Source organism: Marivivens aquimaris (assembly GCF_015220045.1).
Taxonomy (GTDB): Bacteria; Pseudomonadota; Alphaproteobacteria; order Rhodobacterales; family Rhodobacteraceae; genus Marivivens; species Marivivens aquimaris.
Map to the genome: position 1 here is coordinate 1,518,565 of NZ_JADBGB010000001.1, position 112,865 is coordinate 1,631,429.

General features: G+C 61.0%; 115 protein-coding genes and 2 tRNA genes (2 of these 117 only partly in view). 45 read left to right on the forward strand and 72 right to left on the reverse strand.

Annotation, left to right across the window (positions count from 1 at the left end; genetic code table 11):
• A protein-coding gene (gene secD, locus IF204_RS07545) for a protein translocase subunit SecD (protein WP_194095899.1) crosses the window boundary here: on the reverse strand, positions 1–10 show its 5' end (the start). Its footprint begins 1,652 nt before the window's first position; the window shows 10 of its 1,662 coding nt (coding positions 1–10); it begins with the start codon at positions 8–10; its stop codon lies beyond the left edge, outside the window.
• Positions 11–28: 18 nt separating this feature from the next.
• Entirely contained in the window at positions 29–310 is a 282-nt protein-coding gene (gene yajC / locus IF204_RS07550) for a preprotein translocase subunit YajC (RefSeq protein WP_194095901.1), read from the reverse strand.
• 291 nt (positions 311–601) lie between these two features.
• Between yajC and IF204_RS07555 the strand changes: the two genes are divergently transcribed.
• A complete protein-coding gene (locus IF204_RS07555; protein ID WP_194095903.1) occupies positions 602–1,144 on the forward strand; it encodes an RBBP9/YdeN family alpha/beta hydrolase in 543 nt (180 codons plus the stop codon).
• Here IF204_RS07555 and kdsA read toward each other — a convergent pair.
• The 6 genes from kdsA to urtA all read right to left on the reverse strand — a co-directional run bounded on the left by kdsA (position 1,141) and on the right by urtA (position 8,129).
• A complete protein-coding gene (gene kdsA / locus IF204_RS07560; protein ID WP_194095905.1) occupies positions 1,141–1,959 on the reverse strand; it encodes a 3-deoxy-8-phosphooctulonate synthase in 819 nt (272 codons plus the stop codon). The two genes, IF204_RS07555 and kdsA, sit on opposite strands and share 4 nt — an antisense overlap.
• Positions 1,960–2,076: 117 nt before the next feature.
• The gene (urtE, locus tag IF204_RS07565; protein ID WP_167637996.1) at positions 2,077–2,772 is read right to left on the reverse strand and encodes an urea ABC transporter ATP-binding subunit UrtE; all 696 of its coding nucleotides are present in this window, start codon (positions 2,770–2,772) and stop codon (positions 2,077–2,079) included.
• A 2-nt stretch (positions 2,773–2,774) separates the two neighbouring features.
• Positions 2,775–3,515, reverse strand: a complete 741-nt coding sequence (urtD, locus tag IF204_RS07570; protein ID WP_194095906.1) for an urea ABC transporter ATP-binding protein UrtD — start codon at positions 3,513–3,515, stop codon at positions 2,775–2,777.
• Entirely contained in the window at positions 3,512–4,729 is a 1,218-nt protein-coding gene (urtC, locus tag IF204_RS07575) for an urea ABC transporter permease subunit UrtC (RefSeq protein ID WP_194095908.1), read from the reverse strand. Before urtC ends, urtD begins: the two co-directional genes overlap by 4 nt.
• Positions 4,730–4,832: 103 nt before the next feature.
• Positions 4,833–6,767, reverse strand: coding sequence for an urea ABC transporter permease subunit UrtB (gene urtB, locus IF204_RS07580; protein WP_194095909.1), 1,935 nt, complete (start codon positions 6,765–6,767; stop codon positions 4,833–4,835).
• Between the two features lie 72 nt (positions 6,768–6,839).
• Positions 6,840–8,129, reverse strand: coding sequence for an urea ABC transporter substrate-binding protein (gene urtA, locus IF204_RS07585; RefSeq protein ID WP_194095911.1), 1,290 nt, complete (start codon positions 8,127–8,129; stop codon positions 6,840–6,842).
• Positions 8,130–8,768: 639 nt separating this feature from the next.
• Here urtA and IF204_RS07590 point away from each other — a divergent pair.
• The 3 genes from IF204_RS07590 (at position 8,769) to IF204_RS07600 (ending at position 12,002) form a co-directional block, all read left to right on the forward strand.
• A complete protein-coding gene (locus tag IF204_RS07590) occupies positions 8,769–11,381 on the forward strand; it encodes a hybrid sensor histidine kinase/response regulator (protein ID WP_194095913.1) in 2,613 nt (870 codons plus the stop codon).
• A 92-nt stretch (positions 11,382–11,473) separates the two neighbouring features.
• On the forward strand, positions 11,474–11,632 hold the full coding sequence (locus IF204_RS07595; RefSeq protein WP_167637990.1) for a YqaE/Pmp3 family membrane protein: 159 nt from the start codon (positions 11,474–11,476) through the stop codon (positions 11,630–11,632).
• Entirely contained in the window at positions 11,604–12,002 is a 399-nt protein-coding gene (locus tag IF204_RS07600) for a DUF4112 domain-containing protein (protein WP_194095914.1), read from the forward strand. Before IF204_RS07595 ends, IF204_RS07600 begins: the two co-directional genes overlap by 29 nt.
• Before the next feature lie 61 nt (positions 12,003–12,063).
• Here IF204_RS07600 and ndk read toward each other — a convergent pair whose 3' ends face one another.
• Positions 12,064–12,486, reverse strand: a complete 423-nt coding sequence (gene ndk / locus IF204_RS07605) for a nucleoside-diphosphate kinase (protein ID WP_167637988.1) — start codon at positions 12,484–12,486, stop codon at positions 12,064–12,066.
• A gap of 196 nt (positions 12,487–12,682) precedes the next feature.
• Between ndk and IF204_RS07610 the strand changes: the two genes are divergently transcribed.
• Positions 12,683–14,533 (forward strand): ABC-F family ATP-binding cassette domain-containing protein, encoded by a 1,851-nt coding sequence (locus IF204_RS07610; protein WP_194095915.1) that lies wholly within the window; start codon positions 12,683–12,685, stop codon positions 14,531–14,533.
• A gap of 200 nt (positions 14,534–14,733) precedes the next feature.
• Here the strand turns inward: IF204_RS07610 and IF204_RS07615 are convergent.
• Together IF204_RS07615 and IF204_RS07620 are read right to left on the reverse strand one after the other, a co-directional pair.
• Positions 14,734–14,810: transfer RNA gene (locus tag IF204_RS07615), tRNA-Asp, on the reverse strand.
• Positions 14,811–14,839: 29 nt separating this feature from the next.
• A tRNA-Asp gene (locus tag IF204_RS07620) sits at positions 14,840–14,916 on the reverse strand.
• Positions 14,917–15,366: 450 nt separating this feature from the next.
• Here IF204_RS07620 and infC point away from each other — a divergent pair.
• Positions 15,367–15,882, forward strand: a complete 516-nt coding sequence (gene infC / locus IF204_RS07625) for a translation initiation factor IF-3 (RefSeq protein WP_322743269.1) — start codon at positions 15,367–15,369, stop codon at positions 15,880–15,882.
• Between the two features lie 50 nt (positions 15,883–15,932).
• Here infC and IF204_RS07630 read toward each other — a convergent pair whose 3' ends face one another.
• The 5 genes from IF204_RS07630 to IF204_RS07650 form a co-directional block, all read right to left on the reverse strand.
• Positions 15,933–16,925: a molybdopterin-binding protein gene (locus IF204_RS07630; RefSeq protein ID WP_194095916.1), complete on the reverse strand. Its 993-nt coding sequence runs from the start codon at positions 16,923–16,925 to the stop codon at positions 15,933–15,935.
• A complete protein-coding gene (locus IF204_RS07635) occupies positions 16,922–17,893 on the reverse strand; it encodes an XdhC family protein (RefSeq protein ID WP_194095917.1) in 972 nt (323 codons plus the stop codon). The genes IF204_RS07630 and IF204_RS07635 overlap by 4 nt, the downstream gene beginning before the upstream one ends.
• Positions 17,894–18,005: 112 nt before the next feature.
• Positions 18,006–20,120, reverse strand: a complete 2,115-nt coding sequence (locus tag IF204_RS07640; RefSeq protein WP_194095918.1) for an OmpA family protein — start codon at positions 20,118–20,120, stop codon at positions 18,006–18,008.
• A gap of 120 nt (positions 20,121–20,240) precedes the next feature.
• Complete coding sequence (locus tag IF204_RS07645) at positions 20,241–21,512, reverse strand: vWA domain-containing protein (protein WP_194095919.1); 1,272 nt, start codon at positions 21,510–21,512, stop codon at positions 20,241–20,243.
• A 66-nt stretch (positions 21,513–21,578) separates the two neighbouring features.
• A complete protein-coding gene (locus IF204_RS07650) occupies positions 21,579–22,484 on the reverse strand; it encodes an AAA family ATPase (protein ID WP_194095920.1) in 906 nt (301 codons plus the stop codon).
• A gap of 182 nt (positions 22,485–22,666) precedes the next feature.
• On the opposite strand from IF204_RS07650, the gene IF204_RS07655 reads away from it, so the two are divergent.
• On the forward strand, positions 22,667–23,620 hold the full coding sequence (locus IF204_RS07655) for a hypothetical protein (RefSeq protein ID WP_194095921.1): 954 nt from the start codon (positions 22,667–22,669) through the stop codon (positions 23,618–23,620).
• Between the two features lie 71 nt (positions 23,621–23,691).
• Here the strand turns inward: IF204_RS07655 and IF204_RS07660 are convergent, their stop codons facing one another.
• Entirely contained in the window at positions 23,692–23,916 is a 225-nt protein-coding gene (locus tag IF204_RS07660; RefSeq protein WP_194095922.1) for a DUF1127 domain-containing protein, read from the reverse strand.
• 164 nt (positions 23,917–24,080) lie between these two features.
• On the opposite strand from IF204_RS07660, the gene pyrC reads away from it, so the two are divergent.
• The 17 genes from pyrC (at position 24,081) to IF204_RS07745 (ending at position 40,230) form a co-directional block, all read left to right on the forward strand.
• Positions 24,081–25,130: a dihydroorotase gene (gene pyrC / locus IF204_RS07665; protein WP_194095923.1), complete on the forward strand. Its 1,050-nt coding sequence runs from the start codon at positions 24,081–24,083 to the stop codon at positions 25,128–25,130.
• 117 nt (positions 25,131–25,247) lie between these two features.
• Entirely contained in the window at positions 25,248–26,327 is a 1,080-nt protein-coding gene (locus IF204_RS07670; RefSeq protein WP_194095924.1) for a calcium-binding protein, read from the forward strand.
• A 103-nt stretch (positions 26,328–26,430) separates the two neighbouring features.
• Complete coding sequence (locus tag IF204_RS07675; protein ID WP_194095925.1) at positions 26,431–27,105, forward strand: orotate phosphoribosyltransferase; 675 nt, start codon at positions 26,431–26,433, stop codon at positions 27,103–27,105.
• Positions 27,106–27,302: 197 nt separating this feature from the next.
• Positions 27,303–28,793: a replicative DNA helicase gene (locus tag IF204_RS07680; protein WP_194095926.1), complete on the forward strand. Its 1,491-nt coding sequence runs from the start codon at positions 27,303–27,305 to the stop codon at positions 28,791–28,793.
• A gap of 44 nt (positions 28,794–28,837) precedes the next feature.
• Positions 28,838–29,875, forward strand: coding sequence for an alanine racemase (alr, locus tag IF204_RS07685; protein WP_194095927.1), 1,038 nt, complete (start codon positions 28,838–28,840; stop codon positions 29,873–29,875).
• Between the two features lie 38 nt (positions 29,876–29,913).
• Positions 29,914–30,651: an MlaE family ABC transporter permease gene (locus tag IF204_RS07690; protein ID WP_194098172.1), complete on the forward strand. Its 738-nt coding sequence runs from the start codon at positions 29,914–29,916 to the stop codon at positions 30,649–30,651.
• Positions 30,648–31,394, forward strand: coding sequence for an ABC transporter ATP-binding protein (locus IF204_RS07695; protein ID WP_194095928.1), 747 nt, complete (start codon positions 30,648–30,650; stop codon positions 31,392–31,394). The genes IF204_RS07690 and IF204_RS07695 overlap by 4 nt, the downstream gene beginning before the upstream one ends.
• 94 nt (positions 31,395–31,488) lie before the next feature.
• On the forward strand, positions 31,489–32,253 hold the full coding sequence (locus tag IF204_RS07700; protein ID WP_194095929.1) for a DNA repair protein: 765 nt from the start codon (positions 31,489–31,491) through the stop codon (positions 32,251–32,253).
• Between the two features lie 37 nt (positions 32,254–32,290).
• On the forward strand, positions 32,291–32,737 hold the full coding sequence (locus IF204_RS07705) for a paraquat-inducible protein A (protein WP_194095930.1): 447 nt from the start codon (positions 32,291–32,293) through the stop codon (positions 32,735–32,737).
• A gap of 42 nt (positions 32,738–32,779) precedes the next feature.
• On the forward strand, positions 32,780–34,156 hold the full coding sequence (gene radA / locus IF204_RS07710; RefSeq protein WP_194095931.1) for a DNA repair protein RadA: 1,377 nt from the start codon (positions 32,780–32,782) through the stop codon (positions 34,154–34,156).
• A 7-nt stretch (positions 34,157–34,163) separates the two neighbouring features.
• Complete coding sequence (locus tag IF204_RS07715) at positions 34,164–34,721, forward strand: CvpA family protein (RefSeq protein WP_194095932.1); 558 nt, start codon at positions 34,164–34,166, stop codon at positions 34,719–34,721.
• A 111-nt stretch (positions 34,722–34,832) separates the two neighbouring features.
• The gene (purF, locus tag IF204_RS07720; protein WP_194098173.1) at positions 34,833–36,287 is read left to right on the forward strand and encodes an amidophosphoribosyltransferase; all 1,455 of its coding nucleotides are present in this window, start codon (positions 34,833–34,835) and stop codon (positions 36,285–36,287) included.
• 180 nt (positions 36,288–36,467) lie between these two features.
• Positions 36,468–36,722: a pilus assembly protein PilP gene (locus IF204_RS07725; RefSeq protein WP_167637969.1), complete on the forward strand. Its 255-nt coding sequence runs from the start codon at positions 36,468–36,470 to the stop codon at positions 36,720–36,722.
• Between the two features lie 55 nt (positions 36,723–36,777).
• Positions 36,778–37,431 (forward strand): SDR family NAD(P)-dependent oxidoreductase, encoded by a 654-nt coding sequence (locus IF204_RS07730; protein ID WP_194095933.1) that lies wholly within the window; start codon positions 36,778–36,780, stop codon positions 37,429–37,431.
• 126 nt (positions 37,432–37,557) lie between these two features.
• On the forward strand, positions 37,558–38,343 hold the full coding sequence (surE, locus tag IF204_RS07735; RefSeq protein ID WP_194095934.1) for a 5'/3'-nucleotidase SurE: 786 nt from the start codon (positions 37,558–37,560) through the stop codon (positions 38,341–38,343).
• The gene (locus IF204_RS07740; RefSeq protein WP_322743270.1) at positions 38,340–38,978 is read left to right on the forward strand and encodes a protein-L-isoaspartate(D-aspartate) O-methyltransferase; all 639 of its coding nucleotides are present in this window, start codon (positions 38,340–38,342) and stop codon (positions 38,976–38,978) included. Before surE ends, IF204_RS07740 begins: the two co-directional genes overlap by 4 nt.
• A gap of 46 nt (positions 38,979–39,024) precedes the next feature.
• On the forward strand, positions 39,025–40,230 hold the full coding sequence (locus IF204_RS07745; protein ID WP_194095935.1) for a M23 family metallopeptidase: 1,206 nt from the start codon (positions 39,025–39,027) through the stop codon (positions 40,228–40,230).
• Between the two features lie 32 nt (positions 40,231–40,262).
• On the opposite strand, the gene IF204_RS07750 is transcribed toward IF204_RS07745, so the two are convergent.
• The 10 genes from IF204_RS07750 to IF204_RS07795 form a co-directional block, all read right to left on the reverse strand.
• Entirely contained in the window at positions 40,263–41,057 is a 795-nt protein-coding gene (locus IF204_RS07750; protein ID WP_228069372.1) for an ATP-binding protein, read from the reverse strand.
• 41 nt (positions 41,058–41,098) lie between these two features.
• Entirely contained in the window at positions 41,099–41,929 is an 831-nt protein-coding gene (gene tatC / locus IF204_RS07755; protein ID WP_194095937.1) for a twin-arginine translocase subunit TatC, read from the reverse strand.
• Positions 41,926–42,390, reverse strand: coding sequence for a Sec-independent protein translocase protein TatB (gene tatB / locus IF204_RS07760; RefSeq protein WP_194095939.1), 465 nt, complete (start codon positions 42,388–42,390; stop codon positions 41,926–41,928). Before tatB ends, tatC begins: the two co-directional genes overlap by 4 nt.
• A 25-nt stretch (positions 42,391–42,415) precedes the next feature.
• Complete coding sequence (gene tatA, locus IF204_RS07765) at positions 42,416–42,625, reverse strand: twin-arginine translocase TatA/TatE family subunit (protein ID WP_167637963.1); 210 nt, start codon at positions 42,623–42,625, stop codon at positions 42,416–42,418.
• Positions 42,626–42,837: 212 nt separating this feature from the next.
• Complete coding sequence (locus tag IF204_RS07770) at positions 42,838–43,902, reverse strand: ABC transporter ATP-binding protein (protein ID WP_194095941.1); 1,065 nt, start codon at positions 43,900–43,902, stop codon at positions 42,838–42,840.
• Positions 43,899–44,714: a carbohydrate ABC transporter permease gene (locus IF204_RS07775; protein WP_167637961.1), complete on the reverse strand. Its 816-nt coding sequence runs from the start codon at positions 44,712–44,714 to the stop codon at positions 43,899–43,901. The genes IF204_RS07770 and IF204_RS07775 overlap by 4 nt, the downstream gene beginning before the upstream one ends.
• Positions 44,715–44,717: 3 nt before the next feature.
• Positions 44,718–45,620: a carbohydrate ABC transporter permease gene (locus IF204_RS07780; protein ID WP_194095943.1), complete on the reverse strand. Its 903-nt coding sequence runs from the start codon at positions 45,618–45,620 to the stop codon at positions 44,718–44,720.
• A 66-nt stretch (positions 45,621–45,686) separates the two neighbouring features.
• The gene (locus IF204_RS07785) at positions 45,687–46,895 is read right to left on the reverse strand and encodes an ABC transporter substrate-binding protein (RefSeq protein ID WP_194095945.1); all 1,209 of its coding nucleotides are present in this window, start codon (positions 46,893–46,895) and stop codon (positions 45,687–45,689) included.
• Between the two features lie 54 nt (positions 46,896–46,949).
• A complete protein-coding gene (locus IF204_RS07790; protein ID WP_167637958.1) occupies positions 46,950–47,882 on the reverse strand; it encodes a sugar phosphate isomerase/epimerase family protein in 933 nt (310 codons plus the stop codon).
• A gap of 2 nt (positions 47,883–47,884) precedes the next feature.
• The gene (locus IF204_RS07795; RefSeq protein ID WP_194095947.1) at positions 47,885–48,916 is read right to left on the reverse strand and encodes a Gfo/Idh/MocA family protein; all 1,032 of its coding nucleotides are present in this window, start codon (positions 48,914–48,916) and stop codon (positions 47,885–47,887) included.
• Between the two features lie 139 nt (positions 48,917–49,055).
• Between IF204_RS07795 and IF204_RS07800 the strand changes: the two genes are divergently transcribed.
• Together IF204_RS07800 and IF204_RS07805 are read left to right on the forward strand one after the other, a co-directional pair.
• Positions 49,056–50,081, forward strand: a complete 1,026-nt coding sequence (locus IF204_RS07800; RefSeq protein ID WP_194095949.1) for a LacI family DNA-binding transcriptional regulator — start codon at positions 49,056–49,058, stop codon at positions 50,079–50,081.
• Positions 50,082–50,138: 57 nt separating this feature from the next.
• Positions 50,139–50,777 (forward strand): helix-turn-helix transcriptional regulator, encoded by a 639-nt coding sequence (locus tag IF204_RS07805; RefSeq protein ID WP_194095951.1) that lies wholly within the window; start codon positions 50,139–50,141, stop codon positions 50,775–50,777.
• On the opposite strand, the gene IF204_RS07810 is transcribed toward IF204_RS07805, so the two are convergent.
• Positions 50,774–51,859 carry an ABC transporter ATP-binding protein gene (locus IF204_RS07810; RefSeq protein WP_228069118.1) on the reverse strand — a complete coding sequence of 362 codons (1,086 nt, stop codon included), beginning with the start codon at positions 51,857–51,859 and terminating at the stop codon, positions 50,774–50,776. The two genes, IF204_RS07805 and IF204_RS07810, sit on opposite strands and share 4 nt — an antisense overlap.
• Before the next feature lie 161 nt (positions 51,860–52,020).
• Between IF204_RS07810 and IF204_RS07815 the strand changes: the two genes are divergently transcribed.
• From IF204_RS07815 to IF204_RS07825, 3 genes are all read left to right on the forward strand, one after another.
• Positions 52,021–53,019, forward strand: a complete 999-nt coding sequence (locus tag IF204_RS07815) for a Hint domain-containing protein (protein ID WP_194095953.1) — start codon at positions 52,021–52,023, stop codon at positions 53,017–53,019.
• Between the two features lie 77 nt (positions 53,020–53,096).
• Positions 53,097–54,284 (forward strand): globin-coupled sensor protein, encoded by a 1,188-nt coding sequence (locus IF204_RS07820; RefSeq protein WP_194095955.1) that lies wholly within the window; start codon positions 53,097–53,099, stop codon positions 54,282–54,284.
• 55 nt (positions 54,285–54,339) lie between these two features.
• Positions 54,340–55,947 (forward strand): peptide chain release factor 3, encoded by a 1,608-nt coding sequence (locus IF204_RS07825; RefSeq protein ID WP_194095957.1) that lies wholly within the window; start codon positions 54,340–54,342, stop codon positions 55,945–55,947.
• Here IF204_RS07825 and IF204_RS07830 read toward each other — a convergent pair.
• Positions 55,944–56,537, reverse strand: a complete 594-nt coding sequence (locus IF204_RS07830) for a hypothetical protein (protein WP_194095959.1) — start codon at positions 56,535–56,537, stop codon at positions 55,944–55,946. The two genes, IF204_RS07825 and IF204_RS07830, sit on opposite strands and share 4 nt — an antisense overlap.
• Positions 56,538–56,881: 344 nt before the next feature.
• On the opposite strand from IF204_RS07830, the gene IF204_RS07835 reads away from it, so the two are divergent.
• Positions 56,882–58,351 (forward strand): DEAD/DEAH box helicase, encoded by a 1,470-nt coding sequence (locus IF204_RS07835; protein ID WP_194095961.1) that lies wholly within the window; start codon positions 56,882–56,884, stop codon positions 58,349–58,351.
• 2 nt (positions 58,352–58,353) lie between these two features.
• On the forward strand, positions 58,354–58,977 hold the full coding sequence (locus IF204_RS07840) for a hypothetical protein (RefSeq protein ID WP_194095963.1): 624 nt from the start codon (positions 58,354–58,356) through the stop codon (positions 58,975–58,977).
• Here IF204_RS07840 and IF204_RS07845 read toward each other — a convergent pair.
• From IF204_RS07845 to IF204_RS07925, 17 genes are all read right to left on the reverse strand, one after another.
• Positions 58,974–60,641 (reverse strand): ribonuclease J, encoded by a 1,668-nt coding sequence (locus IF204_RS07845; protein WP_194095965.1) that lies wholly within the window; start codon positions 60,639–60,641, stop codon positions 58,974–58,976. The genes IF204_RS07840 and IF204_RS07845 overlap by 4 nt on opposite strands.
• Positions 60,638–61,411, reverse strand: coding sequence for a type III pantothenate kinase (locus IF204_RS07850; protein ID WP_194095967.1), 774 nt, complete (start codon positions 61,409–61,411; stop codon positions 60,638–60,640). Before IF204_RS07850 ends, IF204_RS07845 begins: the two co-directional genes overlap by 4 nt.
• 12 nt (positions 61,412–61,423) lie before the next feature.
• On the reverse strand, positions 61,424–62,185 hold the full coding sequence (locus IF204_RS07855; protein WP_194095969.1) for a biotin--[acetyl-CoA-carboxylase] ligase: 762 nt from the start codon (positions 62,183–62,185) through the stop codon (positions 61,424–61,426).
• The gene (gene nuoN, locus IF204_RS07860; protein WP_194095971.1) at positions 62,175–63,611 is read right to left on the reverse strand and encodes an NADH-quinone oxidoreductase subunit NuoN; all 1,437 of its coding nucleotides are present in this window, start codon (positions 63,609–63,611) and stop codon (positions 62,175–62,177) included. The genes IF204_RS07855 and nuoN overlap by 11 nt, the downstream gene beginning before the upstream one ends.
• A 12-nt stretch (positions 63,612–63,623) precedes the next feature.
• Positions 63,624–65,213, reverse strand: a complete 1,590-nt coding sequence (locus IF204_RS07865; RefSeq protein WP_194095973.1) for an NADH-quinone oxidoreductase subunit M — start codon at positions 65,211–65,213, stop codon at positions 63,624–63,626.
• Positions 65,213–67,342, reverse strand: a complete 2,130-nt coding sequence (gene nuoL / locus IF204_RS07870) for an NADH-quinone oxidoreductase subunit L (protein WP_194095975.1) — start codon at positions 67,340–67,342, stop codon at positions 65,213–65,215. Before nuoL ends, IF204_RS07865 begins: the two co-directional genes overlap by 1 nt.
• Before the next feature lie 6 nt (positions 67,343–67,348).
• Entirely contained in the window at positions 67,349–67,654 is a 306-nt protein-coding gene (nuoK, locus tag IF204_RS07875) for an NADH-quinone oxidoreductase subunit NuoK (protein WP_167637936.1), read from the reverse strand.
• A 40-nt stretch (positions 67,655–67,694) separates the two neighbouring features.
• Positions 67,695–68,300: an NADH-quinone oxidoreductase subunit J gene (locus IF204_RS07880; protein WP_194095977.1), complete on the reverse strand. Its 606-nt coding sequence runs from the start codon at positions 68,298–68,300 to the stop codon at positions 67,695–67,697.
• On the reverse strand, positions 68,297–68,710 hold the full coding sequence (locus IF204_RS07885; protein ID WP_167637934.1) for a carboxymuconolactone decarboxylase family protein: 414 nt from the start codon (positions 68,708–68,710) through the stop codon (positions 68,297–68,299). Before IF204_RS07885 ends, IF204_RS07880 begins: the two co-directional genes overlap by 4 nt.
• Complete coding sequence (gene nuoI / locus IF204_RS07890) at positions 68,707–69,201, reverse strand: NADH-quinone oxidoreductase subunit NuoI (RefSeq protein ID WP_194095978.1); 495 nt, start codon at positions 69,199–69,201, stop codon at positions 68,707–68,709. The genes IF204_RS07885 and nuoI overlap by 4 nt, the downstream gene beginning before the upstream one ends.
• 3 nt (positions 69,202–69,204) lie before the next feature.
• The gene (nuoH, locus tag IF204_RS07895; protein ID WP_167637932.1) at positions 69,205–70,242 is read right to left on the reverse strand and encodes an NADH-quinone oxidoreductase subunit NuoH; all 1,038 of its coding nucleotides are present in this window, start codon (positions 70,240–70,242) and stop codon (positions 69,205–69,207) included.
• A gap of 10 nt (positions 70,243–70,252) precedes the next feature.
• On the reverse strand, positions 70,253–70,642 hold the full coding sequence (locus IF204_RS07900; protein WP_194095980.1) for a hypothetical protein: 390 nt from the start codon (positions 70,640–70,642) through the stop codon (positions 70,253–70,255).
• A 4-nt stretch (positions 70,643–70,646) separates the two neighbouring features.
• Positions 70,647–72,659, reverse strand: coding sequence for an NADH-quinone oxidoreductase subunit NuoG (nuoG, locus tag IF204_RS07905; protein ID WP_194095982.1), 2,013 nt, complete (start codon positions 72,657–72,659; stop codon positions 70,647–70,649).
• Positions 72,660–72,957: 298 nt separating this feature from the next.
• A complete protein-coding gene (locus IF204_RS07910) occupies positions 72,958–73,353 on the reverse strand; it encodes a DUF5333 domain-containing protein (RefSeq protein WP_194095984.1) in 396 nt (131 codons plus the stop codon).
• Between the two features lie 293 nt (positions 73,354–73,646).
• Complete coding sequence (gene nuoF, locus IF204_RS07915) at positions 73,647–74,927, reverse strand: NADH-quinone oxidoreductase subunit NuoF (protein WP_167637928.1); 1,281 nt, start codon at positions 74,925–74,927, stop codon at positions 73,647–73,649.
• 3 nt (positions 74,928–74,930) lie between these two features.
• Positions 74,931–75,155, reverse strand: coding sequence for a DUF5337 domain-containing protein (locus IF204_RS07920; protein WP_194095986.1), 225 nt, complete (start codon positions 75,153–75,155; stop codon positions 74,931–74,933).
• Positions 75,155–75,739 carry a hypothetical protein gene (locus IF204_RS07925; RefSeq protein ID WP_194095988.1) on the reverse strand — a complete coding sequence of 195 codons (585 nt, stop codon included), beginning with the start codon at positions 75,737–75,739 and terminating at the stop codon, positions 75,155–75,157. Before IF204_RS07925 ends, IF204_RS07920 begins: the two co-directional genes overlap by 1 nt.
• On the opposite strand from IF204_RS07925, the gene IF204_RS20220 reads away from it, so the two are divergent.
• On the forward strand, positions 75,729–75,857 hold the full coding sequence (locus IF204_RS20220) for a hypothetical protein (RefSeq protein ID WP_265588443.1): 129 nt from the start codon (positions 75,729–75,731) through the stop codon (positions 75,855–75,857). The two genes, IF204_RS07925 and IF204_RS20220, sit on opposite strands and share 11 nt — an antisense overlap.
• A gap of 45 nt (positions 75,858–75,902) precedes the next feature.
• Here IF204_RS20220 and IF204_RS07930 read toward each other — a convergent pair whose 3' ends face one another.
• The 6 genes from IF204_RS07930 to IF204_RS07955 form a co-directional block, all read right to left on the reverse strand.
• Positions 75,903–76,997 carry an NADH-quinone oxidoreductase subunit E gene (locus IF204_RS07930; protein WP_194095990.1) on the reverse strand — a complete coding sequence of 365 codons (1,095 nt, stop codon included), beginning with the start codon at positions 76,995–76,997 and terminating at the stop codon, positions 75,903–75,905.
• 58 nt (positions 76,998–77,055) lie between these two features.
• Positions 77,056–77,325 (reverse strand): hypothetical protein, encoded by a 270-nt coding sequence (locus IF204_RS07935; protein WP_194095992.1) that lies wholly within the window; start codon positions 77,323–77,325, stop codon positions 77,056–77,058.
• 62 nt (positions 77,326–77,387) lie between these two features.
• On the reverse strand, positions 77,388–78,602 hold the full coding sequence (locus tag IF204_RS07940; RefSeq protein WP_194095994.1) for an NADH-quinone oxidoreductase subunit D: 1,215 nt from the start codon (positions 78,600–78,602) through the stop codon (positions 77,388–77,390).
• Positions 78,602–79,207, reverse strand: a complete 606-nt coding sequence (locus tag IF204_RS07945; RefSeq protein ID WP_167637922.1) for an NADH-quinone oxidoreductase subunit C — start codon at positions 79,205–79,207, stop codon at positions 78,602–78,604. The genes IF204_RS07940 and IF204_RS07945 overlap by 1 nt, the downstream gene beginning before the upstream one ends.
• A gap of 9 nt (positions 79,208–79,216) precedes the next feature.
• Complete coding sequence (locus tag IF204_RS07950; RefSeq protein WP_167638127.1) at positions 79,217–79,741, reverse strand: NuoB/complex I 20 kDa subunit family protein; 525 nt, start codon at positions 79,739–79,741, stop codon at positions 79,217–79,219.
• Positions 79,741–80,106 (reverse strand): NADH-quinone oxidoreductase subunit A, encoded by a 366-nt coding sequence (locus IF204_RS07955; RefSeq protein WP_167637921.1) that lies wholly within the window; start codon positions 80,104–80,106, stop codon positions 79,741–79,743. Before IF204_RS07955 ends, IF204_RS07950 begins: the two co-directional genes overlap by 1 nt.
• 244 nt (positions 80,107–80,350) lie before the next feature.
• On the opposite strand from IF204_RS07955, the gene IF204_RS07960 reads away from it, so the two are divergent.
• On the forward strand, positions 80,351–81,013 hold the full coding sequence (locus tag IF204_RS07960) for a GGDEF domain-containing protein (protein WP_194095995.1): 663 nt from the start codon (positions 80,351–80,353) through the stop codon (positions 81,011–81,013).
• Here IF204_RS07960 and IF204_RS07965 read toward each other — a convergent pair.
• The 4 genes from IF204_RS07965 to IF204_RS07980 form a co-directional block, all read right to left on the reverse strand.
• Entirely contained in the window at positions 81,010–81,495 is a 486-nt protein-coding gene (locus IF204_RS07965) for a hypothetical protein (protein ID WP_194095997.1), read from the reverse strand. The genes IF204_RS07960 and IF204_RS07965 overlap by 4 nt on opposite strands.
• Before the next feature lie 70 nt (positions 81,496–81,565).
• Entirely contained in the window at positions 81,566–82,051 is a 486-nt protein-coding gene (locus tag IF204_RS07970) for a hypothetical protein (protein WP_194095999.1), read from the reverse strand.
• A complete protein-coding gene (locus tag IF204_RS07975; RefSeq protein WP_194096001.1) occupies positions 82,048–83,253 on the reverse strand; it encodes a DegT/DnrJ/EryC1/StrS family aminotransferase in 1,206 nt (401 codons plus the stop codon). The genes IF204_RS07970 and IF204_RS07975 overlap by 4 nt, the downstream gene beginning before the upstream one ends.
• 39 nt (positions 83,254–83,292) lie before the next feature.
• Positions 83,293–83,955 (reverse strand): HAD-IA family hydrolase, encoded by a 663-nt coding sequence (locus IF204_RS07980; protein ID WP_194096003.1) that lies wholly within the window; start codon positions 83,953–83,955, stop codon positions 83,293–83,295.
• Between the two features lie 114 nt (positions 83,956–84,069).
• Here IF204_RS07980 and glmU point away from each other — a divergent pair, with 114 nt between their 5' ends.
• The 5 genes from glmU to IF204_RS08005 are packed head-to-tail and all read left to right on the forward strand — an operon-like array spanning position 84,070 to position 89,071.
• Positions 84,070–85,425, forward strand: coding sequence for a bifunctional UDP-N-acetylglucosamine diphosphorylase/glucosamine-1-phosphate N-acetyltransferase GlmU (gene glmU, locus IF204_RS07985; RefSeq protein ID WP_194096005.1), 1,356 nt, complete (start codon positions 84,070–84,072; stop codon positions 85,423–85,425).
• Between the two features lies 1 nt (position 85,426).
• On the forward strand, positions 85,427–87,244 hold the full coding sequence (gene glmS, locus IF204_RS07990; RefSeq protein WP_194096007.1) for a glutamine--fructose-6-phosphate transaminase (isomerizing): 1,818 nt from the start codon (positions 85,427–85,429) through the stop codon (positions 87,242–87,244).
• Positions 87,245–87,793: a pyridoxamine 5'-phosphate oxidase family protein gene (locus IF204_RS07995; RefSeq protein ID WP_194096009.1), complete on the forward strand. Its 549-nt coding sequence runs from the start codon at positions 87,245–87,247 to the stop codon at positions 87,791–87,793.
• Complete coding sequence (locus tag IF204_RS08000; protein ID WP_228069120.1) at positions 87,793–88,386, forward strand: GNAT family N-acetyltransferase; 594 nt, start codon at positions 87,793–87,795, stop codon at positions 88,384–88,386. Before IF204_RS07995 ends, IF204_RS08000 begins: the two co-directional genes overlap by 1 nt.
• A complete protein-coding gene (locus IF204_RS08005) occupies positions 88,379–89,071 on the forward strand; it encodes a DNA alkylation repair protein (protein ID WP_194098177.1) in 693 nt (230 codons plus the stop codon). Before IF204_RS08000 ends, IF204_RS08005 begins: the two co-directional genes overlap by 8 nt.
• On the opposite strand, the gene IF204_RS08010 is transcribed toward IF204_RS08005, so the two are convergent.
• Positions 89,059–89,565 carry a D-galactarate dehydratase gene (locus IF204_RS08010; RefSeq protein WP_194096011.1) on the reverse strand — a complete coding sequence of 169 codons (507 nt, stop codon included), beginning with the start codon at positions 89,563–89,565 and terminating at the stop codon, positions 89,059–89,061. The two genes, IF204_RS08005 and IF204_RS08010, sit on opposite strands and share 13 nt — an antisense overlap.
• 108 nt (positions 89,566–89,673) lie before the next feature.
• Here IF204_RS08010 and moaA point away from each other — a divergent pair, with 108 nt between their 5' ends.
• The gene (gene moaA / locus IF204_RS08015) at positions 89,674–90,678 is read left to right on the forward strand and encodes a GTP 3',8-cyclase MoaA (RefSeq protein WP_194096013.1); all 1,005 of its coding nucleotides are present in this window, start codon (positions 89,674–89,676) and stop codon (positions 90,676–90,678) included.
• Here the strand turns inward: moaA and IF204_RS08020 are convergent.
• Positions 90,675–91,349, reverse strand: a complete 675-nt coding sequence (locus IF204_RS08020) for a phosphatase domain-containing putative toxin (RefSeq protein WP_194096014.1) — start codon at positions 91,347–91,349, stop codon at positions 90,675–90,677. The genes moaA and IF204_RS08020 overlap by 4 nt on opposite strands.
• A 136-nt stretch (positions 91,350–91,485) precedes the next feature.
• Between IF204_RS08020 and IF204_RS08025 the strand changes: the two genes are divergently transcribed.
• Both IF204_RS08025 and IF204_RS08030 read left to right on the forward strand, forming a co-directional pair.
• A complete protein-coding gene (locus tag IF204_RS08025) occupies positions 91,486–92,514 on the forward strand; it encodes an N-acetylneuraminate synthase family protein (RefSeq protein ID WP_194096016.1) in 1,029 nt (342 codons plus the stop codon).
• Between the two features lie 63 nt (positions 92,515–92,577).
• The gene (locus IF204_RS08030; RefSeq protein WP_194096018.1) at positions 92,578–94,044 is read left to right on the forward strand and encodes a capsular polysaccharide export protein, LipB/KpsS family; all 1,467 of its coding nucleotides are present in this window, start codon (positions 92,578–92,580) and stop codon (positions 94,042–94,044) included.
• Here the strand turns inward: IF204_RS08030 and IF204_RS08035 are convergent, their stop codons facing one another.
• Together IF204_RS08035 and IF204_RS08040 are read right to left on the reverse strand one after the other, a co-directional pair.
• Positions 94,045–94,680: a glycosyltransferase family 29 protein gene (locus IF204_RS08035; protein ID WP_194096020.1), complete on the reverse strand. Its 636-nt coding sequence runs from the start codon at positions 94,678–94,680 to the stop codon at positions 94,045–94,047. It lies immediately after the preceding gene.
• Positions 94,677–95,441, reverse strand: coding sequence for a glycosyltransferase family protein (locus tag IF204_RS08040; RefSeq protein WP_194096022.1), 765 nt, complete (start codon positions 95,439–95,441; stop codon positions 94,677–94,679). Before IF204_RS08040 ends, IF204_RS08035 begins: the two co-directional genes overlap by 4 nt.
• Before the next feature lie 117 nt (positions 95,442–95,558).
• Here IF204_RS08040 and neuC point away from each other — a divergent pair, with 117 nt between their 5' ends.
• From neuC to IF204_RS08055, 3 genes are read left to right on the forward strand one after another with little or no spacing between them, the layout of a single operon-like run.
• Complete coding sequence (gene neuC / locus IF204_RS08045) at positions 95,559–96,680, forward strand: UDP-N-acetylglucosamine 2-epimerase (protein ID WP_194096024.1); 1,122 nt, start codon at positions 95,559–95,561, stop codon at positions 96,678–96,680.
• Positions 96,673–97,917 carry a 3-deoxy-D-manno-octulosonic acid transferase gene (locus IF204_RS08050; protein WP_194096026.1) on the forward strand — a complete coding sequence of 415 codons (1,245 nt, stop codon included), beginning with the start codon at positions 96,673–96,675 and terminating at the stop codon, positions 97,915–97,917. The genes neuC and IF204_RS08050 overlap by 8 nt, the downstream gene beginning before the upstream one ends.
• Entirely contained in the window at positions 97,910–99,205 is a 1,296-nt protein-coding gene (locus IF204_RS08055) for a 3-deoxy-D-manno-octulosonic acid transferase (RefSeq protein WP_194096028.1), read from the forward strand. The genes IF204_RS08050 and IF204_RS08055 overlap by 8 nt, the downstream gene beginning before the upstream one ends.
• On the opposite strand, the gene IF204_RS08060 is transcribed toward IF204_RS08055, so the two are convergent.
• The 7 genes from IF204_RS08060 to IF204_RS08090 form a co-directional block, all read right to left on the reverse strand.
• A complete protein-coding gene (locus IF204_RS08060) occupies positions 99,192–99,983 on the reverse strand; it encodes an SDR family NAD(P)-dependent oxidoreductase (protein ID WP_194096029.1) in 792 nt (263 codons plus the stop codon). The two genes, IF204_RS08055 and IF204_RS08060, sit on opposite strands and share 14 nt — an antisense overlap.
• Complete coding sequence (locus IF204_RS08065; protein WP_194096031.1) at positions 99,976–100,683, reverse strand: acylneuraminate cytidylyltransferase family protein; 708 nt, start codon at positions 100,681–100,683, stop codon at positions 99,976–99,978. The genes IF204_RS08060 and IF204_RS08065 overlap by 8 nt, the downstream gene beginning before the upstream one ends.
• On the reverse strand, positions 100,680–101,603 hold the full coding sequence (locus tag IF204_RS08070; protein WP_194096033.1) for a Gfo/Idh/MocA family protein: 924 nt from the start codon (positions 101,601–101,603) through the stop codon (positions 100,680–100,682). The genes IF204_RS08065 and IF204_RS08070 overlap by 4 nt, the downstream gene beginning before the upstream one ends.
• 10 nt (positions 101,604–101,613) lie before the next feature.
• On the reverse strand, positions 101,614–102,777 hold the full coding sequence (locus tag IF204_RS08075) for a M20 aminoacylase family protein (RefSeq protein WP_194096035.1): 1,164 nt from the start codon (positions 102,775–102,777) through the stop codon (positions 101,614–101,616).
• A gap of 65 nt (positions 102,778–102,842) precedes the next feature.
• A complete protein-coding gene (locus tag IF204_RS08080; RefSeq protein WP_194096037.1) occupies positions 102,843–104,180 on the reverse strand; it encodes an NAD(P)/FAD-dependent oxidoreductase in 1,338 nt (445 codons plus the stop codon).
• Between the two features lie 57 nt (positions 104,181–104,237).
• On the reverse strand, positions 104,238–105,521 hold the full coding sequence (locus IF204_RS08085; RefSeq protein WP_194098178.1) for a DUF3422 family protein: 1,284 nt from the start codon (positions 105,519–105,521) through the stop codon (positions 104,238–104,240).
• Positions 105,522–105,653: 132 nt separating this feature from the next.
• Complete coding sequence (locus IF204_RS08090) at positions 105,654–106,832, reverse strand: type III PLP-dependent enzyme (protein ID WP_194096039.1); 1,179 nt, start codon at positions 106,830–106,832, stop codon at positions 105,654–105,656.
• 294 nt (positions 106,833–107,126) lie between these two features.
• Between IF204_RS08090 and IF204_RS08095 the strand changes: the two genes are divergently transcribed.
• Complete coding sequence (locus IF204_RS08095) at positions 107,127–107,720, forward strand: pseudouridine synthase (RefSeq protein ID WP_194096041.1); 594 nt, start codon at positions 107,127–107,129, stop codon at positions 107,718–107,720.
• Here IF204_RS08095 and IF204_RS08100 read toward each other — a convergent pair whose 3' ends face one another.
• From IF204_RS08100 to IF204_RS08120, 5 genes are all read right to left on the reverse strand, one after another.
• The gene (locus tag IF204_RS08100) at positions 107,721–108,296 is read right to left on the reverse strand and encodes a thioredoxin family protein (protein WP_194096043.1); all 576 of its coding nucleotides are present in this window, start codon (positions 108,294–108,296) and stop codon (positions 107,721–107,723) included.
• A 65-nt stretch (positions 108,297–108,361) separates the two neighbouring features.
• Positions 108,362–109,408, reverse strand: coding sequence for a YeeE/YedE family protein (locus tag IF204_RS08105; RefSeq protein WP_194096045.1), 1,047 nt, complete (start codon positions 109,406–109,408; stop codon positions 108,362–108,364).
• A gap of 240 nt (positions 109,409–109,648) precedes the next feature.
• Positions 109,649–111,124, reverse strand: a complete 1,476-nt coding sequence (locus IF204_RS08110; RefSeq protein WP_194096047.1) for an NAD(P)(+) transhydrogenase (Re/Si-specific) subunit beta — start codon at positions 111,122–111,124, stop codon at positions 109,649–109,651.
• 13 nt (positions 111,125–111,137) lie between these two features.
• Complete coding sequence (locus IF204_RS08115; protein WP_194096049.1) at positions 111,138–112,709, reverse strand: Re/Si-specific NAD(P)(+) transhydrogenase subunit alpha; 1,572 nt, start codon at positions 112,707–112,709, stop codon at positions 111,138–111,140.
• A 117-nt stretch (positions 112,710–112,826) separates the two neighbouring features.
• Positions 112,827–112,865, reverse strand: the 3' portion of a protein-coding gene (locus IF204_RS08120; protein ID WP_194096051.1) for a methyltransferase family protein. The gene runs 411 nt beyond the window's last position; 39 of the gene's 450 nt are visible here — the last part of the coding sequence; the start codon falls outside the window, past its right edge — the gene reads right to left on this strand; it ends in the stop codon at positions 112,827–112,829.

The window sequence follows — 112,865 nt, forward strand, 5'->3', positions numbered from 1 at the left end:
TATGTAGCATATCCGGGGTGTTCGCCGCTTAGCTGTTCGCAGGTTCGGTGCGGTTCACGACCTGCGAAATGGTCGAACGCACGACGCGGACGTTGACGCCTGTCGCGATCTCGATCTCGATCTCGTTGTCGTCCTTGACCTTCGCTACCTTACCGATGATGCCGCCCTGCGTGACGACCTGATCACCGCGGCGCAGCGCCGCCACCATGTTCTGGTGTTCCTTCAGCTTCTTTTGCTGCGGACGGATCAGCAGGAAGTACATGATCGCAAAGATCAGGATAAAGGGGATAATACCTTGAATGGCCTCCATCGGGCGCTCCTCGTCTAAGTCTGGCGGGGGCTCCCCGCAAAGTCGCGGCACGTTATGACGGCGCCACGGGATTGGCAACCGCAGCACGGACGCTCAAGGCAATGTGTGAAGGCGATTTTGCAGATTCAAGCAGGCCGCCCTGCCCGCCGCTATTCATTCTGACAAAAATACCTCGGGGGTGAGGCCGCTAGGCCGAGGGGGCAGCGCCCTCGCTCCGCCCTCAAACTGGGCTGGCAGCAGTGCAAACGCGGCGATATGCTCGCAGTGGATCACTGGCACGCGAGAGGCTCCATGACCCCGACCATCATCGTCCCCGGCATCGGCGGCTCCGGCCCTGACCACTGGCAGAGCCTGTGGGAAACCAAACACCCCCAGATGACCCGCTTCGCGCCGTCAAACTGGGACGAGCCGGACCTTTCCGACTGGCTCGCAGCTTTAGACGCCGCGATAGCCGCCGCGCCAACGCCGCCGATCCTCGTCGCCCATTCGCTCGGCTGCCTTCTCGCCGCCCACTACTGCGCCGCGTATGACCGCCCGATCCAAGGCATCTTCTCCGTCGCCCCGCCCGATCCCCTCGGCCCGAATTTTCCGGCCGTGAACCAGAGCTTCATCGACGTGCCGCGCACACCGCTCCGCGCGCCGACACTGGTCGCGGCAAGCACGGACGATCCCTACGCTTCTATCGCATTTGCGGAAACTATCGCGGCGGACTGGCAGGCAAGGTTCATAAACCTCGGCCCGCTCGGCCACGTAAATGCCTCCAGCGGGCTCGGTGACTGGCCCGCCGGATATGCTTTGTTCGAAACCTTCGCGGCAAATCTGCCCGAAACTTAACCCTTCGCGACGTCGTCCAGCGCGCGCAGCTTTTGCAGCAGCGGCTGAAGCGCTTCGATACGCACCATGTTCGGACCGTCCGACGGCGCGTTATCAGGGTCTTCGTGCGTCTCGATGAACAGCGCTGCACAGCCGACGGCCACAGCCGCACGCGCCAGCGGAGGCACCATGCGGCGATCGCCGCCCGACGAATTACCGTTGCCGCCCGGCTGCTGGACCGAGTGCGTCGCGTCGAACACAACAGGATAGCCAGTCTCCGCCATGGTCGGCAGACCGCGGAAATCGCTCACAAGCGTGTTGTACCCGAACGAGGTTCCGCGCTCACAGAGCATGATGTTGGTGTTGCCCGTGCTCTCGATCTTCGCCGCGACGTTCTTCATGTCCCAAGGCGCAAGGAACTGGCCCTTCTTGACGTTAATCGCCTTGCCCGTTTCGCCCGCTGCCAGCAGCAGGTCGGTCTGACGGCAAAGGAACGCCGGAATTTGCAAAATGTCACAGAACTCCGCTGCCATCGCGCAGTGGTGGGTTTCGTGAACGTCGGTGATGACGGGGCAGCCGAATTCGTCACGGATCTTCGACAGGATTTCCAGACCCTTCTCGGCGCCAAGACCGCGCTTGCCGCCCAGCGACGAACGGTTGGCCTTGTCATACGAGCCCTTGAAAATGAAACCCGTACCGGTCGCAGCGCAAGCTTCGCTAATCCGCTCCGCCAGCATACGCGCATGATCGAGGCTTTCGAGCTGGCACGGCCCCGCAATCAGCGCGAAGGGCAGATCGTTGGCGACTTCGACGTTTCCGATGGTGACGCGGTGCATGGGCGCTCTCCTTGAATTGGCTTGCCCTGCATATAGACACGCGCAAAGGCTGCGTCCATCGCTCCTGCCTTTGTGCTTCAAATATCCCGGGGGTGCGGGGGCAGCGCACCCGCTCCGTTAGATCGACACGCGCTCCAGCAGAACCTCTCGCGCCAACGTGGCCTTGGGCTCGTGCAACACGACCGATCCACGGTTCACCGCATAAAAGTCATCCGCCAGATCAAAGGCAAAGTCGAAATACTGCTCCACCAGCACCACAGCGATCTCGCCTTCTTCGCGAAGCTGGGCAATCACGCGTCCGATCTGCTGGATAATGTTCGGCTGGATGCCCTCGGTCGGCTCGTCGAGCAGCAGAACGCGAGGCCGCGTGATGAGCGCGCGGGCGATGGCGAGCTGTTGTTGCTGGCCGCCCGAAAGGTCTCCGCCGCGACGGTGGAGGAAGTCCTTCAGGATCGGGAACAGCTCGAAAATCCGGTCGGGCACACCGCGTTCGTTGCGGTCGAGACAGGCAAACCCGCTCTCCAGATTTTCCTGCACGGTCATCAGCGGGAACACCTCACGGCCCTGCGGGACATAGGCGATCCCTGCCCGCGCGGCGCCGAAGGCGGTGAGGTGCTTTAGCTCCTTACCGTCGAGCACGATGCGGCCGTCCTCGTAGGGATGGCGTCCTGCGATGGCCTTCAGTAGCGAGGTCTTCCCGACCCCGTTCGTCCCCATGACGGCAGTGACCTGCCCCGCCTCGGCAGTCATGGAGATGCCGTTGAGGATCTGGCTCTGCCCGTATTTCAACGTGAGGTTTTCAATTTCGAGCATGTTCAGCGCCCCAGATAGACTTCGATGACCTGCGGGTTGGCGGTAACGTGGTCGAGGCTGCCCTCGGCCAGCACCGATCCTTCGTGCAGGACAGTGACTTTGCAGTTCAGGCGGCGGACGAACTCCATGTCGTGCTCGACAACCACCACGGCGCGGGTCTTGGCGGCGCGTTTCAGCAGATCGGTGGTCTGTTCACGCTCGGCAGGGGTCATGCCCGCAGCGGGTTCGTCCACGAGAAGCAAACGCGGGTCCTGCGCCAGAAGCATGCCGATTTCGAGCCATTGCTTCTGGCCGTGAGAGAGCTCGCCCGACATCCGGTCCAGTTGATCCGCGAGGCCGATTTCCTCGGCCAGTTCCAGAATGCGCGCGTTGTCGTCACGGTTCTTTTTATAGAACAGCACATCAAACGGACCGCGATCGTTTTTCAGTGCCATGGCGAGGTTTTCCCGCACGGTTTGCGCCTCGAACACGGTCGGCTTCTGGAATTTGCGTCCGATGCCTTCGCGGGCGATCTTGCTTTCGGACATACCGACAAGACTGATCGACTTGTCACCGAAAACAACAGTGCCTTCGTCCGGTTTGGTCTTGCCGGTGATGATGTCCATGAACGTCGTCTTGCCCGCCCCGTTCGGGCCGATCACGGCGCGAAGCTCGGGTTCATCGACGGCGATGGACAAGTTGTTGATGGCGCGGAAACCGTCGAAGGTCTTCGACACGCCGGATACTTCGAGAAGTCTGCTCATTCCGGTTTTCCTTCTTCTGCGCGCCAGCTGCCGTCATCAGGGCCGTAGTCCGCGTTGCGCTTGACCGCGACGAAATCGAAGAGGCCGCCGATGCCCTGCGGGAAGAACAACGTCACCGCGACGAACGAGAAGCCGAGCAGCACGAGCCACCAGTCGGTCCAGACGATTTCATAGAAGCCGAGGTTGATTGCAGGTGCGCCGCCCCCCGTGAACCACGACGACAGGAGCGAGACGAACGTGGCCCCGATCACTGCGCCATAGAGGCGACCACGACCACCGATCGCGACCCAGACCGCGAGGTAGATCGAGGCGATGGGTGCGATCTCGGCAGGGTTGATGATGCCTGCTTGCGGGTAATAGAGAGCGCCCGCTACGCCAGCCACCATCGCGGTGAGGGTGAAGACGAAGAGCTTATAGGTTTCAACGTGATAGCCAAGGAACCTCACGCGGGATTCGTCGTCACGGATCGCGCGGATGACGCTGCCCATCTTGCCTGACGTCACGAAGGCGAACAGGAGGTATGCCAGCGCGAGAGCAACCGCCGAGGCCCAGAAGAACCAGACAGATACCCAGTCCTGACCCGCCGAAACTCCGGGAATGTTCTGGAGGCCCGAGAGGCCGTTGTTGCCGCGCAGACCACTGTCGTTCTGGAAGAGGTAGAGCGACAGCGCGAGGGTCATCGCTTGTGTCAGGATCGACAGATAGACGCCCGTGACGCGGCTGCGGAACGCCAGCCAGCCGAAGACCAGCGCCAGAAGGCCCGGCACGATCAGCACGGCGAGCAGTTGCAGCGGCAACGAGTGCGCGAACATCCAGAGCGCGGGGAGTTCGGAGCTGCCGACCACGCCGAAGATCTGCGTGCCGATAGCGTCCGAGACCTCTTGCGGGGTCGCGGGGAGCGGTTGGTTGGCGAGGGATGCGGCCACGATTTCCTCGGTCCGCGCATACATCAGCCACATGCCGACCGCGTAGCCTCCGATCCCGAAGAACGCGAAGTGGCCGAGGCTGAGGATACCGCAGTAGCCCCATACCACATCCATTGCGATGGCGATGATGCACAGGCACAGCGTCTTGCCGAGCGTTTTGACGAAGCTGGTCGAAATCAACCCGAAGCCCGTCGCCTGCGCCATGAGCGTGACGGCCACGGTGAAGATCGCGAGGACCAGAAGGAAGATCAGGACCGAGCGGTTCGATGCAAGGAGGGTTCTGTTCATTGGGTCTCTCCTGCGGCGTTCGCGCGGACGTTCAAGGACGCACGGGGGGCCAGCCCCCCGTTCCCCCCGAGGTATTTTTGCCAGAGTGAATGACAGGTCATGCTCAGTTCCCCGCCGCGCGGCCCTTGAGGGCGACGATGCCCTTGGGACGGAACTGGATGAAGATGATGATGAAGAGGATCATGTAGGTTTGTGCCGCCAGCGTGTTGGACGGATTGAACCACTCGATGCCCTTTTGAAGGAAGCCGATCAGCGAGGCGCCCGCGAGCGTTCCCCAGACGTTGCCAACGCCGCCAACGACGACGGTCATGAAGCTCTGGACGATGTAGTCGGCGCCCATTTCACTGGTGACTTTGGCATAGAGGCCGATGGCGACGCCCGCGATCCCCGCGATGCCGGAGCCGAGGCCGAAGGTCAGCATGTTGATGCGGTCGGGGTTGATGCCCATCGACGCGGCCATGCCGGGGTTCTGGGTGACGGCGCGGACCTCGAGGCCGAGGCGGGTGCGTTTCAGCACGAAGAGGATCAGCGCGAGGAAGATCAGCGCCAGCACGAAGATCGCGATCCGGATGTAGCTGATGGAGACCACGTCGTTGAACACGAGCGCGCCGTCCAGCCAACCGGGTGAGGTGAGCGGGCGGGCTTGGGTGCCGAAGATGTTCTTGGCGATCTGCTGGAGCGCGATCGATATGCCGAAGGTGGCGAGGAGTGTCTCCAGCGGGCGCTTGTAGAGGTGACGGATCACCAGACGCTCCATCGCGACGCCAGCGGCGAAGGTGACGCAGAACGCCAGCGGCAGGGCCACGATGATCGAGACGGTGTAATCGGGGATCACCTGCTGCACGACGTAGCCGGTATAGGCGCCCATCATGATGAACTCGCCGTGGGCCATGTTGATCACGCCCATCACGCCGAAGGTGATGGCGAGGCCGATGGCGGCGAGGAAGTAGATCGACGCCAGCGAGACCGCATCGAGCGCGATGTCGGCGGTCTGCATGGCGCTGACCTTGAGGTCTACGTCGCGCATAGCGGCATAGGCGGCGTCGGTGATGGCGGCGTCAGGCTCGACATAGGCGTCAAAGAAGGTGTGCGCTTTGATGGCGGCCTCACGGTCGGCGGGCGGCACGAAAGGTGCGGCCTGCCCTGCATCAACGAGCGATTGATAGGCGCGGATGCGGGCGGCGGGATCGTCCATGTCAGCAACGAGAACGCCGGCGACTTCGCCGTTCACGATGTTCGCGGTAAGGGCCGATTTCACATCGGCATCGCTCACGGTCGTCGGAGCGAGGCCAGCGGCGGCCAGTTCGGCGTAGGCGGCATCGACGGTGAAGGTATCGTCCACCTTGCGGATGCGGGCGACGTTGGTGCCTTCGGGCATTTCAGCGGCAACGCTGGAACGGGTCGTGAGGATCTGGTTCAGCGCAGCGCGGCTGTCGAGGCTGACACCTTCGGCCAGCGAGTTGATCGCCTCGACGCGGGCTTCTGTGGTGTCGCCAAAACGGGCGGTGAGCAGCGATAGCAGGCGCTCCTTGCGGGCGGCGATGTCGGGATCGGTTTCGCCTTCGAGCGAGGCGGCGAGCGGTTCGAGATGTTCGGCGGAACCGTCACGGTTGATAGCGTCGAGCGCGGCAATACGACGGGCCGGATCAGGGTCCGATAGCTGGAAACGCACCAGCGCAGAGCCGATCACGCCGCGCACACCTGCGTTCGGCTTGATCTGGGTGAGTTGGCCCTTGTCGGCGGTGCCGATCTCTTCACCCGTATCGATGTCGATCAGCGTGTAGGGATCGCTGCCTGTGACATAGACGAAGCGGCCATCCTCGTGTTGCCAGACATCCTTGGCCTGCCAGCGTTCGAGGAAGGTGGCGACATCGTCCGCGCCGGAAGCCAGAAGGGCCTCGACAGCGTCGGCGGTCGTGCCGCGGGAGGGTTTGTTATAGAGGGAGGGGTCTTCCTGAAGGACCGATTGCAGGTCCTGAGCCGATGCGCAGACAGCCGAAACCGCCATGGCGCAGGCAAGCAGAAGGGCGCGGAACATCTCGCGTCTCCTTGAAAGGGTATTTGGGAGGTGGCAAGGGGCGGCGCGCGCCCCCTGCCCGTGATCACAGGATCAGTAGTTCGAGGTCAGCTGGACGCAGGTCTCGGTTTCGGTGTTGTACATGCCGCACTTCAGATCGACCCAGTCGGATTCGAGGACTGCCGATTCCGGCAGGAAGTCGGTCCATGCGTCACCAGCGACCGGCTCGGTCTGCGAGATGATGTCGAACTGGCCGTCAGCGAGGATTTCACCGATCAGAACCGGCTTGGTCAGGTGGTGGTTCGGCAGCATTTCAGCGGTCGAGCCGGTCAGGTTCGGGAAGGTCTGACCCGGCATTGCATCGATGACAGCGTCAACGTCGGTGGTGCCGATTTCTTCGACAGCCTGAACCCACATGTTGAAGCCGATATAGTGAGCTTCCATCGGGTCGTTGGTCACGCGGGCGTCGTCACCGATGAAGGCGTGCCATTCTTCGATGAAGGATGCGTTCTCTTCGGTGTCTGCCGACATGAAGTAGTTCCATGCAGCGAGGTGGCCGACGAGGTTCGAAGTGTCGAGGCCCGAAAGTTCTTCTTCACCGACCGAGAATGCGACGACCGGAATGTCTTCTGCCGAAACGCCCTGAGCAGCAAGTTCCTTGTAGAAGCCGATGTTCGCGTCGCCGTTGATGGTCGAGATCACGCCGACCGACTTGCCGTCAGCGCCCAGCGCGACAACGTCCGATACGATGGTCGCCCAGTCCGACTGGCCGAACGGGGTGTAGTTGACGAAGATGTCTTCGGCAGCGATGCCGTTGTCCTGAAGGTAGGCTTCGAGGATGTTGTTGGTGGTGCGCGGGTAAACGTAGTCGGTGCCGAGCAGCGCGAACTTCTCTACGCCGAGTTCTTCGAGGAAGTAGTCGACAGCCGGAATAGCCTGCTGGTTCGGAGCGGCGCCGGTGTAGAACACGTTGCGCGAGGACTCTTCGCCTTCGTACTGGACCGGGTAGAACAGAAGGCCGTTCAGTTCTTCGATCACCGGCAGAACCGATTTACGCGAAACCGAAGTCCAGTTACCGAAGATGACATCGACTTCGTGAACGGTCAGAAGCTCGCGGGCCTTTTCAGCGAAGAGCGGCCAGTCGGACGCGGGGTCGACGACGACAGCTTCGAGCTCGCAACCCAGCAGACCGCCCTTGGCGTTCTGGGCTTCGACCAGCATCAGCATGGTGTCTTTGAGGGTGGTTTCGGAGATGGCCATGGTGCCGGAGAGCGAGTGCAGGACGCCGACTTTGATCGGTTCTTCACATTCGGCGAAAGCGGCGCCCGCGCCGGCGATCAGCGCAGCGGAGGAAAGAGCGGGCAGCATGAATTTCTTGAACATTGGTAGTCCCCTGTTGGCGCAGCCGTCTTCCATCCGGGCCTCTGTGCAAACAGAAGCCGGTCGGTTACAGTCGGACTGCAGCCTTGTTGCTGAAGTCGCGTCGAAGGGGGTGGTCTGCCAGGATTGACCCTTCGCGCGGCGGTTTTGGCGGGCGGTGATACCCGCACGGCAGAAGGTGCCTGACGGTACGTCCGCAGCGCAAATTCCGCCGCATCATGAGAACTTGATTCAGGAATGCATGTTCAAAAATTAACCAACATGCGCAAAACTGCCTAATAAACAGACGCTGCGATAACGGTTCCGTGAGGTCGCGATGTTTGAAAACGGCCAAATGTCAGCCAATTTCGTCCTTTTGTGCCTGACATTAGAGACACATGTCCGAATCCGCACATGAGACGATGTTATTGTAACCTTAAATCAAAGGTTGATTAGGAAGCACCTAATTACCCATAAATAGATTAAGCGGCTTGTATGTTCTTGAAATTTCAATGCCGCCCGCCGGAAAGCCAGACTTCCGCCAATCTATACCAAGGAGTATTTAAGTTATGCTCCTAGCCCGTTGAGGGTGTGTTTAGGTCGGCAGATATGGCGACTAGGGTAGTGCCAGTAACCACCGAAGAGTGACCAGGATCTGAACTGATGTTGTTCGGCCAGTACCAGAGTAGAAGGAAAAACCGGAAGCGCACCGATGCAACCGACTTCTATCTGTTTCAGGACACCGAGCGCTCGCACATCTACCGCATCCGCGAACAGATCGAAGACAAGCCGGTCCGGCTGAGCCTGATCTACGGTATCTTCATGCTGGTCTGGGTCGTCATGCTGACGCTTGGCCACACCATCGAACATAGTGGCGATGCGCTGACGGACCTTTATCCACACGTAGCGGGCGTCGCCGTGGTGCTGGGCGTCTTTATCTATCCGCGACGTTATATCTGGATACCGATCGTCACCTTCGCCCTCGTCTATGCCGTGACGCCGTTTGTCGCGATGCGCGGTTATGCCATAGCGGGCGAGACATCGGAGTTCATTGCCCTCCTGTGGATCGGGCTTGGCGCGAACCTGCTGGTGTCGATCCTTCTGGGCATGTGTGCCCGCGCGTTGCACGTCATGCTGCACCGCGCGTTCGAGCCGTTCATGCTGGACCTTGTGCTGTCGATTACCTCGGGGCCTGTGTTCGCGCTCTTCCTGTGTCTGATGGTGCCTGTGTTCATCAACACAGCGCTCATCCACTCCCCCAACGCGGCGCAGAGTATCGGGCTGGATGCGGGCTACACCTTCGAAGCGTTCGTCAAATCGGCCTACGGCGGTATCACCATCATGGGCCTGCTGATCGGCATCCTGCGTATTCCGCGCGAAGAACACGTCGTGCGCGCCCTGCCCTATGCCGCGCTATTCCCGCTACTGGCGATCCTCGGGAACAATGGTTTCCGGCTGGACGAAACATGGGACGCGCTGGCGCTTTGCGGTCTGCTGGCAATCCTTTTGCCGTTCGCGCTGGTGATCCCCACGCTCACGGTCGGCCTGATGTTCTACATCGGCATGACCGGAGCCGTCATCGAAATCGAGCCGCCCGAAAGTCACGCCGAACTGGTGCTGGAGATCTACTCGCTCGGCGCGTTCTTCATCATCATGCTGCTGCTCGCCATCCGCAGCCACGACCATTACCGGCGTGAAAAGCAGATGGGCTCGATCCGTCGCCTGAATACCGTCCGCAATAATGCGGGGGTCGGCGTGTTTTCGATCGACTTGCAGAACCGTCTGGTCAGCATCGACCCCGTGACCCAGCGGATGCTGAACCTCGGGTCCGAAATCGACCTGACTTCCATGATGAGGCAGTTTCCGCCCGAACAGCAGGAAGAGTTGCGGGACATGATGTTCGGCAATGGCGCCGATAGCAAAACACTGCTCGCCCGCCTCAAGGACTCGCCGACCAGCAGCCTGTCGCGCACCCTCCGCCTGTTTCTCTGGAACGAGCGCGGCCAGCGGAATGAACGCAGCATCCTCGGCCTCGTGGTCGATGTGACGGGCGAACACCTTCAGGAAAAAGCCCTGCGCGAGACGATGGCCGAGCTGTCGAGCAACAACGACAAGCAAAAGCAGCTGTTCTCGATCATCAGCCACGAGCTGCGGACGCCCGCGTCGATCATCTCCATGCTGATCGACGATATGGACGAGCCGCAGGTGGACTATGACCGCCTCCACGCCCGCCTGCGCGAGTCGACCGACCAGCTTCTCGGCGTGCTGACCGATATGCGTCAGGCTGTGAATCCCGAAAAGAACCTGCCTGTGAACCTCGTGCCGTTTGTGCCGTTCGAATTGGCCGAGTCGATCAAGAACACCTTCGAGATGCAGGCCGAGGCGGCAGAGGTGCTGATCCGCCTGCGCCTTGGCGACGGGGCGAACGAGCTGTGCATGGGCGACAACGTCCGTATCAAGCAGATCCTCGGCAACCTCATACGCAATGCGATTATCCACTCGCAATGTACGACCATCACCATCAGCTACCGTTCGGCCTACAACGTCGAGGACAGCAGCCGCATCGGTGTCTGGTCGATCAGCGATGACGGTGTCGGCATTCCACCCGATCAGGTCGAGCGTCTGTTCCAGCCGTTCCAGCGCGGCACGGGTGATGATCCGCGCAACCGTCCCGACGGCAGCGGCCTTGGGCTCTATATCGTCAAAAGCTCTGCTCACGTGCTGGGCGGCCATGTGGAATACTTCCCCGCCCCCGAAGGCGGCGCAGGCTATCACATCCGCCTGCCCGAGCCGCTGGCCGACGGCACGCTCCTGCCCGATGCGGATGATCCCGACGCGGACGATCTGGATTTCGCGAGCCTGCGTGTCCTTCTGGCGGAGGATAACGCGCTGGTGGCCGAGGTCACTTCGGCCCGTCTGCGCAAATACATGGGCAGCGTTGTCCACGCCCCTACGGGTCGCCGCGCGCTGGAGCTGATCCATCAGGACCCGCCGGATGTTCTGATTACCGACCTCTACATGCCCGAGATGAACGGCGCGGAGCTGATCCGCACACTCCGTGAGGAGGGCAACGATCTGCCCATCATCGGCCTCACCGCTGCCGTCGTGGGCGATGACATGCGCCAGTTCGAAATGGTCGGCGCATCGCACATCATGACCAAGCCGCTCGAAGATGCGCAGCTCATGCGTTTCCTGCGCAGCGAATTCGCCCGCCGCAAACGCGCTGCCGCCGAGGCCGAGGCCGCGGCAATGGCCCAAGCCGAAGCGGACGAATAAGTCAGCACAAATCTATCTCACGAAAACGGGAACCAATGCGTGTGTCGCCCCGTTGGTACTGCAACAAAGCAATTCCAACGGAAGAACTTATTATGGATCTCGTACGCGTACTTATCGCAATCTTCATTCCGCCCCTCGGCGTATTCCTTCAGGTCGGCCTTGGCCTCCAGTTCTGGATCAACCTGCTGCTGACCCTTCTTGGCTACATTCCGGGGATCATCCATGCCCTCTACATCATCCTTCGCGACTGAGCCGATCGTCACGCCGCGGCTTGACGAGCTGGATCGCCTTACAAAGATCGCCCGTATGATGGATAGCCAGTACAAGATCGCTGGCATCCGTTTCGGGTGGGATACGATCCTCGGCCTCGTCCCCGGTGTTGGCGATACGCTCACCATGGCCCCGTCGCTCTACATTCTGGCAAAGGCGCGAAAGATGGGCGCATCCAACCGCCTGTTGGCGCAGATGCTCGGGAATATCGGCATCGACTGGATTATCGGTTGGATTCCCCTCCTCGGCGACTTGCTGGACGTGGGCTTCAAGGCCAACCGCCGTAATGTGGAACTCCTCCACGGGATGCACGGGCTACCCTCTCCCTTCCGCGAAACGGCGGACCAATAACGGAAAAAGCCCGCGAGTGATGCTCGCGGGCTTTTCTTTTGTCTTCGGATCGAAGCGGCGATTAGCCGACCAGTTCGAGACCCGAGAAGAAGAAAGCGATTTCTTCTTTAGCGGTTTCCGGAGCGTCCGAACCGTGTACCGAGTTCTCGCCAACCGACTTTGCGAATTCAGCGCGGATGGTGCCTTCAGCAGCGTCTGCCGGGTTGGTTGCGCCCATGACTTCGCGGTTCTTCGAGATGGCGCCTTCGCCTTCCAGAACCTGAACTACGACCGGAGCCGACGCCATGAATTCGCACAGTTCGCCGTAGAACGGACGCTCAGCGTGAACAGCGTAGAACTGGCCAGCCTGAGCCGGGGTCAGGTGGATACGCTTCGAAGCGACGACGCGCAGGCCAGCGTCTTCGAACTTGGCAACGATTTTGCCGGTCAGGTTACGCTCGGTGGCATCGGGTTTGATGATCGAGAGGGTGCGTTCGACAGCCATGTTAGCCTCTATATGCAGCGGCCCCACGTGCGGGGGCGGGTTGGAAATTGGCGCTGCCCTAACATGTGTCAGCGCTCAAGAAAAGCGTTCAAACGCGGCTGGTTCGGCAACTTCACGCAAATGACGCATTTCCACTGTGCGTCTCGGGGGTGCGGGGCCTCTTTCCCAGCAAATGCGAACCTGCTAGCAGCAAGCCATGCTACGCCTCGACGATATCTCCTACTCCATCGAAGGCCGTGTTCTGATCGAGCACGCCTCTGCTGTCATTCCTACCGGCCACAAGGTCGGTCTCGTCGGGCGTAACGGCACCGGCAAGACGACACTGTTCAAGCTGATCCGCGGAGAGCTACACCTCGACACAGGCGACATCGACCTGCCGCGCGGGTGGCGGATCGGCGGCGTCAGTCAGGAAGTTCCCGGCAACGAAGTGTCGCTGATCGACACCGTGCTGGCAGCAGACACCGAACGCGCCGCGCTGATGGCGGAATCCGAGACCGCGACCGACGGCACCCGCATCGCCGAAATCCAGACCCGCCTTGCCGACATCGACGCATGGAGCGCCGAAGCCCGTGCGTCCTCGATCCTGAAGGGCCTCGGGTTCACCGACGAAGAGCAGAAGATGCCCTGCTCCGCTTTCTCGGGCGGCTGGCGGATGCGCGTCGCGCTGGCGGCAGTGCTGTTCTCGGAGCCTGACCTGCTGCTCCTTGACGAACCGACCAACTACCTCGACCTCGAAGGCGCGCTCTGGCTGGAGAACTACCTGACGCGCTACCCGCATACGGTCGTTATCGTCAGCCACGACCGCGAACTGCTAAACCGCTCGGTGACGGGCATCCTGCACCTCAATGACAAGAAACTCACCTACTGGACAGGCACCTACGACAGCTTCGTCCGCCAGCGCGCCGAACAGCGTGCCGTTTTGGAACAGGCAGCAAAGAAGCAGGACGCCAAGCGCGCCCACCTGCAATCCTTCGTCGACCGCTTCAAAGCCAAGGCGACCAAGGCCAAACAAGCCCAGTCCCGTGTGAAAATGCTGGAGAAGATGGAGACCATCCGCGTGCCCGAAGACGCCGCGCGGACCGTGTTCACCTTCCCCTCGCCCGAACCGCTATCCCCGCCGATCATCCGCGTCGAAGGCGGCAAGATCGGTTACGACGGCAAAGCTGTCCTGTCCCGCCTCAACCTGCGCATCGATCAGGACGATCGCATTGCGCTTCTGGGCCGCAACGGTGAAGGCAAATCGACCCTGTCAAAGCTGCTGTCCGACCGTCTGGAACTGATGGAGGGCGAGAAGGTCTCGTCCAGCAAACTCCGCATCGGGTTCTTCGCCCAGCACCAAGTAGACGAGCTACGGATTGAAGAAACCCCGCTCCAGCACCTCCAACGCGAACTGCCCGACCAGACGCCGTCCAAACTCCGCGCCCGCCTCGCCGGATTCGGCCTGATGGCCGCGCAGGTGGAAACCGAAGTCGGCCGCCTCTCCGGCGGTCAAAAGGCCCGCCTGTCGCTGCTCCTCGCCACGCTGGACGCGCCTCACCTGCTGATCCTCGACGAACCCACCAACCACCTCGACATCGAGAGCCGCGAGGCTCTGGTCGAAGCGCTGACCGCTTACAACGGTGCCGTCATCCTCGTTAGCCACGACATGCACCTTCTCAGCCTCGTGGCCGACCGCCTGTGGCTGGTGAAAGACGGCCAGGTCGCGCCCTACGACGACGACCTCGATGCCTACCGCAAGATGCTGCTGTCCTCGGACAAACCGGCCGAGAAAACCGCCGCTCCAAAGCCCAAACCGCAAAAAGCCGACCGCAACACGATCCTCGCCCTCCGCGCCGAGGTCCGCAAATGCGAAGAACGCATCGAGAAGATCAACGAGATTCGCGACCGCGTGGCGAGTGAGCTGGCCGACCCTGCGCTCTATGAAGACAGCAACAGTGCCAAGCTGGAAAAGCTGAACCGCAAATGGGCCGAAGCGGTGGATGCCACCGAGCGCGCAGAAGCGCTATGGATGGAAGCGCTCGAAAAACTCGAGGAAGCTGAAAGCTGATAGCGTGAAGGGGGCTCTGCCCCCGCGCTTCGCGCTCCCCCGGGATATTTGCGGCACAAAGGCAGAGCCTGCCTCTTCATTCTGACAAAAATACCTCGGGGTGAGGCCGCAGGCCGAGGGGCAGAGCCCCTTTTGCGTTCTGACCGTCAAAAACAAAAAAGCGCCTTACGGCGAACCGTAGGCGCTTTTTGAAGAAGAAGTGGCGCGGTTGACGGGGCTCGAACCCGCGACCCCCGGCGTGACAGGCCGGTACTCTAACCAACTGAGCTACAACCGCACTCTTCTTCGTGACACTTTGTTCAGCAGTGGCGCGGTTGACGGGGCTCGAACCCGCGACCCCCGGCGTGACAGGCCGGTACTCTAACCAACTGAGCTACAACCGCTCGCCTATGTGCTGTCCGGTGTGTCACCGGATGTGGGGCCTTCTAAGCGGAGTGCGGGGTGGCGTCAAGCGCCCTCTGACAAAAAAGTGCAACAAATCGAACCGGATGATGAATTCATTTGGAAACGGCCAAAAATCTCTTTGTTTCAGGGCTTTATGGCAATGGTGATTTTCTGGAAATTCAGCGGATTTCAGATCCGGTCGGGAAAACTGCAAGAAAACAAGGCAGGTTGAAACCGGCCCTGTCTGCCCCTATATCGTCCCCTAACAGCGGCGCCGGCGTGCGCCGTAGCGCGACGCGCAGAAATCTAGGCAAATCGGTGCTCTTATACTGGCGAATCCGCTTTTGCGGCTTGCCTAAGCGGTGCACCGGCACTAGTTTGCACGCCAAAATTCGTTGACTATAAAAAGGACAAAGGCCATAGCCCGTAGACCTCATAACGCACCGCCGGTGCGTGACACTGGACCCCGCATCAATGATCGCATCCGTTGCCCCGAAGTTCGCCTGATCGGCGCTGAGGGTGAAAACGTAGGTGTTGTGACGCCCGAGAAAGCTCTCGATATGGCCGAACAAGCCGGTCTCGACCTGGTAGAAATTTCGCCCAACGCGAAGCCGCCGGTCTGCAAGATCATGGATTACGGCAAGTACAAGTACGAGACCCAGAAGAAAGAGGCCGAGGCGCGCAAGAAGCAGAAGGTCATCGAAGTCAAAGAGGTCAAGTTCCGTCCGGGAACCGACGTCCACGACTACGAAGTCAAAATGCGCAATGTGCTCAAGTTCCTCGACAACGGCGACAAGGTGAAAGTCACTCTGCGTTTCCGTGGTCGCGAGATGGCTCACCAGGATCTTGGTCGCGAGCTGCTTCAGCGTATCTCTGAAGACGTGAAAGAGAACGGCAAGGTCGAGAACATGCCGAAGATGGAAGGCCGCCAGATGGTCATGATGATCGGACCGCTGGCCAAGTAATCTTGGTTCTCTTGCAGTAACGACAGGCCGCCTTTGGGGCGGCCTTTTGTTTATGTGCTGCGCGGTTTTGGTCGGGTGGGCATTTCCTTGAGGAGGCCGCCTACCCCCATTGCGGCGATGTCCGCGTCCGTGACCTCGATCCCGCAGAGCGTCCGCTCCAGCACCCAGTCGGCGCCGTTGAGCGCGGGCGAGCGCGCGCACCCCGGAAGGCCGATGACGGGGCGGCCTTTGTAGCTACCGATGAATAGCAGGTTTCCCGGATCGACGGGCATCCCAAAGCGTTCGACGGCGCCTCCAGCCAATCTAACAGCGCTGGGGGCCACGTCCGCGATGTCGGAGGTGGCCGAGGCGGTCAGAATCAGGATGACCTCTCCTTCGGCCTGTTTGATGGCCTCTGCGATGGCTTCGGTTTTGTGGGGGACTTTGATGCGGGGCGTCAGGGCGACGTCCAGCCGCGAGAGACGCGTGTTCGTGGCGCGGCGGCCTTTGTCGCTGTGGCTGGTGCCGTCGATCACCGTTTCGATCAGCGTGGCGCTTTGGTAGCGAGGTGAGTGGACGTTCATCGCGGTGCCCAGCGCTTCGGCGGCTTTGGTGACGTTCGCGGCGGCAACGCCGTAAGCGATGATTTTGACCGTGGCGATCATGGCGCCCGCTTCGACGCGCTTGTAGTGCGGAAGCGTGGCGATGGTGATCATCGGGTCGATGGCGTTGGCGGCGTGGATGCGGGCGGGATCGAAGCCGACGACCCCGGCGCGGGTAGCGTGAAGGTTCACGCGGCCCGTGGCGGCTTTGGTGATGCGGATGTTCTGTTTGTCGGGATCGCACACGAGCGCAGCGGCGATTTGTTCAGCGGCGGTGTTCTCGTCCAAGTCCTCAGGGCCGAGCCGCGCGACGATGACCTCCGCGATACCAGACTCTTGTAGGTCGGAAATGTCGGCGGTCGTGAGCTCCTTGCCCTTTTGCAGCTTGCGGGACGGCAAGCGGATGGAGTGGGCAGCGATGGCGCCCTCTGCCTCTGCAACGGGCGATGGGCCGAACTTCATGCTTTTCTCAGAACTTCAGTCACTTGCGCCATGATGCTCACAGCGATTTCGGCGGGGGACTTCGCGCCGATGTTCAGACCGACGGGGCCATGGATGCGGGCGATCTGTTCCGCTGAAAAACCGTCCTGCTCAAGCCGTTCAACCCGCTTGGCGTGGGTCCGCGTGGAGCCGAGGCAGCCGAGGTAGAACACGTCCGATGACAGCGCGGCACGGATGGCGGGGTCGTCGAGTTTGGGGTCGTGGGTCAGCGTGACGACGGCAGTACGCGGGTCGAGGCCCAGCGCCTCCATCGCCTCGTCGGGCCAGTCGTCGGAGATCACCTCACCGGGGAATCGCTCTTCGGAGCCGAAGACGGGGCGCGGGTCGATGAGTATGGGATCATAGCCGCAGGCGCGGGCCATCTGGACGAGCGGCTGGGCGATGTGGACCGCGCCGACGATCAGCATCCGCAGCGGCGGGTTGTGGATCGCGACGAAGGTTCTGCCGTCTTCCTCGACGCCCGATTTGTCGCTGCGGAATCGCTCGGCGTAGTCCGACGCATCCGCCAGCTTGCGGTCGTCGTTTTCCAGATCAGCCACATAGGCGATCCGCTGACGGGCGGCGCGGGCGTCGACCAATTCTTTCAGCAGATCAGCGGACAGCGCGTCCCCTCCAACGGGCTCGACCAGCACGCGGATCTGGCCGCCACAGGCGAGGCCGACAGCAAACGCCTGATCGTCCGAAACGCCGAATGCCAGGAGGCGGGTCTTGCCATCATCGACGGCTTCCATGGCTTCGGTGATGACCGCGCCCTCGACGCAGCCGCCGGAGACAGAGCCCTCCATCGCGCCGTCGCGATCGATGACCAGCTGGCTACCGATGGGACGGGGTGCGGAGCCCCATGTCTCGACCACCGTGGCGATCACGGCACCGCGTCCGCTGTTGTGCCACTCCAGCGCAAGCGCGGGGATGTCGGTTCTGTCTGTCATGATGGCCTCCCTACCCCATTCAAGATGAGAGAAGCCGCAACGCGGTTCAACTCCTACCGTAGTCTTACGCGCAAAAAAGAACGGGCCCCGAAGGGCCCGCCTTTGTCAGTTCTTACTGTGCGCTTGCAACCTGATCGAGCAGCGGGGTGATCCGGCGGATCGTGGCGCGGCGGTTCGCCTGCTCTGCCGACTCGGTGTTCACCTTCAGGTAACGTTCGCCATAACCCTGTACGACGAGGTTTTCCGGCGGGATGTCGAAGTACTCGGTCATAGCCAGCGCAACGCTTTCCGCGCGGCGGTCCGACAGGCCGAGGTTATTGACGTCCGAGCCGACAGCGTCGGTGTGACCTTCAACGAGGAAGATCTCGTTCGGGTTCTTCTGGACCATGTCTTCAATCAACAGACCCATGCGAACGAGGCTGGTGATTTCAGCCTGCGAAATCGCAGCCGAACCGGTGGCGAAGTTGATGGTGTCCAGATCAATGGCCGGAACCAATTCGCGGACCGAACGGATCTCGCGGATCTGACGCAGCGAGTAGCTACGATCAACGTTCTGCGGCTTCTGGGCCTGCAGAGCGGCGATCAGACGAGCAACGTCAGCGTCGTTGACCGAGTAGCTCGGTGCCGGACGGGTGGTTTCGCGGAGCGAAGCTACGTCAACCGGCTCAGCGGCGCGCTCGGCGTCGGTGATGAGGTTGATGCGAGTGCCGTCGGTCAGGATACGTGCACGGGTCACAACGCGGCCGAGGTCGTCACGGATGGTCAGAACCTGCGTGCCGTCCGGACGGGTCACGGTGGTACGGGTCGAGCCGTCAGCGAAGGTTTCGGTCTTCACGTCGTTACCTGCCTGGTTCAGCAGAGCATCGTCGTTCTTGTAGATTTGCAGACCGTTCGGGCCTTGAACGATAACGCGGTCGCCGGTGTTGCCGACAACTTCTTCACCGTTGTCGAGCAGCGAGCCAACAGCCACAGCACCGAGACCGACCAGAAGGGCCTTCTCGAAGTTGCTCAGGCCACCGTTGTCTTCGCTGGCTTCGGCGTTGTTGGCCGAGGTGGTTTCAAAGTCTTCGTCCGAGGTGCGAACCTGTTCTTCGGTCAGCGTCTCTTCGGTGACTTCAGCGTCGGCAGCGTTCTCGTCCGAAGCGGCGAGCGGAGCAGCGTCCTCTTCCTCTGCGGTCGGGTCTACAGCCGGCTCGTCGTTGGCAGCGACTTCTTCTGCGCCTTCGTCAGCGGCAGCAGCTTCTTCGTCGGTGGTAGCTTCAGCGTCGGTCGCAGCGGACATTTCTGCCTGCATCTCTGCGATCTGGTCAGCCATCTCCTGCTGAGCCTGCTCAAGAGCGGCCTGCTCTTCGGCAATCTGCTGGGCTACTTCGTCCGAAACTTCCTTGGCTGGAGCGGGTTCTTCCGAAGCAGCTTCGCCTTCGGCGTCAGCTTCCATCTCGGCTTCTGCGTCGGCGTTCATTTCACCTTCTTCAGCCGGTGCTGCTTCAGCTTCGGTAGTTTCCGGAGCCATCTCTTCCTGAGCGGCTTCAGCTTCAGCGCTGGCTTCAGCTTCGACCGAGCCGTCTTCGGTGGCTTCGGCTTCAACTTCTACTGCGTCTTCCGAAGTCGCTTCATCAGCAGCCGGAGCGGCTTCTTCTGCGGGCGCAGCTTCGCTCTGGGCTTCGATCTCAGCTTCGACTTCGGCGTCCATCTCGCCTTCAGCGGCTTGATCGTCTGCCGGAGCAGCTTCGACTTCTTCCATTTCCGGTGCCATTTCCTCGGCAGCACCATCAGCGGAGCCTTCAGCTTCTACAGCGCCACTTTCGTCAGCGGTTGCCTCTTCGGCAACCGGCTCGGCAGGATCCGCAGCCTGTTCCATAGCAGCGTCCGACTGCGCATTCGCATCAGCCGGTTCGTCGCCGGTTGCCGGTTCGGCAGCATTTTCGTTTGCCGGATCAGCCGGGGCGACATCACCCATTTGCTCTTGGCTCTGCTTGGTCAGCTCGACAATCTTGTCCTGACCCAGTGCGTCGACCAGCATCGGGTCTGCAAGCGGGATCGCCATCGGCTCGCCGGTTTCGCACGGCGGGATGATACCACCTTCGCAGAGCAGAACAGCAGGTTCGCCGTCCGGCGTGGTGGTCAGTTCTTGGGCGTGAGCGGTACCAAGGAAAGAGGCGTTGGGTACAATAAGGGAAAGCGTGGCCACCAGAGCGGTCGTGGCACGGGATGAATTACGGGGCATATGAACTCCTCTGAATGGACGTCATCTGGCAGGACCAGACGCGCCGAATTGCCTAAGCAACGCACGCCGCCCCGTTTTTGATCCATCAGGAGATGTGAAATTCTTCGAGAGGTTCGCCTGTTAAGCGTCTTTGTGCCGATCGACCATCGCCATCAGCCGCGCTTTGTCCCCGCCGTCCTTTGCATCCGAGATCGCCTCGGCAAGACCTTGCAATGATGCGATATTGTGGCCCGCGCGGAAGCTGGTCACGTGCGGCAGCATTTCGACGATCCCGCGGGCTTTGGGCGCGAAACCGTCCCATCTGAGCAGCGGATTGAGCCAGATCAGTTGACGTGACGACAACCCGAGCCGCTCCATCGCCTTACCCAGCCCGCCCTCGGGGTCACGGTCGAGCCCGTCGGTGATGAGAAGAACCACAGCGCCCTGCCCCAGCACCCGCCGCGACCAGTCGCGGTTGAAGCGGTCGATGCACTCACCGATACGCGTGCCGCCCTGCCAGTCCTGCGCTTCGGCACCGACCGCGGCGAGCGCGGCATCGACGTCTTTGTGCTTGAGATGGCGAGTGATGTTGGTGAGCCGCGTCCCAAAAGTGAAAGCATGGATTTTGGCCCAGCCCTGCCCTTTGGCATTGGCGACCGCGTGAACAAAATGCAGCACGGCGCGGGAGTACTGGCTCATGGAGCCCGAGATATCGCAGAGCACGACGAGGTTCGGGTAGCGTTCGCGTTTGTGGCGGGTCGCGAAACTCTGGATTTCGCCACCCTTGCGCATCGACTGACGCAGGGTGCCGCGCCAATCGGGGATCTGCCCGTGACCTGCGATGGTCCGGCGGCTCTGCACGGGACGGATCGGCAGGGTCATCTTGGCGAGGATGCGTTTGGCCTGCGCCATCTCCTCGATCGACATCTGTTCGAAATCGAGGGTTTTCAGCCGCTCTTCGGTCGAGATCGTGCGGGAGGCGTCGATGTCGATGAGCGCTTCTTCGTCTTTCTGGTCCTCTTCGGGCTGCGGCATGGGGATGTTGTGGTCATCCAGCAGCGCCTCCGCCGCGCGTTTTTCGGCGGCTTTGGCTTTGCGCTCTTCCTGCACGCCGCGCACGGAGGGCAGCATCATCGCCATCATATGTTCGAGGTAACGCGGGTCGCGCCAGTAAAGGCGGAACACCTGCCCGTAGATGGTCCGGTGTTCGGGGCGGGTGCAGAAACACGCCTCCAGCGTCCAGTAGAAATCGTTCTTGCGGGTAAAACCTGCCGCCTCCACCGCACGGATGGCGTCGATCACACGGCCCGGACCGACGGGGATGCCGGCCTTGCGCAAAGCACGGGCGAAGTGCGCGATGTTATGCGCGAGCTTGCCGTCCTCCGGAATATCGAGCGGGATGTACTCAGCCATTGGCGTCGCGGCGGGGGGCTGTCTGCCCCCCGCACCCCCCGAAGGTATTTTTGTCAGAATGAAGCATCAGACCGGCGCAAGATCCGCGCGGGCTTCTTTAAGGAGGCGCTGCGCTTCGGAGCCTTCGATACGGGCGATGTCGTCCTGATACTTGAGGATCGCGCCGAGGGTGTCAGCGATGACCTCGGGACTGAGGTCGATCACATCGAGCGCGAGCAGGCATTTCGCCCAGTCGATGGTTTCCGCAACGCCAGGTTTCTTGAAGAGATCCTCCGTACGGAGTTTCTGCACGAAGGCGACGACTTCCTTGCTGAGCGTTTCCTGCGCTTCGGGGGCGCGGGCGTGGAGGATGTCCAACTCGCGGTCGAAGGTGGGGTAATCGACCCAGTGATAGAGGCAACGGCGCTTCAGGGCGTCATGGACCTCGCGCGTGCGGTTGGAGGTCAGGATGACGATGGGCGGTTCCTGCGCCTTGATCGTTCCGAGCTCGGGCACGGTGACTTGGAAATCTGAGAGCGCTTCGAGGAGGAACGCCTCGAACGGCTCGTCGGTGCGGTCGATTTCGTCGATGAGCAGCACGGGCGCGCCGCCCTCATGGGGGCGCATCGCTTCGAGCAGCGGGCGTTCGATCAGGAAATCCTCGTTGAACAGCTCGGATTGCAGCGCCTTGCGATCGGCGCCCCCTGCGGCTTCGGCCGTGCGGATCGCGATCATCTGCGCGGCGAAATTCCATTCATAGACCGCTGAGGCCGCGTCGAGCCCTTCGTAGCATTGCAGGCGGATCAGTTTGCGGCCCAGCGCGCAGGCGATGGCCTTGGCGATTTCGGTTTTTCCGGTGCCTGCTTCCCCCTCCAGAAACAGCGGGCGACCGAGTTTGAGCGATAGAAAGGTCACGGTCGCAAGGGCGCGGCCACAGATGTAGCCTTCGCCCGCGAGCATGGACTGCACGTCGTCGATACTGTCGATAGTCATGAACTCCTCCGATTCAACCTCCATGCTGCCTTGTGGCAAAATTCGTTCAAGCCCTGCATAAGTCGCATGAATTTGCCGTTCATAGAGCGCAGAGCGGTCGCGCCTTGAGCGCAATTCCGCCCTAATCTAGGCTTAGCCTGCAGAATGGTTAGGTAGTACGCCCTTGAGGCAAAGGATGTGACGTGAGTATTGAACTTACAACCGATTTTGCCGGTCTTTCGAATGAGGACTGGTTCGACGCACTGGACGATGTGGCCGAAGAACACGGGCATTTCGAACGGGTCGGCGCGAATCATGCAGCCGCTTTCATCGATCAGGGCAAGAAGCTGCTCGTGACATTCGAGACCTTTCCCGAGATTTGCGAACAGTCCGAAGTCATGGAGCCGCGTGGTTTTCAGGCCGCCCGCGACTTCGGCTGGTCACACCTTGCGATCGTGGCGCGCGGCGAAAGCTGGTTCCGTGATCTGCGGCTCTATCAGTATTTCGACCGCTTGACGGATGATGGCTTCTTCGAAGATTTCGACGAGGTTCTGTTCTTTGGCACGCACCGCGGCGGCTATGCTGCGGGTGCCTATGCGGTTGCCGCTCCCGGCTCGCGGGTTCTGTCGATCCGTCCTGTGGCGACGCTTGATCCGCAGATTGCCAACTGGGACCGCCGTTATCTGGAAGCGCGGCGCACCGACTTTTCGACGCGCTACGGCTTTGCGCCGGATATGATCGACGCCACGCAGCACACATTCGTGGTTTTCGACCCGCAAGAAGACCTCGACGCGATGCACGCGGCGCTCTTCACCCGTTCGAACGTGACCAAGCTGCGGATGCCGCGCATGGGCACGAAGCTGGATCATAACCTCGACGAGATGGGGATCCTGCTGCCGCTCATGGAATACGCGATGAACGGCGATCTGACGGAGGCGTCCTTTGCGGAGCTTTACCGCTCGCGCCGCGATTTCGTGCCTTATCTGCGCCAGTTCGTTGGTTGGCTGGAGCGCAAACGCGACTACAGCCGCGCCGCCGCGATCTGCCGCTATGTGCTGTCGGAGGGGAAGCGTCCCTACTTTGCCCAGCGCCTGCGCCAGATCGAGGAGAAGGCCGCGCGCGAGGAAAAGATGAACGCGACGCGGGCTGCCCAGTAAAACGGGCCACATTCGGAAAAACAAAAAGGGAGCCGATGGCTCCCTTTTTCGTAGGTCTGTTCCGGTGAGGATCAGACGTACATCATGTCGCGGAATACATGGCGGGCGATACCCTCGCGCGAGATACCGCGCTGTGCCAGTTCGGCGTCCGACATGTTGTTCAGCTTGATGATTTCCTGACGACGACGCGGAAGGTCGTGCTGGTTTTCCATTGCTTGAACGAATGCACGACCCAGCTTGGTGAAAAAGCCTTCGCGCGGTGCAGAGAGGTCAGCGTGGGTTGCAGTGTAGGCCATTTTAGCGGCTCCTGAATATGTCATATGCGTTGACCTATAAATAGCTTGTGCGGAGCTACGCGGAAACAGACAATAGGGAAATGCCGCATTGCAGCAGGCGCATGGCCCTTCTCTGCGTTCTGTTTGTGTGGCGCAGTCTTTCGGGACGGTGTATTGCGTGGATCATGACCGAGACAGCACCTACCCGCCTGACAATCCGCCGCCCCGATGATTGGCACCTTCACCTGCGTGACGGTGCGATGCTCGAAGGCGTTCTGCCACACACCGCCGCCCACTTTGGCCGCGCTATCGTGATGCCGAACCTCGTGCCGCCCGTTGTGACGGGTGCGCAGGCCGCGGCTTATCGCGACCGGATCATGGCGGCCCTGCCCGAAGGCATGTCGTTCAAACCGCTGATGGTGTTGTACCTTACCGAAGAGACGGACCCCGAAGACGTCGCCGCCGCCCACGCTGCGGGCATCGCGACGTCGGTAAAGCTCTACCCTGCCGGTGCGACCACAAACTCCGCTTCGGGCGTGCGCGACTTCGACAAGGTGCGCCCCGTTCTGGAGAAAATGGCAGAGATCGGAATGCCGCTCTGCGTTCATGGCGAAGTCACCAACCATGACATCGACATCTTCGACCGCGAGGCTGTGTTTATCGACCGCGTCCTGCACCCGATCCGCAAGAAGGTGCCCGATCTGCGCGTGGTCATGGAGCACGTCACCACCCAAGACGCCGTCGATTACGTGCGCGATCACACCAAGAACCTCGCCGCCACGATCACGACGCACCACCTGATTATCAACCGCAACCACATCCTCGCGGGCGGTATCAAGCCGCACTACTACTGTCTGCCGGTCGCCAAGCGCGAAAACCACCGCGTCGCACTGGTCGAGGCTGCAACCTCGGGCGATCAGCGTTTCTTCCTCGGCACCGACTCCGCGCCGCATACCGACCCGAACAAGCTGCAAGCCTGTGGCTGCGCGGGCTGCTTTACTGCGCCGAACACCATGTCGTGCCTCGCCGAAGTGTTCGAGGCCGCAGGTCGCCTGAAAAAGCTCGAAGCCTTCGCCTCGCTGAACGGTCCGCGCTTCTACCGCATGGAGCCGAACGAGGAGACTATCACCCTCACCAAAGGCGAACCCGTGGAATATCCTGCACAAATCATGACCGGCGCAGGACCGGTAACGGTGTTCGATCCAGGCTTCCCACTACATTGGCGGGTGTCCTGAGTAAGGTTCTCATGACTAGGCAGCCCAATACATGCCAAAGTTGTTGAGCGAATCTCCACACAACTCGAAAAAGTACGCGGTCCGATTGGGGGCCGCGTTTTTTTTGAGGATCACGATATGACAACCTACTCCTTCCAGGGCGTGGCGATTTCATTCGACTGGGACAGCAACGCGAACGACAGCTATCCGGTCGAATTTCTGGGTGATGCAGAGCTGGCAATCACTGCACCGGACAATTCCACCATTTCGTACGAGACACTCGGCGACGGCATGATCCAGCTGAACCTCAACGACGGTAAGAACTTCTCTGGCGCGACCTTCACTGCCGGAACCTACGACGACGCAGACCTCACCAAGTTGGACGTCGAAGAAGAACTGGTTGTCATCGACTGGACGATGAACGGACAGTCCTATTCCACGACCGTGTTCCACCTCGAAATCTACGACAACGCCTCCGACTACGACTCGACGGGTTTCTTCTTTGTTGTCGACGGTGATCCGATTCCGCTGACGTCGATCGAAGCGTATGAGAGCATCGATGCCTATATCACCGGCGTCGACTACCCGAGCGGCGACCTCGCGCCCGGTGCCACTTTCGGCTGGGATGACCTCAACCCGACGTCGTTCACTGAAAACGACGAGTTCCTCAACACGCGTGGCAAGGACAGGTTCGACGGCGGCGCTGGCATCGACACTGTGATCTACGACGACGGCAAGAAGGGCATCAACGTCAACCTGACCAAGAACTATGCTGTCGACAGCTACGGCAAGAAAGACAAGCTGATCAGCATCGAAAACGTTCAGGGCACGTCGGACAAGGACAAGTTCAAGGGCGACAACGCCGACAACGAGTTCTGGGGCAACGGCGGTAAGGACAAGTTCGACGGCGGCAAAGGCAACGACGTTCTGCACGCAGGCAGCGGCAAGAACATCCTGAAGGGCGGCGCTGGCGCTGACGAGTTCGACTTCTCGGACGCCAACGGTTCGAACATCGTCAAGGACTTCAAGGCCGATCAGGGCGATACCATCTCGTTCGCTGATTACGCTGGCGGCATCGACAGCTACGAAGACATGATTACGAACCACGTCGCCGAGACCAAGAAGTTCCTCTACATCTCGGACGAGGACACTGGCCTCAAGATCAAGTTCAACAAGGTCGCGCTCGACGACCTGACCGAAGACGCGTTCGTCTTCTGATATCGGAAAGGCAGCGCCTATACGGGCGCTGCCTTTTGCAGTCTTTCAAACTGGGGCGAATGCGTCTAATGACCCTGCGAAACCTTATCGAAAGGACGCTGCCATGATCCCCTCCTCCTTCCCGTCGAAGTCCGAGATCGCCCGCCTGTCGGCAGGTATGCTGCTTGAGATCGGCGCTGTGTCCTTCAACGCCAAAGAGCCGTTCACCCATGCGTCGGGCAAAAAAGCCCCGACCTACGTGGACTGCCGCAAGCTGATCTCCTTCCCGCGTATCCGCTCGACCCTGATGGATTTCCTGTCGGTGTCGATCATGCGCGAAGCGGGTTTCGAGGCATTCGACAACATCGCAGGCGGTGAGACCGCTGGCATCCCGTTCGCGGCCATGGTCGCCGAACGCCTTGCCCTGCCGATGACATACGTCCGCAAAAAGCCCAAGGGCTACGGCCGCAACGCCCGTATCGAGGGCGCAATGACCGAAGGCCAGCGCGTCCTGCTCGTGGAAGACCTGACCACGGATGGCGGCTCCAAGCTGTCGTTCGTCGATGCGATCCGCGATACCGGCGCGACCTGCTCGGCCACTGCGGTGATCTTCTACTACGGCATTTTTGAGGGCGTTGAGAAAACCCTCGGCGATCACGGCGTGCAGCTGATCAGCCTTTGCACTTGGTGGGATGTTCTCGAAGTCGCCAAGGAGCGCGAGGCGTTTGACGCCGAAACCCTTGCCGAGGTCGAGTCGTATCTGCGCGATCCGGCAGCATGGTCGGCAGCCCACGCCTGAGCCCTATAAATTATCTGTCAGGATAATCGCGGCATTTCCGCAAGATATAGCAGCAAGCATACCAAGCGCCCCCTCATTTGGGGGCGTTTGTGTTGTGCACAGGTTATCCACAGAGTTATACTGTTTGAAGTCGGACGTACCCTCGGGGTAGACCCTCTGCTCACTGGGGCAGCATAAAAAACCGTGGCAGGACTGTGATGAGCGAGATCGCCGTATTCAACGCAAGCGGATCGGAAAGCAACGCCGAAGATCCGGTGCCGCACTCCATCGAGGCTGAACAGCAGCTTCTGGGTGCGATCCTGACGAATAACGATATCTTCGACCGTGTGGCTTCGATCATCACGGCGGACCACTTCTTTGACCCTGTCCACCGCGAGATTTTCCAGACCGCTGCGGCCCGTATTTCGGTGAACGCGCTGGCCTCCCCCGTCACGCTCAAAGCCTACATGAAAGACCACCCCGGTCTGAACGAACTGGGCGGCGCGACCTACCTGCTGAAGCTTGCTGGCTCTGCGATTTCGGCTTTTGCGGCCAAGGACTATGCCCAGCTGATCTACGACCTCGCGATCCGCCGCGAACTGATCGGCGTGGGTAAGGACATCGTCGCCGAAGCAAGCCGCGTTCAGGTGGACTCGGACGCTGCCGAACAGATCGGCAAGGCAGAACAGCGCCTCTATTCGCTGGCCGAAAAGGGTAAGTCAGAAACCGGCTTTACCAGCTTCGTCAAAGCGGTCACCCAAGCGGTCAACAGCGCCAACGCTGCCTACCAGCGTGAGGGTCAGCTGTCGGGTATCTCGACCGGCCTGATCGACATGGACAAAAAGCTCGGCGGCCTGCACCCCTCGGACCTTCTGATCCTCGCGGGTCGTCCGTCGATGGGTAAGACCTCGCTCGCGACCAATGTGGCGTTCAACATTGCCAAGGCGTTCCGCAAGGGCCGCAAGCCCGACGGTACCGAGGGCGCCATCGAAGGCGGAGTTGTGGGCTTCTTCAGCCTCGAAATGAGCGCTGAACAGCTGGCCGCGCGTATTCTGTCTGAAGCGTCCGAAGTGCCCTCCGAACAGATCCGCCGCGGTGACATGACCGAGCAGGAATTCCGCCGCTTCGTCGAAGCCGCGAAAGAGCTCGAAAGCTGTCCGCTGTTCATTGACGACACGCCTGCGCTGCCGATCAACCAGGTTGCCGCGCGTGCCCGCCGTCTGAAGCGGACGCATGGCCTCGATGTGCTGATCGTCGACTACCTCCAGCTGCTGCGCGGCTCGGGTCGCGGTGACAACCGCGTTCAGGAAATCGGCGAGATTTCGATGGGCCTGAAGGCGATTGCCAAGGAACTCAACATCCCCGTCGTCGCGCTGTCCCAGCTGTCGCGTACGGTCGAAAGCCGCGACGATAAGCGTCCGCAGCTGTCGGACCTTCGTGAATCGGGCTCGATCGAGCAGGACGCCGACGTTGTTATGTTCGTGTTCCGCGAGGAATATTACGTGGAACGTGAAAAGCCGTCCGAGGACAGCCCGACCTTCCCCGAATGGCAGGACCGTATGAACCGCCTGCACGGACGGGCCGAAGTGATCATCGGCAAACAGCGTCACGGTCCGATCGGCACCGTGGACCTGTCGTTCGAAGGCAAATTCACCCGCTTCGGCAACTTGGTCAAACCTTGGCAGCAGGACGCGGTCGAGGGGTACTGATTTTCCCTCTTGCTCCTGCAGCGAAGCCATAAGACAAGGGCGATATGGCTACTGGACGTCTGACAATCGATCTTTCCGCGCTGCTTTCGAACTGGCGTTCGCTTGATGCGATGACCGCCTGCGAAACCGGCGCTGTGGTAAAAGCTAACGCCTACGGGCTGGGGTCGGGCCGTGTGGCTGCGGCCCTTGCCGGCATGGGCGTCGCGAAGTTCTTTGTGGCAACGGTCGAAGAAGGCCGGCGCGTGCGCGAATCCGTGGGTCCGGAAAAGGACATCCACGTGTTTTCGGGCCACATGCAGGGCGATACCGAAGCCATCCTTCAACTCAACCTGATCCCGATGCTCAATTCGGTCGATCAGTTGACCCGCCATTTCGAAGCTCTGCCCGGCCATCCCTTCGGCATCCAGCTTGATACGGGCATGAACCGCCTCGGGATGGAGTGGGCCGAATGGGCCGCCGTTGCGGCGATTGCGATGCAGCAGCGCCCGCGTCTGATTATGTCCCACCTTGCCTGTGCGGACGAACCGGATCACCCGATGAACGAGTACCAACTCGGCATCTTCCGCAAGATGACCGACGGTGTGGGCGTTCCGCGCTCGCTGTCCGCGACGGGTGGCATTCTGCTGGGCAAGGAATATCACTTCGATCTGACCCGCCCTGGTATCGGGATGTATGGCGGTCTGCCGTTCGAGCAGGCCAAGCCGGTCGTTCACCTCGACCTGCCGGTCATTCAGGTGCGTGATCTGTCCGAAGGCGAAGTCGTCGGCTACGGCAATTCGTGGCAGGCCAAGCGCGCCAGCCGCATCGCCACCGTTTCGGGTGGTTACGCGGACGGCATCCTCCGTTCGATCTCCAACCGCGCGAAGTTCTGGCACGGCTCGACGCCCGTGCCGCTCGTTGGCCGCGTGTCGATGGACCTGATCACCGTGGACATCACCGACCTCGAAGAGACGCCGGATTACCTCAGCCTGCTCTGCCCGACGCAGACGGTCGACGATCTGGCGGAAATCGGCGGCACCATCGGGTACGAAATCCTGACTTCACTCGGTGGGCGCTATCAGCGGCGCTTTATCGCGTCGTGATCGTGAACGTCCTCCGCGCGGTTGGCCGCGTTGTCATCATGGCTCTGGCGATCGTCGGACGCGTGACGATTTTTGCGGCCGATACGATCAGCCATCTGGTCCGTCCGCCGTTCTACTGGCGCGAATTCGGCGTGGCGATCATGCAGATCGGGTTCTACTCGCTGCCCGTCGTCGGCCTGACCGCGCTGTTCACTGGCGGTGCGCTGGCGCTCCAGATCTACTCCGGTGGTGCGCGTTTCAGCGCCGAAGCCGTTGTCCCGCAGATTGTTGCCATCGGCATGGTGCGCGAGCTTGGCCCTGTTCTGGTCGGTCTGATGATCGCGGCGCGTGTGACCTCCTCGCTCGCCGCTGAAATCGCGACCATGCATGTCACCGAACAGATCGACGCGCTGACCACGCTGTCTACCAATCCGGCAAAGTACCTCACCCTGCCCCGCGTTCTTGCGGCGACGCTGGTGATGCCGATCCTTGTGGGCATCGGTGACGTCATCGGTATCCTCGGCGGTTTCGTTGTCGGCACCGAGCGTCTGGGCTTCAATGCCGCGAACTACATCACCAACACGGTGAACTTCCTCGAATTCCACGATGTCGCTTCCTCGCTGATCAAAGGCGCGGCCTTCGGTTTCATCGCGGCGCTGATGGGCTGCTATTACGGTATGAACTCGGGCCGCGGCGCGCAGGGCGTGGGCCAAGCGACCAAACAGTCTGTCGTCGCCGCCGCTGTTCTGATCCTCGCGGCCAACTTCATTCTGACGGAGGCGTTCTTCTCCGCATGATACGTTTGAGCGAAGTCCAGAAGTCTTTCGGCAGCAACGCTGTGCTGCGCGGCGTAAACCTTGAGGTGGCCAAGGGTACCTCGACCGTCGTTATCGGCGGGTCGGGCACCGGCAAGTCGGTTCTGCTCAAATGCATCCTCGGCCTCGTCACGCCCGACAGCGGCAAGATCGAGGTCGCGGGCAAGGACATCACGACCCAGCCGCGCGACGAATTCCTCGCCCGTTTCGGGATGCTTTTCCAGGGCGGCGCGCTGTTTGACTCGCTTCCCGTCTGGCAAAACGTGGCTTTTCGCCTCCTTCGTGGAGAGCTGAAAAGGCCCAAAGCCGAAGCCCGCGAGATCGCCATCGAAAAGCTTCGCCGCGTGGGTCTGACGCCCGACGTTGCAGACCGTTTGCCCGCCGAATTGTCGGGCGGGATGCAGAAGCGCGTGAGCCTTGCCCGCGCGATTGCCGCGAACCCCGAAATCATTTTCTTTGACGAGCCGACCACGGGCCTCGACCCGATTATGTCCGGCGTTATCAACGACTTGATCCGCGAGATTGTTTCCGAGATGGGCGCGACCGCGATCACGATCACCCACGATATGTCGAGCGTCCGCGCCATCGCCGACCGCGTGGCGATGCTCCACAAGGGCAAGATCCGCTGGGAAGGCCCGATCTCCGAAATGGATGCTTCAAACGACCCGTACGTCGACCAGTTTATCCATGGCCGCGCCCACGGTCCGATCGAGACAGTTCGTTAAGAAGATAACTTTTCTTCAAATATTTTTGGAAACAGGCGAGTAGCCACCCTACCATTCAATTATTAGCGTTGTTTAATTGTTTGAGAGGCTGGCCATGGCGCAGCAATCGACTACCCGGTTTATCGTTCGCTGCTTGCACAGCTTTTCCTTCGGCATGTTGATCGTCATGAACGCCGTGACCATCGGATACGCCCTTCTCTGCGCGGCCCAGATCACCCCGTGGCTCACCCTGCCGCTCGCGTTCGGCGATGTGATCGTCACTAACGCGGGGATGCTGGTTCAACTTGCGTTTACGATGATCATGGCCTCGCTCCTGTTCTTCATCCCGACCAGCAAGCGGGTGATGGACCTCGAGAAATCCCACCGCAAATTCGAGGTGAATATGGACGACGTGGCGCGGGCATACCACGTCTGCCACACCGCTGATCGCGCTGGTGTTTTCACGCTAAGCAGCGAATTCGACGCGGTGCGCGAACGCCTCCATTATCTGCGCGATCACCCCGATCTGCGCACGATGGAAATGGACGTTCTGACCATGGCCGCGCAGATGGGCGAAAAGGCCCGCGAGTTGGCCGATGTCTACGGCGACGAGAAGGTCAAACGCGCCAAAGAGTTCCTGCGGCAGCGTCAGGAGGAAGCCGAGCGCCAGCAAGAGCAGATCGTCGATGCGATGCACATCTGCCGCGAGCTGCGCCAGTGGGCCGATCAGGTCGAGGCCGAAGAAACGGCAGTCGCCAGCCAGCTTGAAAAGCTCGACGGTGAATTGCAGAGCGTTCTACCGCACCTCGGTTACGGTTTCGAGCCGCCGGAGCCCGACCACAAGATCGTTCATATGCCGATGAAACCGGCCGCCGAATAATCTTGCCCCTGCGGTGCCGCCCTGCTCTTGATGCAGCATGGCACGCCGCAACCCTTCGATCCTGACCTACCTCAACCTCGCGCTTTTGGTCCTGTTTCCGGTCGCATGGTTCGCGCCGCTCCTTCGGGCGGCGCTTTTGCCGTTGTTTTCGATGAAGGAAATCTCGGTGATCTCGGGATTGCAGAGCCTTTGGGAAAGCGACGTCTACCTCGCGCTGCTGGTCACATTCCTCGCCGTCTTTGCCCCGTTCATGAAGGCGCTCGGCATGGTGTTGATCGGGTTCGGCCTGCTCGACAAAGCCGTAAAGCCCGTCCTGTTCTGGCTCGCGAAACTGGCGATGGCGGACGTGTTCCTGCTGGCGCTTTATGTCGTTGTCGCCAAAGGCATCGGCGTCGGGCGGATCGAGGTCGCGTGGGGGCTCTACCTCTTTACCGGCTGTGTGCTGGTTTCGGTCGTCACATCGATGGGAACGAAACGGCGCTGATTTTCCGTTGCCGCCGCCCTGCCGATAGGCCACAACCTCCTCATGGCGAAAGAAAAAGCGTTTATCTGCTCTGAGTGTGATGCGTCCTATTCCAAGTGGTCGGGTCGCTGCGAAACCTGCGGGGCATGGAACTCCATCCACGAACAAAAACCGCTGGCGACGGGCCACGGCTCCAAGAGCCTGTCGGGCAAACGCGGCCAGCAGATCAACCTGACGGACCTTGCCAGCCAAGACCCCGAACCGCCCCGCACCGAAGCGGGCGTCGGCGAATTGGACCGCGTTCTCGGTGGCGGTCTGGTCAAGGCATCGGCCATTCTGGTCGGCGGCGATCCCGGCATCGGCAAATCGACCCTTCTGCTTCAGGCGGCGGCGCGGTTTGCGCGGAACGGGATGAAGGTCATCTATATCACGGGCGAAGAAAGCACCCAGCAGGTGCAGATGCGCGCGCGGAGGCTGGGGCTGGAACAATCGCCCGTCATGCTCGCCGCCGAATCCAATCTGCGGGACATCGTCACGACGCTGGAAAAAGAGCATCCGGACCTCGTCATTATCGACTCGATCCAGACCATGTGGGCCGACACGGTCGATAGCGCACCGGGGTCGGTCAGTCAGGTTCGCGCCTCGGCGCACGAACTGACAACATTCGCCAAGAAGCAGGGCATCGCCACCATCATGGTCGGCCACGTCACCAAAGAAGGCTCGCTTGCCGGTCCGCGCGTGGTCGAGCACATGGTCGACACGGTTCTCTATTTCGAAGGCGAGCGCGGCCACCAGTTCCGCGTGCTGCGGGCGGTGAAGAACCGCTTCGGCCCGTCGGACGAAATCGGCGTGTTCGAAATGACGGGCAAAGGGTTGGCAGAGGTGAAAAACCCCTCGGCCCTGTTCCTGTCCGAACGCGGCCAACCGACACCGGGATCGGTGGTGTTTGCGGGCATCGAAGGCACGCGCCCGGTGCTGTGCGAAATTCAGGCGCTTGTCTCGCCCTCCCCGACCCCGCAAGCGCGCCGGTCGGTCGTGGGCTGGGATGGCGGGCGCCTCGCTATGATCCTCGCCGTGCTGGAATCGCGCTGCGGCGTCGCGTTCGCGGGGCTGGACGTCTATCTGAACGTGGCCGGCGGCCTGCGGATTACCGAGCCGGCTGCCGATCTGGCGGTCGCAGCAGCGCTGATTTCCGCTAGGGAAGACGCGGCTTTGCCAGCGGACTGCTGTCTTTTCGGCGAAATCGCCCTATCTGGGCAACTTCGTCAGGTCGTACAAACCGAAAATCGGTTGAAAGAAGCGCAAAAACTTGGTTTCACGACGGCGATATTACCCCGCTTGCCTAAACGGGCGGCGGCACCGGACATGAATCTGCGACAAGTGCAGGACGTGCTCGGATTTGTGACAGACGTTTTCGGCCCGCGAGAGGCAGGGGGATAAATAGAATATGGATAGCTTTACCGTCGTAGATGGGATCGTCGCCACGGTTGTCGTGGTCTCTGCCCTTCTGGCGTACAGCCGTGGCATCGTCCGCGAAACGATGGCCATCGTGGGATGGGTCGCAGCCGCAGTGGTCGCATTCACCTTTGCCGCCCCTGCCGGTGACGTCGTCGGCAACCTTCCGGTCGTCGGTGACCAGATCGATGGAAGCTGCGAGCTGAAGATCATCGCGGGCTTCGCGGTCGCTTTCGCCATCGCGCTGGCTGTCGTGTCGTTCTTCACGCCGCTGCTGTCGACCGTGGTGCGTAAAACCGCGCTCGACTCGATCGACCAGATCCTCGGCTTCCTCTTTGGTGTGGCCCGCGGCATCGTGCTCGTGGCTGTAGCGTTCTTCCTCTACAATACCATCCTGTCGAGCCAAGGCATCGCCGCTGTCGACAACAGCCGTGCGGCCGCTGTCTTCAACGACACCACCGACGACATTCAGGATCAGGATCCGAGCGCTGCTCTGGAGTGGCTGACCGCCCGTTACAACGAGCTTCTGCTCACCTGTGTGGCCGAGTAAGCCACGTTCATCGAAAAGTGTGTGATAGTTTCGTGACACCAGCCCCCTGACCGACTATCAGGGGGCCGCAACCCATTCACGGATTCGGAGCCCTCCCTCGTGTCCAAGACGATGCCCCCTGCCCACCCTTTCGATGATGATAAACTGAAAGAGGAGTGCGGCATTTTCGGCGTAGTCGGTGTGTCCGACGCTGCTAACTTCATTGCCCTCGGCCTACACGCGCTTCAACACCGCGGACAGGAAGCGGGCGGGATCGTAACCTACGATCACGAACAAGGTTTCAACTCGGCCCGCCGCATGGGCTATGTTCGGGACAACTTCACCAATTCCGAAATTCTCAAGACCCTGCCTGGCACTGTCGGTATCGGCCACGTCCGTTATTCGACCGCAGGTAACAAGGGTCAGACCGCCATCCGCGACGTTCAGCCGTTCTTCGGCGAATTCTCGATGGGCGGCGCCGCGATTGCGCACAACGGCAACCTCACCAATGCCGAAGCCCTGCGCCGCGACCTGATCTCGCAAGGTGCGATCTTCCAGTCGAACTCTGACTCGGAATGCATCATTCACCTGATGGCCCGTTCGATGGGCAAAAACATTCCCGACCGTTTCGAAGAAGCGCTCCGCAAGGCCGAGGGCGCTTTTTCCGTTCTGGGCATGACTCGCACCAAACTGATGGGCGTGCGTGACCCGCTGGGCGTTCGTCCGCTGGTCCTCGGTAAAGTCGGCGACGGTTGGGCGCTGGCGTCCGAAACCTGTGCGCTGGACATCATCGGTGCCGAATTCGTTCGCGAAATCGAACCGGGCGAGATGGTCGTCATCTCCTCCAAGGACGGCGTGCAGAGCTTCTTCCCGTTCCGTCCGAAGAAGTCGCGCTTCTGTATCTTCGAGCACGTCTACTTCTCGCGTCCCGACTCGATCCTCGGTGGCCGCTCGGTCTACGAGACCCGCAGCCAGATCGGGGTCGAACTGGCCCGCGAAGCCCCTGTCGAAGCCGACCTCGTTTGCCCCGTGCCGGATTCGGGCACGCCTGCTGCGATCGGTTACAGTCAGGAAAGCGGCATCCCCTACGGTATGGGGATCATCCGCAACCAGTACATGGGCCGTACTTTCATCGAGCCGACCGACGCGATCCGCAACATGGGCGTCCGTTTGAAGCTGAACGTGAACCGCGCGCTCATCGCCGGCAAGCGCATCATCCTCGTCGACGACTCGGTTGTTCGCGGCACCACCTCGCGCAAGATCAAGGACATGCTCCTCGACGCTGGCGCGGCAGAGGTGCACTTCCGTATCGCATCGCCGCCGACCGCGTGGCCGTGCTTCTACGGTGTCGACACCCCGCAGCGTGAAAAACTGCTGGCGGCAAACATGTCCGAAGCCGAGATGTGCAAGTACCTCGAAGTGGACAGCCTGCGTTTCATTTCGCTCGACGGTCTTTATCGCGCTGTTGGCGTGGCCGAGGGCCGCGATCCTGCGAATCCCGCGTATTGCGACGCATGCTTCTCGGGCGATTATCCGGTCCCGCCGACCGATATGCTCGACAAAGGCTTCAAGACCGCAGCCGAATAACTATCCTTACGAGGGGGTCCGCACGCGGGCCCCTTCTTCTTTGGAATAGGGGCGATCGGCGGCTTTATGCAGCGATGGGCAGAAGTCTGCCCACATCGCTCTCCTCACATTTGTGTTGGTTTCATCCCTTCCGCAGCCGTGGCATCTGCTGCCTCGGACACTCAAGACGGGACAAATTCCATGACGACAGGCACGAACAGTGTCGTCGCGCAAGCGGCGACGCAGGCGGACGTTTTTTCCTACGACAATATCGCGCTGATCGGGACGTTCAGCGGGCCGAGCGGCAATGTGGCCGTGGTGCGGATGACGGATGGACACATCCAGCAACTCGCAGTCGGCGACCAGACGATCTACGGGCAGGTGACGCAGATCACCGAGCAGCAGGTTCTGTTCACGGCCAACGGCCAGCTGAGCGGAATTCAGATGCCGAACTAACGGCATTGGACACGGGCGCTATTGCGCCCGTGTCTTCTTGGTGCCAAATGGGCTTATGACGCAAGATAATCGCCCCACCGCACTGATCACCGGCGCTTCGCGCGGACTTGGTTCTGCACTGGCCGAAGCACTGGCACCGACCCACCACATCATCGCTGTTGGCAAGACCACCGGCGCGCTTGAAGAACTGGACGACCGGATCAAAGCCGCGGGCGGACAGGCCACTCTTGCGCCGATGGACATCAACGTCGACGCCGCCATGCAGCAGCTTTGCCGTTCGATCTTTGATCGCTGGGGCAAACTGGACGTGTGGATGCACACAGCTGTCTTCGCAGCGCCGCTGTCCCCTGCCGGTCACATGCCTGCAAAGGACTTCGACAAGTCGGTCGAAACCAACATCAAATCGACCGCCCGCCTCATCAGCTACATCGCGCCGCTGCTCGGTGCCGATGGCCGCGCTGCATTCTTTGACGATCCGCGCGCAGGCGAAGCGTTCTTTGGCGCTTACGGCTCGACCAAGGCCGCCCAGATCGCGATGGCGCGTAGCTGGCAGGCCGAAAGTGTCAAAACCGGCCCGCACGTGCGCATTGTAACGCCCGAGCCGATGCCGACCGCTGTGCGCGGCCGTTTCTTCCCTGGTGAGAACCGCGAAAAGCTGGCGGACATTCGCGCGGAAGCTGCACGCCTCCTGCCGCAAATTCTGGGCTGATCCGGCCCTGATTTTCTCCCATGTGGTCAGCACTTACGCATTGCGGCCACATCGGGGACAAATTGCAGTCCGTAATGCTTGCCGCATGGCCTTCTCGTCCTTAGGAAAGGAGCAAAAGGGGGCCTTATGCGCATTCTCATTACGAACGACGACGGCATCAACGCACCGGGGCTCGAAGTCCTGCAAGCCATCGCCGAAACCGTTGCCGGCCCGGATGGCGAGGTCTGGACCGTCGCACCCGCGTTCGAACAGTCGGGCGTCGGTCACTGCATCAGCTACACCCACCCCACCATGATCGCGAAACTTGGCGAGCGCCGCTTTGCCGCCGAAGGATCGCCCGCCGACTGTGTGCTGGCGGGGCTCTATGATGTTCTCAAAGACAACAAGCCCGATCTGGTGCTGTCCGGCGTGAACCGCGGCAACAACGCGGGCGAGAACGTCATGTACTCCGGCACCATCGGTGCCATCGTCGAAGCCGCGCTGCAAGGCGTCAAAGGCATCGCGATGTCCCAGTTCTTTGGCGTTGAGAACAAAGACCTCGACCAGCCGTTCGAAGCCGCTGCCGCGCATGGTGCTGCCGTCGTGCAAAAGCTGCTCGACCACGGCAAATGGGACGACGAGGATTATCGCCTGTTCTATAACGTGAACTTCCCGCCGATCCCCGCCGCTGCCGTCAAAGGCACCAGGGTCGTCAAGCAGGGCTTCCGCCGTGGGACGTCCTTCTCTGCCGAGCCTGCCGTCGCGCCTTCGGGCCGTCGGTTCATGTGGGTTCGGGGCGGCAATCAGCAGGTCCGCACCCTGCCCGGCACCGATGTCGAAGCGAATCTGGACGGCTACATCTCGGTGACGCCGATGCGCGCCGAACTGACCGCCCATGACGCGCTGGCGGAACTGGAAAAGGCACTCGCGTGACATTCGACGCCGAAACCAAAATGCAGTTCGTCTATGCCCTCCGCTCCAAGGGGGTCACTGACGGACGCGTTTTGACGGCGATGGAAAAAGTCGACCGCGCCAAGTTCGTGCGCGGTATCTTTGCGGAACGCGCCTACGACGACATGCCGCTGCCGATCAGTTCGGGCCAGACGATCAGCCAACCGAGCGTCGTTGGCCTCATGACGCAGGCGCTTCAGGTGTCGAACCGTGATAAGGTGCTCGAGATCGGCACCGGCTCCGGCTATCAGGCCGCGATCCTCAGCCACCTCGCCCGCCGCGTTTACACGATCGACCGGTATCGCAGGATCGTGAGCGAAGCGCGCGGTGTGTTCGAAGAGCTCGATCTCGGCAATATCATCCCCTTTGCGGGCGACGGCAGCTACGGTTTGCCCGAACACGCGCCCTTTGACCGCATACTTGTGACCGCCGCTGCCGAAGATCCGCCGCCGCTGCTCTTGGCCCAGCTGCGTGTTGGGGGTATCATGGTGGTGCCGGTCGGTCAGTCCGATGCGGTGCAGAACCTGATCCGCGTGACGCGGACAGACACAGGCTACGAATACGACGAACTCCGTCAGGTTCGCTTTGTCCCGCTTGTCGAGGGCATGGGCGACTAAACCGAAAAGCCCCGGAAAACGGGGTTGAGAACGAGGATCGAGTGAAATGCGAGTGACTTCTTTTGGTCCCCTGCTCCTCTCCGGCTGCGCCATTCTGGCGTTGACCGCATGTAATGAACCGCTGGACTTTGACATGCGCGATCTGGGCGGCAAAAGCTCGGCGTTCGACACATCGTCCGCCGCCCGCAACATCGGCGCACGTCCAGAGCCGGACGCAAACGGCCTCATCAGCTATCCGACCTATCAGGTGGCCGTCGCGCAGCGCGGTGATACCGTGCAGCAGGTCGCTGACCGCCTTGGGATCGATGCCGTTGCGCTCGCGACCTACAACGGTGTTACGCCCGCGACCGTCATGCGCCGCGACGAACTGCTCGCCATCCCGAGCAGCCAGACCGTCCGTGCAGGCGCAAGCGCAGGTGCGAGCACCGCGATTGCAGGCGATAGCGTTGATGTGACCACCCTCGCCGCCTCTGCCATTGACCGCGCAGGCCCGCAGACCGTGACCCCGACCACGCAGCCGAGCGGTATGCCCGCCGCCGCGCCGGACGTTGTCGCGCCGAGCGACGAGCCGATCCGTCACCAAGTCCAACGCGGCGAAACCGCCTATTCGATCGCCCGCCTCTACAACGTGCCGGTCCGTGCGATTGCCGAGTGGAATTCGCTGGATTCGAACCTTTCGGTCCGCGAAGGGCAGTTCCTGCTTGTCCCTCAAGGCGACGACATCCCCGCAACGCCCGCCGCTGTTGAGGAACCCGGCGCAGGCAGCGCGACGCCCGTTCCGCCGTCGGCTTCCGCGCCGCTGCCCGAGGAAAGCCCGATTGCGACCGCTCCGGCGGCCAGCGCACCTGCACCGGTCGAGAGCCCCGATCTGGGCAACACTTCGACACAGGCCAATTCGGACGCGCCTCTGCTGATGCCGGTGCGCGGTACCATCGTGCGCACGTTCAGCGCGGGCACGAACGAAGGCATCGACATCCAGTCGACCGCTGGCGCCGAAGTCGTTGCGGCTGCTGCCGGTACGATTGCCGCGATTTCGAAGGACACTTCGGGCAACGCGGTTGTGGTCGTGCGCCACGCTACTGATCTGCTGACGGTGTACACCAACCTCGACAACCTCGCGATTACCGAAAAGCAGGACGTGTCGAAGGGTCAGAAGCTCGGCGAGGTCCGCTCGAACGACACGCCGGTTGTCCACTTCGAGGTGCGCCTGTCGGGTATGAAGGCCGCGAACCCCGAGGACTACCTACCGTAAAAGACAAAGGGCGGGGAATTCCCCGCCCTTCTTTATTTCAGCGTGACGCCTTTGCGGCCCGCGAGGTCAGTAAAATACTGCCACGCCACACGGCCCGATCTGCTGCCGCGCGTCGCTTGCCATTCGATGGCCTCGGCGCGGAGCGTGTCGTCGTCGATCTCCACCCCGTAGTGATCGCAGTAGCCGCGGATCATCGACAGGTATTCGTCCTGATCGCAAGGATGGAATCCGAGCCACAGACCGAAACGATCCGACAGCGACACTTTTTCCTCGACCGCTTCGGCGGGATTGATGGCGGAGGAGCGTTCGTTCTCGATCATATCGCGCGGCATCAGATGGCGACGGTTGGAGGTCGCGTAGAGCACGACGTTGTCGGGACGCCCTTCGATACCGCCGTCCAGAACGGCCTTGAGTGACTTGTAATGCGCGTCATCGTGGCTGAACGACAGGTCGTCACAGAACAGGATGAACCGCTCGGGACGGCCCCGCAGCAGGTTGAGGCAACGGCCGATGCTCGGCAGGTCCTCGCGCTGGATCTCGACGATCTTGAGGCCAGTATGCTCCGCCGCAACTTTCCCGTGGATCGCTTTGACAAGGCTGGATTTTCCCATTCCGCGTGCACCCCAGAGGAGCGCGTTGTTGGCGGGCAGACCCTTGGCGAATTGCACGGTGTTGGCCAGCAGCGTATCGCGGGAACGGTTCACACCGACCAGCAGCGAAACATCCACGCGGCTGACCTTTTTAACGGGTGTCAGGCGGTCCGGTGCGGTCTGCCAGACGAATGCTTCGGCATCGAACGCCGGAGCGGCGAGAGGCGCCGGAGCCATACGCTCCAACGCCTCTGCAATACGGTTCAGTTCTTCGGTATTCACTCTTCTTCCTCGTCCTCGACCCAGAGCCCTTCGGCCTTGAGTTTCGCGATGCGTTTCTTCTCGACGCGGGCGACAAGCTGGATCGAGATTTCATAGAGGCCATACACCACCGTGAAGAGCACGACTTGGCTGATGACATCCGGCGGGGTCGCCAGAGCGGCCAGTACCAGAATGCCGACCACCGCGTATTTGCGCACACCGCGCAGACCGTCAGCCGATACCAGACCCGCCTTGCCCATCAGGGTGAGCAGAACCGGAAGCTGGAAACAAAGGCCGAACGCCACGATGAACTTGATCGTTAGCGACAGGTACGACTGCGCAGAGCCGAGGAAGTCGATGCCCGCCGTGTCAGCGCCCGCGATCTCTCCGCTCGATTGCTGGAAGCCGAGGAAGAACGTGAAGGCCATCGGCGTAATCACGTAATAGGCAAACGCGGCGCCCAGCAGGAACATGACCGGCGAGGCGATCAGGAACGGCAGAAACGCGTTCTTTTCGGACTTGTAGAGGCCCGGCGCCACGAACCGCCACATCTGATAGCTGATGATCGGGAACGCGAGGAACAGACCGCCCAGCAGCGAGATGGACACTGCAACGAAGAAGCCTTCTTGCAGGGCAATCATCACGAGGCCACAGCTTGCCTGCCCGTCGACTTCGAGCGCGCTACACAGCGGTGCGGTCAGGAAGTCGAAAATCGGTTTCCAGACGGTAAAACAGATCAGCATCGCCACGACGAACGCGCCGAGCGAGCGGATCAGACGCGTGCGCAATTCGGCGAGGTGTTCGATCAGCGGTGCAGAGGAGTCTTCGATTTCGTCAACGTTGCTCATTCACCTGCCTCGGTCTTTTTCTGCGGCGCGGCTTCAGGCACGTCGAAATCTTCGAGGTCTGCCAGATCCTCGTCCGCTTCGCTGGCGGCGGCCTCACGGGCCTGACGGTCCTCGGCTGCCTTTGCCATTGCCGCGTTCATCTTTTCCTTTGTCTCCTGCCGCTCGGGGCTCAGAGGTTCAGGTGCGGTGAACGTCTTCTTCGCTTGATCAAACCCGAACTTGCCGGGGTTCGTTGCAGCCTTCAAAGTCTGGTTGGTCGACTTCAAAGTGTTGCTGATGTCTTTGAGTTGGGTTTGGTCGGCAGCCTGATCCATCGCGCGGGAAAATTCCCGCGCCATGCCTTTGGCTTTGCCGACGTACTGGCCAACTGTGCGGAACAGATTCGGCAGTTCTTCCGGTCCCACAACAATGAGAGCGACGATCCCGACAAGGATCATCTCGCTCCAGCCCATGCCAAACATATCGGCTGTCCTTAACTAGCGAAAATCAGACTTTTTCGTTCTCGGGGGTCACGTCCTTGGCTTCGGCAGCCTTCTGCGACTCGACCTCGTCCTGGCCTTCGCTGATACCCTTCTTGAACGAAGTGATACCCTTACCGACTTCGCCCATGACCGACGAAATCTTGCCGCGACCGAAGAGCACGAGCACGACGACTGCGATGAGGATGATGCCCATGGGGCCGATGTTATTGAGCATTGTTCTGTCTCCCGTTCCCGGAGCCGCCCACCGGCGCTCCTGATGTAATCTCTGGGATCAAGCTATGCGCAGCGCTGCGGGAGCGAAAGCGGGACTTAGGCGAATTTCGTCGCCTCACAGGTTTGTTTGGGGAGTTTAGTGACAAAAAGTTGTCAGTTGCATTGAGCGGTGTGGATTGCCCCCTCCCGAGGGACAATCCGGTGAGTGGTGGCTCAACGCAGGGCGATGCCTGTCTCGGCATCGAAAAGGTGAATGTTTGCGGGTGCAATCGACACAGTGATCTGGCCGACGTCGTCACCCACACGGCCCGCCGTACAGGCAAGTATCTTGCTCGGCGTGTCGGTGAGCACGTAGCTCGACGCACCGGTGCGTTCGACGAGCGCCACCGGCAGCGTCAGGCTGTTACCTTGTGCGCCGACCTCGAGGTGTTCGGGGCGCAGGCCAACGGATACGCTCTGACCCGGCGTGGCAGGACGTGCAAGCGCCAGCGGCGGCTTTCCGGCGAGGTCGAGTTCAACGCTACTTCCATCCTCCGAAATCCGGCCATCGACGAAGTTCATCGCGGGCGAGCCGATGAAGCCCGCCACGAATTTGTTCGCGGGACGGTCATAGAGGTCGAGCGGTGCGCCGACCTGTTCGATCACCCCTGCCCGCATCACCACGACGGTATCGGCCATCGTCATCGCTTCGATCTGGTCGTGGGTCACGTAGACCGAGGTCGCGCCGATGCGGTTGTGCAGCTGGCGGATTTCGGATCGCATATGGACCCGCAGCGCGGCGTCGAGGTTCGACAGCGGCTCGTCAAAGAGGAACGCGCGGGGCTGGCGAATGATGGCGCGGCCCATCGCGACGCGCTGGCGCTGCCCACCCGACAGCTCTCGTGGATAACGGTCGAGCAGTTCACTCAGGCCGGTGATCTTGGCGATGCGGTCGACAGCCTCCGCTATCTCGGCTTTGGGGCGGCGTTTCAAACGCATCGCATAGGACAGGTTCCGGCGGACGGTCATATGGGGATAGAGCGCGTAGCTCTGGAACACCATCGCGAGGTCGCGTTCGCGCGGCGCCAGCTTGGTCACGTCCTGACCGCCGATGACCATTTCGCCGCTGGAAATGCCCTCGAGCCCCGCGATAGTGCGCAGCAGCGTGGACTTACCGCAACCCGACGGGCCGACCAGCGCCACAAACGCTCCTTCGGGGATGTCGAGGCTGATGTCGCGTAGGGCGTGGTATGCGCCGTAGTGCTTTTCGATGTTTCTAAGTTGGATCTGAGAGGTCATTTCAAGGCTCCCGAGGTCAAGCCACTGACGATCTGGCGTTGCAGCAGGACGAAAACGATAAGGATGGGCGTCACGTAGATGGCCGAATAGGTCATCACGCCAGACCAGTCGGAGGTGTTCGGCCCCATGAAGGACTGCAAACCGACCGTCGCGGGCTGGAGCGCGCGTTGGGTGATGAGCGAGCGGGAATAGACGTATTCACCGAAGCTTTGCAGGAAGATCAGGACCGAGGTGACGAGGATGCCGTTGCGGGCCAGCGGCACGATGATCGACAGGAACGCACCGACGCGAGAGTTCCCGTCGACCAGCGCGGCCTCCTCCAACTCGCGCGGGACCTGAACGAACGTAGCGCGGCACAGCACGATATAGAGCGGCAGCACCTTCGCCGCTTGGGCGAGGATCACGGAGGTTCGCGGGAATTCGTTCAGGCCGACCTGATTGAACGCCACGAAGATCGGCGTGACCATCAGCGAGGACGGCAGCACCTGCATCATCAGGACGACGAACAGAACTGCATCCATCCAGCGATTGCGGATGCGCGACAGGACATAGGCGCAGCCTGTCCCCGTCAGGATCACGATGGCCGTGGTGCCGAGCGCGATCAGCAGCGAGTTCTTGAGGTACACGTCCATCTTCAGACGCGACCAGACCTCGGCCACCATCCATTGCGGATCTTCTGGCCAGAACGTCGGCGGAAAGGCAAAGATCTCGGTGCCCGTTTTCAGGGCGGTGACGTACATCCAGTAGAGTGGGAACAGGTAGATGCTGACGAAAACCAGCGCGAGGGCGAGGAGTGAATAGCGTTTCAACATGGCTCACATCACCTGTTCATGACGGGTGGAACGGACGTAGATCGCTGCAACGAAGACCACGAAGAGGATCATCAGCACCGAAATGACCGAGCCGACGCCGATCTCGTAATACTGGAATGACAGCTGCCAGCTCCAATACTGGAAGACATTGGACGAATTGGCCGGACCGCCTTGGGTCAGCGCAGCGAAGAGGTCAAATTGCTGGAGCGTGAAGATCACACCGAGCGAGATCACCGCGCCAAGCTGGGCGCGCATCATCGGCAGCGTGATCGTAAAGAACCGTTGGATGCGGCTGGCACCATCAAGCTGTGCGGCCTCGTAGACGTCCTCGGGAATGCCCGCCAGTCCGACCGACAGGAGGATCATGTTGAACGGCACGCCGAGCCAGATATTTGCGATGATGACGGAATAAAGCGCGACATCGGGATTGGAGAGCCAGAAGATCTTGGCATCCGTAATGCCCAGTGCTTGCAGCATGTAGTTCAGCACGCCGAAGTCGCCTGCGAAAATCCAGCTCCAGACAGCGCCGACGACCAGCGCGGGCATGATCCAACCGGCGAGGAACAGACCGCGAAGCCATGTGTTCAGCGGGAAATCGAGCTGGAAGAACATCGCGAGGCCGAAGCCGACGACGAGCTGCGCGACGACCGAGATGCCAACGAATTTCACGGTGTTGAAGAAAATGCTCGACGCTTCGGGGCGGGTCAGCACGTCCTCGTAGTTATCCAGCCCGACGAACGGGCGGTCGAAGGACGCCAGCGAGAACAGGTCGACCTCCTGGAACGACATCACGAGGTTATAGACCAGCGGAAATGCGGAGAAGAGTACGAGGTAGCCGAGCGCCAGCGTCACAAGGATGGCGTCAAAGCCGACCCCGTCGCGGAAAGTGTTCTTGAAAACAAGCACATCCAGATCCTTTCTTAAGTGAGGCGGACCCGATTGCTCGGGCCCGCCCCATCCTTGGGAGGATGGTTAGTTCAGGACGCGGTCGATCCGGCTCTGGGCATCGGCAAGCGCGTCTTCTGCGCTGGCCTGACCTGTCAGAGTGGATTGGATCGCGCCTTGAATGGCTTGGCTGATGCGCGGCCACTCGGGGTGCGGACCACGGTTGCGCGCATACTTCATGGATTCCTCGAAGACCGCGTAAATTTCGGGGTACTTCGGATCGGTGACTTCAACGTCGGAGGCCGGCAGATAACCGAACTCGTTCCAGACGCGGTCCATATTCGCCATCAGGAATTCGAGGAACATGAACGCCTCGTCCGGATTGTCCGAAGACGCGAGGATCACGTTGTCACCTTCGCCCAAGGCCGACGCACGCTCCGCATCTGCGCTCGGTGCGGGTAGCACGGTTGCGCGGAAGTCGAAGTCGGCTTCGCTGCTCATACGCGGCAGTTCCCACGGGCCGGAGATCGACATTGCCGCCTGACCTGCGTTGAATGTGCCGGTGCTGTCCCACTGACCGCGGATCAACGTGTCGGGGGAGGCGATGCCTTCGTCGATGAACGCCTTCCACATGTTCAGCGCCTCGACAGCGCCTTCGGTGTTGACGTTGTTGTAGTCGCCGCCGGTCATCTGGAGCCAAGGCAGGAACTGGAACGTGCCCTCTTCGGTCGCCACGGCAGAGAACGCGAGGCCATAGACGTTTTCCTCGGGTTTGGTCAGCGCCTTGGCCGCGTCGTAGAGCTCTGCCCAAGTCGACGGCGGATTGTCGGGATCGAGGCCCGCATCACGGTACATGTCGGCGTTGTAGTAGAGCGCGATGGTGTTCGCGCCGCGCGGCAGACCGTAGATGCCGCCCTCGTATGTGACCGACGACAGCGGACCGGGGAAGATGTCTTCGGCGTTCACCACGTCCGACGCTTCGATGTAGTCCGACAGGTCTAGCAACAGGCCCCGCGAGGCGAACAGAGCAACCTCGGGGTTGTCAATGTAGGTGATGTCCGGCGCATCGCCCGACGCCACGCCGCGCGCGAGGTCGTTGACCATGTCCTCGAACTGGACAGTGCGCACGTTGATCTTGATGTCGGGGTGCGCCTCCATGAACTCGTCGGCCATGACGTAGTGGTATTCACCCGGATCATCGATGGTCCAGAGATCCAGTTCGACCTGCTGGGCGGCGGATGCCGTGGCCAGCGAGACCAGTCCAGTGGTCAGCAGAGCGTAATATTTCATGTCCATAATAAGGTCTCCTCCCTTTAAGTTGGACGGTGGAAGTGTCGGACGGGGTTGCCCTCAAAGAAGTGAGGGGTCGCCGCCTTCGTATTTGCCGGAACCGGGGATGAAGGCCCCGCCTCGGCAATTTTTGAGGTACTTGAGCGCGTGGACCTGACCGGTCATCTCCAGCTCGTCGCGGTAGACGGGGTCGTGCCAGCCTTCGATGTCGATCGAGCCCTGATAGCCCGCCAGACGCAGTTCGCTGATGATGTCGGTCCAGTTGCTGTCCCCGAAACCGGGGGTGCGCATGAACACGAACGGATGCTTGCCGAAGATGCCATGCTCGCGGATCACGTCGTGGCGGACGGTGGCGTCCTTGCCGTGAACGTGGAAAATTTTGTCCGCCCATTTGCGGATCTGCGGCAGCGGGTCGATGAGGTAGACAAGCTGGTGGCACGGCTCCCATTCGAGGCCGAGGTTATCGTCCGGCGTCTCGTTGAACATCAGCTCCCAAGCATCTGGATTATGGGCAATATTCCAGTCGCCGGTCTGCCAGTTGCCATCCATGGCGCAGTTCTCGAAAGCGATCTTCACGCCCTTATCGGCGGCACGCTTCGCAAGCTCGGACCAGACCTTTTTGTACTGCGGCAGGCTCTCTTCAAGCGGCTTGCCACGCACACGGCCGGTGAAGCCGGCGATGCAGGTCGCACCGAAGTGGTGGGCGTTGTCGATGCAGTCTTTCCACCCCTGAAGCGTGTCCTGATCGAGCGGATCGTTTTCAAGCGGGTTGCCGAACATGCCGAGGGTCGAGATCGTGATATCGCGGTCGCCGATGGCATCGACGCAGCGCTTGCCAAGCTCGGCGAGGTCCTGCCCGTTCGTGGTCTGCCAGAAAAACGGCTCGAAGCTTTCGAAACCCATGTCGGCGATTTCACCGATGCGCGTTGCGGCCTCACCGCCGCTTGCTGCGACCATGGTTCCGACCCTGATGGCTTTCGCTGGATCGCTCATAATTATTCCTCCTCAATGTCGATAAAGCTGCCGCGCACCGCGCTTTCGATGGCGGCGAAAGTCATGGCGAGTGAGCGGTAATTGTCGCGGCTGTCGGTGAGCGGCGCTGCGCCGCTGTCCCGTGCCGCCAGAAAATCGGCGATGATGCCCGCGTGGCCCGTGTTTTCCAGCGGCGGAAGGTCGGGCACTTCGATTTCTTCCATCTCGGCCAGCAGGCCGTCGCGGCTGGCAGGGCGTTCGGCGCGGAAGCCGTTGTTACCGTCCCAGATCAGGGTGCCTTTGCTGCCGACGATGCGCCAAGTGGCCTCCCAGTCGGTCGGCGCGCCTTCGGCACACCACGACCCGCGATAGGTCAGCAGCTTGTTGTTTTCACATTCGAAAATCGCGTTGGCGCTGGCGCCGTGGCTATACCACGAATGGTCGGGGTTGCTCTCGACGCAGACCACGCGGCGGGGTTCGATGCCCGAGACGAAGCGCGCGGCGTCGAACGTGTGGATCGCCATATCGAGCAACAGCACGTGCTGCATTTCCTCGCGGAACCCGCCGAAATGCGGCGCGATGAAGAAGTCGCAATGAACCTCCGCCACCTCCCCGATCGCGCCGCTTTCAAGGAAGCTCTTGGCGCGGCGGATGCCGTCCAGATAGCGCCGGTTCTGAATGATGGCGTGCAGGCGGTTCGATGCCTTGCGAGCGGTCAGGAGCGCCTTCGCCTCTTCCAGCGTATTCGCCATCGGTTTTTCCGACAGCACGTCGCAGCCGTGCTCGAACGCGGTGGTCACGACGGTCGAGCGAGCGACCGGCACAACGATGTCGAACACGACGTCGGGCTTGGTCTCTTTCAGCATCGCGGCAAGGTCCGATCCGGACTTCGCGTCGGCCCAGCCCCACGCCTCCGCCCGCTGGGCGGCGAGGTCCGCATCAAGATCGACGAAGCCGACCAGACGGACTTTTTCGCCCTTCGAATTGACGTGCGCGATGGCTCGGAGCCAGCCTTCCGACATAGCTCCGCAACCTACCAAAACGGCAGTTTGCATGAATTCCTCCCTTTGGAACCGTGCGCCAATCAACCTCCGGACGCAGATTCCGTAAACGTTTACGAAACTAGTGTTGCGCGCCGATTTATGTCAATAAGATTTTCGGAAACGTTTACGAAATCACCCAAGGACAGACCGGATGAACATCAAGGAACTTGCGCAACACCTTGATTTATCTATCGGAACTGTTTCCCGCGCTCTCAACAACAAACGCGACGTCAATGAGAAAACCCGCAAGCGCGTGCTCGATGCAGCCGTCAGTCTGGGCTATTCACCCAACGCTTCGGGGCGGTCTTTACGCAGAGGCTCGACGCAGACCATCGCCTTCATGATGGAAACCGGCCATTCCACCGACCGTCCTGGCGACAACTTTTTCATGCGGGTTATCGACCAGATGCAAGCCGCGCTGAGCGAGGCGAACTATGACCTCGTGATCCTGCCCTGCCATTCGTCGATGGACCCGACCGACTTCCTCAAGCGCGTCATTGCCCGCGGCATGGCCGATGCGCTGGTCCTCACCGCGACGCGCCACGACGATGCCCGCATCAAGATGTTGCTGGAATCGAATATCCCCTTCCTCGCCCTTGGTCGGTCGAAGTACGCAGACCAACACCCGTGGATCGACCTCGATTTCGAGGGGTTTATCGACGAAGCGGTCGGAATGCTGCACCGCCTCGGCCACAAACGCATCGCCGCGACCGTGCCGCCTGCGGACTCCAACATCGCCTATGTGCTGCGTGAGGCTTACGAGAAAACCCATCGCAAGCTGGGCATTCCGTTCGACCCCGAACTGTTGATGACCTGCGAGCTTGGCGAAGCTGGCGGTGCTGCGGTGACCAAACAGATCCTCTCCATGGATGATCGTCCCAGCGCGGTGCTTCTGAACCACGAGATGATGGCGCTCGGCGTTTACGCGGTGCTAGCCGAGCAGAACCTCAAAGCCGGTGCCGACCTATCGGTCGCCACGTTCCGCCGTTCGCACCACCTGCGTTTCCTTGATCCCGCAGTGACGGCGTTCGACATCGATCTGGAGGCCCTTGGCCGCGCCCTCTCCACCGAGACCCTGCGGCTACTGAAGAATGAAACCCCGCAGGCCAAGATGATCTGGCCCGCGAAACTGCACCTGACCAGCAGCATCGCCGCGCCCTATTGGACGAAGAGCTAGGCCCGTCTGGTCGTTCACTTGATCCCTAGTGTAAATTGACGCGACCAGAGGGGAATCATGCGCCGCAACGACCGTCTCATGCAGCTCGTCACTATGCTCAGGGACGGGAAGCTTCATAAGGGTGAAGACCTTGCGGCGGCGCTGGATGTCAGCCTGCGGACGATCTATCGCGACATGGACAAACTCGCGGCCTCCGGCGTGCCGGTGGAGGGCGAGCGCGGCGTGGGCTACCACATCACCTCGCAAATCACCCTGCCCCCGATCAACATGACGATGGACGAGCTGGAGGCGCTGCATCTAGGGCTAGCGGCGCTTGGGCAGTCGGGTGATCCCGATCTGGAGCGGGCTGCGCAGTCACTGGCAGGAAAGATCGACGAGGTGCTGCCAGAGGACGCGACGACGGGTGATCTGACGATATATCCCTTCGCGGATGCGGCGCTCGGGTTTCGATGGTTGCCGTTTATCCGCCAAGCCATCCGCGCACGGCAGAAGCTGTCGGTGACGACGGAAACGAGTACGCGGACGGTGCGTCCGCTAAGGCTGGATTACTGGGGACGGCTCTGGACAGTGCTGGTCTGGTGCGAAGCGAAACGTGATTTCGACGAGGTTCGGCTGGACCAGATCACGGCGCTGAAAACACTCCCGCAACTCTTTATCGAAGAGGACGGCAAGCGCCTTTCTGACTACAAGCGTTAGACCTTCGGGAACACGAAGCAGCGGTCGCGCTTGATCATCAGCCAAAGCGCAGTGCCCGGCTTGGGCATGAACACGTTAGGCACCTGTGCTTTCAGGATCGAGCCGTCGAAGTCCATCTTGAACTCAACAAGGCTCTCCGCCCCCATGAAGCGCGAGCGCACCACGACCCCGCGAGCGGGCACGCCGTCGGTCGTCGTCGGGTTAGGACCGCGTCCGTTGCGGTCGAAGTCGATGCGCAGGTGCTGTGGGCGGATGACGATTTCGACCTCTGTGCCATCGGGCACACCAGGGGTCAGGAACTGGCCGAAGGGCGTTTCGGTCAGTGCGCCTTGGACTTTGCCCGTGATGACGTTGACGTCGCTGAAAAACGCAGCGGCAGCACGGTCTTTGGGCGCGTTGTAAATGTTGTAGGGCGCACCCTGCTGAACGATACGGCCGTTACGCATCAGCGCGATCTCGTCCGCCATGCGCATCGCTTCGGCAGGCTCGTGCGTGACAAGCAGAACGGCGGTACCTTCGTCTTTGAGCACTTCGAGCGTCTGGTCACGGATGCCGTCACGCAAGCGATTGTCGAGGCCGCTGAACGGCTCGTCCATGAGCATGATCCGCGGACGCGGCGCAAGTGCGCGGGCCAGCGCGACACGCTGCTGTTCGCCGCCTGAAAGCTCGTGCGGGTAGCTGTCGATGTGGCGCAGGAGGTCGACCTTGCTCAGCAATTCCTCGATCCGCGCACGGTTCGGACGGATACCGCCCTTGAGGCCGAACGCGATGTTCCCCGCAACCGACAGGTGCGGGAACAGCGCAAAGTCCTGAAACATCAGACCAATCGAGCGACCCTCAGGCGGGACGCGGTAAACCGTATCGCAGACCAGATTGCCGTCGACGTAAATCTCTCCGCTGTCCTGCATATCCACGCCCGCAATGATGCGCAGCGTGGTGGACTTACCGCAGCCCGACGGACCCAAAAGGCAGGTCACCTGTCCCGGCATCACCTTGAGCGACACGTTATCCACGACCGTTTCGCCGTCGAACTGTCGTTTGATGTTCCGAATTTCGAGACGCGGGTGCTGTTGCTCGGGCAAAGGCCTATCCTATTCCGACAGAAGAGATCGGGTTTAGACCTCGTAGCAATCCCCCTATCCAAGAGCAAGGCGCACTGCTCCCTTTTCCATTGGGAACCTTTGATCTATCACTGGGAGAACGACGTAATAATTGTCGATACAATAGCAGTAGCGCCTCTCTTATGCCCAACACGCCCGAGCCGAACACATCGCAGACACTTCCGGTTTTCCGTGCCGAAGAGTTTGTCGTGGTGAACGGCGTGGCCGAGGGTGACGGCCTGTCCTTTGCCGACGAGCTACTGATGGACGACATCTACCAGCTGGCCCATTCGGCGCAGCGGTCGATGCTGACGGTGGTTTACAGCGCTGACGGCAAGATCCTGACCATCGACGGGCAAAGCGAAACGGGCGGTGCGGGCAACCGTATTTTCCTCGATTGTATGCTCACGCTCATGGGCTCGGACAGTCACACGCACGAAGCAGTGGTGTTGGTCGAGGTCGAGGATGACGAGGTGGAGGCGATCTATCTCCTCCCATTGTCAAGGATGGTGCCCGACACCGAATACCGCCTTGTCGGCATCGACCGGAACGCCGCCCTGCCTCGCTTTGCCGAAATGGCTTGCGTGTCCTTTGCGCGCGGTACCCGCATTACGATGGCGTCCGGCGAACAGCGGCCCATTGAAGACCTTAAGGTTGGTGATCGCCTTTTGACCCGCGACGATGGCGCACAGCAAATCCGCTGGGTCGGTCAAACGACGCTCCGCGCGACGGGCCAGTTCGCGCCGGTGCTGATCCGCAAAGGCGCGCTGAACAACGCCAACGACCTGTTGCTCAGCCCAGAACACCGCTTGTTCGTCTACCAGCGTCAGGATCACGTCGGCGCAGGCCGCGCAGAGGTGCTGGTGAAGGTCCGTCACCTCATCAACGGGGACAGCGTGGTGCAGCAGGACGGCGGCTACGTGGATTATTTCCAGATCCTGTTCGACGATCACCAGATTATCTACGCCGAAGGCATCGCAGCAGAGTCTCTGATGATCGATCCGCGGACCCGCGCCGCGCTGCCAGACGAGATCCGCAGCCTTGGTCACAAGCACCGTCATCACCTCGATTACGAGATCGAAGAAGACCTGATGAGGGACGCCAAAGCGGTGGAGCGGCTGCGCAAAGCGTCCTCTACCTAGGGTCACTTACCCATAAGTATACTGAAATTTCGTTAGAAACTGCCGTTTTCAGGGCTGACGAAGCCTTAGACAACGGAATGAGTATGCTTGATAGCGGACATTTTACCCAGATCGATATGCGTCGCCGCCTGCGACTTCACGGTCTGGACGACGCGACTTGCGCGGTTCTTCGTAAGAATTCGGCCAAACTGACCAAGGCTATCGATCCGGTTTTGAACGACCTGCTCGCGTATATCGCTGAGCATACCGACTTCATGCCGCGCATCACCGTGACCGAGAACAAGACGAACCACGTCGTAAACCGCTTCAAGGAACACTGGACGTTCGTCATGAATGGCGACTTCGGCGAGGGCTATCAGGAGTCGGTGAAGAAGATCGCACACCTGCACACCAAGATCAAACTCGACCCGTCGATCCAGAACGCATCCTACAACCTCCTGCGCACCAAATTCATCCAGTACGGCGCCTATGGCCGTTTCCGCATTGTCAGCCCCAAGATCGCGGCGGCCGTGTCCTGTGCTATTTCGCTGGATATGGACATGATGACCGCCGAATATTTCGCGCAGGTCGACAACGTCGCCAATGAGATGCGCCAGAAGTTGGGCGACGATTTTAGCTCCACGCTGGGCAACATCGTCGACACGCTTGCGGGCACTGCGCAGCAGACATCCGATGTCGTCGGCGAAGCGGCCGAGGCGGCGAACAACCTGACCACGTCGATGCAGGATATCCGTGCCCGTATGCGGGATGCGAATATGAAGTCCGACAGTGCTGCTTCGCTGGCGCAGAACGCCAACGAACAGATGACCCGTCTGGCGAAGAAGGTCGATACGATCTCTGACGCGGTTCGCATGATCTCGGACATTGCCAACCAGACCAACCTGCTTGCGCTGAACGCTTCGATCGAAGCGGCACGCGCTGGTGCTGTCGGTCGCGGCTTTAACGTGGTTGCGGGCGAGGTGAAGAACCTTGCCGCTCAGACGACCACAGTGACCGAAAACATCAACAACCAGATCGGCGAGATCCGCAGCGAGACTGAGAAGGCTGTCGAGAACGTCACCAACATTCTCACCCGCGTGCAGGAGGTGAACTCCACCTCATCCGAAATCAGCAGCGCGCTTGAAGATCAGAGCTCGACCCTCGGCACCATCGTGCGTTCCGGCGTCGACCAGTCGCGCGTCGGCAGCCAGAACGTCGCCGAACAGGCCCGCAATCTGCGCAGCACCGCCGAGCGTTTCCTGCGCAGCATCAGCACGGCAAACTAAGGCAAATACACTCTGTAGCTTGCCAGAACATGCCCGCGAGAATATATGCGCGGGCATGTTGGACACCGCCCCGAACCGCCCCGCCCTTCCGCCCGAGATCGCCCGCCGCCGGACGTTCGCGATTATTTCGCACCCCGACGCCGGTAAGACGACTCTGACCGAAAAGTTCCTGCTTTTCGGTGGTGCGATCCAGATGGCGGGTCAGGTCCGTGCAAAAGGTGAAGCGCGCCGCACGCGTTCGGACTTCATGCAGATGGAAAAAGACCGCGGTATCTCGGTCTCCGCATCGGCAATGTCGTTCGATTTCGGCAACTACCGTTTCAACCTCGTCGACACGCCCGGTCACTCGGACTTCTCCGAAGACACCTACCGCACGCTGACGGCGGTGGACGCTGCGGTCATGGTGATCGACGGTGCGAAGGGTGTGGAAAGCCAGACGCAGAAGCTGTTCGAGGTCTGTCGCCTGCGCGACCTGCCGATCCTGACCTTCTGTAACAAGATGGACCGCGAAAGCCGCGATACTTTCGAGATTATCGACGAAATTCAGGAAAACCTCGCAATCGACGTGACGCCCGCGTCGTGGCCCATCGGTGTCGGCCGCGATTTCCTCGGTTGTTACGATATGCTGAACAACCGTCTCGAACTGATGGACCGCGCGGACCGTAACCGCGTCGCGGATTCGATCAGCATCGAAGGTCTGGACGATCCCAAACTCGAACAGCACGTCCCTGCCCACTTGGTCGAGCAGCTTCGCGAAGAGGTCGAAATGGCCCGCGAACTGCTGCCCAAGCTGGACCCTCAGGCGGTGCTCGAAGGGACGATGACCCCGATCTGGTTCGGCTCGGCCATCAATTCGTTCGGCGTCAAGGAACTCATGACCGGCATCGGTAATTACGGCCCCGAGCCGCAGCCCCAGTCCGCCGATCCCCGCCAGATCGCGCCCGAAGAAACCAAGGTCACCGGCTTTGTTTTCAAGGTGCAGGCCAACATGGACCCCAAGCACCGCGACCGCGTGGCTTTCGTGCGTCTGGCGTCGGGCCACTTCGAGCGCGGCATGAAAATGACCCATGTCCGCACGAAGAAGCCGATGGCGATTTCGAACCCCGTGCTGTTCCTCGCCTCCGACCGAGAGCTTGCCGAAGAGGCTTGGGCCGGCGACATCATCGGCATTCCGAACCACGGCCAGCTGCGCATCGGTGACACGCTGACGGAAGGCGAAAGCCTCAAGGTCACCGGCATCCCGTCGTTCGCCCCGGAACTGCTGCAGAACTGCCGTGCGGGCGACCCGATGAAGGCCAAGCACCTCGAAAAGGCGCTGATGCAGTTCGCCGAAGAAGGCGCGGCCAAGGTGTTCAAGCCCGCATTCGGCTCCGGCTTCATTGTCGGTGTCGTCGGCGCGCTTCAGTTCGAGGTTCTGGCGAGCCGTATCGAGCTGGAATACGGCCTGCCCGTCCGCTTCGAGCCATCGCAGTTCAACTCGGCCCGCTGGGTAAAGGGTGACAAAATGGCGGTGGAGAAATTCATCAGCGCCAACAAGCAGCACATCAGCCACGACAACGACGGCGATGTGGTCTTCCTGACGCGCCTTCAGTGGGACATCGACCGCGTCGAGCGGGACTATCCCGACATCAAGCTGACAGCGACCAAGGAAATGATGGTCTAACGCCACTCAAAGCCGTCGGGAACCTCGACGGCTTTTTCTTTGGCCTTGTTCTTGTCCTCGCGGCGGCGGCGCTTGGCCTGAACGGCGATAGCGCTGAACAGCAGCACGAAACAGACCAGCCCGCACAGCGACAGACCCGTCGTGAACTCCTCGCCAGTCGCAGGCATCACAATGTACCGCCCGACCGCGTATCCCGTCAGCGCCACGCACGACAGGATAGACATGACGTAGGCGTAGAACAGGCGGTGCACGAAGGGCAGCGCGAACATCAGCAGCGACAGCGCAAGGAACAGGAACGCGATGGCCGAGGTGACGGACATCAGCACGAACGGGCTGTTGTCAAAGCTATAGGCCGCATTCCACGGCATCTCGGGATAGGCGAATTGCAGGATGATCCGCAACTTCGCCATCACCACAAGCCAGATCGAAGACGTGTAATAGATCACGTTGTCCAGCATCGACACGCGCGAAATCGTCAGCGTCGCAAGGGACGCCAGCAGCAAACCGAACGCGGTAATCGACAGGAACGGTGGCCAGTCAGCGCGGAGTTGCAGAGCCGAAGCATGGTGCGGGAAGAAAATGTTGAGCACGAGTCCAACCAGTGCGATGAATGCCGCAGCAATCGCAAACCCAGCTGGTTTCGTTATACCCAATCCCATCTATTCCGGCCTCGCTTCTCTCCTTTGACTGAAAATTCGACAACTGAAACGGGAAGTTTTCTGCTGCCACTATTAGACCAACCATTCTAAAAGTGGTGCGTAGCAAGCCGATTGCTACCCCTAACCTCGGGTAAAACTCAGTTTTATTGACGTTGCATCGCAAAAACGATAAGTGAGCACGATCCCAAAGGGGATTTTACGCCGCGGGGCGCGTTGGCAAGTTGCGTCCCATTAACCCGCCGGTCTGGACCGCCCGACCGCAGCAATGGACACGCATGACCAAATTTACCGATCTGAACCTTGATCCTAAGGTTCTCAAGGCTGTCGCAGACGCCGGATACGAAAGCCCGACCCCGATTCAGGCAGGGGCGATTCCGCCCGCCCTTCAAGGCCGAGATGTTCTCGGCATCGCCCAGACGGGCACCGGCAAAACCGCCAGCTTTACGCTGCCGATGATTACCCTTCTTGGCCGTGGCCGCGCGCGTGCGCGTATGCCCCGCAGCCTCGTTCTTTGTCCGACCCGCGAACTCGCGGCTCAGGTAGCCGAGAACTTCGACGTTTATGCCAAGAACACCAAACTGACCAAAGCGCTGCTGATCGGCGGTGTGAGCTTCAAGGAACAGGACGCTGCGATTGACCGCGGTGTCGACGTCCTGATCGCCACCCCCGGCCGCCTGCTCGACCATTTCGAGCGCGGCAAGCTGCTGCTGACCGGCGTCCAGATCATGGTCGTCGACGAAGCGGACCGTATGCTCGACATGGGCTTCATTCCCGACATCGAACGCATCTTCCAGCTGACGCCGTTCACCCGTCAGACGCTGTTTTTCTCGGCCACCATGGCGCCGGAGATCGAACGCATCACCAACACCTTCCTTCAGGCACCCGAGCGGATCGAGGTTGCCCGTCAGGCGACGACGTCCGAGAACATCAAGCAGTCCGTCTGCATGTTCAAAGCCAGCCGCCGCGACCGTGAGGGTAGCGAAAAGCGCCGCGTCCTGCGCGCGCTGATTGATGCCGAAGGCGACGCCTGCACCAACGCGATCGTGTTCTGCAACCGCAAGACCGATGTGGACATCACGGCCAAGTCGCTGCGCAAGTACGGCTACAACGCCGCTGCGATCCATGGAGATCTGGACCAGAAGCAGCGTATGGATACGCTCGATAAGTTCCGCGCCGGCGATCTGCGCATCCTGTGTGCCTCCGACGTTGCTGCACGCGGCCTCGACATCCCTGCCGTGAGCCACGTCTTCAACTTCGACGTTCCGTCGCACGCCGAAGACTACGTGCACCGCATCGGCCGCACCGGCCGCGCCGGTCGCAAGGGCACCGCGATGATGATCTGCTCGCCGCGTGACGAGAAGTATTTCGAAGCTGTCGAAAAGCTCGTCCAGATGGAGATCCCGCGCATCGAAAATCCGGCCAAGTCGGAATCCTCCGGCAAGGTCGAAGAGAACGCGGATCAGGAACAGCGCGAAAAGCCCAAGCGCAGCCGTTCGCGCCGCGCCAAGAAGGACGACGCTCCGCAGCAGCAGGTCGAAGAGGCCAAGCCGCAGCAGGCAGCCGAGCAGCCGAAGACTGAAAAGAAGGCCGACGCTCCGAAGCAGCACGAGCACAAGAACGACCGTCCGAAGCACAACAACAATAATCGTCGCGGCAAACGCGAAGACATGATCATCGGTATGGGCGACGACGCTCCAACCTTTATCCGTCTGAGCTTTGCCGAGCGTCGGGCTCTCGCGAGCTAATGATGCGCTGGCTGGCAATTTTGCTGGCAGTTCTGATTGGATCGGCGGTGCAGGCCGAAACCTGCACTGTCCGCGTCCATGGCATGGATATCTCCATCGACAGCGACCAGTTTGTCGATGATGACCTCGAAGTCAGTTCGGGCGAGGCGTGGTATCGCGCGCCCGGCAACCTCTTCCGCTCCCTCACCGACCGTGAACCAACATGCACGTCCGACGTCACCCTGACGTTTATGGCGAGCCTGACCGAGACCTATACGCCGAACGGCTACTGCCTCGACTTGGAGGACAGCGACGTCGGTTACCTGCTAGTGCCAGGAGAACGCAATTTTCGGGGAATGTGCGTCAAGACCGTCTGCGAGCGCATCGAAGGCACCGCGGACGAACTTAACGACATCTCTGGCCGCCTGACCCACCTCTTCGGAGAGCCGCCGTCCATAGGCGAAATCGCCCGCGCGGAAACGCTCGGCGCGACGATGGTCATGGGGTCGGAAGCTTTTGCGCAGAGCCAAGCGAACGCGATTGCGTCCAAGGTGATGCTCGCTGCGCTAAATGCGCCTGAATTGGCGACAGCCGGCACCGTTGCGCTGATCGCTGTCAACGGTGCCGCCTTTGCTTGCGGGATTTAAGCCAGACGGCTGATGATCACCGTGACTTCGGGCTTCTTGCCGATCTCGTTATTGCAGACGTTGCGGACGATGCGCGACAGCTCTTTCTCGAGCGCGTCATCATTGAGCAGCGTCTTATCGTCGGCGCGGTTGAGGTACTGCGACAGATCTTCTTCCAGCACATCGACGAGCGGCGCGGACGAACGGCCCAGCTCGGCCAGACCATTCAGTTCGCACCACGGATCACCGAGCGGTTCGTCGTTTTCGTCGATCAGCAGGGTGACAGTCACCTGCCCGTTCAGCGCCATGCGGATACGGTCGCGCACGATGCCGTCCATCGCGCCGATCTGCACCGTACCGTCGAGATAGGTACGGCCCGTTTCGACAAAACCGCAAACGCTCGGCTTATGGCCAGTCAGGTCAATCATCGTGCCGTTGACAGCAACAGTCGACGCATAGCCGTTGGCTTCAGCGATCTTCGCATGTTCACGCAGGTGGCGGTGTTCGCCGTGCATCGGGATGATGATCTCCGGATGGATGATCTCGTGCATCTTTTGCAGGTCAGGACGGTTCGCGTGGCCCGAGACGTGGTAGAGACCGCCGCGATCATCGACAACCTCGACGCCCTTTTCGGACAGGTTGTTCATGATGCGGATGACGCCGCGCTCGTTGCCCGGAATGACCTTCGACGAGAAGAGGAACGTGTCGCCTTCTTTCAGCGACAGGCCGAGGTACTTGCCCTGCGACAGCTGAGCCGATGCCGCACGGCGTTCACCTTGCGAACCGGTGACGATCAGCATGAGGTTTTCCCGCGGGACGTGATGCGCGTCCTCAGGGCTGATGACCGACGGGAAGTCCTCAAGGATGCCCGTTTCAATACCCGCTTCGACCATACGGCGCATGGCGCGGCCCAGCAGACAGATCGAACGACCTGCTTTCTTCGCGGCAATCGCCAGCGTCTTCAGACGTGCGATGTTCGACGCAAAGGTGGTCGCGACCACCATGCCCGGCTGGTCTTTGATGAAGTCGGTCAGCGGACCGGCCAGCTCGGATTCGCTGCGGCCCGGATTGGGCGAAAAGACGTTGGTCGAGTCGCAGACGAGCGCCTTGACGCCATCCTTGGCAATCTCCGCCCACATCTCTTCGTCGAAGGGCTCACCGACGACTGGGGTGTGGTCGATCTTGAAGTCGCCCGAGTGCACGACGCGGCCCGCAGGGGTATCGATGACCAGACCGCCGCTTTCGGGAATCGAGTGGCTGATCGGCGCGATGGAGACCTTGAACGGGCCAAGCTCGGTCACCGCCGGATAGGCACCAACGACGTGGACGATGCCGTCGGGCAGCATCTTTTCGTCCAGTTTGCGGCGCGCGATGTTCGACGTGAAGGTCCGTGCATAGATCGGCGCGCCCAGACGCTCCCACAGCAGGCCGACAGCGCCGACGTGATCTTCGTGCGCGTGGGTGATGAAGATACCCTCGATCCGGTCTTTGCGCTCTTCGAGCCAGGTCATATCGGGGAAAATCAGATCAACACCGGGGGTGCTGTCCATATCGGGGAAGGTCACGCCGAGGTCTACAACGATCAGGCGTTCCTGATCGGGCTTGCCGTAGCCGTAGACGTAGGCGTTCATCCCGATCTCTCCTGCCCCGCCGAGGGGGAGGTAAATCAAGCGTTCACTGCTCATGTGTTATCCTTATTAAACTCATGGATGACCGTCAGACCGTGCATGGTCAGATCATCTTCGATTTCATCAAAAAGCAGATCGGCCTGCTCGAAGAGCCGTGCCAATCCACCCGTTCCGATGATTTTCATCGGCGCATCCCGTTCGGCGCGGATGCGAGCGCAAATCTCTTTGACGAGGCCAACGTAGCCCCAGAAAATACCCGACTGCATACAGCTCACGGTGTTGGTGCCGACCACGCCTTGCGGGCGGCTGATATCGACGTGAGGTAGCGCAGCAGCAGCGCGGTGCAACGCCTCTAGACTAAGGTTCACACCAGGCGCAATGACCCCGCCTACATAAGCGCCGTCATCGGCTACTACATCGAATGTAGTGGCGGTTCCGAAATCTACAACGATCAGGTTGCCACCAAATCGATCATAGGCACCGGCAGAGTTCACGAGGCGGTCCGGACCGACCGTGGTGCCGTCGTCGACGCGGGGCATCACGGGCAGCAGACAGTCGGGTTTGCCCACAACGAGCGGGCGGCAGTTGAAGTAGCGGTCGGCAAGGACACGCAAGTTGAACACGACGCGCGGCACGGTGGACGAGATAATCACCGCGTCGATATTCACGTCGATCTTCTTGTGGCCCATCAACGTCGAGAGCCAGACGAAATACTGGTCCGCAGTCCGCTGGTGCTCGGTCGAGGTGCGCCACGTGGCAATGAACTCCGACCCGTTCCAGATCGAGAAAACAGTGTTGGTGTTGCCGCAATCAATCGTCAGAAGCACGGCGATCCTCCGTTAGAAATAGACGTCCGCAGCCGCGATGACCTTGGGGCCTTTCGCGGTGACAAGGATTAGGTTGCCGTCGTCGTCGATCCCGTCGAACGTGCCGGTAAATTCGTCGTTGGTGGTGCGGGCGGTAATCTGTTCGCCTAGGCGGGCGGCTTGCGCCAGCCAGTCACGGCGAATGCGTTCGAAGCCAAAGTAGAGCAGTTTCTGTTCCTGCGTGGCGTAGGCATTGGCGAGCGTGGCGAGGAACTCTTCGGGCTCGATGGTTTTCTCGATGGCCTCAAACAGGCTGACAGGCGCGAAAGTGGCGCCCTCTGCCGCACGGGGCGTGTGGGCGAGGTTCACACCGATCCCGATCGACAGCCAGCTGATACGGTTCCCTGCCCCGCTGCTTTCCAGCAGGATGCCAGCGACCTTGCCGCCATCCAGCAGCACATCGTTCGGCCACTTGGTCGCAAGCCGCGTGCGGTCGACGTAGAGCGCCAGCGCCTCGAACAGCGCGTTGGCGGCGAGGAACGACCGCAGGGCGGCGTCCATTGGCGTCAGGTCGGGTTTGGAAATCAGCGTTGCGGCAAGGTTACCCGCGGGGTTGTCCCACGCCCTTCCCCTGCGACCGCGGCCAGCGGTCTGACGGAGCGCCATGATCCATGTCGGAACACGGATCGAGGCCGCCCTACGGGCAGCCTCGGCCATTGTGCTGTCGACCTCGTCCAGAACAACGAGGTCGTAGCCTTCGGGCCAGTGCGGCCCAGCATCAAGTTCAGTTGACAAGCGACTGCGCCGCAGCGGCTGCAATGCCTTCGATACCGAAGAGGTTGAACAGACCCAGCAGCATGATCGCTGCCGATGCCATCAGAGCAGCCCAAGCAACCGGCGACATGGTGCCGTCCAGACCGTCCTTTTCTTCACCGAAGTACATGTAGAACACGATGCGCAGGTAGTAGAACGCACCGATGACCGACGCGATGCCGCCCAGAACGGCGAGCCAGACGAGGCCCGACGAAAGCGCAGCGGTGAACACGCCGAACTTGGCGAAGAAGCCGAGGAACGGCGGCACACCGGCAAGGCTGAACATCAGGAACAGCAGAGCCATGGCGCGGAGCGGTTGCTGGCGCGAGTACATCTTCAACATATTGATGTCGGCGACAGGGGTGCCGTCCTTCTCCATCGACAGGATGAACGCGAAGGTACCGATGTTCATGGTGACGTAGATCGCCATGTAGATCAGCATCGACTGGACGCCAACGGCCGTACCGGCAGCGAGGCCCATGAGCGCGAAGCCCATGTGAGCGATCGACGAGTAAGCCATCAGACGCTTGATGTTGCGCTGACCGATCGCTGCAATACCGCCGATGAACATCGACAGGATCGCGACGAGCGACACGATCTGCTGCCAGTCGCCAACGATGCCGCCGAATGCGTCGAAAGCAACACGGGCGAAGAGGCCCATGGCAGCGACCTTCGGTGCGGTTGCGAAGAACGCGGTGACCGGGGTCGGCGAGCCTTCGTAAACGTCCGGGGTCCACATGTGGAACGGAGCGGCCGAAACCTTGAAGGCGAAGGCCGAGAACATGAACACGAGGCCGAACAGCAGGCCGATCGACACTTCGTCGCCGGTTGCAGCAATGATGCCCGAGAACAGCGTGGTGCCGGTGAAGCCGTAGGTCAGCGATGCACCGTACAGCAGCAGACCGGACGACAGGGCGCCAAGCACGAAGTACTTCATACCCGCTTCGGTCGACTTCACGCTGTCACGACGCAGCGAAGCCACGACGTAGAGCGCGAGCGACTGCAGTTCGAGGCCCATATAGAGCGCCATCAGGTCTCCGGCCGAAACCATGACCATCATACCCACGGTCGCGAGAGCGACGAGCACCGGATATTCGAAGCGCAGCAGGCCGCGGCGCGACATGTAATCGCGGCTAATTGCCAGAACCGCAGCAGCCGAGACAAGGATCGTTACCTTGGCGAAGCGTGCGAAGGCATCGTCGTTGAACATGCCGTCGAAAGCGGTCTGATCGCCCGAACCGGAGACGCCGATCCAGAAGGCCAGCACGAGGAAGACAGCAACCGTAGCCCAGTTGACGACCGAGGCGACTTTGTCCTTGCCGGTGTAGACGGCAATGAGCAGCGCGGCCATCGCGTAGAGCGCCAGAAGAATCTCCGGCAGAACGATCTGAAGGTCTTGAGAGATCATTTTCCCTGCTCCTTAGTGCGCGGCTGCCGGCGCGGCGTGGTCGGCTTCGGCGGTTTCATGCATCAGGCCTGCATCGGCCTTTGCGGTTTCAACTTGCTCGACCAGAGCAGCGACGCTCGGGCTGATAATGTTGGTGACGGACGCCGGATAGATACCCAGCAGAAGGGTCATGAAGACCAGCGGTGCGAAGATCAGTTTTTCGCGGCGGGTCATGTCCTTGATCGACTTCAGGCTTTCCTTGATCAGCTCGCCCATGACGACGCGGCGGTAGAGCCACAGCGCATAAGCTGCCGAGAAGATCACGCCGAGCGCAGCAACCGCAGCAACCCAGGTGTTGACCTTGAAGGTACCCATGAGGGTCAGGAATTCACCGACGAAGCCCGAGGTGCCCGGAAGGCCGACGTTTGCCATGGTGAAGAACATGAAGACAAGCGCGTAAGCCGGCATCTTGTTCACGAGACCACCGTAGGCATCGATGTCGCGGGTGTGCATACGGTCGTAGATCACGCCAACGCAGAGGAACAGAGCGCCCGAGATGAAGCCGTGCGACAGCATCTGGAAGATCGCGCCGTCAAGGCCCTGCTGGTTCATCGCGAAGATACCCATGGTCACGTAACCCATGTGGGCAACGGACGAGTAAGCGATCAGCTTCTTCATGTCTTCCTGCACCAGCGCGACCAGCGAGGTGTAGACAATCGCGATTGCCGAGATCCAGAGGACGAAATCCTGCAGCACGTCAGCGCCAACGGGGAACATCGGGAGCGAGAAGCGCAGGAAGCCGTAGCCGCCCATCTTCAGCAGGATCGCAGCAAGGATAACCGAGCCAGCGGTCGGGGCCTGAACGTGGGCGTCCGGCAGCCAGGTGTGGACCGGCCACATCGGCATCTTCACAGCGAAGGATGCGAAGAACGCAAGGAACAGCATGGTCTGGAGACCGCCGGTGACCGAGATGCCCAGAACCGAGATGGTGGTCGATGCGAACTCGAAGTCGAGCAGCGCGGTCGTGCCTTCACCGCAAGCACCGATACATGTGGTGCCGGCCTGAGCGTACATGACGATCATGGCGACCAGCATCAGGATCGAGCCGAGGAAGGTGTAGAGGAAGAACTTGAACGAAGCGTAGATGCGGTTCGCACCACCCCAGATGCCGATGATGAGGAACATCGGGATAAGGCCGGCTTCGAAGAAGACGTAGAAGAGAACGAGGTCCAGTGCCATGAACACGCCGAGCATCAGCGCTTCGAGCACGAGGAACGCGATCATGTATTCCTTGACGCGGTGGGTCACATCCCAAGCCGACCAGATGACCAGCGGCATGAGGAACGTGGTGAGCATCACGAACAGGACCGAGATCCCGTCAACACCCATGCGGTAGTGCAGACCCATCAGCCATTCGTGGTCTTCGACGAACTGGAAGCCAGTGTTCGAGCTGTCGAAGCCGCCAAGGATGAACAGCGACACGAAGAAGGTTGCGAGAGTGGCGATCATCGCCACCCACTTTGCATTCCGGCGGGCGCCTTCGTCGTCACCGCGCAGGAACAGGGCCAGAATGCCTGCTGCCAGCAGCGGAATGAAGGTTACGATCGAGAGAAGGTTTTCCATTAGTGCGATCCCCCGGTGAGCGTCACCCAGGTCAGAATTACTGCGATGCCCAGAACCATCGCGAAGGCGTAAGTGAACACATAGCCGGACTGGGCGCGGCCTGCGAGGCGGGTCAGCCACGGGACAATGCCCAGAGCTACACCGTTAATCCCGCCGTCGATGGTGGCCTCGTCGCCCTTCTTCCAGAGGAAGGCACCGATGCGCTTCGACGGACGAACGAACACAGCGTCATAGAGTTCGTCGAAGTACCATTTGTTAAGCAGGAAGTTGTAAAGCATCGGCTGGTTCGCAGCGAGCTTGCGCGGCAGCGACGTGTCGCGGATGTAGAACAGCCAAGCGACGAACAGACCGATCAGCATGGCGAAGAACGGGCTCGTCTTCACCCAAACCGGCGAGTGGTGCGCTTCGTCGAGAACTTCGTTCGAAGCTTCCGACATGTAGATCGCGCCGAATGCAGCCTCGTGACCGGCATCGCCGTGCGCAGCCTCTTCGCCGTGATCGGCAGCAGCAACCTCTTCGGTGCCGTGCTCTTCGGTGGCGACAGCGCCGTGATCGTCGGCCGCAGCTTCTTCGCCATGACCTTCGGCAGCTGCCACTTCGTGGTGCGGCATGCCGAAGAACTTGGTCATCTTGTCATGATCGCCGAAGAACGGGTTCAGCCAGATCATACCAGCGAAGATCGCACCCAGAGCCAGAACGCCGAGCGGGATGGTCATGACCAGCGGGCTCTCGTGAGCGTGGTCGTGAGCGTGGTGATCGCCGCGCGGCTTCCCGAAGAACGTCATGAAGATCAGACGCCAGGAGTAGAACGAGGTGAACAGAGCCGCGATGACCAGCATCCAGAAGGCGTAGCCGTTACCCGAAGCGTGGGCGCTTTCGATGATCGCGTCCTTCGAGAGGAAACCAGCGAAACCGATGGTGGTGAGCGGGATGCCGACGCCGGTGATGGCGAGGGTACCGATAACCATGGCCCAGAAGGTCAGCGGGATCTTCTTACGCAGACCGCCGTAGTTCCGCATATCCTGTTCGTGGTGCATCGCATGGATGACCGAACCGGCGCCGAGGAACAGCATCGCCTTGAAGAAAGCGTGCGTGAAGAGGTGGAACATCGCCGCGCCGTAAACGCCAGCACCGGCAGCCACGAACATGTAGCCGAGCTGCGAACAGGTCGAGTAAGCGATGACGCGCTTGATGTCGTTCTGAACGAGGCCGACGGTCGCTGCGAAGAACGCGGTGGTCGCACCGAGGTACATGATGAATGATTTGGTTTCCGGTGCGTATTCGAACAGCGGCGACATGCGGCAGACGAGGAAGACGCCCGCGGTCACCATGGTCGCAGCGTGGATCAGGGCCGAAACAGGGGTCGGGCCTTCCATCGCGTCCGGCAGCCAGGTGTGCAGGATGAGCTGCGCCGACTTACCCATGGCACCTACGAAGAGCAGGAAGGCCAGAAGGTTGGCCGCGTTCCAGTCGCGCCAGAGGAAGGTGATCTCGGTGTCGGCGATGGTGCCAACGTTCGCGAAGATGGTGTCGAAGTCGATCGAGCCGGTCAGCATGAACAGACCGAAGATGCCCAGAGCGAAGCCGAAGTCACCGACGCGGTTGACGACGAATGCTTTCATCGCCGCAGCGTTCGCGCTCGGCTTCTTATAGTAGAAGCCGATCAGCAGGTACGATGCGACACCCACGCCTTCCCAACCGAAGAACATCTGGACGAGGTTGTCCGAGGTGACCAGCATGAGCATGGCAAAGGTAAAGAACGACAGGTACGCGAAAAAGCGTGCCTTGTAGTGCTCGTGATGACCCCAGTTCTCGTCGTGGGCCATGTAGCCCATCGAGTAGAGGTGAACGAGCGACGACACGGTGTTGACGACGATCAGCATGATCAGCGTCAGACGGTCGATGCGGATCGCCCACGAAGTCTGGAGGTCGCCGGATTCGATCCAGCGCAGCAGGTTGATATGGTAGGCGTTTCCGTCGAAGCCGAGGAAGAGGATCCAGCTCAGCAGCGCACAGAGAAACAGAATACCGGTCGTAATGATCTGAGCGGTCTTTTCACCGGTCAGTCGCCAGCCGAAGCCGGCGATAAGGGCTCCGACAAGAGGAGCAAGAAGGACAATCTTTTCCATGTCGGATCAGCCTTTCATCACGTTGACGTCTTCAACGTCGATGGTCCCGCGGTTGCGGAAGAAACAAACCAGAATGGCCAGACCGATGGCGGCTTCGGCAGCAGCGACGGTCAGGACGAACAGCGTGAACACCTGGCCGACCAGGTCGTTCAGGTAGGACGAGAACGCGACGAAGTTGATGTTGCAAGCCAGCAGGATCAGTTCGATCGACATCAGCAGGATGATGATATTCTTGCGGTTCAGGAACAGGCCGAAGATCCCGATCACGAACAGGGCCGCAGCCACCGTCAGATAGTGTTCAATTCCGATCATTTGTTCCGTCCCTCGCTTTGCTTGTTCGCGAAATTTGGCATTACAGGCCCTGCCCCGGTTTGATGTCTTTCAGCTCCATGGCCTTTGCGGGGTCACGGTAGAGCTGGGCGAGCACGTCCTGACGCTTCACGTCCTTGCGGTGGCGCAGGGTCAGAACGATGGCGCCGATCATGGCGACCAGCAGGACCAGACCGGCCAGTTGGAAGAGCATCAGGTATTTATCGTAGACCAGCAGGCCCAGTGCGGCGGTGTTGTGGACGTCACCGGCGGGCGCGGCGAGGCGCGTCTCGAACCCGGCGGAGTAATCCCAAGCGCCGTAAGCCATGGCGAGCTGGATGATGATGACCACACCGATCAGCAGAGCGAGCGGCATGTAGCGGGCCATCTCTGCCTTCAGTGCGGCAAAGTCGATGTCGAGCATCATGACCACGAAGAGGAAGAGAACCGCGACGGCGCCGACGTAGACGATCATCAGCAGCATGGCGATGAATTCCGCGCCCAGCAGGACGAAAAGCCCCGCCGACGAGAGGAAGGCGAGGATCAGCCAGAGCACCGAGTGGACGGGGTTACGGCTCAGCACCGTGAACAGCCCGCCCGCGACAGTCGTCAGCGCAAAGGCGTAAAATGCGATATCAGCTACACTCATTCGTCGCGGTCCTTTTTCGTGTCCTCGGCCATCGCTTCATTCGCGAGTGTCATGGCCTTGGTCATTGCGGGGACGCCTCCGAACATCGCGGCTTGTGCGATGGTCTCGGCGATCTCCTGTTTGGTTGCCCCCGCCTCGCGCGCATGGCGGACGGTCAGGCGAATTTGCGATTCTGCTTGAGCGCCCAGAATGGTCAGGCCCATCAGGGTCAGCAGAAGGCGTGTCTTGGCATCCAGACCTTCAGGGTTGAAGGTCTTGCCCATCATCGCTTCCATCATTTCGGAAGGCATGGTGGGCCAGAGCGTCTCGAACCCCTTGGGCATAAACGATTCCAGCGCCGGATTGAGCGACTTGGCCCAGTCCTGCCCCGCCTTCATCATGGCTTCAAAGGGGTTCTTTGAGTCGGTCATCGGTACGGCGCATCCATTTCGAGGTTGCGGGCGATTTCGGCTTCCCAACGTTCGCCGTTCGAAAGCAGCTTCTCTTTGTCGTAGAAGAGCTCTTCGCGGGTCTCTGTCGAGAATTCGAAGTTCGGACCTTCGACAATCGCATCAACAGGGCAGGCTTCCTGACAGAAGCCGCAGTAGATGCACTTGGTCATGTCGATGTCGTAGCGCGTGGTGCGGCGCGAGCCGTCTTCGCGGGGTTCCGCGTCGATGGTGATCGCCTGCGCCGGACAGATCGCTTCGCACAGCTTACACGCAATGCAGCGTTCTTCGCCGTTCGGGTAGCGACGCAGCGCGTGCTCGCCGCGGAAACGCGGGGACAGCGGGCCTTTTTCGTGCGGGTAGTTGATCGTCGCCTTGGGAGCGAAGAAGTACTTCAGACCCAGCTTGAAGCCTTTTGCGAAGTCCGCCAGCAGGAAGTATTTGGCGGCGCGGCCGTAATCGATCTGCGTCATGGATCAGCCTCCGATCGTCCAACGGGCCCAGAAAGCGCCGAGGACTTCGTATTTTGCGAGGAAGGAAACGAGCACCACCCAAGCCAGCGACATCGGCAGGAAGACTTTCCAACCCAGACGCATCAGCTGGTCGTAGCGGTAGCGCGGAGTGATCGCCTTCACCATCGCGAAGATGAAGAAGCAGAACACCATCTTGATAATCATCCACAGGATGCCGTCCGGCAGGAACTCGATCGGGGACAGCCATCCGCCGAGGAACAGCAGCGACACGAGTGCGCACATCAGCACGACTGCGGTCAGTTCGCCAATCATGAACAGCAGGAACGGGGTCGACGAGTATTCCACCTGATAACCGGCAACCAGTTCCGATTCCGCTTCGGGAAGGTCGAACGGCGGACGGTTGGTTTCAGCCAGAGCCGAGATGAAGAAGAGGAACAGCATCGGGAAGTGCGGCAGCCAGTACCACGACAGGATGCCGTAGCCGTCCTGCGCACGAACGATGTCGCCGAAGTTCATCGAACCGGTCGAGATGATCACGCCAACGATGATCAGACCAATCGAGACTTCGTAGGAAATCATCTGTGCTGCCGAACGCAGCGAGCCGAGGAACGGATACTTCGAGTTCGAAGCCCAGCCGCCCATGATGACGCCGTAAACTTCGAGCGACGAGATCGCGAAGACGTAGAGGATGGCGACGTTGATGTCGGCCAGCACCCAACCGTCGTTGAACGGGATAACCGCCCAAGCGATCACGGCCATAACGAACGAAATCAGCGGCGCGAGGAAGAAGACGAACTTGTCTGCGCCGGCCGGTACGACGACCTCTTTAACGATGTACTTCAAAAAGTCCGCAAAGGACTGCAGCAGACCGAACGCGCCAACGATGTTCGGGCCCTTGCGCATCTGGACCGCAGCCCAGACCTTGCGGTCCGCGTACATCAGGAAGGCCAGTGCCACCAGAAGCGGCACGAGGACCAGAAGGCACTGACCGAGAGTCAGCAGCAGGATCCCAAGGTTGGTCGTGGTGAAGAATTCAACCATATTCGTCCCCTTACACCGTCGGTATTTCCGATACGCCACAATCGGCTACCGTAACTTCGGCGTCTATTGTCCTGAGCCCGCGCGGAAGCGCCGGCGAGATAGTGTAGACAGCATCCGCAACCCAGATCCCAAAGTCTTCTTCGACCGTGGTGCGTATGTGCCGCGCAAACCCGTAACCACGGATCAGCGCATATTGTGCAGCGGCGCATTCGGCGTACTTCGTGACGTCCGAAGGCCCGCGAGCGCCCGACATTCTGACCCGGAAATTGACCAGGTCGCCGTCGAGGAGCCGTGTTTCGACCCCTTGGTAGTCCGGGCGAAAGTCGCCTGCCCCACCGATAGCGCTTTGGGATGCTGTGCACCCCGCGAGTAACAGCGATGCGATGACCGCTGCCCGCATTGTCTTATTCAGCCGCAACCTTGGGCTCGGCAGCGCGGGCTTTGGCCTGCGCGGAAAGTTCGGCCATCAGCTGCGATGCGCGTGCAATCGGGTTGGTCAGGTAGAAGTCCTTGACCACGTTGCGGAAGGTCGCATCGCCCAGTTTGCCGGTTTCCAGCGGTGCCCACTCGTTTTCGACGACTTCGTCGATCTGAGCGAGGTGCGGAACGTCGGCAACCAGCTTCTGGCGGAGTTGTGCGAGGCTGTCCCACGGCAGGGTCGCGCCAAGTTCGGCGGACAGTGCACGAAGGATCGCCCAGTTTTCTTTGGCTTCACCCGGAGCGAAGCAAGCGCGGAGCGCGAGCTGCGGACGGCCTTCGGTGTTTACGAACAGGCCGTTTTCTTCGGTGTAGGCGGCAGCCGGCAGGATGATGTCGGCGCGGTGTGCACCGCGGTCGCCATGCGAGCCCTGATAGATGACGGTCGCGCCTTCGCCGACTTCAACTTCGTCAGCGCCGAGGTTGAACACGACTTCCGCACCGTTCAGCGCTGCGTCGAGGCCGCCTTCGGTGACAGCGCCTACGTCCAGCGCGCCAACTGCCGAAGCAGCGGTGTGCAGAACCAGCAGCTTGGAGCCACCGTTCGCAGCCAGCTGCATCGCAGCAGCCAGAACAGCTTCGCCGTCGGCTTCGTTCAGAGCGCCCTGGCCGACGATGATGACACCGTTGCCTGCGTTCTTGCCCGAATCCAGCAGCGACTGGAGCGCCGCACGGTCGTTGCCGAGGTTGTCGTAATCGTAGGTGAAATCACCGCCCTCGCCCACAACAGCCACGTTCGCGCCGCGCAGCCATGCTTTGCGGATACGTGCGTTCAGGACCGGAGCTTCGACGCGCGGGTTGGCGCCGATGATGACGATGTTCTCTGCGGTATCGAGGTCTTCGACAGCAGCGTTACCGACGTAAGCCGAACGGTTGCCAGCAGGCACGCGCGAACGGTTGGTACGGGATTCGACGTTGCCGCCGAGGCCTTCGACCAGAGTCTTGAGGCTGTAGGCTGCTTCGACGTTGACCAGATCACCGATCAGACCGGCGACCTTCTTGCCCTTCATCGCGGCAGCGGTAGCTGCGAGAGCCTCGCCCCACGATGCTTTGCGGAGCTTGCCGTTCTCACGGATATACGGCGTGTCGAGGCGTTGGCGACGCAGACCGTCCCAAACGAAGCGCGACTTGTCCGAAATCCATTCTTCGTTCACGCCGTCGTGGTTGCGCGGCAGGATACGCATGACCTGACGGCCTTTGGTATCGACGCGGATGTTGGAACCCAGAGCGTCCATCACGTCGATGGTTTCGGTCTTGGTCAGTTCCCACGGACGGGCGGTGAAAGCGTAAGGCTTGGAAACCAGCGCACCGACCGGGCAGAGGTCGATGATGTTACCCTGCATATTCGAATCGAGGGTCTGGTTCAGGTAGCTGGTGATCTCTGCATCTTCACCGCGGCCGGTCTGGCCCATCTGCATGATGCCGGCGACTTCGGAGGTGAAGCGGACGCAGCGGGTGCAGCTGATGCAGCGGGTCATGTGGGTTTCGACCAGCGGGCCAAGATCGAGGTCGTCCACAGCGCGCTTCGGTTCGCGGAAACGCGAGAAGTCGACACCGTAGGCCATCGCCTGGTCCTGAAGGTCACATTCACCACCCTGGTCGCAGATCGGGCAATCCAGCGGGTGGTTGATGAGAAGGAATTCCATCACGCCTTCGCGCGCTTTCTTCACCATCGGAGAGTTCGTCTTGACGACCGGCGGCTGGCCTTCCGGTCCAGGACGGAGGTCTTTGACCTGCATGGCGCACGAAGCAGCAGGCTTCGGCGGACCACCTACGACTTCGACGAGACACATGCGGCAGTTGCCCGCGATGGACAGACGCTCGTGGTAGCAGAAGCGCGGGACTTCGATTCCGGCTTCTTCACAAGCCTGAATCAGCGTCATGGCACCCGGTACTTCCAGCTCAATCCCGTCGATGATGATTTTTTTCAAATCGGACATGGCCAGCCTTTTGGTTCTTGTCGCTCCGACGCAATGCCGATCGCGCAATGCACGATTAGGCACTCGGTCGCGGGCGTTCTAACGCGGCTTGCCGCGCTACGCCAGTCGTTACGACACCAAAAGGCGTGGAAAATTCACGGCATATCCGAAAAGAGCGCACCAAATACCCGAGAATATGGCTTGCAACGGCCTTTCGAGCAGATTGCCGCAAATATATGCGACTTTCAGGATGTTACCGATAGACTCGGAAATGATACAAAAAGGCCCGCCGAATGGGCGGGCCTCATATCCGAGTGATTCAGTGGATTAACGAACCCACAGTCGTGTTCGCGGCCATCTCGGCCTCCCCTACCGCGCAGTAGGTCGCATCATTGCCGGACACCGCGCCCTTATCGGCAAGGCGCTGGCGAGCGATGTCTTCGAGGCGGGCTTTCTCGACCTTGTCGTCCACATAGGCGTCGATCTCGTCACCGCTGTAGCCCAGTTCGCGGGCACGGCTCTTGAGGCCGTTGAGGTAGGAATATCCACGGATCAGGCGAACGCTGATGTTGTCGCAATTGTCGGCGATCTCGATTGCCATACCGGCAGCAATCAGGCCCTCGCTGATTTCGGTCACGTCCTTGAGCGGCGTCTGCGCGCCCGACGCCGTTGCGATAGTCGCTGCAAGCAGGGTCGGAAGAATGAGTCTGCGCATGGTCGTCCTTTCGTTGAATGCGGGGCATGAAATGGAGCGAACCCCACCGCTATTCAATATCACCCCGCCAAAACGTGATTGCATTCGCAGAAACGAGCCGCGGCCTGCCTCTGTTTTCCAGAGTGCAGGCCGCTTGGTCCGTGAGTGGACTAGCGCCCGTCGCAAGACGAACCAGACGTCACTACACATCAAGGCATGTGAATACGATAGTGGTTTTCCCCACCTGCGAAAATGCACAGAAACGCAAAAGGCAGCCCGAAGGCTGCCTTACGCTAAGTCACTGTTCTGCTTAATTATTCAGCGGCGATGCTCTTGCCGTTGACGCGGTCTTCGATCACGTCGCGGAAGTTGCGGATCAGACCCTGGATCGGCCATGCAGCGGCGTCGCCGAGCGCACAGATCGTGTGGCCTTCGACCTGCTTGGTCACGTTGAACAGCATGTCGATTTCTTCGACCGACGCGTTGCCCTGAACGAGACGCTCCATCACGCGCATCATCCAGCCGGTACCTTCGCGGCACGGGGTACACTGGCCGCAGCTCTCGTGCTTGTAGAACTTCGACAGGCGCCAGATCGCTTTGATGATGTCGGTCGACTTGTCCATGACGATGACCGCTGCGGTGCCGAGGCCCGAACCGAGCTCGCCCCGCAGGTAGTCGAAGTCCATGATGGCGTCTTTCATCTTCTCGCCGCGCACACACGGAACCGACGAGCCACCCGGAATAACGGCAAGCAGGTTGTCCCAGCCGCCACGGATGCCGCCGCAGTGCTTTTCGATCAGCTCTTCGAAGGAGATCGACATCTCTTCTTCAACGACGCACGGGTTGTTTACGTGGCCCGAGATCGCGAACAGCTTGGTGCCCGCGTTGTTCTGGCGGCCGAAGCCCGAGAACCACGACGCGCCGCGGCGCAGGATGGTCGGAACAACAGCAATCGATTCGACGTTGTTCACGGTGGTCGGGCAGCCGTAGAGGCCCGCGCCAGCCGGGAACGGCGGCTTCATGCGGGGCATGCCCTTTTTGCCTTCGAGGCTTTCGATCAGCGCGGTTTCTTCACCGCAGATGTAAGCGCCAGCACCGTGGTGCAAATAGAGATCGAAGTCGTAGCCCGAACCGGCAGCGTTCTTGCCCAGAAGGCCAGCGTCATAAGCTTCGTCGATTGCAGCCTGAAGTGCCTCGCGCTCGCGGATGTATTCGCCGCGCAGGTAGATGTAGCAGGCGTGAGCATTCATCGCGAACGACGCAATCAGGCAGCCTTCGATCAGAGTGTGCGGATCATGCCGCATGATCTCGCGGTCCTTACAGGTGCCCGGCTCCGATTCGTCGGCGTTCACGACGAGGTACGACGGACGACCGTCCGATTCCTTGGGCATGAAGGACCACTTCAGACCGGTGGGGAAGCCCGCACCGCCACGACCGCGAAGACCCGAAGCCTTCATCTCGTCGATGATCCAGTCACGGCCCTTCTGGATGATACCTGCCGTACCGTCCCAATGACCACGAGACATCGCACCCTTCAGAGTGCGTTCATGCATACCATAGATATTGGTGAAAATCCGGTCCTGATCCTTGAGCATGGCTCATCCTTCATCATTCTGGCGTGACCGCCAGATGCCATAAGTCATCCATAAAGCCCAGACAAAACCTGCAAGGGCTATGAGATCGAAAAGGGCGCGCGTCCTTTGGGACAGCCCCAGTTGCCCGCCAACAAAGGTCGCGACGATCCAGAAAATGCCGACGCCAGCGAGGAACAGCGCCGCGCGCCGTCCGTCTGCACCATTAGCATTTTTCGGGTCGTTCGACATTACTGACCTTCGACGTCGTTAGTTTTGGCACGAGCGCGGAAACCGGCAACGCCGAGTTTCAGCACCAATTTAGCTTGTTCGACCCAGTTATCGCGGGTCACGCGGCCTTTGAAGCGCGGAAGGTTGTTGTCCATCCACACGACTTCTTCGTCGGTCCACGCGGCGATCTGATCGTAATGATAGATACCGTTCATGTTGAGCGTCGCTTCGAGCTTCGGACCGATACCTTCGATGATCTTCAGGTCGTCGGCGTCACCTTCACGCGGCTCGTCCAGAGCGGGCGGTCGAACGCCCTCGCCTGTCGCTTCATCGGCGGTCGTGCCCTCGTCCTCGCCATCGTCGGAACCCTGCATCGGTTCAGCGGTGACTTCGACTTCGGTCGGGTCAGTCTCGGCAGCTTCGGAAACCTCGGGCGCGGTGCCGGTCTCGACGCTGTCAGTGGGATCGGGCTCGGGTTCGGCGACTACTTCGGGTTCGACGACTACATGTGCCTCTTGGGGCTCCGGCCCTTCGCCGTCACAGAAGAAGTAGTTCAGCAGGAAGCCCGCAATCGCGGCAACAATGATGCCAGCGATGACCGCCATCACCAGACCCAAACCCGAGAAGACAGCAGCAGCCAGCCCGATCACCGCAGCGGCGATCCAGCAGTTGCGCTGGCAGGCATTGGTCGATGCGGAACGGGTTATGATCCTACTCCTGTGAAAAGCGGCCCGATGGAACGGGGCAGAGTTTCCCCTGCCCTACCAATCAGTTACCAGCCAGATCCTTGGCTTGGCCGATCCAGTTTTCACGCTCGACGCGGCCTTTGTAGTTCAGGCGGGTGTTGATCCAGGTCGCCTCGTCAGCGCTCCAGGACGCGATCTGGGCGTAGTGGTAAACACCGATGCCGTTCAGCTGTTCTTCGGCCTTCGGTCCGATGCCGCCGATCTTCTTCAGATCGTCAGCGCCGCCCTCACGCGGAGCGTCGAGCAGTTCGGGCTGGGTGCCTTCGACCTGAACGTCAGCTTCCGGATGGCCGCTGCCGTCAACGGTGGCTTCCTGAACGGTCACACCGGTTTCGTCGACAGGCTTGCCTTCGGCAGGCTTCGGTTCGTTTTCTTCGATCTGCTTCTGGGTCGCCTTCGCGGTACCCTGCTTGCCGAGCCACGGGGTCAGCAGCGGAACTTCGGTGCCGTCGATACGCTTGACGGTGTCGCCGATGTCGACAGCCAGCTGGGCCGAAGCGTTGTACTGTTGCTTGCCGCTTTCGTGGTCGGTCAGCGAGGTCAGGCCAGACAGCGGCTCTGCTGCATAGCGGCCGTTCTGCGGACCCGGAACCGGAACGTTACCGGCGGCCAGCTCGTCGAGCAGCCAGCGCAGTTTGTCGGCGGTGAGGTCTTCGTAGTAGTCCTTGCCGATCTGGGCCATCGGTGCGTTCGTGCAGGAACCGAGGCATTCGACCTCTTCCCAAGTGAACTTGCCGTCAGCCGACAGAGTGAACGGGTGGGCGTTGATCTTCTCTTTGCAGACGGCGATCAGGTCTTCCGCACCGCAGATCATGCACGACAGAGTGCCGCAGATCTGGATGTGAGCGATCGAGCCGGTCGGCTGGAGCTGGAACATGAAGTAGAAGGTCGCGACTTCGAGCGCACGGATGTACGCCATGCCGAGCATGTCCGCGACGGCTTCGATAGCCGGACGGGTCAGCCAGCCTTCTTGTTCTTGGGCACGCCACAGAAGAGGAATGATCGCCGAAGCCTGACGGCCTTCGGGATATTTCGTCATCTGGGCTTCGGCCCAGGCTTGGTTTTCAGCCGTAAAGGCAAAAGAAGCGGGCTGTTCGTGGTGCAAACGGCGAAGCATCAGGCTCTGGCTCCGGTCTTGGCGGCGGCGCGCTGCGCACAGCCTTGGTTTCTAAGTGTCAGGACGCGCTACACGTCCCTGTCTGGAGCGACATGCTCCCGTTTGGTTCGAGAACCGCGAGACCTTCGGCATAAAGCGTCTGTTCCGCGTCGAAAGCCTCTTCCTCGGTCAACCGCGATGCCGCCAGAATGGAGGCGCGGTTTTCGTTGGTCATGACACAGCCGGCGTTTTCTATCGCAACGACCAGCGCGTCAACGTTTTCCTGACTTCCGGCCAGCGCCGCAGTCGCCACGAGGGCAAGCGCGATACCGGCGATGTTCTTTCTCATTTCACTGCCCTTTCCGTAGGACAGAAGACCGCCGACCCCGAAAGGCCGGCGGCGCAAACTGTTTAGCGGTCGATCTCGCCGAACACGACGTCCATCGTACCGATGATCGCCGCAACGTCGGCCAGCTGGTGACCGGTCGCGATGTGGTCCATCGCCTGCAGGTGCAGGTAACCCGGTGCGCGCAGCTTGGCGCGGTAAGGCTTGTTGGTGCCGTCAGCCTTGAGGTAGACGCCGAATTCCCCCTTCGGCGCTTCAACGCAGGCATAAACCTCGCCCTCGGGGACGTGGAAGCCTTCGGTGTAGAGCTTGAAGTGATGGATCAGCGATTCCATCGAGGTCTTCATATCGCTACGCTTCGGCGGCGTGATCTTACCGCGGGCCAGAACGTCACCGCGCTCGACGCGCAGCTTGGCAGTGGCCTGCTTGATGATCGAGGTCGACTGGCGCATCTCTTCCATACGGACGAGGTAGCGGTCATAGCAGTCGCCGTTCTTGCCGACAGGGATCTGGAAATCGAACTCGTCGTAGCACTCGTAAGGCTGCGCACGGCGAAGGTCCCAAGCGAGGCCCGAACCACGGACCATCACGCCCGAGAAGCCCCAATCCTGGATTTCCTGCTCGTTCACGATGCCGATGTTGACGTTGCGCTGCTTGAAAATACGGTTTTCAGTCAGCAGACCGTCGATGTCGTCCAGAACGTTCGGGAAGTGATCGGCCCAAGCGTCAATATCGTCGAGAAGCGCGTCAGGCAGATCCTGGTGAACGCCGCCCGGACGGAAGTACGCCGCGTGAAGGCGGGCACCGCAGGCGCGTTCGTAGAAGATCATCAGCTTTTCGCGTTCTTCAAAGCCCCAGAGCGGTGGCGTCAGCGCGCCGACGTCCATCGCCTGCGTCGTCACGTTCAGAAGGTGGTTCAGAACGCGGCCGATTTCCGAGTAAAGAACGCGGATCAGCGAGGCACGGCGCGGAACTTCGACGCCGGTCAGCTTTTCGATCGCGAGGCACCATGCGTGCTCTTGGTTCATCGGCGCCACGTAGTCGAGGCGGTCGAAGTACGGCAGGTTTTGCAGGTAGGTGCGGCTTTCCATCAGCTTTTCGGTGCCACGGTGCAGCAGGCCGATGTGCGGGTCGCAACGCTCGACGATCTCGCCGTCAAGTTCGAGCACCAGACGCAGAACGCCGTGTGCCGCAGGGTGCTGCGGACCGAAGTTGATGTTGAAATTGCGGATTTTCTGTTCGCCGGTCAGGGCGTCTTCGAAACCTTTGGCGCCGTCCATCACTTGGCCCCTTCCTTTTCGTCGCCCGGAAGGATGTATTCAGCACCTTCCCACGGGGACATGAAATCGAACTGACGGTATTCCTGAACCAGCTTTACCGGCTCGTAGACAACGCGCTTCTGCGCTTCGTCATAGCGAACTTCGGTGTAACCGGTCGTCGGGAAGTCCTTGCGCAGCGGATAACCACGGAAACCGTAGTCGGTCAGGATGCGGCGCAGGTCGGGATGACCCGAGAAGAGAATGCCGAACATGTCGAACACTTCACGCTCGAACCAGTTGGCCGAGGGGTGAACGTCGACGATCGACGGAACCATCTGGTCCTCGCGCACCGAAACGCGCAGGCGGATGCGGTGGTTCTGGTACATCGACAGGAAGTGGTAAACGACGTCGAAACGCTTGGCACGGCCCGGATAGTCGACAGCGGTGATATCGACCAGCGACGAGAACTGGCATGACGCGTCGGTCTTCAGAAACTCGACGAAGGCCACCAGTTGCGACGGTGCGACATCGACGTTCAGCTCGCCGTGGGTGACATCCCACGACACGACGGCGTCGGTCTTTTTCAGTTCGAGCAGTGCGCCCAGCTCTTTGAGTGCTTCGGACATATCGGCTCCTTAACGCACGATTGTGCCGGTGCGGCGGATTTTGCGCTGAAGCTGGAGAATACCATACATCAGAGCTTCGGCGGTCGGAGGGCAGCCCGGAACGTAAACGTCGACCGGAACGATGCGGTCACAGCCGCGAACCACCGAGTAGGAATAGTGGTAGTAACCACCGCCGTTGGCGCACGAGCCCATCGAGATCACGTAGCGCGGTTCCGGCATCTGGTCGTAAACCTTACGGAGCGCCGGAGCCATCTTGTTGGTCAGCGTGCCTGCAACGATCATCAGGTCCGACTGGCGCGGGGATGCGCGCGGCGCGGTGCCGTAGCGTTCGATGTCGTAGCGCGGCATCGAGGTGTGCATCATCTCAACAGCGCAGCAGGCCAGACCGAAGGTCATCCAGTGCAGCGAACCGGTACGCGCCCAGTTGATAACGTCAGCCGTCGAGGTAACGAGGAAACCCTTGTCCTGCAGCTCGCGGTTCAGGCCCTGCGTGACGACTTCCTTGTCCACGCCAGCCGTGTTGGCGCCGGTCATCACTCCCATTCCAGAGCTCCCTTCTTCCATTCATATGCAAAGCCGGCGGTGAGCACGGCGAGGAACACCATCATCGACCAGAAACCGACCATGCTCAGATCCTTGAATGCGACCGCCCAAGGGAACAGGAACGCGACTTCGAGGTCGAAGATGATGAAAAGAATCGAGACGAGGTAGAAGCGCACGTCGAATTTCATCCGCGCGTCGTCGAATGCGTTAAAGCCGCATTCGTAGGCCGACACTTTTTCCGGATCGGGGTTACGCACAGCGACAATCACCGCTGCAAGCACCAGAATCAGGCCGAGCACGATTGCCAGGCCGATAAAAACGACGATGGGGAGATATTCGCGAAGCATGTCTTCCACGATTTGTCCTTTCTCAAGGCACGCCCCGCACCGCTGCGGGTCCGTATGTTTGTCATGGCTTTACCGCTAGGGCGGCAGGGGGTCAACCAAGGCGCGGCTCCGGAGGGCCGGTTTTTGATCCCTAAACACAGATTCCTTGCCGGTAATCAGACATTAAGGAACAATTGCTATGCTTTCGGCTCTAGTTTCGACGGAGCCCACCGAATTGCGAGTCTTTTATACCCTCCTCTCACCGCGCACACCAATGGCCACGATCGCCGCAGGGCTCTGCCTGCTGGCTTTGTTCATTTCTACGGTCGGCGGGGGCCATGCGATCACTCATATCTTCGGCGGAGGAGAGGTCGGTTGGCTGGTATTATGCGCCTTGACCGCCCTGCCCCTCGTCGCACTGGTGGTCTGGCAGCGCGCGACACACCTGCAACTGATCGACCGGATGGAGTTGCTGTCCCGGACCGACCTGCTGACCCGTTTTCCCAACCGCCCCACGTTCGTGAAGCGCGCAGCAAAGGCGCTGACGCGGTCGACGGGCACGATGTTACTGCTGAACGCCGACAATTTCAGACGGATCAATGATGAATACGGGCATACGGTGGGGGACATGTGCCTCGAAACGCTGGCCGAACATATCCGCGGCTTTACCCGTCACACCGACGAGATCGGACGGCTCGGCGGCGAAGAATTCGCGATCTTCATGCCGGGGTTATCGGTGGCGGATGCTGAGAAAGTGGCCAAGCGGCTGAGCGAAGGGACCGCGATCAACTGCGGATCGAGCCGCGTGCCCCTCACCTTTTCAGTCGGAATGACTCGCGCCGGCCCGCACACGACGCTGGACGAGGCACTCAACGCGGCCGACTCGGCGCTGACCCGCGCCAAATCCGAAGGGCGCGCGTGCTACAGGGCCGCTTAGTCCTGCTTCCCGCGATAGGACCGGAAACGATGGCGATAGATCAGGTTCGGACGTTCGCCCTCGATCAGGTAGAACAGCGAAAGGCCGGAAAAGATGAGGATCACGAGCGTCAGAATACCGTATTCGGGGCTCATGTTGCTCAGGTCCTTCAGCGTGCCGCCCAGAAGCTGGAGCAGGATGTTGAGGAAGATTTGAGCGGCAGCCAGCATAACCGCAATCGGTGCACGTATGGCCAATGTGATCGCAGTGAAAAGCGCGAGAAGCCCTTGGATCAGGCTCGTGACACCGCCCGCGACGAAAAAGCCATAGATGAAAGTGAAACCGATCAGCGCAAAGACCATGACGATCAGCCACAGCGCGAGGTTCAGGCGTCCTTGCGGATGGGCACGCGCCATTTCGGGCGTGACATGAACCCACTGCGCACCGGTTTGCTTGTCCATCTTGCCGTATTCGAAACGGCCCTCTTCGGGCATCTTGGCCATAGCGTCCTCTCGGTCTGTTGCCGCTATATCCGCGAATTACCCAGCACGATCAATGCGGCAATTCGAATCGTCATTCGACGCCGTAAGCGGACAGATCGAGCTTGCGGGTGTTCGTCCGCTCTTCTTGTGTGAGGGGGAATTTGCGCAGCATCATCTCGTAATTGAGCGCAACACGGGTGCCCCAGCCTTCGTGAACGGCAGACATCAGGCGGACGTGACCCTCCATCCATGTCTGGCGCGAGTAGTTATCGGCGCCGCATCCGAACCCGCCGCGCTTCGTGCGCATACGCGCCAGCAGTCCGGCTTTCTTGGCCGCGCGGGTCAGCTCTTCGGCGTCGCGCACCAGCTTCACCGTCAGCTGCTCGACGAACAGAAACACCAGTTCGGCCCCATCCACAGTGCGCTGCGTATCGCGGAAGACGTAAGTAAACTCCGGCCCCTGCCCCAGCACATGGGGATCGGCGGGCGCGCAATCGGGAAGGCTGAAGTCGCTCTGGGCACAGTTCAGCTTCGCCAGATCGGCGCGGATTTCCTCCTCTACCTCCTCACGGGTCACTGGTCGGCGGCCTCCTGTTGCCAGACAGCGCTTACTTCGGCGCGAATGATACGGGCGATCATTGCACAATCATCGAGGGAAAAGGTCAACGGCAACCTGAGGTCCAGAATGCCGCTCAGCACGCGATCGGTGGCGGGCATCCGTTCGTAGGGCGCGTACTGCCAACTGTCGTAGCGAGAGGTAAAGCCCGTCGGCTCCGCCCCGCCGAACCATTTGATTTCGACCCCACGCTTGGCGCAGCGATCAACGACCTCTTTGATCTGGCGGGCATCCCAGTCGAGCAGCAGGAACTGGAAAGAAGACGCGACAAAGCCCTCTTCCTCTGGCCGTTCGATCAGCGACAGACCGGGGGTCGCCTTCAAGCCCGCTTCGACAACGCGATAACGAGCGTTCCACTTGCCGCACTGCTCAGAGAGCCGACGCAACTGGGGCCGCAAGATCGCGGCGCGTAGGTTGTCCATCCGGCCGGAGATATTGGGCGTCTCGTACTTGATCCGCTTGAACGTCTCGGGCGGCGGCGCGGCGCGGTGGCGGTCGAACAGCATGTAGCTCCCCGACAGCATGATCGCGCGGGCCATCGCCTCGGCATCGTCAGAGACCAGAAGACCGCCCTCGCCCGAGTTCATGTGCTTGTAGGTCTGCGTCGAATAGCAGCCGAAATGTCCGAAGCGGCCCGAAGGCGTGCCGTTCCAGTTGGCCCCCATCGTGTGCGCGCAATCCTCGATCACGGTGACGCCAGCCGCGCCGCAGATGCGCATCAACTCGTCCATGTCGCAGATATGCCCGCGCATGTGGGAGAGCAGTAGGTACTTGGACCGGCTGACTTTGGCCCGTAGATCGTCGAGGTCGATGACCAGCCCTTCGGTCACGCCGACATAGATCGGGGTCGCACCGATCGAGGCAATCGCGCCCGGCACCGGGGCCAGAGTAAAGGCATTCGTCAGGACCGTATCGCCCGGTTTCACGCCCGAGGCGCGCATCGCCGTGGTCAGCGCGTAGCCGCCCGATGCGACGGCAAGGCAGTAGCGGGATCCGACCTGCGCGGCGAACTCCTCTTCCAACTGGGCCGCCTGAGCGATCTCGCCGTCGATCGTGTTATAGCGGTGCAAGCGACCGCTTTGCATGACCTCGATAGCGGCTGCGATGCCCTCATCGGGGATCGGCTCCTGCTGGGTGAATTTACCTTTGAAAATCTCGTCCATGGGCGGACGGTGGATCATCCGCCCGAGACGGTCAAGGGCTCAGCCGATCAGCCGCGCCGCAATTGCCGGAAGGTCGGAAAAATCGTCCAGCAGAGCATCAGGCCCCAGCGCGGCGACCGACCGGCCAGCGGGCGAGAAGGTCACGAGCACCGACGGGACACCCGCCGCACGGGCGGTTTTGAAGTCCGTATCGGAATCGCCCACGAGCAGGCAACGCGCGGGATCTCCGCCCGCACGGCGGACCGCTTCGCGCAGCGGCTCGGGGTCGGGTTTGCGCACCGGCAGCGTGTCCGCGCCGATCAGCGAATGGAACTCGCTCAGCACGCCAAGCTGGGTCAGCACATCAATCGCCAGACCCTGCGGTTTGTTCGTGCAAATCGACACCTTGAAACCCGCGTTCTTCAGTTCAGATACCGCCTGCATCGCATTCGGATAGAGCACCGTGTGGGTACAGACATCATTTCCGTAGGCCTCGAGCAGGATCGGATACTGGCGGTCGATTTCCTCGGGCGGATGGCTTTGCGTGCGGGAAAACCCGAGCGTCAGCATCGCACGGCCGCCGCGCAGCGCCGTTCCTGCATCAGACACAGGATCGAGAACGTCGCCAAGGCCCAGACCGCGGAAGCAGTGGTTCGCCGCATTCACCAGATCGCGGCTCGTATCGGCCAGCGTTCCATCGAGGTCGAAAACTACTGTTGGCATGATGATCCTGTATTTTTTCCTAGGTGTAACGAACGGAAAGGTGATGTGAACCCCAAAACCTTGCGGTATGGGATGGCTGACGCCATACACAGGCAAAATTATTTAGAGGCCGATATGAGCATTTCACTTATTGTTTTGGCTGCCGGCATGGGCACGCGCATGAACTCGGACACGCCGAAGGTTCTGCACGAAGTCGCCAGCGCCCCGCTCGTCGTACACGCCATGAAGGCCGGAGAGGCTCTGGACCCCGAACGCATCGTCGTTGTGACCGGAAACGGCGCGGAGCGCGTGGAGAAAGCCGTCAAGGATTGGAACCCCGATACTTCTGTCGCGCTTCAGGCCGAACAGCTCGGCACCGGCCACGCCGTGCTGCAAGCCCGCGAGGCACTGGACGGTTTCGAAGGCGATGTCTTTGTTCTTTACGGTGACACCCCGTTCATCACGACCGAAACGTTGGAAAAGATGCTCTGGGCGCGCCGCACCCATGATGTCGTCGTTCTGGGCTTCGACGTGTTCGATCCGACCGTGCGCTATGGCCGTCTGGAAACCGAAGGCGACGATCTGAAAGCCATCGTGGAATTCAAGGACGCAACGGACGAACAACGCGCGATAACGCTTTGTAACTCCGGCGTTCTTTGCGCTGACGCCGTGACGCTGTTCGGCCTGCTGGACAAGGTTGGCAACGACAATGCCTCGGGCGAATACTACCTGACGGACGTCGTCGGCCTCGCCCGTGAGGATGGCCTCAACGCGACCGTTGTGCGCTGCCCCGAAGAGGAAACGCTTGGCGTGAACACCCGCGCGGAACTCGCCCGCGCAGAGCTCATGTTCCAGACTGCGATGCGCACTGAGGCGATGGACAACGGCGTCACCATGCACGCGCCCGAGACCGTGATTTTCGCCCATGACACCGTCATCGGTCGCGACGCGATCATCGAGCCGAACGTGGTCTTCGGCCCCCGCGTCACCGTTGAATCCGGCGCCCGCATCCGCGCGTTCTCGCACCTCGAAGGGTGTCACGTCAGCCGCGGCGCGATGGTCGGTCCGTTCGCCCGCCTCCGCCCCGGTGCGGAGCTGAACGAGGACACGCACATTGGCAACTTCGTGGAGATCAAGAACGCCGTCATCGACGAAGGCGCGAAGGTGAACCATCTGTCTTATATCGGTGACGCCTCCATCGGTCGCCGCACCAACGTCGGCGCGGGCACGATCACCTGCAACTACGATGGCGTCTTCAAGCACAAGACCGTCATTGGCGCAGACGCCTTCATCGGCTCGGACACTATGTTGGTCGCCCCTGTGACCGTCGGCAACCGCGCCATGACCGCGACCGGCACCGTCGTGACCAAGGACATTCCCGACGACGCGATGGCCATCGGCCGCACCCGTCAGGAAAACAAAGCCGGTTTCGCAAGCAAACTTTTCGATATGCTGCTGGCAAAGAAAGCCAAGCAGACCAAAGGAGCCTGATATGTGTGGGATCGTAGGAGTTCTGGGTAACCACGAAGCTGCACCTCTGCTAGTCGAGGCCCTGAAGCGGCTCGAATATCGCGGCTATGACAGCGCGGGCATCGCGACCGTCTGTGAAGGTCAGCTGGACCGCCGCCGCGCTGTCGGCAAGCTGGCGAACCTGTCGGACCTCTTGGTTCACGAACCGCTCGCGGGTAAGTCGGGCATCGGCCACACCCGTTGGGCCACGCACGGCGCAGCGACGATCGAAAACGCGCACCCGCACCGCTCGGGTCCGGTGGCTGTCGTCCACAATGGCATTATCGAGAACTTCCGCGAACTGCGCGAATTCCTCGCCAAGGCCGGTATGGGCCACGCGACCGACACGGACACGGAAACCGTGGCGATGCTGGCGCAATATTACCTCGATCAGGGCCTCGCCCCGCGCGAAGCTGCCAAGGAAACCATCGGCCGCCTCGAAGGCGCCTATGCGATCTGTCTGCTGTTCGAGGGCGAGAACGATCTGATGATCGCCGCCCGTCAGGGGTCCCCGCTGGCCATCGGTCACGGTGACGGCGAGATGTTCGTCGGCTCGGACGCTATTGCGCTGTCCCCACTGACCGACCGCATCACCTACCTCGAAGAAGGTGACTGGGCGATCCTGACCCGCGAGACGCTTGAAATCCGTGATCTGAACGGCGAGCAGGTTTCTCGCGAGGTGAAGAAGGTCAGCATTGCAAATACCAACATCGATAAGGGCGGCTACAAGCACTTCATGGCGAAGGAAATCGCCGAACAGCCGACCGTTTCGACCGAGGTTCTGAACCATTACATCCGCCGCAACGAAATCATCCTGCCTGACGCGGGCCTCGATTTCACCGCGATCAACCGCCTGACTATGGTCGCTTGCGGCACCGCGTTCTACGCCTGCTACGTCGCCAAATACTGGTTCGAGCAGGTCGCGGGCATTCCGGTCGAAATCGACGTGGCCTCCGAATTCCGCTACCGCGAGCCGCCGATCACCGACGGCACCGTGGCACTGTTTGTGAGCCAGTCGGGCGAAACCGCCGATACCCTCGCCGCGCTGCGCTACTGTGCGGGCAAAGCGGACAAGATCGTTGCCGCCGTGAACTCGACCGAAAGCTCCATCGCCCGCGAAAGCGATCTGGTGCTGCCGATCCTCGCAGGCGTCGAGGTCGGCGTTGCCTCGACCAAAGCGTTCACCAACCAGCTGATGACCCTCGCGGTTCTGGCGCTCGAAGCGGCCCGCCAACGTGGCCGTCTGAACGAAGAGCAACTGGCAGAGCGCATCGCCGCGCTCCGTTCGCTGCCGGGTCTGATGAACTCCGCCCTGACCATCGAAAGCCGCTGCGAGGCGCTCGCGCTGAAGCTGGCTGAGGCGAAGGACATCCTCTTCCTCGGTCGCGGCATCATGTATCCGCTGGCTCTCGAAGGCGCGCTAAAGCTCAAGGAAATCAGCTACATCCACGCCGAAGCCTATGCGTCGGGCGAACTGAAGCACGGCCCCATCGCCCTCGTGGACAAGCACGTTCCGGTCATCGTCATGGCGCCGCGTGATGGCCTCTTCGACAAGACCATTTCCAACATGCAGGAAGTCATGGCGCGCGGTGGCCGCGTGCTGCTGATCTCTGACGCGAAGGGCATCGAAGAAGCCGGTGACGGCGTGTGGGAAAGCCTCGTCATGCCCGAGGTCGACCCGTTCCTATCGCCGATCCTCTATGCGCTGCCCGCGCAGATGCTTGCTTACTATACGGCTGTCGCCAAAGGCACCGACGTGGACCAGCCGCGTAACCTCGCAAAGTCGGTCACGGTGGAGTAAATGGCAAAACAGTTCGACAGCTTCGAAGACCACACCCGCAAGTACGCGGAAAAGCAGCACATGTTCTTTGTCGGCAGCGCCGATGTGGATGGACGTGTGAATGTCTCGCCCAAGGGCAGCGACGCGATGCGTATCCTTGGCCCGAACCGCCTGATCTGGCGGAACCTCACCGGCTCGGGCAACGAGACGGCAGCGCACCTGCGCGGCGTCAACCGCATGACCGTGATGTGGTGCGGGTTCGAAACCCAGCCACTGATCCTGCGCGCCTACGGCTCGGCCAAGACGATCCACCGCGACGATGCGGAGTGGACGGAGCTCGACGCGTACTTCACACCGCACGTCGGGGCGCGCCAGATCTATGACATGACCGTGGAGATGGTGCAGACCTCCTGCGGCTATGCCGTCCCCTACTTCGACTTCAAGGGTCAGCGCGACACGCTGGACAAATGGAGCGAAACCAAGGGCCCAGAAGGCATTCACGATTACTGGGAGGAAAAGAACCTCCTGACGATCGACAACAAAGACACCGGAATGAAAGAACACCTCTGATGTGGCCACAACCTGTCACGCTTCGCGGCACGCACGTCGTGCTGGCACCCCTGTCGCGCGACCATGCTGACGATATCCGCGAAGCCGTGGCAGACGGTGAGCTTTGGAACCTGTGGTACACCGCTATTCCGACCGTCGAAGGCGTCGACGCAGAGATCGAACGTCGCCTGTCGCTCAAAGACGCGGGCGCAATGCTGCCGTTCACCATCTGCACGCCCGATGGCAAGGCCGTCGGCATGACGACCTACATGAACATCGACGCGGGCAACCGCCGTCTGGAAATCGGTCACACATTCTATCGCAAGGCCGTCCAGCGCGGCCCGATGAACACCGAAGCCAAGCGTCTGCTTCTGGGTCACGCGTTCGAGGAACTGGACTGCATCGCGGTCGAATTCCGCACCCACTTCATGAACCACCAGAGCCGCGCGGCCATCGAACGCCTCGGCGCAAAGCTCGATGGCATCCTGCGGTCGCACCAGATCGGCAAGGACGGCATGATCCGCGATACGGTGGTCTATTCGATCCTGAACCACGAATGGCCGACGATCCGTCAGCACCTCACCTACAAACTGGAAAAGCCGCGTGATGCATAAGACCCTGATCATCCGCCTGCGCGCCCTTGGCGAGCCTGCCGACGTGCCCGAGCTGAAAGCCTATCACAAAACGAACCGCGATGTTCTGGCTGTGAAGGTGCCGCTGCTGTCGGACATCGCGAAGGAAATCCGCGAACAGGTCACGCTCGAAGAGCGTCTGGAAATCTGTCAGGGCCTTTGGGAATCGAACATTCACGAGGCCCGCATTCTGGCGGCCAAGATGCTGGAACAGGCGCGCATCCGTCCCGAGGACGACGGCGCGTGGGAACTGATCAAATCGTGGGTGCCTGACTTCGACGGCTGGGCGATTGCCGATCACGTCAGCAAAGCGGGCGAAAAGCGCCTCGTCGCCGATCCGTCTCGCATCGACGATCTGGAAGCGTGGACGACCTCGGATCACATTTGGACCAAGCGGGCCGCGCTCGTGATGACGCTGCCTTGGACCAAGATCAAGTTCCCGAAGGACGAAGACATCGCCATCCGCGAGCGCGTTCTGGGCTGGGCGGCGGGCTATGTCGAGGATCGCGACTGGTTCATCCAGAAGGCTATCGGCTGGTGGCTTCGCGATCTGTCGAAGCGCGACCCTGAGCGGGTGCGCGCATTTATCGACGAGCACGGGCAAGACATGAAAGCCTTTGCCCGCAAGGAGGCTCTGCGCCTGATCAAAAAAGATCAGCCCGCGTAAACCTGTACTTCTACGATATCAGTGAGCGGTGCGCCCAATTCGCGCATCGCCGACAGGCTGATCTGGCTGCCGCCGCTACCGGTGAGCGGGCGAAGTTCGACGTTCACGGTCTTGCCGTTGTAGGCAACGCTGCCCGACTGGGTGGCGCCTACAAGGTCGGTTTTCACCCAGTAGCCCGTTTCAGTGGGCGAGCCGAGCGTGGCGAGAGTGGTGCCCAGTGCGGCGTTGCCAGTCGGTTCTGACGTCGCAGCGGCGCGCTCTTCGTTCGATGCAGTGTCGAAGCTGCCGACCGGCGTTGCGCTGGTGCCCGGCAATGCGGACGGCGCGCGGGACGGGAAACCGCTTTCGGTCATGACGGGCGGCTCGGGCATCGGCTCCTGAACGGGGGCCGGCTCTGCTGCGGGAGCGGGGGCGGTCTCTTCGACCGCCATGTTGGTACAGCCGGCAACGGTGAGTGCAAATGCAGTTGCGGCAAAAACAGGTTTGAAATTCATAATATGTAACCTCCGGTAGCCAAGATGTGAGGCGCGCCCGACCTAAGTCCAGCCCATCGTGCAATCTTCTTCCTTGCACGCCACATAGGGCGGCCCTACCTTCGTTCCATGACGCAGCCACTCATTGATCCCTTCGACCGTGCCATCCGCTATCTCCGTGTTTCCGTGACGGACCGGTGCGACTTTCGTTGCGTCTATTGCATGTCCGAAAACATGCAGTTTCTACCCAAGAAAGACCTGCTCACACTCGAAGAGCTTGACCGTCTGTGCAGCACCTTCATCGGCCTCGGCGTCGAGAAGCTGCGCATCACGGGCGGTGAACCTCTGGTGCGCCGCGATATTATGACGTTCTTCCGTTCGATGACCCGCCATTTGGATTCGGGCGCGCTGAAAGAACTGACCGTCACCACCAACGGCAGCCAGCTTGCGAAATATGCGCAGGATCTGGCGGACGCAGGGGTGAAGCGGATCAACGTGTCGCTCGATACCTTGGACGAAAAGAAGTTCGCTGACATCACCCGCTGGGGCCGCCTGCCCCAAGTGCTCAAAGGCATCGACGCCGCACAAGCTGCTGGTCTGCGGGTGAAACTGAACTGCGTCGCGCTCAAGGGTTTTAACGAGGACGAGTTGTTCGACATCCAGTCGTGGTGCGCGTCGCGTGACATCGACCTGACCTTTATCGAGGTCATGCCGATGGGCGATATCGGCAACGAGGACCGCCTTGGCCAGTATTGGTCCCTGCGCGATCTGCGCGGCGAACTCGAGAAGAACTTCACCGTCACCGACCTGACCGAGCGCTCGGGCGGCCCTGCCCGATACGTACGGCTTGAGGAAACGGGCCAGAAGATCGGCTTCATCACGCCGCTGTCCCATAATTTCTGCGAAAGCTGTAACCGCGTGCGGATCACCTGCACCGGCGAGATTTACACCTGTCTTGGTCAGGAAGGGCATTCTGACCTGCGCGCCCCGCTGCGCGGCTCTGACGATGACGCGCACCTCGAAGCCGCCATCCGCCGCGCCATCGGGCTGAAACCCAAGGGCCACGATTTCGACTACTCACGCCAGAGCGTTGATGGCCGCGTGTCCCGCCACATGAGCCACACGGGCGGTTAATCCTTCCGGAACGCCCTGTCGGTCGCTTCGCGGTCGTATTCGGTCAGCAGCCAGTCCCGCATCGAAATGCCGGTTTCCTCGTGCCGCTTGAAGTAGGTCTCGAGGAACAGGTCCAGCACGCCCGTCTTCGACCATTTGAAGTGCCAGTAACGCGCGCTCAGTTGCTTCATGGCGACGTCTTTGGGCAGCTTCTCGAATTCATAAAGGTAGATCACCGAGGCCAGCCCCGTTCGGTCCGCGCCCGATTTGCAGTGCATCACGAACGGTTTTTCGATGGTCTCGAAAACGTCGAGCAGTTCCAGCACCGTCTCCGCTCGCGGCGCGGCGCGTGCCGACATGCCGACAGTGATCGGTGTGATACCGCACTTCGTCGCGGCCTCGGCCGACAGCAGCGAGGTCGGGATCAGTTTGCCGCCGCGCAGGTTCAGAAGGGTCTTGATACCGAGCGCCTTGAACCCCTCGACCCGTTCGGGGTGCGGGTGGTTGGAGCGGTACACTCCGGGGGCAATCTGCACGAAGTTCGTCCAGCGCGTGCGCAGGAAACCGTGGTCGATCCACTTGGCGAAATACTGCGCGCGAACGCGGTCCTCGTCGGTTTCGATAGGCCGCTGGTAGGATTTGTGCTTGGCTTTCTCCCAAGCCTTGATCCTCTGAACGAGCTGTTTGACCATTGAGGCCCCTCTTTGCAGTTGCCGGTATCTCATGAGATACATGGCATTCAATTGCAACTGCTGTGCAACGAAATCGCAATTGAAGAGCGCAGAGTTAGCACATACTCCTGAACGCAACATTGAATGGAGGCATTTCATGGAAATCGCAGGCCGCAAGATCGGACCCGATCATCCCCCGCTCGTTATCGCCGAAATCGGCATCAACCACGGCGGCGACCTGTCCGTGGCCAAGGAAATGGTGCGCCTCGCTGCCGGAGCCGGTTGCGAGATGATCAAGCACCAGACCCACATCATCGAAGACGAAATGACCGAAGAGGCCAAGTCGATCTTCCCGCCGAACGCCGACGTCTCGATCTGGCACGTCATGGAAGCCTGCGCCCTGTCGCAGGAAGACGAGGCCGAACTGAAGCGCTACACCGAAGAGCTCGGCATGATCTGGATTTCGACCCCGTTCAGCCGCGCGGCGTGTGACTTCCTCGAAACGCTGGACGTGCCCGCCTACAAGATCGGTTCGGGCGAAGCGGACAACCTGCCGCTCATCCGTCACATCGCCCGCAAGGGAAAGCCGGTCATCATGTCGACCGGTATGCAGACCATCGAGACCATCCGCGCGTCGGTCCAGATCCTCGAAGACGAGGGCGTCGAATACGCGCTGCTCGAATGCACCAACCTCTACCCCTCGCCCGCAGAGATCGTGTCGCTGCGCGGTGTGACCGACCTGAAGAACGCGTTCCCGAATGCGGTCGTCGGTTTCTCGGATCACTCGATCGGACCGGAAATGGCGCTGGCCTCGGTCGCGCTGGGTGCCTGTATCCTCGAACGTCACTACACCGACACGCGCTACCGCAAAGGCCCCGATATCATCAACTCGATGGACCCGTCGGAACTGCGCCACATCGTTGACCGCTCCAAGGAAATCTGGGTCGCGGCCAACAATCCCAAGCAACGTACCGAGGCCGAAGAGCCCGTCTACGCCTTCGCCCGCGCATCAGTCGTCGCCGACAAGGACCTTCCCGAAGGGCACGTCATCGGCGAAGAAGACATCTGGGCCCGCCGTCCGGGTTCGGGCGAAATCCCTGGCTACAAGTTCGACGAAGTCGTCGGCAGAAAGCTGAACCGCGCCGTGACGCGCAACCAGCAACTTCGTTGGGAATTTCTCGATTAAGTGGTCCATTCGTCAATGGACCTGTGCTATCCACACTGCCGAGTACAATCGGCAGTGTGACATATGACCATCCGACTTCTTTGCGACGCCCGCGGCAAACACCGTAAAGCCTTCATGGACCGGCTGGTCGAGATGTCGAACGGAGAGGTGGAAATCGCCCTCCACTTTGGCGACCGCGATGCCGATTTCCACGCGCCGTGTCTGCAACGGATGGAAGTCCGCGACGGCAAGATGGGCCATCTGATGAAGGATCACGTCGTCAAAGGCGCGAACTTCGAACTGCTCGGCTCCGACGAATTCCGCCGCATGATGGAAACCGCCGTCGACCAGTTCCACCGCACCGGCCCCGCCTACCAGTACCGCTCACACGACCTGAATAACCTTCAGGATTATCTGGATTACTACCACATCCTGACCGAAGCCGTGGCCCAGCAGATCGCGGACAGCGGCGCGACACACGCACTATTCTACAACGTCCCGCACCTCGGTTATGACACCGTGCTTTATCAAGTTGCGAAGGCGATGGGGCTGAAGACCATCGTCCTCTGCCAGACGATTTTCCCGTCGCTATACTTCTCGGTCGACAAGATCGAGGACCTCGGCGATTTCGAGGCCGCAGGCTCGGACGCAGCCCCGATGGAGATCGAAAAGGGCTCCAAGCCGCATCTGTTTTACATGGACGACCGCTGGCAGAAGGAATCCACGCGCGGCAAGCTGAACCGCAAGGCCGTCGGAAACTTCATCACCTACATGCTGCGTAAAGACCCCGCGAAGCTGCTGAACCCTGCCTACATTGTGCGAACGCTCAAGCGGATGAAGGCCATCTACGGCGCTCTGCCCGACTGGCGCGATCCCTTTGCGAAGTTCTTCCACGAAAGCGAACTGGCCTATTTCGAGCACCTCGCGCAGTACGAGAATCAGGACATCGACCTGTCGGGCAAGTTCATCTACGTCCCGCTCCATAACCAGCCGGAGATGTCGACCTCGGCGCTCGGCGGTCCGTGGCGCGATCAGGTGCTGATGATCGAAGCGCTTGCCCGCCACCTGCCCGATGGCTGGGAAATCCTCGTCAAAGAGAACCCGCGTCAGGGTGCCTATGCCCGCGGTCCGCTGTTCTGGCATCGCCTGAACCGGATCAAGGGTGTGAAGTTCGTTCCCTCCGACCTGTCGACGCATGAACTGTCGGACCGTGCCCAGTTCGTCGCCACCGTGACCGGCACCGCCGCTTGGGAGGCCATCCGCAAGGGCCGCCCCGCCGTGGTCTTCGGCAACGCGTGGTACAAGCGCTTGCCCGGCATTAACCGTTTCGAGGAAGGCATGGATTTCGAAGCCGTCGCCGCATCGACGTTCGATCACGACCAGCTTTGCAAGGAAGCCGGCGCGCTACTTGCCCGCTGCCACCACGGCGTCATCGAACAGGTATATCTGGAGAATACCGAAAGCTACGACGCTCAGGAAAATCTGGAGGAAGTCGCACGCACCACGCTCGGCCTGCTCAAGGGCGACGTGCCGCTGACGTTCCACAAGTAATCAGGCGGAGCGGACGATCCTGATCCGCCCTTCCTTCTCCCAGCCCAGAACGATTTCGCGCTCGCGATCGTAGTTGTGCGGGGTCTTGTAGCCTTCGGGATTGTAGTAGGTCGGCGTCGCGCCGAAGTCGAAACCGTAGAGCGTGATCGACTTCGCCGTGCCCAGACGCACCATCCAGCTGATCGCCATGAAGCCAGAGGACGGACGGCGGCCGATATGATTGCGGTCGTCCAGCCAATCGCGGAAGCGGTAGAACAGCGTGTTCCGCACGTTGTCGCGACCGTAGAAACGGTAGTGCCGCATTTTGGGGATCAGCATCAGGAAATAGCGCGGCTGGAATTTCTCGGCCGTCTCCGCCTCGGTCAGTTCGGGCGTCAGGCCGACCATATCAGTGCGCGTGCCCTGTGCGGCGGGCGTGGTGACGAAGCCTTTGTTTAGGCGAATGATGACGTCATGTGCGTCAATCTCTGCGCCGTAATCGGTGGTCAGCAGAGACTTCGCGTTCCCGACGATGCAAACGGATTTGCCGCGCACCACTTCGCGCATCCGCGCGTCGGAATTGCGGGTCAGTTTCAGAACCCAGCCGCGCGGCGCTTGCCAGAGATAGCGGCGAGGCCATGCGCTCAGCTTGCTCATTGAGGCTTTCCGCCGTGGCCGGTCCAGTAGTCATAGGCCCACTTCACGCGGCCATAGCCAAGGTGCGGCGCGATCCCCCACAGACCGCCGTTGACCAGTTCGATCGGGCGCGGATCGCCATGGAACGCGATGATCTTGTTCTTTGGGGTCGGCGCTTTGGGCGGCACGACGAGGCCGACCAGCGCGGGCTGGCGCTGATGGTATTTGAAGCTGCGCACCCAGTCGGCGGGCCAGTATGCGATGCCCTTGATACGGTCCTGAACGTAAATCTGCTCGATCCGGTATTTGCTCACGACCGCCTGCGGGTCGGCCACGAATTCGTCCACGATCTCGGGGTATTGGCCGAGGTTGAAGACAAAGATACCCGTGCCCAGCAGCGGCTTTCCGTCCGAGGTCGGCTTGCCCCACGTCGGGCCGGTGTCGATGCCGACGAAGTCCGCAGGGTAGTCGAACATCTCGTCCAGCGATCCGCAGATCACCGTGTCGAGGTCAACGAACAGGCAGCGCCCCGTCAGACCATAAAGGTCGCGCTGGAACACTGAAATCTTCGGCCAGCCGCCCTTTTTCCAATCGAAATCGGTGAGGCCCAAATCGGGGATCGGAAAGGCTTCGATTTCGGGCAGGAAGCCGTCGGTGTTGTCGGTCAGACAGACAAAGCGGAACGGGCCGGTGATATTGGCCTTGGCCGCGCGGTACAGCACGTTCACGTAGTCGGGGCCGTAAAGCGTACCCCATTTCATGCACATCACTACGCGTTCCATAACGCCTCCGTCCGGTTTGCGGCGAACTTAGGCACGAGGGGGCGGATTGTCTACCGCAAGTGATTGCTGTTGCTGCCCGATTTTCCTATGTTCCAAGCAACTGATGACCGAGGCGCCATGACCCGTAAGATCCTGTTTGTAACCGGCACCCGCGCCGATTTCGGTAAACTCGAACCGCTCGCAATCGCTGCCCGCGATGCCGGTTTCGACGTGTCGTTCTTTGTCACCGGTATGCACATGCTGCGCCAGTACGGTCTGACCAAGATTGAGGTCCACCGCGTTCCGGGCGTCGCTGTCCACGAATTCCTGAACCAGCGCGAGGGCGATCCGCAGGACATGATCCTTGCCAAGACGGTCATCGGGTTCTCGGATTACTGCCTCGAATTCCAACCCGATCTGGTAGTCATCCACGGGGACCGCGTCGAGGCGCTGGCCTGCGCCCTCGTCTGCGCCACGAACTACTACCGCTCCGCTCATATCGAGGGCGGCGAAGTGTCGGGCACCATCGACGAGATTTTCCGCCACTGTAACTCCAAGCTCTCCACCTATCACTTCGTGTCGTCCGAAGACGCAGGCCGCCGCGTCATGGCGCTAGGTGAGCCGGAGCAGGCGATCCACGTCATCGGCTCGCCCGAGCTGGATTTCCATTCGAAGCCGTCGGGCGTGTCGATGGACGACGTCAAAACCCGCTACGGCATCCCGTTCGATGACTTCGGCATCGTGGTTTTCCATCCCGTCACGTCGGAGGCCGACACGATGGGCGCGCAGGCAAAGTCGCTCTACGACGCGCTGACCGCCTCGGGCCGGAACTTCGTGCTGATCGCGCCGAACAACGATCCCGGCTCGGACGACATCCGCGCGGTGATCGACACCCTGCCCCGCGACCGTTTCCACGTGCTGCCGTCCATGCGGTTCGCGCATTTCTCGGAACTGATGAAGAACGCATCCGCGATGATCGGCAACTCCAGCGCGGGCGTCCGCGAGGCGCCGTTCCTCGGCACCCCGTCGCTCGATGTGGGCACGCGCCAGACCAACCGCTCGGTCGCGGACAGCATCACGCATGTGTCCGCCTACGACACCGAAACGATCGGCGGCTTCTTGTCGGATGTCTGGGGCAAGCGTTTCCCGCGTCACGATGCGTTCGGCGAAGGCCGCGCGGCGGACCGATTTGTCGAGATCCTGAACGATCCCGATTTCTGGGCGCTCGACATGCAAAAGGCATTTGCGGACCGTGGCTGACCCCCACCGCACCATGCCGCGTGCGATGCGTTTCTACCGCACCTCCACGCGCCTGATCGAGCCCTTCGCGCCGCGCATCCTGCGGTCGCGTCTGGCGAAGGGCAAAGAGGACCCTGACCGCTGGCGCGAAAAGCTCGGCCAGCCGTCTACGGGCCGCCCTAACGGGCCGCTGGTCTGGATGCACGGCGTCGGCGTGGGTGAGGTTCTGGCCCTGCGCGGTCTGGTGTCACTGATGCGCGCGTCGCGGCCCGATCTGAACGTGCTCATCACGTCCTCGGCGGCGTCCTCCGCGACTGCTTTCGCGAACAACCCGATTGAAGGCACGATCCACCAGTTCCTGCCGCTCGACACGCCCAAAGCCTCCGCCGCGTTTCTGGATTACTGGCAGCCGAACCTCGGCATCTGGGCAGAGCAGGACCTCTGGCCCGGTATCGTCTGGGACGCCGCCGCGCGCGGCATTCCGCAAGCGATGGTCAACGCCCGCCTGAACGGAGCGGCGCTGGCAAAGCGGCAGCGGGCGCACAAGCTCTACAAAGCCGCGCTGGACTGCATGTCGTTGATCGACGCGCAGGAAGAGGACACCGCCGAGAACCTGCGCCAGCTTGGCGCGACCGAGGTGACCGTCTCCGGATCGCTCAAGCCCGTCGCCCCGCCGCTCGCCGATTGGCCAGAGGAGCGAGAACGGCTCGCCCACCGCGGCCCCTACTGGGTCAATGCACCGTCTCATCCTGCTGACGAGGCACTGGCGATCGCCGCACAGAAACAGTTGAAGGGCCAGCACACTTTGGTCATCGCCCCGCGCCTTCTAAACCGCGCCGATGATATCCTTCAGACCTGCCGCGCCGAGGGTCTGACCGCCGCGCGTTGGTCGGGCGGTTTGCCCGAAGACCCCGTCGACGTTGTCGTCGCAGACAACTTCGGGCAGCTTGGCCTGTGGTATCGCCTCGCCGACGCCGCGCTGATCGGCGGCACATTCTCGGACATCGAAGGCCACAACCCGTGGGAGGCTATCGCGCTCGGCTCCGCGGTCATTCACGGCCCGCGCACGGCCAACTTTGCCCGCGACTATGCGGACCTTTCGGACGGCGGCGCGACACTGGCCACCACCCCGCAGGAGATCGTGGCGGCCCTCGCCGACACCGCCAAAACCCGCGCCAAGGCCGAGGCTACACGCAGCGCAGAATTCGACCGCAAGGCCGCCCTCGCCGACCGCTTGTTGGAGCTGATCGATGGCTGATTTTCCGACTTTCCGCCTGCGCCGCTGGATGCTGCTTTACCGCCTGATCTGGATCGTCGGCTTTCCGGTGATCATGCTCTACCTCTGGCGCCGCGCGCGCAAGGATGCACTCTACGGTCAGCACCTCGGTGAACGCTTCGGCAGCTACGCCCCGATGCCGAATGCCGTATGGGTCCATGCTGTGTCGCTGGGCGAACTTCGCTCAGCCGTGCCGCTGATCCGCGAACTGCTGGATCGTGGCGAAAAGGTCGTCACCACCCATTTCACCCCCGCCGGTCGCCGCGAGGCGGAGCGCGTCTTCGCCGCCGACATCAACGCAGGCAACCTCCGCCCCGTCTGGGTGCCGTTCGAATTCCGCTGGACCTTCCGCCGTTTCTTCAAAGCCTTCACCCCGAAATACGGGCTGGTGATGGAGATCGAAATCTGGCCCGTGATGATTATGGAGTGCCGCCGCAAGGGCGTGCCGCTCTTCATGTGCAATTCCCAGTACCCGTCGAAAAGCTATCTGCGCGACACCACCAAAACCAAGGCCCGCGCCGACCTGATGCGCGGCTTTGCGGGCGCGCTCGTGAAATCCGACCTGCAACGCGAACGCTTCTCCTCCATCGGGGTCGAGCACATCGCAGTGACGGGCGAAACGCGGTTTGAACAGCCGATCCCGCCGCATCTGGTGGAGCGCGGCGAAACCGCTCGTAAATGGCTCGCCCCAAACCGCCGCGTGATTACCATCGCCTCCGCCGTCGAGAGCGAGGACGAAACCTACATCGCCGCGATCAAAGCGACCCGTGGGCCGGACGCGCCGCTCTTCGTCTATGTCCCGCGCAAGCCCGAACGGTTCGCTGAAGTGGGCGAGATGCTCCGCGCGGCGGGTCTGAAAGTGGCCGAGAGATCAACGACTTTCGATGCTGATTTGATGTATTCGGGACAGGCGCCGGATATCGATGTCCTGCTTGGCGACAGCCTCGGCGAGATGTACTTCTACCTCGCCATGTCGGACCAAGCGATTGTCGGCGGCGGCTTCACGCCCCACGGCGCGCATAACGTGATCGAACCGCTCGCGCTGAAAAAGCCGGTCATCGTTGGCCCCGAAATCTGGACCATCGAATACCCAGCGGTCGAAGCCATCGCGGCGGGCGTTTGCACCCACGTCCAGACCGAAGCCGAGCTTGTCAACGCAATCGAGGCCGGCCCAAAGGCCAGCCCCGATACTATCAACGCATTTTTCGCAGCCCATACGGGCGCTGTAGAGAAAACGCTTCAAGCGGTGAAAGAGTTCACCACGCGCTGAAGCCGCCGTCGACGTTCACAAGCTGGCCCGTCATGTAGCCCGACTGCGGGCTGGCGAGGAACAGCATTACGTCCGCGATTTCGTCCGGTTCGCACATGCGGCCCGCCATGATCAACTCGCCCACACGCTTCTGGAATTCTTCGGAGTGGTTGTTGAACACGGCCCCCGGCGCGATGGTGTTGACGGTCGCCTTGCGCGGCGCCCAGTAGCCCGCGAGCCAGACGGTCAGGCCGTGGATGCCCGCCTTGGTCACGCCGTAGGCCGAGAAATTCTTGAACGGCATCCCGTCATAGATCGGGTGGTGCGCGCCGTTCAGCGCGTACATCGACGCGACGTTGACCAGCGTGCAGGGCCATTTGCCGACGATATCGCGGTCCATCTGGCGGGCGATCATGAAAGCGCCGGTAAGGTTGGTGCGCAGCGTGCGCTCGAAATCCTCGACGCTGGTGTCGGCGAAATCGGGGAACGGCTTGCCCGCACCCATCAGCAGCTCGCCGGTGATGGCGGCGTTGTTGAGGACCACGTTCGGCTCCCAGCCATCCTTGAGGATGCGCTGGAAAATCTCGGTGCAGCTGTCTTCGTCGCCGACGTCGAGGTCATAGAAACGGAAGTTCTCGTTCGCGCCGTGCTTTTCGATCAGCGCATCGGCGCGGTGGCCTTTGAGGTCGGAGGCGATGACGCGCGCGCCCTCGTCCAGCATCCGGCGCACATAGGTCGAGCCGAGCACGCCGCCAGAGCCGGTGATGAATACGGTGCGGCCTTTGAGTTGATCAGCCATTCGCGGCCTCTTTCAGTTGTTCAGTCAGCAGGAATTCGACGAGCTTGAAATCGAACGGGCTGTCGATGTCGACGCAGCGCTCGGTCGGCATGATGTAGGGGATGACACGGCCCTCGTAGAGCGACTTTGCGGTCTTCAGATAGTCGGGTTTCACGACATAAGTGCTCGCCGCGTGTTCATAGACGGTCGGGGCCGCCTGACGTGCCACCACCCCGCCGGGGAGCGGTTTCGACACGTGCAGCGCGCCGGTCTCGTCGGGCTCCACGAGGTTGAAATAGGGGTTCTTGCGCGCCTCGCAGCAGGACATCACCATGTCCGGCTTTTCCGCGTCATAGAGCGCGAGCGCGTCGGTGATGTCCGACGGCAGACGCAGCGGCGAGGTGGCATCAAGGTCGAGGAACGCGTCGACCTTGCCGACCAGCGCCTCGGACGCTTCCAGCGCGTGCTGCCAGACGCCCCACTTGCCCGCGCCGTCGGTGGCGAGGTGGTCGGGGCGCAGGCCAATCGCAAGCGTGCCCTTAGCAACCGCGTGTTCGTAGATTTCTTCGTCGTCGGTCGAAACGACAACGGCATCCACCTGCGCGTGTTCCAGCAGTTGCTCCAGCGACCAGTCGATCAGAGGTTTGCCGCAAATCGGTTTGAAATTTTTGCGCGGCACGCCCTTGGAGCCTGCCCGCACGCCGATATGACCGAGGATCATGGAATTTCCTTTTCAATCGTCCCGTAGAACTGCCGCGCAGCCCATGCTGTGGCCGTCAGTGCCGTGCTTTCGCTCACGCGGTCAAGTCGGGGAACGAGCCTGTTTTCGGGTTCTTCGCCACGAAGGATGCGCAGCCAGTCGCCGGTGATACCGACGAACATCTCGTTGCGCTCCATCTCGCGGCCAACAGTGCGCGGGCCATTTTCGTCAGTGATGACATAGTGTTGCGCGGCAAAGTCGAAGTCATACATCCGCTCAAAGCCGTAGACGACCGTCCGGCGGTGCAACTTCGGCGTCAGATAATCCATTCCCACGCTCCCCGCTGCACCCTTGGGCGACACCAGCGTCAGGCGCGAGGACATATCGACCTCGGGATAGCTGTCATGGCCGAGGCTATAGACGCCTTCAAGCGCCAGTCCGGGGAACAGCACAGTGCCCATGTCGATCTCGTGGCAGAGATCGAGCAGGACGCCGCCGCCGTTGGGCTTTGCTGCGTAGCTTTCGGAAAACAGCCAGTTCTGACGCCACTGCGTCACGTCATGCCCGATGTCGAGCGAGAAACGCACGGCGTCGCTGACGTCCTGATCGGCGAGCAGACGGAACGCGGGGTGATAGCGCATCATCAGGCCGACGACGGACTTTTCGGCCACGTCGCGGGTCATATGCTCGATCCGCACGAGGTCTTCGGGACGGAAGGCCACCGGCTTTTCGATATACATCGGCAGATTACGCTCTGCCGCATCACCGATCGGGCCGACACGCACGTCGGTCGCGGTGGCAATCACCGCCGCGTCCGCGTCATCCATGACCGCAGGGCTGTATTCGCGCCACGGCACCAGTGTGCTGTCTATGCCCAGCGATATAAGGTTGTCGTGGTGGCGGCGCCCGATGGAGCCCGCACCGATGACCTTGATCCGCATGGCTCCCCCGTCAGGCTGCCGGCATCCGCCGCTCGACGATCTCAGCCCACCAGCTGGTGCCTGCGGGAATGGCGTCGTCGTTGAAGTTGTATTCGGGGTGATGGACCGGCGCGGTGTCGCCGTTACCGACAAGGATATAGGCCCCCGGACGTTCCTCAAGCATGTAAGCGAAATCCTCGCCACCCATGATGAGCGGAGCCTCGTCGCACTGGCCAGAGATACCCTTGGCGACCTCGGCCGCGAACTCGGTCTGCTCTTCGTGGTTCACCATGACCGGATAACCGCGATAGTATTTGACCTCGGCCTCTGCGCCGAAACCTTCGGCCACCGACTGCGCCAGCTTGGTCAGACGGGCCTGCGCCAGATCGCGGTTCTCGGCGGTCAGCGTACGAACGGTGCCCTTGAGGTGGACCTGCTGCGGGATGACGTTGAACGCTTTCGAGCTGCTTTCGACCGACGTCACCGAGACAACAACCTGCTCCACCGGATCGACGTTGCGGGACGCGATCGATTGCAGCGACGAGACGATCTGCGAAGCGGTCACAACGGGGTCGATGCCTTCGTGCGGCTTGGCAGCGTGGCCACCTTTGCCTTTAACGAAGATCTCGAACTGGTCGGTCGCGGCAAAGAACGATCCCGGGCGGATTGCGAATTTGCCCAGCGGCATTCCAGGCCAGTTGTGCATCCCGTAGACTTCCTGAACGCCCCAACGATCCATCATGCCGTCTTCGCACATCTCGCGGCCGCCGCCGCCGCCCTCTTCGGCGGGCTGGAAGATCACCACGACCGTGCCGTCAAAATTGCGGGTCTCGGTCAGGTACTTCGCAGCGCCTAGCAGCATCGCGGTGTGACCGTCGTGGCCACATGCGTGCATCGCGCCGTCGGTTTTCGAGGCATACGGCAGGTTGGTGGCTTCAAGGATCGGTAGCGCGTCCATATCGGCGCGAAGGCCAATGACAGCGCCGCGCGTGTCGGTCTTGCCTTTGATGACGCCGACCACGCCCGTGCGCCCGATGCCGGTGGTGACTTCGTCACAGCCGAATTCGGTCAGCAGTTCGGCCACGCGCGCCGAGGTGCGGTGCGTCTCGAACAGGATTTCGGGGTTTTCGTGGAAATCACGTCGCCATTCGGTGATTTCGGAATGCAGTTCGGCAAGGCGGTTTTTGACGGGCAAGGTGCCCTCCATTTCTTAAAATTTGCCTCTAGGGTGAAGCATGGCTGCCCTAGCCGCAAGCGAGATCAGAGGCTCGGGCCCAGTTCGATGGGCGATCCGTCGCTGAACCGGCCAAAACGGAAGCGTGTCAGGTCGTACTGCGGGTCTTCGCCCGCCACAAGCCGCGCCGTGACCCGCCCGACGCCAGGTCCGATTCCGAAACCATGACCGCTCATCCCCGTCGCCAGCGTCAGGCCGGGGAGCATCGGAACGTGGTCAATGATCGGCACAACGTCCGGCATCGTGTCGATCATCCCCGCCCAAGCGGTCGCGATCTCGACCTTGCCAAGCTGCGGGAACGCGCGCTCGAAACGCGCGCGGGTCAGCTCCACACGGTCCATATCCGGCGCGGGGTACAGGATGCGCATCCGCTCGAATGGTGTGACCTCGTCATCGGCCCACTTGCGCTTTGTCGTCCACGCATCGGGGAAGCCTTTCGGCGCGTTGGGGCGGTAGCTGTTGCCTTTGGGGTCGGCGGCGAGTTGCTTGAGGTACTTCGGCAAAGCGCGAAACGCATCCGGCCCGATGAAGAACGTGTGGTTGTCCGACGCGGCCAGCGAATAGCCCCCATCGGCACGGTGGCGGAACGCGAATTCGTCGTCCACCGCTCCGCCCGCGAAAACCTCGGGTAGAGGCTTGGTTGCGGAGACTGTGGCGCGAACGGACAACTGCGGGACCGAGACACCGTGCTTGCGCAGGAACAGCGAGGACCACGCCCCGCCTGCCAGCACCACGGCGTCCGCTTTGATGCGGCCTTTCTCGGTCGCGACGCCAGCAACCTTGCCCGTCGCCATATCCAGTCCGCGCACAGCGCAGTTTTCGATGATCGTGACCCCTGCCCTGACAGCAGCGCGGGCCATCGCGGGGACGGCTTTCCACGGTTCGGCCTTCATGTCCGACGGCGTGTACATCGCGCCGATCCAGCGTTTCGACGGGATCAACCCGCCGACCTCGCCCAGTGTGACCATGCGTGTTTCCAGCCCCACATCGCGGGCGTAGCCGATCCATTCCTCAAAGGCCTGCATCTCGTATTCGGTGCGGGCCATGTAGGCGGTGCCGCCTTGACGCAGGCCGATATCCTCGCCTGCCTCCTCGGCCATCTCGCGCCACATCCGCTGCGCCTCAAGGACGATCGGCAGCTCCGCCGGATCGCGCCCCTGCGCCCTGATCCAGCCCCAGTTGCGCGAGGATTGCTCCCCTGCGACGCGGCCCTTCTCCAAGAGCACCACGCGCAGGTTCTTTCGCGCCAGTTCCCATGCAGTCATGACGCCAACGACGCCCCCGCCAATGACAACGCAGTCCGCCGCATCAGGCAGCGGTGCATCGTGTTCAATCGGGGAATTGGCGTGAATCGGGAAAATCATGGCGGGGCCTCCACGGGCAGGCTGCCCCGCGCCGTGAAAGCCCGCAAGCACAATTACTTAGTGGGCCATCGACTTCTGGATGCGCGCCAGCATGAACCACACCGCGACCACCACAATCGGCGTGACAGTCGCGTAGAGCCAGTATTTCTCGATGTGCAGCAGCTTCTCTGCGGGGGCGAGCATGTAGAGCACGAGGTTCAGCGCGTAGTAGCTGATCGCCACGACAGACAACCCTTCGACCGTGTGCTGTAGCCGCAGTTGCAGGTCCGAACGGCGGTCCATGCTGGTCAGCAGCGCCTGGTTCTGGGCCGAACGGTCCACGTCCACACGGGTACGCAAGAGATCGGCGGCGCGCATCGCGCGGGTCGACACGTCGCGCATCCGCGCTTCGGTCGATTTGACGGTGCGCATCGCGGGATCGAAACGGCGTTTCATGAATTCGCTGAACATCTGGCGCCCGCCAAAACGTTCTTCGCGCAGGACCTCGATCCGGTCGTTGACGATGTTCTCGTACGCCGCCGTTGCGCCAAAACGGAACGAGGTCTGGGCGACCATCTTCTCCAGCTCTGCCGAGACGCCGAGCAGTGCGTGGAGCGTCTCCGACGGTTCGATCTGGTCCGACGTCATACCCGTCACAAGGTCCAGCAGCCGCGTTTCGGTGTCGCCCAGTTTGGGTGACACCTCGCGCGCCTCCGCGAAGCCGAGCATCGCCATCGTCTTATAGGTTTCGATCTCGCACAGCCGCTGCACAACGCGTCCGATACGGCGCTTGCCGCAGTGCGGGGCGGCAAAAACGGCGAAGCGCATATGTCCCGCACTGTCGATCCGGTAGTCGCCCGCGATCACCAGATGACGGTCGAGGCACCAGCTCACTGCGAGGCTTTCGCCCACGAACCAGTCGTCGATGCGCTGCACCATGTCCTCTTCGGAGGGCATCCCCTCGATCCGGATGAGGGCCGACGTGATCCGCACCCCCGGCGCATTTGCCAGCCAGTCGTCGGGAAACAGACCAAAGGTGCCCGCGTCGAACGGACGTTCGGCCACGCCCTCACCGATGATGGTGTAGGTCACGAATTCGGTGTGGCTTTCCCACTTCAGCCAGTGCTTTCCGATCTGGCCGAAGTAATGGGTCGCGCCCGGCTGCGGGTGCGATGCGCCGAAACGGTCGAGGAGCGCAATGAGGTGCGCACGCTCGGCATCCCTGTCGCGGCTTTTGTTGCCGTTCGCGGGCTTGATCGCGAGGTAGGCCGCACGGCCCGGTGCGGACATGACAGGAAACGGACGGGCGTGAAGCTCGTTCGACAAAGGATAGCGGAGGTCGTGGTCTTGGATCGGTGTCATCGTCATCAGCGCTCAGTCTATAACGATGGACACTAGCGGCGCTTGCCGCTCACGCAAAACGATTTTTGCAGTGTTTTTATATATTTAGCGGCACACGATGGTATACCGTGTGCCGCTTTTGATGTCAGGTGGTCAGATGCAAACCACGTCCAGCGGCGGGAAGCCATTGAAGCAGACCGACGAATAGGTCGAGGTGTAGGCACCCGTGTTGCGGATGAGAACGCGGTCGCCAGCCTTGAGGGTCAGCGGCAGCGGCATCGGGCGCTTTTCATACAGAACGTCTGCGGAGTCGCAGGACGGGCCAGCCATAATGCACGGACCCATCGCGTCGTTGTCGCGCGGGGTTTCGAACTGGTAGCGGATCGCCTCGCCTTCGGTCTCTGCCAGACCCGAAAAACGGCCGATCGACAGGTAGACCCAGCGGTGCACGTCGCGGTCCGACTTGCGGGACACGAGCAGCACTTCGCAAGCGATGACGCCAGCTTCGGCAACCATGCCGCGGCCCGGCTCTGCCATGATGGTGGCAACGTCGCCGAACTTGGCGTTGATCATCTCCATGACAGCAGCGGCGTAGTCGGTCGGCGCCTGAATGGCCTCACCGTAGAACGCGGGGAAACCACCACCGATGTTCAGAAGTGTCAGGTCGTGACCAGCCGCTTTGCCTGCGTGCCAGATCTCTGCGAGCGCGTCGAGCGACGGCTCCCACATCTCTGCCTTGCGGGTCTGCGATCCGACGTGGAACGAGAAACCGACAGGGTTCAGGCCGAGCGACTTGGCAACGTCCAGCAGGCGGATTGCGGTGTCCTTGTCGCAGCCGAACTTGCGGGTCAGCGGCCAGTCGGCCTGGCTCACCTCGACGATCAGGCGGATGTAAACATCAGCGCCCGGTGCGTGCTCTGCGATCTTTTCCAGCTCTTCGTCGGCGTCGGCTGCGAACAGGCGGATGCCAGCGTTGTAAGCCCACGCGATGTCTGCCGGACGCTTGATGGTGTTGCCGAACGAGACAGTCTCGGGACGAGCTCCCTGCGACAGGCAGATCTCGATCTCGCCGCGCGATGCCGCATCGAAGTGCGAGCCGAGCGACACAAGACGGCTGATGATTTCCAGAGCGGGGTTGGCTTTGACAGCGTAGTGGATGTCAGCGCGGCCCAGACCTGCTTTGAGAGCATTGAACTGCTCTTCAACGCGATCGACGTCGACGATCAGGGTCGGACGGTCGAATTCGTTATTGGCGACGTAGGCGTCCAGACGTGCGGACATGGGGTGCTGAGAGGCGGATTGCGCCCCTGCTACAGCAAAAGTCATGGTCATCTCCTATAGACCCGGCCATATATGACCGCTCACTTCCAATGGAGACGTTACCGTCGCTGCTGTAACACGTTCAGCGTAACTGCTTTACCGGCCAGAGGCGCGTGCGTTGGCGTCTTGGAGCGGGCGTTTGATCTAAACCTAGTGCGTTTTCAACAAAAATTTTTGTGCGCCTCGAAAAAACTTTTAGGTCGGCGCCAACGCACTGGTTTTTATGATCAAAACCGTCATTTTCACGTCGGTTTTGATCAAAAGATCCCCTCGCCAAAGGGCCGCGGCACCGTGTAGAGGAATGGTATGGCCAGACTGATCCTGTTCAACAAACCCTTCGATGTGCTCTCGCAGTTTACGGATACGAAGAATCCGACACCTCGCGCGACGCTAAGCGACCATCTGACGATTCCGGCGGTCTATCCGGCCGGGCGACTCGACCGTGATTCCGAGGGGCTTTTGCTACTGACCGACCACGGGCCGCTTCAGGCGGCGATCAGCAACCCGAAGTACAAAGAGCCGAAAACCTATCTGGTGCAGGTCGAGGGCGATCCGAGCGACGCCGACCTTCAGCCGCTGCGCGATGGCGTGATGCTGAACGACGGTCCCTGCCGCCCCGCCAAGGTGCGCCTGATCGACCCGCCCGACCTGTGGGAGCGCAACCCGCCCGTCCGTTTCCGCAAGTCGATCCCCGACCGCTGGATCGAGATGACGATCACCGAAGGGCGCAACCGTCAGGTCCGCCGCATGACCGCCGCCGTGGGTCTGCCGACCCTGCGGCTCGTGCGTTGGCAGATCGGGGAATGGAGCGTTGCGGGCCTCGCCCCTGGTGAATGGCGCGAGGTCGAAGTGGCCGCGCCGAAGCCGCAGCCCAAACGCCGGTTCAAGCGCAAATACTGATCACCAGACCTCGGGGTCGATGCCCTGCTCTGCCAAGGCCGCGAACTTGTCCTGCAAGAACCGCTGGAACGGCTGGTCGGCATAGGCCCCGGTCGCCACGTATTCCAGCGCGGACATATGGTGGAACGGTTTGAAGTAGCCGGGCATTCGGAACACCTCTTTCGGGGCCCCGTCCTCTAGCGTGTAGAACATCTGCGTCGGGGTGAACGACACGCCCCATGAGGCGATCTGGCTCTTCTCCTCGCGCTCGACGCCGTCAAACCCGACCATCCCGCGCGAGCCCCAGAGGTCGAGCTGCAAGACATCGAAATTGGCGGTGAGGTAGTCGGTGATCTCGGGCCGCTCGAAGTTCACCTCGTGCAGCTCCTTGCAGTACGGACAGCCGCGCTGCTCCACGAGGATGATCAGCCCCTTCCCAGCAGCCTGCGCATCGGCAAGGTCGTATTCGAGCTCAAGGAAACTATCGAGGAAGAACGGCTGATCGTGCAGCCCGTCATCCCTCAGAACCACTTCTGAGCGCGCGGAGCCAGCGAGAACAGAGGCAGCGGCGCCCATCACAAAACGTCTACGCTTCATGAAAAAATCCTCCCCTATCGCGGGGAGGATCATAGCACGTTTATCGAATTTCCCGAAATGCGGTCTTATTCGGCGGGTACCAGCGCGGGGGACACCGACGCGCGGCGCTCAAGCAGGACCGCGGTGATGCGTGCGCCTGCGATCATGGAGATCAGCGCGAGGACCGCAGCGACTGACAGGAGCGGAACACCGGCCAGACCCGCACCGATGGTGCAACCGCCCGCCAGAACACCGCCGAAGCCCATCAGCGCAGCACCGACGAGGTAACGACCGGTCTGGCCCGCGCTCTCGAAGCTCTGCCACTGGAAGCGGCCCGTCAGTAGCGAGATCACCAGCGAACCGACCAGAGTACCGGCAATCAGCGCAGTGCCGAAGGTCGGCGCAACGGCGGTCGATGCGATGACGTAGAACAGGCTCTCGGTCCAGGTGGAGGTGAAGGCGAGGCTCTCGATGGTGATCGGGTCGAACGGATCGTTCAGCACATAACCCGTACCGGCCCAAGCAGCAGGTACCAGCAGACCGAGCAGCGCGGCAGGCACAAGGGTGGTCCAGCTTGCACGCGATTTCACGATCAGCGCGATAGCCAGCGCGGCGAAGGCAACGCCCCATACCCACCCCGGCAGTGGGAGGGTGCCGCCGTAAGGCACCGTCACCGAACCGGCAGCAACGCGCCACGAGGACAGCAGGCCCTTCAGCGTCGCGTGCGCCACGACGGCAAACACCAGAACAACAGTCGCGGCGCGCAGGTTACCCGATGCCGCCAAAACGGTCAGGCGGGCCGCACAGCCACGGGCCAGCACCATGCCGATACCGAACAGCAGACCGCCGCCCACAATGGCAACAATGGGCAGATCGCCGGTCATGAAGCGGTGTCCGCCAAGGTCCAGCACACCGAGGGACACAACATACTGCGTACCGATCACAGCCACCGCGAGGGCCAGCGCCCAAGCCGCGCCAGCGGACGCACGCTCGCCTTTGTCGCCAGCAATTGCGCGACGCAGACAGAATCCGCTGACCAGCGCCAGCGCACCAAACAGAACACCGACAATCAGACCAAGCCAAACCGACAGTTCGGCGGGAGTATAGTTTTCGAAAGGCAGAGTTTCGTACATGGGTATTCTCCGAAAATTCGGAGGACCACCTAGGGCTATCCTTTCGGGCACGCAAGTGCCGTGCAAAGAACAAATGTTTCGGACTGACCGCTCAAGCAGAACGGAATCACTAATTCATAAATATGAATACCAACAGTCCGAAGTGATTGTTCCGCCCATATGGTAAAGGCTCCTTAATTTCCCCCGCGCAAAGAAAAAGCCCCGCCAGAGCGGGGCTTTCCTGTCTTGATTGCGCTTGCCTTACTGGATTTTGGTAAGCAGTTCGTCCAGCGACTTCTTCGCGTCGCCGTAGAACATGCGGGTGTTTTCCTTGTAGAACAGCGGGTTCTCGATGCCCGAGTAACCGGTACCCTGACCACGCTTGGAGACGAACACCTGTTTCGCTTTCCAGACTTCCAGAACCGGCATACCGGCGATCGGCGAGTTCGGATCTTCCTGAGCCGCCGGATTCACGATGTCGTTCGAGCCGATGACGATCACAACGTCGGTCTCGGGGAAGTCGTCGTTGATCTCGTCCATTTCCAGCACGATGTCGTAGGGCACTTTGGCTTCGGCGAGAAGCACGTTCATGTGGCCCGGCAGACGACCGGCAACGGGGTGGATTGCAAAGCGGACTTCCTTGCCCTTCGCACGGAGGCGACGGGTCAGTTCGGCGACGTTCTGCTGTGCTTGCGCAACGGCCATACCGTAACCCGGAACGATGACGACGCTGTCGGCATCTTCGAGCGACTGGGCCACGCCGTCGGCGTCGATTGCGATCTGCTCGCCTTCGACTTCCATAGCCGGACCGGTGGAGCCACCGAAGCCGCCGAGGATCACCGAAACGAACGAGCGGTTCATCGCCTTACACATGATGTACGACAGGATTGCACCGGACGAGCCCACCAGAGCACCAACAACGATCAGAAGGTCGTTGCCGAGGCTGAAGCCGATAGCCGCAGCCGCCCAGCCCGAATACGAGTTGAGCATCGAAACCACGACCGGCATGTCGGCGCCGCCGATGCCCATGATCAGGTGGTAGCCGATGAACAGCGCAGCGAGCGTCATCAGGAACAGCGGGAAGAAGCCGCCGGTGTTGAAGTACCAGATCAGGCAGATCACCGAGAGCGCAGCCGCAGCGGCGTTCAGGATGTGACCACCCGGCAGCTTTTCGGCCTTCGAGGTGACTTTGCCAGCCAGCTTGCCGTAGGCGATGACCGAACCGGTGAAGGTCACGGCACCGATGAAGATACCGAGAAACAGCTCGACGCGCAGGATGTTCTGCTCGACCGAAGTCTTATGCGCGAGAAGCTCCGCGAACGCACCGAGGTCCATTTCGTGCAGCATCAACTGCTTGCCCTCTTCCGACAGGGTCGAGGACATGCCCGCCATCACTTCGATGACGTGGCTCAGTTCAAAGTGCGCAACATAGCCCACGAATACAGCGGCCAGACCGACGAGCGAGTGCATGGCGGCAACAAGCTGCGGCATCTCGGTCATCTGGACCTTGGTGGCGACCTGATAACCGATCGCACCGCCGGCAGCGATGAGGATCAGCGACAGCAGCCAGAAGCCCGAACCCGGACCGACGAGCGTTGCGGCGATGGCCAGAGCCATACCGACAATGCCGTACCAGACAGCGCGCTTGGCGCTTTCCTGACCGGACAGACCGCCCAGCGACAGGATGAAGAGAACAGCGGCGACGACGTAGGCCGCGATGGTGAAACCGAATTCCATTGTCCCCTACTCCTTACGATTTCTGGAACATGGCGAGCATGCGCCGTGTCACGAGGAAGCCGCCGAAGATGTTGATACCGGCCATGAAGACCGACAGGGCAGCGAGGATGATGACGAGGAACGAACTCGATCCGATCTGCATCAGAGCACCAAGGATGATGATCGACGAAATCGCGTTGGTCACAGCCATCAGCGGGGTGTGCAGCGAGTGCGCAACGTTCCAGATGACCTGGAAGCCGATGAACACCGACAGCACGAACACGATGAAGTGCTGCATGAACGACGCAGGCGCATAGAGACCGGCCAGCAGCATCAGCGCACCGCCGACGGCGAGCAGAGTGACCTGGCTCTTGGTCTGGGCTTTGAAAACGGCGGCTTCCTTGGCCTTCTTTTCTTCCGGCGTCAGTTCTTTCGGCTTTTCTTGCGACTTGGCAGCAATCGCCTGAACCTTCAGCGGCGGCGGCGGGAAGGTGATCGCGCCGTCATGGGTCACGGTCGACGAACGGATCACGTCGTCTTCCATGTTGTGGTTAACCACACCGTCCTTTTCGGGGGTGAGGTCGGACATCATGTGGCGGATGTTGGTCGCGTAAAGGGTCGACGCCTGCGCAGCCATACGCGACGGGAAGTCGGTGTAGCCGATGATGGTGACGCCGTTCTCGGTGACGAACTTCTCGTCGGCGACGGTCATCTTGCAGTTACCACCCTTTTCGGCGGCGAGGTCGACGATGACCGAACCCGGCTTCATGGCTTCGACCATGTCCTTGGTCCAAAGCTCGGGAGCTTCGCGGTTCGGGATCAGCGCGGTGGTGATGACGATGTCGACTTCCGGTGCCAGCTCGCGGAACTTCTTGAGCTGGGCGTTGCGGAACTCTTCGGACTGGACCGAAGCGTAACCACCCGTCGCTGCGCCGTCCTGCTGTTCTTCCTCGAAGTCGAGGTAGACGAACTCTGCGCCCATCGATTCAACCTGCTCGGCCACTTCGGGACGTACGTCGAATGCGTAGGTGATCGCGCCGAGCGAGGTCGACGTACCGATCGCGGCCAGACCGGCAACACCGGCGCCTACAACCAGAACCTTAGCGGGCGGAACCTTACCGGCGGCAGTGACCTGACCGGTGAAGAAGCGGCCAAAGTTGTTACCGGCTTCGATGACAGCGCGGTAACCCGCGATATTGGCCATCGACGACAGCGCGTCCATTTTCTGCGCGCGCGAAATACGCGGCACCATTTCCATGGCGATAACGCTGGCACCTTTTTCCGAAGCGAGCTTGAGGCCCTCTTCGTTGGCACCGGGGTTGAAGAAGGTGATCAGCAGCTGATCCTTGCGGAGCATACCGATTTCTTCGTTGGTCGGAATACGGACCTTGGCCACGACGTCGGCGGCATCGAACAGTGCCTTTGCACCGTCGACAACTTCAACACCGGCTTCGCGATACAGATCGTCGGAAAAACCCGCGTTCTCACCGGCTCCGGACTGGATTAGGCAATCGTAGCCTAGTTTCTGCAGATCCTTGGCCGAGGCCGGAGTCATTGCGACCCGGTTCTCGCCCTCGAGTATCTCCTTAGGTGCGCCGATTTTCACGACAGTCCCCCTTAAAATATTTGCATCACAGACGAATTAGCGAAGGTAATTATATTTCACAAGAACGTGCTTACCTGTATTCTTTAGTATGCCGCAAAATGTGTCACATGTTTGCGCTCACACCCAGCGGCGGGTCTTTTCGCAGTACCGCGCGAA

Coding starts and splice junctions, on each gene's coding strand:
- IF204_RS07925 (WP_194095988.1), bottom strand. CDS start 75,739: ATGGCGGTCATCGCTGGCATCATTGTTGCCGCGATTGCGGGCTTCCTG.
- IF204_RS08110 (WP_194096047.1), bottom strand. CDS start 111,124: ATGGAATTCGGTTTCACCATCGCGGCCTACGTCGTCGCCGCTGTTCTC.
- IF204_RS07680 (WP_194095926.1), top strand. CDS start 27,303: ATGAGCGAGATCGCCGTATTCAACGCAAGCGGATCGGAAAGCAACGCC.
- IF204_RS08010 (WP_194096011.1), bottom strand. CDS start 89,565: ATGAATTTCAAACCTGTTTTTGCCGCAACTGCATTTGCACTCACCGTT.
- IF204_RS07695 (WP_194095928.1), top strand. CDS start 30,648: ATGATACGTTTGAGCGAAGTCCAGAAGTCTTTCGGCAGCAACGCTGTG.
- nuoI (WP_194095978.1), bottom strand. CDS start 69,201: ATGACGCAGATCGATTACGGCCGCGCCGCCAAATACTTCCTGCTGGCG.
- urtD (WP_194095906.1), bottom strand. CDS start 3,515: ATGAGCAGACTTCTCGAAGTATCCGGCGTGTCGAAGACCTTCGACGGT.
- IF204_RS07920 (WP_194095986.1), bottom strand. CDS start 75,155: ATGTCGAACGACCCGAAAAATGCTAATGGTGCAGACGGACGGCGCGCG.
- IF204_RS07995 (WP_194096009.1), top strand. CDS start 87,245: ATGGCAAAACAGTTCGACAGCTTCGAAGACCACACCCGCAAGTACGCG.
- IF204_RS08000 (WP_228069120.1), top strand. CDS start 87,793: ATGTGGCCACAACCTGTCACGCTTCGCGGCACGCACGTCGTGCTGGCA.
- purF (WP_194098173.1), top strand. CDS start 34,833: ATGCCCCCTGCCCACCCTTTCGATGATGATAAACTGAAAGAGGAGTGC.
- urtA (WP_194095911.1), bottom strand. CDS start 8,129: ATGTTCAAGAAATTCATGCTGCCCGCTCTTTCCTCCGCTGCGCTGATC.
- IF204_RS08025 (WP_194096016.1), top strand. CDS start 91,486: ATGGAAATCGCAGGCCGCAAGATCGGACCCGATCATCCCCCGCTCGTT.
- IF204_RS07630 (WP_194095916.1), bottom strand. CDS start 16,925: ATGAAGTTCGGCCCATCGCCCGTTGCAGAGGCAGAGGGCGCCATCGCT.
- IF204_RS07640 (WP_194095918.1), bottom strand. CDS start 20,120: ATGCCCCGTAATTCATCCCGTGCCACGACCGCTCTGGTGGCCACGCTT.
- radA (WP_194095931.1), top strand. CDS start 32,780: ATGGCGAAAGAAAAAGCGTTTATCTGCTCTGAGTGTGATGCGTCCTAT.
- IF204_RS07820 (WP_194095955.1), top strand. CDS start 53,097: ATGAGTATGCTTGATAGCGGACATTTTACCCAGATCGATATGCGTCGC.
- IF204_RS08090 (WP_194096039.1), bottom strand. CDS start 106,832: ATGACCATGACTTTTGCTGTAGCAGGGGCGCAATCCGCCTCTCAGCAC.
- IF204_RS07840 (WP_194095963.1), top strand. CDS start 58,354: ATGCGCTGGCTGGCAATTTTGCTGGCAGTTCTGATTGGATCGGCGGTG.
- IF204_RS07950 (WP_167638127.1), bottom strand. CDS start 79,741: ATGACCGGCGCCAACACGGCTGGCGTGGACAAGGAAGTCGTCACGCAG.
- IF204_RS07770 (WP_194095941.1), bottom strand. CDS start 43,902: ATGACCTCTCAGATCCAACTTAGAAACATCGAAAAGCACTACGGCGCA.
- IF204_RS07595 (WP_167637990.1), top strand. CDS start 11,474: ATGGATCTCGTACGCGTACTTATCGCAATCTTCATTCCGCCCCTCGGC.
- IF204_RS07815 (WP_194095953.1), top strand. CDS start 52,021: ATGCCCAACACGCCCGAGCCGAACACATCGCAGACACTTCCGGTTTTC.
- IF204_RS08080 (WP_194096037.1), bottom strand. CDS start 104,180: ATGATTTTCCCGATTCACGCCAATTCCCCGATTGAACACGATGCACCG.
- nuoG (WP_194095982.1), bottom strand. CDS start 72,659: ATGTCCGATTTGAAAAAAATCATCATCGACGGGATTGAGCTGGAAGTA.
- IF204_RS07650 (WP_194095920.1), bottom strand. CDS start 22,484: ATGACTATCGACAGTATCGACGACGTGCAGTCCATGCTCGCGGGCGAA.
- IF204_RS07835 (WP_194095961.1), top strand. CDS start 56,882: ATGACCAAATTTACCGATCTGAACCTTGATCCTAAGGTTCTCAAGGCT.
- nuoL (WP_194095975.1), bottom strand. CDS start 67,342: ATGGAAAAGATTGTCCTTCTTGCTCCTCTTGTCGGAGCCCTTATCGCC.
- IF204_RS08020 (WP_194096014.1), bottom strand. CDS start 91,349: ATGGTCAAACAGCTCGTTCAGAGGATCAAGGCTTGGGAGAAAGCCAAG.
- IF204_RS07885 (WP_167637934.1), bottom strand. CDS start 68,710: ATGACCGACTCAAAGAACCCCTTTGAAGCCATGATGAAGGCGGGGCAG.
- tatB (WP_194095939.1), bottom strand. CDS start 42,390: ATGTTTGGCATGGGCTGGAGCGAGATGATCCTTGTCGGGATCGTCGCT.
- IF204_RS07865 (WP_194095973.1), bottom strand. CDS start 65,213: ATGGAAAACCTTCTCTCGATCGTAACCTTCATTCCGCTGCTGGCAGCA.
- IF204_RS07940 (WP_194095994.1), bottom strand. CDS start 78,602: ATGGACGGCGCCAAAGGTTTCGAAGACGCCCTGACCGGCGAACAGAAA.
- IF204_RS07980 (WP_194096003.1), bottom strand. CDS start 83,955: ATGCCAACAGTAGTTTTCGACCTCGATGGAACGCTGGCCGATACGAGC.
- IF204_RS07610 (WP_194095915.1), top strand. CDS start 12,683: ATGCTACGCCTCGACGATATCTCCTACTCCATCGAAGGCCGTGTTCTG.
- IF204_RS08085 (WP_194098178.1), bottom strand. CDS start 105,521: ATGACACCGATCCAAGACCACGACCTCCGCTATCCTTTGTCGAACGAG.
- IF204_RS08005 (WP_194098177.1), top strand. CDS start 88,379: ATGCATAAGACCCTGATCATCCGCCTGCGCGCCCTTGGCGAGCCTGCC.
- IF204_RS08100 (WP_194096043.1), bottom strand. CDS start 108,296: ATGAAGCGTAGACGTTTTGTGATGGGCGCCGCTGCCTCTGTTCTCGCT.
- moaA (WP_194096013.1), top strand. CDS start 89,674: ATGACGCAGCCACTCATTGATCCCTTCGACCGTGCCATCCGCTATCTC.
- IF204_RS07800 (WP_194095949.1), top strand. CDS start 49,056: ATGAACATCAAGGAACTTGCGCAACACCTTGATTTATCTATCGGAACT.
- IF204_RS07660 (WP_194095922.1), bottom strand. CDS start 23,916: ATGGCCTACACTGCAACCCACGCTGACCTCTCTGCACCGCGCGAAGGC.
- IF204_RS07790 (WP_167637958.1), bottom strand. CDS start 47,882: ATGAGCGATCCAGCGAAAGCCATCAGGGTCGGAACCATGGTCGCAGCA.
- yajC (WP_194095901.1), bottom strand. CDS start 310: ATGGAGGCCATTCAAGGTATTATCCCCTTTATCCTGATCTTTGCGATC.
- IF204_RS07555 (WP_194095903.1), top strand. CDS start 602: ATGACCCCGACCATCATCGTCCCCGGCATCGGCGGCTCCGGCCCTGAC.
- IF204_RS07960 (WP_194095995.1), top strand. CDS start 80,351: ATGGCCACGATCGCCGCAGGGCTCTGCCTGCTGGCTTTGTTCATTTCT.
- IF204_RS08040 (WP_194096022.1), bottom strand. CDS start 95,441: ATGGAACGCGTAGTGATGTGCATGAAATGGGGTACGCTTTACGGCCCC.
- IF204_RS07900 (WP_194095980.1), bottom strand. CDS start 70,642: ATGCGGGCAGCGGTCATCGCATCGCTGTTACTCGCGGGGTGCACAGCA.
- neuC (WP_194096024.1), top strand. CDS start 95,559: ATGACCCGTAAGATCCTGTTTGTAACCGGCACCCGCGCCGATTTCGGT.
- IF204_RS07745 (WP_194095935.1), top strand. CDS start 39,025: ATGCGAGTGACTTCTTTTGGTCCCCTGCTCCTCTCCGGCTGCGCCATT.
- urtE (WP_167637996.1), bottom strand. CDS start 2,772: ATGCTCGAAATTGAAAACCTCACGTTGAAATACGGGCAGAGCCAGATC.
- IF204_RS07775 (WP_167637961.1), bottom strand. CDS start 44,714: ATGTTGAAACGCTATTCACTCCTCGCCCTCGCGCTGGTTTTCGTCAGC.
- IF204_RS08095 (WP_194096041.1), top strand. CDS start 107,127: ATGGCCAGACTGATCCTGTTCAACAAACCCTTCGATGTGCTCTCGCAG.
- IF204_RS07930 (WP_194095990.1), bottom strand. CDS start 76,997: ATGCTTCGCCGTTTGCACCACGAACAGCCCGCTTCTTTTGCCTTTACG.
- IF204_RS08035 (WP_194096020.1), bottom strand. CDS start 94,680: ATGAGCAAGCTGAGCGCATGGCCTCGCCGCTATCTCTGGCAAGCGCCG.
- IF204_RS07975 (WP_194096001.1), bottom strand. CDS start 83,253: ATGGACGAGATTTTCAAAGGTAAATTCACCCAGCAGGAGCCGATCCCC.
- glmU (WP_194096005.1), top strand. CDS start 84,070: ATGAGCATTTCACTTATTGTTTTGGCTGCCGGCATGGGCACGCGCATG.
- IF204_RS08105 (WP_194096045.1), bottom strand. CDS start 109,408: ATGTACGAAACTCTGCCTTTCGAAAACTATACTCCCGCCGAACTGTCG.
- surE (WP_194095934.1), top strand. CDS start 37,558: ATGCGCATTCTCATTACGAACGACGACGGCATCAACGCACCGGGGCTC.
- IF204_RS07725 (WP_167637969.1), top strand. CDS start 36,468: ATGACGACAGGCACGAACAGTGTCGTCGCGCAAGCGGCGACGCAGGCG.
- tatC (WP_194095937.1), bottom strand. CDS start 41,929: ATGAGCAACGTTGACGAAATCGAAGACTCCTCTGCACCGCTGATCGAA.
- alr (WP_194095927.1), top strand. CDS start 28,838: ATGGCTACTGGACGTCTGACAATCGATCTTTCCGCGCTGCTTTCGAAC.
- IF204_RS07785 (WP_194095945.1), bottom strand. CDS start 46,895: ATGGACATGAAATATTACGCTCTGCTGACCACTGGACTGGTCTCGCTG.
- urtB (WP_194095909.1), bottom strand. CDS start 6,767: ATGTTCCGCGCCCTTCTGCTTGCCTGCGCCATGGCGGTTTCGGCTGTC.
- IF204_RS07705 (WP_194095930.1), top strand. CDS start 32,291: ATGGCACGCCGCAACCCTTCGATCCTGACCTACCTCAACCTCGCGCTT.
- IF204_RS07945 (WP_167637922.1), bottom strand. CDS start 79,207: ATGTCCGAAGCACTCAAAGAGCTGGGCGCACTGCTCGAACTGAAAAAG.
- glmS (WP_194096007.1), top strand. CDS start 85,427: ATGTGTGGGATCGTAGGAGTTCTGGGTAACCACGAAGCTGCACCTCTG.
- nuoN (WP_194095971.1), bottom strand. CDS start 63,611: ATGATCTCTCAAGACCTTCAGATCGTTCTGCCGGAGATTCTTCTGGCG.
- IF204_RS07935 (WP_194095992.1), bottom strand. CDS start 77,325: ATGAGAAAGAACATCGCCGGTATCGCGCTTGCCCTCGTGGCGACTGCG.
- IF204_RS08055 (WP_194096028.1), top strand. CDS start 97,910: ATGGCTGATTTTCCGACTTTCCGCCTGCGCCGCTGGATGCTGCTTTAC.
- IF204_RS07690 (WP_194098172.1), top strand. CDS start 29,914: ATGGCTCTGGCGATCGTCGGACGCGTGACGATTTTTGCGGCCGATACG.
- IF204_RS08030 (WP_194096018.1), top strand. CDS start 92,578: ATGACCATCCGACTTCTTTGCGACGCCCGCGGCAAACACCGTAAAGCC.
- IF204_RS07805 (WP_194095951.1), top strand. CDS start 50,139: ATGCGCCGCAACGACCGTCTCATGCAGCTCGTCACTATGCTCAGGGAC.
- IF204_RS07795 (WP_194095947.1), bottom strand. CDS start 48,916: ATGCAAACTGCCGTTTTGGTAGGTTGCGGAGCTATGTCGGAAGGCTGG.
- IF204_RS08060 (WP_194096029.1), bottom strand. CDS start 99,983: ATGGCTGATCAACTCAAAGGCCGCACCGTATTCATCACCGGCTCTGGC.
- IF204_RS07965 (WP_194095997.1), bottom strand. CDS start 81,495: ATGGCCAAGATGCCCGAAGAGGGCCGTTTCGAATACGGCAAGATGGAC.
- IF204_RS07730 (WP_194095933.1), top strand. CDS start 36,778: ATGACGCAAGATAATCGCCCCACCGCACTGATCACCGGCGCTTCGCGC.
- IF204_RS07845 (WP_194095965.1), bottom strand. CDS start 60,641: ATGAGCAGTGAACGCTTGATTTACCTCCCCCTCGGCGGGGCAGGAGAG.
- IF204_RS07670 (WP_194095924.1), top strand. CDS start 25,248: ATGACAACCTACTCCTTCCAGGGCGTGGCGATTTCATTCGACTGGGAC.
- IF204_RS07715 (WP_194095932.1), top strand. CDS start 34,164: ATGGATAGCTTTACCGTCGTAGATGGGATCGTCGCCACGGTTGTCGTG.
- IF204_RS07635 (WP_194095917.1), bottom strand. CDS start 17,893: ATGACAGACAGAACCGACATCCCCGCGCTTGCGCTGGAGTGGCACAAC.
- IF204_RS07590 (WP_194095913.1), top strand. CDS start 8,769: ATGTTGTTCGGCCAGTACCAGAGTAGAAGGAAAAACCGGAAGCGCACC.
- ndk (WP_167637988.1), bottom strand. CDS start 12,486: ATGGCTGTCGAACGCACCCTCTCGATCATCAAACCCGATGCCACCGAG.
- nuoH (WP_167637932.1), bottom strand. CDS start 70,242: ATGGTTGAATTCTTCACCACGACCAACCTTGGGATCCTGCTGCTGACT.
- nuoK (WP_167637936.1), bottom strand. CDS start 67,654: ATGATCGGAATTGAACACTATCTGACGGTGGCTGCGGCCCTGTTCGTG.
- IF204_RS07910 (WP_194095984.1), bottom strand. CDS start 73,353: ATGCGCAGACTCATTCTTCCGACCCTGCTTGCAGCGACTATCGCAACG.
- IF204_RS20220 (WP_265588443.1), top strand. CDS start 75,729: ATGACCGCCATCACCAGACCCAAACCCGAGAAGACAGCAGCAGCCAGC.
- pyrC (WP_194095923.1), top strand. CDS start 24,081: ATGACCGAGACAGCACCTACCCGCCTGACAATCCGCCGCCCCGATGAT.
- tatA (WP_167637963.1), bottom strand. CDS start 42,625: ATGCTCAATAACATCGGCCCCATGGGCATCATCCTCATCGCAGTCGTC.
- IF204_RS07880 (WP_194095977.1), bottom strand. CDS start 68,300: ATGAGTGTAGCTGATATCGCATTTTACGCCTTTGCGCTGACGACTGTC.
- IF204_RS07825 (WP_194095957.1), top strand. CDS start 54,340: ATGTTGGACACCGCCCCGAACCGCCCCGCCCTTCCGCCCGAGATCGCC.
- IF204_RS07700 (WP_194095929.1), top strand. CDS start 31,489: ATGGCGCAGCAATCGACTACCCGGTTTATCGTTCGCTGCTTGCACAGC.
- IF204_RS07750 (WP_228069372.1), bottom strand. CDS start 41,057: ATGGCTCCGGCGCCTCTCGCCGCTCCGGCGTTCGATGCCGAAGCATTC.
- kdsA (WP_194095905.1), bottom strand. CDS start 1,959: ATGCACCGCGTCACCATCGGAAACGTCGAAGTCGCCAACGATCTGCCC.
- IF204_RS07645 (WP_194095919.1), bottom strand. CDS start 21,512: ATGGCTGAGTACATCCCGCTCGATATTCCGGAGGACGGCAAGCTCGCG.
- urtC (WP_194095908.1), bottom strand. CDS start 4,729: ATGAACAGAACCCTCCTTGCATCGAACCGCTCGGTCCTGATCTTCCTT.
- IF204_RS08070 (WP_194096033.1), bottom strand. CDS start 101,603: ATGCGGATCAAGGTCATCGGTGCGGGCTCCATCGGGCGCCGCCACCAC.
- nuoF (WP_167637928.1), bottom strand. CDS start 74,927: ATGCTCAAGGATCAGGACCGGATTTTCACCAATATCTATGGTATGCAT.
- IF204_RS08065 (WP_194096031.1), bottom strand. CDS start 100,683: ATGATCCTCGGTCATATCGGCGTGCGGGCAGGCTCCAAGGGCGTGCCG.
- IF204_RS07600 (WP_194095914.1), top strand. CDS start 11,604: ATGCCCTCTACATCATCCTTCGCGACTGAGCCGATCGTCACGCCGCGG.
- IF204_RS07675 (WP_194095925.1), top strand. CDS start 26,431: ATGATCCCCTCCTCCTTCCCGTCGAAGTCCGAGATCGCCCGCCTGTCG.